The organism is Vibrio tapetis subsp. quintayensis (genome assembly GCF_030409945.1).
Classification (GTDB): Bacteria; Pseudomonadota; Gammaproteobacteria; order Enterobacterales; family Vibrionaceae; genus Vibrio; species Vibrio quintayensis.
On record NZ_JAUFQV010000035.1, the window covers coordinates 173015 to 288357 of the forward strand.

At 43.7% G+C, this 115343-nt stretch carries 107 protein-coding genes (2 of these 107 running past the window's edge); 76 read left to right on the plus strand and 31 right to left on the minus strand.

Annotation, left to right across the window (positions count from 1 at the left end):
- The 4 genes from QWZ04_RS18175 to QWZ04_RS18190 form a co-directional block, all read left to right on the plus strand.
- Positions 1-733: the 3' portion of a TRAP transporter substrate-binding protein gene (locus QWZ04_RS18175; protein ID WP_290329668.1), read on the plus strand. It extends 263 nt beyond the left edge of the window; only the last 733 of its 996 coding nucleotides appear in the window; its start codon lies off the left edge, out of view; the stop codon is at positions 731-733.
- 78 nt (positions 734-811) lie between these two features.
- Complete coding sequence (locus QWZ04_RS18180; protein WP_290329669.1) at positions 812-1483, plus strand: TRAP transporter small permease; 672 nt, start codon at positions 812-814, stop codon at positions 1481-1483.
- Between the two features lie 3 nt (positions 1484-1486).
- A complete protein-coding gene (locus QWZ04_RS18185; protein ID WP_290329670.1) occupies positions 1487-2848 on the plus strand; it encodes a TRAP transporter large permease in 1362 nt (453 codons plus the stop codon).
- A 270-nt stretch (positions 2849-3118) separates the two neighbouring features.
- Positions 3119-5074, plus strand: coding sequence for a DUF3857 domain-containing transglutaminase family protein (locus QWZ04_RS18190; protein WP_290329671.1), 1956 nt, complete (start codon positions 3119-3121; stop codon positions 5072-5074).
- A gap of 47 nt (positions 5075-5121) precedes the next feature.
- Here the strand turns inward: QWZ04_RS18190 and QWZ04_RS18195 are convergent, their stop codons facing one another.
- Entirely contained in the window at positions 5122-6456 is a 1335-nt protein-coding gene (locus QWZ04_RS18195; RefSeq protein WP_290329672.1) for a sigma-54-dependent transcriptional regulator, read from the minus strand.
- Between the two features lie 23 nt (positions 6457-6479).
- Positions 6480-8288, minus strand: a complete 1809-nt coding sequence (locus QWZ04_RS18200) for a sensor histidine kinase (protein ID WP_290329673.1) — start codon at positions 8286-8288, stop codon at positions 6480-6482.
- Positions 8289-8741: 453 nt separating this feature from the next.
- Between QWZ04_RS18200 and tig the strand changes: the two genes are divergently transcribed.
- The 7 genes from tig (at position 8742) to QWZ04_RS18235 (ending at position 17579) form a co-directional block, all read left to right on the plus strand.
- Complete coding sequence (gene tig / locus QWZ04_RS18205) at positions 8742-10043, plus strand: trigger factor (protein ID WP_290329674.1); 1302 nt, start codon at positions 8742-8744, stop codon at positions 10041-10043.
- A gap of 105 nt (positions 10044-10148) precedes the next feature.
- Positions 10149-10775, plus strand: coding sequence for an ATP-dependent Clp endopeptidase proteolytic subunit ClpP (gene clpP, locus QWZ04_RS18210; protein WP_102522553.1), 627 nt, complete (start codon positions 10149-10151; stop codon positions 10773-10775).
- 126 nt (positions 10776-10901) lie between these two features.
- Positions 10902-12182 carry an ATP-dependent protease ATP-binding subunit ClpX gene (gene clpX / locus QWZ04_RS18215; protein ID WP_290329675.1) on the plus strand — a complete coding sequence of 427 codons (1281 nt, stop codon included), beginning with the start codon at positions 10902-10904 and terminating at the stop codon, positions 12180-12182.
- A gap of 114 nt (positions 12183-12296) precedes the next feature.
- Positions 12297-14648: an endopeptidase La gene (lon, locus tag QWZ04_RS18220; RefSeq protein WP_290329676.1), complete on the plus strand. Its 2352-nt coding sequence runs from the start codon at positions 12297-12299 to the stop codon at positions 14646-14648.
- 195 nt (positions 14649-14843) lie between these two features.
- Positions 14844-15116 carry an HU family DNA-binding protein gene (locus QWZ04_RS18225; RefSeq protein ID WP_102522550.1) on the plus strand — a complete coding sequence of 91 codons (273 nt, stop codon included), beginning with the start codon at positions 14844-14846 and terminating at the stop codon, positions 15114-15116.
- 172 nt (positions 15117-15288) lie between these two features.
- Entirely contained in the window at positions 15289-17151 is a 1863-nt protein-coding gene (ppiD, locus tag QWZ04_RS18230) for a peptidylprolyl isomerase (protein ID WP_290329677.1), read from the plus strand.
- Positions 17152-17279: 128 nt separating this feature from the next.
- Positions 17280-17579: a ComEA family DNA-binding protein gene (locus QWZ04_RS18235; RefSeq protein ID WP_290329678.1), complete on the plus strand. Its 300-nt coding sequence runs from the start codon at positions 17280-17282 to the stop codon at positions 17577-17579.
- A 149-nt stretch (positions 17580-17728) separates the two neighbouring features.
- Here the strand turns inward: QWZ04_RS18235 and QWZ04_RS18240 are convergent, their stop codons facing one another.
- The gene (locus QWZ04_RS18240) at positions 17729-18019 is read right to left on the minus strand and encodes a hypothetical protein (RefSeq protein ID WP_290329679.1); all 291 of its coding nucleotides are present in this window, start codon (positions 18017-18019) and stop codon (positions 17729-17731) included.
- 94 nt (positions 18020-18113) lie between these two features.
- Positions 18114-18716, minus strand: coding sequence for a rhombosortase (rrtA, locus tag QWZ04_RS18245; protein WP_290329680.1), 603 nt, complete (start codon positions 18714-18716; stop codon positions 18114-18116).
- On the opposite strand from rrtA, the gene QWZ04_RS18250 reads away from it, so the two are divergent.
- Complete coding sequence (locus QWZ04_RS18250; RefSeq protein ID WP_290329681.1) at positions 18696-19331, plus strand: tRNA-uridine aminocarboxypropyltransferase; 636 nt, start codon at positions 18696-18698, stop codon at positions 19329-19331. The genes rrtA and QWZ04_RS18250 overlap by 21 nt on opposite strands.
- Before the next feature lie 36 nt (positions 19332-19367).
- Here the strand turns inward: QWZ04_RS18250 and QWZ04_RS18255 are convergent, their stop codons facing one another.
- Complete coding sequence (locus QWZ04_RS18255) at positions 19368-20156, minus strand: phytanoyl-CoA dioxygenase family protein (RefSeq protein ID WP_290329682.1); 789 nt, start codon at positions 20154-20156, stop codon at positions 19368-19370.
- Between the two features lie 201 nt (positions 20157-20357).
- Between QWZ04_RS18255 and QWZ04_RS18260 the strand changes: the two genes are divergently transcribed.
- Positions 20358-20603: a Rho-binding antiterminator gene (locus QWZ04_RS18260; RefSeq protein ID WP_290329683.1), complete on the plus strand. Its 246-nt coding sequence runs from the start codon at positions 20358-20360 to the stop codon at positions 20601-20603.
- Between the two features lie 62 nt (positions 20604-20665).
- On the opposite strand, the gene QWZ04_RS18265 is transcribed toward QWZ04_RS18260, so the two are convergent.
- On the minus strand, positions 20666-22000 hold the full coding sequence (locus QWZ04_RS18265) for an anti-phage deoxyguanosine triphosphatase (protein WP_290329684.1): 1335 nt from the start codon (positions 21998-22000) through the stop codon (positions 20666-20668).
- Between the two features lie 77 nt (positions 22001-22077).
- A complete protein-coding gene (gene yfbR, locus QWZ04_RS18270; protein ID WP_102522544.1) occupies positions 22078-22662 on the minus strand; it encodes a 5'-deoxynucleotidase in 585 nt (194 codons plus the stop codon).
- Positions 22663-22915: 253 nt separating this feature from the next.
- Between yfbR and QWZ04_RS18275 the strand changes: the two genes are divergently transcribed.
- Positions 22916-23416, plus strand: coding sequence for an RNA methyltransferase (locus tag QWZ04_RS18275; RefSeq protein WP_290329827.1), 501 nt, complete (start codon positions 22916-22918; stop codon positions 23414-23416).
- A gap of 41 nt (positions 23417-23457) precedes the next feature.
- Here QWZ04_RS18275 and QWZ04_RS18280 read toward each other — a convergent pair whose 3' ends face one another.
- Both QWZ04_RS18280 and QWZ04_RS18285 read right to left on the minus strand, forming a co-directional pair.
- Positions 23458-24090 carry a 3'-5' exonuclease gene (locus QWZ04_RS18280; RefSeq protein WP_290329685.1) on the minus strand — a complete coding sequence of 211 codons (633 nt, stop codon included), beginning with the start codon at positions 24088-24090 and terminating at the stop codon, positions 23458-23460.
- Positions 24091-24301: 211 nt separating this feature from the next.
- On the minus strand, positions 24302-25516 hold the full coding sequence (locus QWZ04_RS18285) for a pyridoxal phosphate-dependent aminotransferase (protein WP_290329686.1): 1215 nt from the start codon (positions 25514-25516) through the stop codon (positions 24302-24304).
- Positions 25517-25764: 248 nt separating this feature from the next.
- Between QWZ04_RS18285 and QWZ04_RS18290 the strand changes: the two genes are divergently transcribed.
- The 7 genes from QWZ04_RS18290 to QWZ04_RS18320 all read left to right on the plus strand — a co-directional run bounded on the left by QWZ04_RS18290 (position 25765) and on the right by QWZ04_RS18320 (position 33430).
- Entirely contained in the window at positions 25765-27072 is a 1308-nt protein-coding gene (locus tag QWZ04_RS18290) for an isochorismate synthase (protein WP_290329828.1), read from the plus strand.
- The gene (gene menD, locus QWZ04_RS18295; protein ID WP_290329687.1) at positions 27069-28892 is read left to right on the plus strand and encodes a 2-succinyl-5-enolpyruvyl-6-hydroxy-3-cyclohexene-1-carboxylic-acid synthase; all 1824 of its coding nucleotides are present in this window, start codon (positions 27069-27071) and stop codon (positions 28890-28892) included. Before QWZ04_RS18290 ends, menD begins: the two co-directional genes overlap by 4 nt.
- A gap of 12 nt (positions 28893-28904) precedes the next feature.
- Positions 28905-29687: a 2-succinyl-6-hydroxy-2,4-cyclohexadiene-1-carboxylate synthase gene (gene menH, locus QWZ04_RS18300; protein ID WP_435433629.1), complete on the plus strand. Its 783-nt coding sequence runs from the start codon at positions 28905-28907 to the stop codon at positions 29685-29687.
- Positions 29688-29714: 27 nt separating this feature from the next.
- On the plus strand, positions 29715-30581 hold the full coding sequence (menB, locus tag QWZ04_RS18305; protein ID WP_102522539.1) for a 1,4-dihydroxy-2-naphthoyl-CoA synthase: 867 nt from the start codon (positions 29715-29717) through the stop codon (positions 30579-30581).
- Positions 30582-30667: 86 nt separating this feature from the next.
- Positions 30668-31654: an o-succinylbenzoate synthase gene (gene menC / locus QWZ04_RS18310; RefSeq protein ID WP_290329689.1), complete on the plus strand. Its 987-nt coding sequence runs from the start codon at positions 30668-30670 to the stop codon at positions 31652-31654.
- A gap of 27 nt (positions 31655-31681) precedes the next feature.
- On the plus strand, positions 31682-33079 hold the full coding sequence (gene menE / locus QWZ04_RS18315; RefSeq protein WP_290329690.1) for an o-succinylbenzoate--CoA ligase: 1398 nt from the start codon (positions 31682-31684) through the stop codon (positions 33077-33079).
- Between the two features lie 171 nt (positions 33080-33250).
- Positions 33251-33430, plus strand: coding sequence for a hypothetical protein (locus QWZ04_RS18320; RefSeq protein ID WP_290329691.1), 180 nt, complete (start codon positions 33251-33253; stop codon positions 33428-33430).
- A 33-nt stretch (positions 33431-33463) separates the two neighbouring features.
- On the opposite strand, the gene QWZ04_RS18325 is transcribed toward QWZ04_RS18320, so the two are convergent.
- A complete protein-coding gene (locus QWZ04_RS18325; RefSeq protein ID WP_290329692.1) occupies positions 33464-34405 on the minus strand; it encodes a YeiH family protein in 942 nt (313 codons plus the stop codon).
- Between the two features lie 210 nt (positions 34406-34615).
- Between QWZ04_RS18325 and QWZ04_RS18330 the strand changes: the two genes are divergently transcribed.
- From QWZ04_RS18330 to QWZ04_RS18355, 6 genes are all read left to right on the plus strand, one after another.
- Complete coding sequence (locus QWZ04_RS18330; RefSeq protein ID WP_290329693.1) at positions 34616-34873, plus strand: histidine phosphatase family protein; 258 nt, start codon at positions 34616-34618, stop codon at positions 34871-34873.
- Entirely contained in the window at positions 34854-35177 is a 324-nt protein-coding gene (locus QWZ04_RS18335) for a hypothetical protein (protein ID WP_290329694.1), read from the plus strand. Before QWZ04_RS18330 ends, QWZ04_RS18335 begins: the two co-directional genes overlap by 20 nt.
- A gap of 64 nt (positions 35178-35241) precedes the next feature.
- Positions 35242-36009 (plus strand): GNAT family N-acetyltransferase, encoded by a 768-nt coding sequence (locus QWZ04_RS18340; protein WP_290329695.1) that lies wholly within the window; start codon positions 35242-35244, stop codon positions 36007-36009.
- A 193-nt stretch (positions 36010-36202) separates the two neighbouring features.
- A complete protein-coding gene (locus QWZ04_RS18345; RefSeq protein ID WP_290329696.1) occupies positions 36203-36688 on the plus strand; it encodes a GNAT family N-acetyltransferase in 486 nt (161 codons plus the stop codon).
- 279 nt (positions 36689-36967) lie between these two features.
- Positions 36968-37486 carry a P-loop NTPase family protein gene (locus tag QWZ04_RS18350; protein ID WP_290329697.1) on the plus strand — a complete coding sequence of 173 codons (519 nt, stop codon included), beginning with the start codon at positions 36968-36970 and terminating at the stop codon, positions 37484-37486.
- A 41-nt stretch (positions 37487-37527) separates the two neighbouring features.
- Positions 37528-38034 (plus strand): GNAT family N-acetyltransferase, encoded by a 507-nt coding sequence (locus QWZ04_RS18355; RefSeq protein ID WP_290329698.1) that lies wholly within the window; start codon positions 37528-37530, stop codon positions 38032-38034.
- 93 nt (positions 38035-38127) lie between these two features.
- Here QWZ04_RS18355 and QWZ04_RS18360 read toward each other — a convergent pair whose 3' ends face one another.
- Positions 38128-38286, minus strand: a complete 159-nt coding sequence (locus QWZ04_RS18360; protein WP_290329699.1) for a hypothetical protein — start codon at positions 38284-38286, stop codon at positions 38128-38130.
- Positions 38287-38518: 232 nt separating this feature from the next.
- On the opposite strand from QWZ04_RS18360, the gene QWZ04_RS18365 reads away from it, so the two are divergent.
- The 4 genes from QWZ04_RS18365 (at position 38519) to QWZ04_RS18380 (ending at position 42540) form a co-directional block, all read left to right on the plus strand.
- Entirely contained in the window at positions 38519-38860 is a 342-nt protein-coding gene (locus tag QWZ04_RS18365) for a zinc ribbon domain-containing protein YjdM (RefSeq protein WP_290329700.1), read from the plus strand.
- Between the two features lie 49 nt (positions 38861-38909).
- Positions 38910-39641 carry a glucose 1-dehydrogenase gene (locus QWZ04_RS18370; protein ID WP_290329829.1) on the plus strand — a complete coding sequence of 244 codons (732 nt, stop codon included), beginning with the start codon at positions 38910-38912 and terminating at the stop codon, positions 39639-39641.
- A gap of 292 nt (positions 39642-39933) precedes the next feature.
- A complete protein-coding gene (locus QWZ04_RS18375; protein ID WP_290329701.1) occupies positions 39934-41721 on the plus strand; it encodes an ABC-F family ATP-binding cassette domain-containing protein in 1788 nt (595 codons plus the stop codon).
- A gap of 120 nt (positions 41722-41841) precedes the next feature.
- Positions 41842-42540, plus strand: coding sequence for a class I SAM-dependent DNA methyltransferase (locus QWZ04_RS18380; RefSeq protein WP_290329702.1), 699 nt, complete (start codon positions 41842-41844; stop codon positions 42538-42540).
- Between the two features lie 100 nt (positions 42541-42640).
- On the opposite strand, the gene QWZ04_RS18385 is transcribed toward QWZ04_RS18380, so the two are convergent.
- Together QWZ04_RS18385 and QWZ04_RS18390 are read right to left on the minus strand one after the other, a co-directional pair.
- Positions 42641-44521, minus strand: a complete 1881-nt coding sequence (locus tag QWZ04_RS18385; RefSeq protein ID WP_290329703.1) for an MFS transporter — start codon at positions 44519-44521, stop codon at positions 42641-42643.
- 9 nt (positions 44522-44530) lie between these two features.
- Entirely contained in the window at positions 44531-45127 is a 597-nt protein-coding gene (locus QWZ04_RS18390; RefSeq protein ID WP_102521870.1) for a TetR/AcrR family transcriptional regulator, read from the minus strand.
- Positions 45128-45312: 185 nt separating this feature from the next.
- On the opposite strand from QWZ04_RS18390, the gene QWZ04_RS18395 reads away from it, so the two are divergent.
- The 7 genes from QWZ04_RS18395 (at position 45313) to QWZ04_RS18425 (ending at position 52519) form a co-directional block, all read left to right on the plus strand.
- A complete protein-coding gene (locus QWZ04_RS18395) occupies positions 45313-46188 on the plus strand; it encodes a Tim44 domain-containing protein (RefSeq protein WP_290329704.1) in 876 nt (291 codons plus the stop codon).
- Between the two features lie 336 nt (positions 46189-46524).
- Entirely contained in the window at positions 46525-46944 is a 420-nt protein-coding gene (gene rbsD, locus QWZ04_RS18400) for a D-ribose pyranase (protein WP_102521868.1), read from the plus strand.
- Positions 46945-46996: 52 nt separating this feature from the next.
- Positions 46997-48502, plus strand: coding sequence for a ribose ABC transporter ATP-binding protein RbsA (gene rbsA / locus QWZ04_RS18405; protein ID WP_290329705.1), 1506 nt, complete (start codon positions 46997-46999; stop codon positions 48500-48502).
- Complete coding sequence (gene rbsC / locus QWZ04_RS18410; protein WP_102521866.1) at positions 48499-49497, plus strand: ribose ABC transporter permease; 999 nt, start codon at positions 48499-48501, stop codon at positions 49495-49497. The genes rbsA and rbsC overlap by 4 nt, the downstream gene beginning before the upstream one ends.
- A gap of 83 nt (positions 49498-49580) precedes the next feature.
- A complete protein-coding gene (gene rbsB, locus QWZ04_RS18415) occupies positions 49581-50459 on the plus strand; it encodes a ribose ABC transporter substrate-binding protein RbsB (RefSeq protein WP_102521865.1) in 879 nt (292 codons plus the stop codon).
- A gap of 113 nt (positions 50460-50572) precedes the next feature.
- A complete protein-coding gene (rbsK, locus tag QWZ04_RS18420; RefSeq protein WP_290329706.1) occupies positions 50573-51493 on the plus strand; it encodes a ribokinase in 921 nt (306 codons plus the stop codon).
- 9 nt (positions 51494-51502) lie between these two features.
- Positions 51503-52519, plus strand: a complete 1017-nt coding sequence (locus tag QWZ04_RS18425) for a substrate-binding domain-containing protein (RefSeq protein WP_290329707.1) — start codon at positions 51503-51505, stop codon at positions 52517-52519.
- A gap of 79 nt (positions 52520-52598) precedes the next feature.
- Here the strand turns inward: QWZ04_RS18425 and pta are convergent, their stop codons facing one another.
- Positions 52599-54749, minus strand: coding sequence for a phosphate acetyltransferase (pta, locus tag QWZ04_RS18430; RefSeq protein WP_290329708.1), 2151 nt, complete (start codon positions 54747-54749; stop codon positions 52599-52601).
- A 106-nt stretch (positions 54750-54855) separates the two neighbouring features.
- Entirely contained in the window at positions 54856-56052 is a 1197-nt protein-coding gene (locus tag QWZ04_RS18435; RefSeq protein ID WP_290329709.1) for an acetate kinase, read from the minus strand.
- 341 nt (positions 56053-56393) lie between these two features.
- On the opposite strand from QWZ04_RS18435, the gene yfbV reads away from it, so the two are divergent.
- The 5 genes from yfbV (at position 56394) to malZ (ending at position 62124) form a co-directional block, all read left to right on the plus strand.
- Positions 56394-56846 (plus strand): terminus macrodomain insulation protein YfbV, encoded by a 453-nt coding sequence (gene yfbV / locus QWZ04_RS18440; protein ID WP_290329710.1) that lies wholly within the window; start codon positions 56394-56396, stop codon positions 56844-56846.
- A gap of 511 nt (positions 56847-57357) precedes the next feature.
- Complete coding sequence (locus QWZ04_RS18445) at positions 57358-58323, plus strand: ABC transporter substrate-binding protein (protein WP_290329711.1); 966 nt, start codon at positions 57358-57360, stop codon at positions 58321-58323.
- Positions 58324-58397: 74 nt separating this feature from the next.
- Entirely contained in the window at positions 58398-59345 is a 948-nt protein-coding gene (locus QWZ04_RS18450) for an ABC transporter permease (RefSeq protein ID WP_290329712.1), read from the plus strand.
- Complete coding sequence (locus QWZ04_RS18455; RefSeq protein WP_290329713.1) at positions 59342-60136, plus strand: ABC transporter ATP-binding protein; 795 nt, start codon at positions 59342-59344, stop codon at positions 60134-60136. The genes QWZ04_RS18450 and QWZ04_RS18455 overlap by 4 nt, the downstream gene beginning before the upstream one ends.
- 146 nt (positions 60137-60282) lie before the next feature.
- Positions 60283-62124 carry a maltodextrin glucosidase gene (gene malZ, locus QWZ04_RS18460; RefSeq protein WP_290329714.1) on the plus strand — a complete coding sequence of 614 codons (1842 nt, stop codon included), beginning with the start codon at positions 60283-60285 and terminating at the stop codon, positions 62122-62124.
- A gap of 124 nt (positions 62125-62248) precedes the next feature.
- Here the strand turns inward: malZ and dusC are convergent, their stop codons facing one another.
- Positions 62249-63238, minus strand: coding sequence for a tRNA dihydrouridine(16) synthase DusC (gene dusC, locus QWZ04_RS18465; protein WP_290329715.1), 990 nt, complete (start codon positions 63236-63238; stop codon positions 62249-62251).
- Between the two features lie 187 nt (positions 63239-63425).
- Between dusC and QWZ04_RS18470 the strand changes: the two genes are divergently transcribed.
- Positions 63426-64037, plus strand: a complete 612-nt coding sequence (locus QWZ04_RS18470; RefSeq protein ID WP_290329716.1) for an SEC-C metal-binding domain-containing protein — start codon at positions 63426-63428, stop codon at positions 64035-64037.
- Between the two features lie 83 nt (positions 64038-64120).
- Here the strand turns inward: QWZ04_RS18470 and dsbB are convergent, their stop codons facing one another.
- Both dsbB and nhaB read right to left on the minus strand, forming a co-directional pair.
- The gene (gene dsbB / locus QWZ04_RS18475; protein WP_290329717.1) at positions 64121-64651 is read right to left on the minus strand and encodes a disulfide bond formation protein DsbB; all 531 of its coding nucleotides are present in this window, start codon (positions 64649-64651) and stop codon (positions 64121-64123) included.
- Positions 64652-64731: 80 nt separating this feature from the next.
- The gene (gene nhaB / locus QWZ04_RS18480) at positions 64732-66321 is read right to left on the minus strand and encodes a Na(+)/H(+) antiporter NhaB (RefSeq protein WP_290329718.1); all 1590 of its coding nucleotides are present in this window, start codon (positions 66319-66321) and stop codon (positions 64732-64734) included.
- Positions 66322-66958: 637 nt separating this feature from the next.
- On the opposite strand from nhaB, the gene fadR reads away from it, so the two are divergent.
- Positions 66959-67798: a fatty acid metabolism transcriptional regulator FadR gene (gene fadR / locus QWZ04_RS18485; RefSeq protein WP_290329719.1), complete on the plus strand. Its 840-nt coding sequence runs from the start codon at positions 66959-66961 to the stop codon at positions 67796-67798.
- A 57-nt stretch (positions 67799-67855) separates the two neighbouring features.
- Here the strand turns inward: fadR and QWZ04_RS18490 are convergent, their stop codons facing one another.
- Positions 67856-68698, minus strand: a complete 843-nt coding sequence (locus QWZ04_RS18490; RefSeq protein ID WP_290329720.1) for a hypothetical protein — start codon at positions 68696-68698, stop codon at positions 67856-67858.
- Positions 68699-68924: 226 nt separating this feature from the next.
- Positions 68925-70985: a methionine--tRNA ligase gene (gene metG, locus QWZ04_RS18495; protein WP_290329721.1), complete on the minus strand. Its 2061-nt coding sequence runs from the start codon at positions 70983-70985 to the stop codon at positions 68925-68927.
- Between the two features lie 166 nt (positions 70986-71151).
- On the opposite strand from metG, the gene apbC reads away from it, so the two are divergent.
- The 3 genes from apbC (at position 71152) to QWZ04_RS18510 (ending at position 75318) form a co-directional block, all read left to right on the plus strand.
- Complete coding sequence (gene apbC, locus QWZ04_RS18500) at positions 71152-72228, plus strand: iron-sulfur cluster carrier protein ApbC (protein ID WP_290329830.1); 1077 nt, start codon at positions 71152-71154, stop codon at positions 72226-72228.
- A gap of 179 nt (positions 72229-72407) precedes the next feature.
- Positions 72408-73049 carry a uridine kinase gene (gene udk / locus QWZ04_RS18505; protein ID WP_290329722.1) on the plus strand — a complete coding sequence of 214 codons (642 nt, stop codon included), beginning with the start codon at positions 72408-72410 and terminating at the stop codon, positions 73047-73049.
- Positions 73050-73206: 157 nt separating this feature from the next.
- Entirely contained in the window at positions 73207-75318 is a 2112-nt protein-coding gene (locus tag QWZ04_RS18510) for an AsmA family protein (protein WP_290329723.1), read from the plus strand.
- A gap of 121 nt (positions 75319-75439) precedes the next feature.
- On the opposite strand, the gene QWZ04_RS18515 is transcribed toward QWZ04_RS18510, so the two are convergent.
- From QWZ04_RS18515 to QWZ04_RS18525, 3 genes are read right to left on the minus strand one after another with little or no spacing between them, the layout of a single operon-like run.
- Positions 75440-76231: a lysophospholipid acyltransferase family protein gene (locus QWZ04_RS18515; protein WP_290329724.1), complete on the minus strand. Its 792-nt coding sequence runs from the start codon at positions 76229-76231 to the stop codon at positions 75440-75442.
- Complete coding sequence (locus tag QWZ04_RS18520) at positions 76228-76452, minus strand: hypothetical protein (protein ID WP_290329725.1); 225 nt, start codon at positions 76450-76452, stop codon at positions 76228-76230. Before QWZ04_RS18520 ends, QWZ04_RS18515 begins: the two co-directional genes overlap by 4 nt.
- A complete protein-coding gene (locus tag QWZ04_RS18525) occupies positions 76430-77971 on the minus strand; it encodes an AMP-binding protein (RefSeq protein ID WP_290329726.1) in 1542 nt (513 codons plus the stop codon). The genes QWZ04_RS18520 and QWZ04_RS18525 overlap by 23 nt, the downstream gene beginning before the upstream one ends.
- A gap of 270 nt (positions 77972-78241) precedes the next feature.
- Here QWZ04_RS18525 and QWZ04_RS18530 point away from each other — a divergent pair, with 270 nt between their 5' ends.
- The 3 genes from QWZ04_RS18530 to QWZ04_RS18540 all read left to right on the plus strand — a co-directional run bounded on the left by QWZ04_RS18530 (position 78242) and on the right by QWZ04_RS18540 (position 80881).
- Positions 78242-79033, plus strand: a complete 792-nt coding sequence (locus QWZ04_RS18530) for a hypothetical protein (protein WP_290329727.1) — start codon at positions 78242-78244, stop codon at positions 79031-79033.
- A gap of 106 nt (positions 79034-79139) precedes the next feature.
- Positions 79140-79787 (plus strand): HAD family hydrolase, encoded by a 648-nt coding sequence (locus QWZ04_RS18535; RefSeq protein WP_290329728.1) that lies wholly within the window; start codon positions 79140-79142, stop codon positions 79785-79787.
- A 92-nt stretch (positions 79788-79879) separates the two neighbouring features.
- Positions 79880-80881, plus strand: coding sequence for an endonuclease/exonuclease/phosphatase family protein (locus QWZ04_RS18540; protein ID WP_290329729.1), 1002 nt, complete (start codon positions 79880-79882; stop codon positions 80879-80881).
- Here QWZ04_RS18540 and cobO read toward each other — a convergent pair.
- The 3 genes from cobO to rne form a co-directional block, all read right to left on the minus strand.
- Positions 80862-81467, minus strand: coding sequence for a cob(I)yrinic acid a,c-diamide adenosyltransferase (gene cobO, locus QWZ04_RS18545; protein WP_290329730.1), 606 nt, complete (start codon positions 81465-81467; stop codon positions 80862-80864). The genes QWZ04_RS18540 and cobO overlap by 20 nt on opposite strands.
- A gap of 137 nt (positions 81468-81604) precedes the next feature.
- On the minus strand, positions 81605-83161 hold the full coding sequence (locus QWZ04_RS18550; protein ID WP_290329731.1) for a SulP family inorganic anion transporter: 1557 nt from the start codon (positions 83159-83161) through the stop codon (positions 81605-81607).
- 303 nt (positions 83162-83464) lie between these two features.
- On the minus strand, positions 83465-86479 hold the full coding sequence (gene rne / locus QWZ04_RS18555) for a ribonuclease E (protein WP_290329732.1): 3015 nt from the start codon (positions 86477-86479) through the stop codon (positions 83465-83467).
- A gap of 634 nt (positions 86480-87113) precedes the next feature.
- Here rne and rluC point away from each other — a divergent pair.
- On the plus strand, positions 87114-88067 hold the full coding sequence (gene rluC / locus QWZ04_RS18560) for a 23S rRNA pseudouridine(955/2504/2580) synthase RluC (RefSeq protein ID WP_290329733.1): 954 nt from the start codon (positions 87114-87116) through the stop codon (positions 88065-88067).
- Positions 88068-88201: 134 nt separating this feature from the next.
- On the opposite strand, the gene QWZ04_RS18565 is transcribed toward rluC, so the two are convergent.
- Positions 88202-88783, minus strand: a complete 582-nt coding sequence (locus tag QWZ04_RS18565) for a Maf family protein (RefSeq protein ID WP_290329734.1) — start codon at positions 88781-88783, stop codon at positions 88202-88204.
- 137 nt (positions 88784-88920) lie between these two features.
- Between QWZ04_RS18565 and yceD the strand changes: the two genes are divergently transcribed.
- The 15 genes from yceD (at position 88921) to QWZ04_RS18640 (ending at position 102094) form a co-directional block, all read left to right on the plus strand.
- On the plus strand, positions 88921-89445 hold the full coding sequence (yceD, locus tag QWZ04_RS18570; RefSeq protein ID WP_102521833.1) for a 23S rRNA accumulation protein YceD: 525 nt from the start codon (positions 88921-88923) through the stop codon (positions 89443-89445).
- Between the two features lie 37 nt (positions 89446-89482).
- Positions 89483-89653 (plus strand): 50S ribosomal protein L32, encoded by a 171-nt coding sequence (gene rpmF, locus QWZ04_RS18575; RefSeq protein WP_102521832.1) that lies wholly within the window; start codon positions 89483-89485, stop codon positions 89651-89653.
- 10 nt (positions 89654-89663) lie between these two features.
- The gene (plsX, locus tag QWZ04_RS18580) at positions 89664-90689 is read left to right on the plus strand and encodes a phosphate acyltransferase PlsX (RefSeq protein WP_290329735.1); all 1026 of its coding nucleotides are present in this window, start codon (positions 89664-89666) and stop codon (positions 90687-90689) included.
- Positions 90690-90694: 5 nt separating this feature from the next.
- Positions 90695-91648, plus strand: a complete 954-nt coding sequence (locus tag QWZ04_RS18585) for a beta-ketoacyl-ACP synthase III (RefSeq protein WP_102521830.1) — start codon at positions 90695-90697, stop codon at positions 91646-91648.
- Positions 91649-91780: 132 nt separating this feature from the next.
- The gene (gene fabD / locus QWZ04_RS18590; RefSeq protein ID WP_290329736.1) at positions 91781-92704 is read left to right on the plus strand and encodes an ACP S-malonyltransferase; all 924 of its coding nucleotides are present in this window, start codon (positions 91781-91783) and stop codon (positions 92702-92704) included.
- Between the two features lie 30 nt (positions 92705-92734).
- Positions 92735-93469: a 3-oxoacyl-ACP reductase FabG gene (fabG, locus tag QWZ04_RS18595; protein ID WP_290329737.1), complete on the plus strand. Its 735-nt coding sequence runs from the start codon at positions 92735-92737 to the stop codon at positions 93467-93469.
- A 167-nt stretch (positions 93470-93636) separates the two neighbouring features.
- The gene (gene acpP / locus QWZ04_RS18600) at positions 93637-93870 is read left to right on the plus strand and encodes an acyl carrier protein (protein WP_004737381.1); all 234 of its coding nucleotides are present in this window, start codon (positions 93637-93639) and stop codon (positions 93868-93870) included.
- A gap of 96 nt (positions 93871-93966) precedes the next feature.
- Positions 93967-95214 (plus strand): beta-ketoacyl-ACP synthase II, encoded by a 1248-nt coding sequence (fabF, locus tag QWZ04_RS18605; protein ID WP_290329738.1) that lies wholly within the window; start codon positions 93967-93969, stop codon positions 95212-95214.
- 110 nt (positions 95215-95324) lie between these two features.
- Positions 95325-96140, plus strand: a complete 816-nt coding sequence (gene pabC, locus QWZ04_RS18610) for an aminodeoxychorismate lyase (RefSeq protein ID WP_290329739.1) — start codon at positions 95325-95327, stop codon at positions 96138-96140.
- Positions 96137-97153, plus strand: coding sequence for an endolytic transglycosylase MltG (gene mltG / locus QWZ04_RS18615; RefSeq protein WP_290329740.1), 1017 nt, complete (start codon positions 96137-96139; stop codon positions 97151-97153). Before pabC ends, mltG begins: the two co-directional genes overlap by 4 nt.
- Positions 97150-97785, plus strand: coding sequence for a dTMP kinase (gene tmk / locus QWZ04_RS18620; protein ID WP_290329741.1), 636 nt, complete (start codon positions 97150-97152; stop codon positions 97783-97785). The genes mltG and tmk overlap by 4 nt, the downstream gene beginning before the upstream one ends.
- 3 nt (positions 97786-97788) lie before the next feature.
- Positions 97789-98748, plus strand: a complete 960-nt coding sequence (holB, locus tag QWZ04_RS18625) for a DNA polymerase III subunit delta' (RefSeq protein ID WP_290329742.1) — start codon at positions 97789-97791, stop codon at positions 98746-98748.
- Positions 98738-99502 (plus strand): TatD family hydrolase, encoded by a 765-nt coding sequence (locus QWZ04_RS18630; RefSeq protein ID WP_290329743.1) that lies wholly within the window; start codon positions 98738-98740, stop codon positions 99500-99502. Before holB ends, QWZ04_RS18630 begins: the two co-directional genes overlap by 11 nt.
- Before the next feature lie 483 nt (positions 99503-99985).
- Positions 99986-101419 carry a PTS glucose transporter subunit IIBC gene (gene ptsG / locus QWZ04_RS18635; RefSeq protein WP_290329744.1) on the plus strand — a complete coding sequence of 478 codons (1434 nt, stop codon included), beginning with the start codon at positions 99986-99988 and terminating at the stop codon, positions 101417-101419.
- A gap of 255 nt (positions 101420-101674) precedes the next feature.
- Positions 101675-102094, plus strand: a complete 420-nt coding sequence (locus QWZ04_RS18640) for a hypothetical protein (protein ID WP_290329745.1) — start codon at positions 101675-101677, stop codon at positions 102092-102094.
- Positions 102095-102203: 109 nt separating this feature from the next.
- On the opposite strand, the gene QWZ04_RS18645 is transcribed toward QWZ04_RS18640, so the two are convergent.
- Both QWZ04_RS18645 and QWZ04_RS18650 read right to left on the minus strand, forming a co-directional pair.
- A complete protein-coding gene (locus QWZ04_RS18645) occupies positions 102204-102299 on the minus strand; it encodes a methionine/alanine import family NSS transporter small subunit (RefSeq protein WP_145958556.1) in 96 nt (31 codons plus the stop codon).
- Positions 102296-103765, minus strand: coding sequence for a sodium-dependent transporter (locus tag QWZ04_RS18650; protein ID WP_290329746.1), 1470 nt, complete (start codon positions 103763-103765; stop codon positions 102296-102298). Before QWZ04_RS18650 ends, QWZ04_RS18645 begins: the two co-directional genes overlap by 4 nt.
- A gap of 621 nt (positions 103766-104386) precedes the next feature.
- Between QWZ04_RS18650 and cydH the strand changes: the two genes are divergently transcribed.
- Positions 104387-104479: a cytochrome bd-I oxidase subunit CydH gene (gene cydH, locus QWZ04_RS18655; protein ID WP_290329747.1), complete on the plus strand. Its 93-nt coding sequence runs from the start codon at positions 104387-104389 to the stop codon at positions 104477-104479.
- Between the two features lie 17 nt (positions 104480-104496).
- Positions 104497-105660 (plus strand): patatin-like phospholipase family protein, encoded by a 1164-nt coding sequence (locus tag QWZ04_RS18660; protein WP_290329831.1) that lies wholly within the window; start codon positions 104497-104499, stop codon positions 105658-105660.
- A gap of 86 nt (positions 105661-105746) precedes the next feature.
- Here QWZ04_RS18660 and pyk read toward each other — a convergent pair whose 3' ends face one another.
- A complete protein-coding gene (pyk, locus tag QWZ04_RS18665; protein WP_290329748.1) occupies positions 105747-107192 on the minus strand; it encodes a pyruvate kinase in 1446 nt (481 codons plus the stop codon).
- Between the two features lie 298 nt (positions 107193-107490).
- Here pyk and mlc point away from each other — a divergent pair, with 298 nt between their 5' ends.
- Positions 107491-108705 (plus strand): sugar metabolism global transcriptional regulator Mlc, encoded by a 1215-nt coding sequence (mlc, locus tag QWZ04_RS18670; RefSeq protein ID WP_290329749.1) that lies wholly within the window; start codon positions 107491-107493, stop codon positions 108703-108705.
- A 102-nt stretch (positions 108706-108807) separates the two neighbouring features.
- Positions 108808-109746, plus strand: a complete 939-nt coding sequence (locus QWZ04_RS18675) for a chemotaxis protein CheV (RefSeq protein WP_290329750.1) — start codon at positions 108808-108810, stop codon at positions 109744-109746.
- Between the two features lie 264 nt (positions 109747-110010).
- On the opposite strand, the gene QWZ04_RS18680 is transcribed toward QWZ04_RS18675, so the two are convergent.
- On the minus strand, positions 110011-110751 hold the full coding sequence (locus QWZ04_RS18680) for a YciK family oxidoreductase (protein WP_290329751.1): 741 nt from the start codon (positions 110749-110751) through the stop codon (positions 110011-110013).
- A gap of 139 nt (positions 110752-110890) precedes the next feature.
- Here QWZ04_RS18680 and sohB point away from each other — a divergent pair, with 139 nt between their 5' ends.
- From sohB to QWZ04_RS18705, 5 genes are all read left to right on the plus strand, one after another.
- Positions 110891-111952, plus strand: a complete 1062-nt coding sequence (sohB, locus tag QWZ04_RS18685) for a protease SohB (RefSeq protein ID WP_290329752.1) — start codon at positions 110891-110893, stop codon at positions 111950-111952.
- A gap of 148 nt (positions 111953-112100) precedes the next feature.
- Positions 112101-112784, plus strand: coding sequence for a (d)CMP kinase (gene cmk, locus QWZ04_RS18690; protein WP_290329753.1), 684 nt, complete (start codon positions 112101-112103; stop codon positions 112782-112784).
- Between the two features lie 130 nt (positions 112785-112914).
- A complete protein-coding gene (gene rpsA, locus QWZ04_RS18695) occupies positions 112915-114585 on the plus strand; it encodes a 30S ribosomal protein S1 (protein ID WP_102521813.1) in 1671 nt (556 codons plus the stop codon).
- A gap of 67 nt (positions 114586-114652) precedes the next feature.
- On the plus strand, positions 114653-114949 hold the full coding sequence (gene ihfB, locus QWZ04_RS18700; RefSeq protein ID WP_172443077.1) for an integration host factor subunit beta: 297 nt from the start codon (positions 114653-114655) through the stop codon (positions 114947-114949).
- A 163-nt stretch (positions 114950-115112) separates the two neighbouring features.
- Positions 115113-115343 carry the 5' portion of a LapA family protein gene (locus tag QWZ04_RS18705; RefSeq protein WP_290329754.1) on the plus strand. The gene runs 45 nt beyond the window's last position, so the window shows 231 of its 276 coding nt (coding positions 1-231); it begins with the start codon at positions 115113-115115; the stop codon falls past the right edge of the window.

The following is a 115343-nucleotide window of genomic DNA, read 5'->3' on the forward strand; positions in this document are numbered from 1 at the left end:
ACAACTCGCTGCCCCTTCTTTATCAAAATTTGAGAAGTTCACTAAAAAGTACCGTATTTTCGACCTGCCATTCTTGTTTGAAGATGTCGACGCTGTTGACCGTTTCCAGAACTCAGAAGCAGGCGACAAGCTGAAAAATGCAATGAAGCGACGCGGTCTCAAAGGTTTGGCGTTTTGGCATAACGGTATGAAACAAATGTCGGCAAACAAGCCATTGTTACTGCCTTCGGATGCTGAAGGGCTTAAATTCCGTGTTCAAGCGTCTGATGTATTGGTTGCGCAGTTCGAGCAACTAAATGCTAACCCACAGAAAATGTCGTTTAAAGAAGTGTACGGTGGCCTACAAACTAAGGTTATCGATGGCCAGGAAAATACATGGTCAAACATTTACGGTAAGAAATTCTTCGAAGTACAAGACGGTGTTACGGAAACTAACCACGGAATCTTAGATTACCTAGTGGTTACGTCTAACGATTTCTGGAAAAACCTACCAGATGATATTCGTGATCAACTAGGAACCATTATTACTGAAGTTTCTGCTACACGAAATGCGGAATCTTCGAAAGTGAATATGGCGAATAAAAATAACATCATTGAAGCGGGTGGCGTCGTTCGTACGTTAACGCCAGATCAGCGTCAAGCTTGGGTCGCGGCACTTCAACCTGTATGGAAGAAGTTTGAAAAAGACATTGGTTCGGATCTTATCGAAGCGGCGTTGGCTTCAAATAAATAACCACCACTCCCTAAATAGGCGGGCTCGTCCCGCCTCTAATTATAATGATAAAAAGCAGTTTTGAGATCGGAGTATTCCATGGAACAGTCTCTTTTTTCTAAAGTCGGAAAAATTACCGATGCGATAGAAGAAACCCTTATCGCATTTTTTCTCGGGGCCATGACCCTATTAACTTTCGCTAACGTTGTGTCTCGTTATGTGTTTAACGACAACATTTTATGGGCGTTAGAACTGACCGTATTTATGTTCGCCTGGATGGTGCTTGTTGGCGCATCTTATGGTGTGAAAAAGCACTTTCACATTGGGGTTGATGTGATCATTAACCTAGCTTCAGAAAAATGGCGAAAAGTGTATGCCATGGTTGCTGTTTGTTCATGTTTGCTCTTTTCTATTTTGCTCTTGATCGGTTCATGGAACTACTGGTATCCGTTTGCCACTGAGCGAGCGTGGTACGAGACTGATGATATCCCGATGCCAGAGATTTTGCAGTTTATGTCAGACTGGTTAAACGAAGGTGAGCGTTACGAAAAAATGCCACGATTTATTCCTTACATGGCGCTGCCGATTGGTATGGCGATGCTGACTTTCCGTTTTTTACAGGTAGCAGTGCAAGTTTTCACTGGTAAGGCGGACCGTATGATTGCTGGGCATGAAGCGGAAGAGGGCTTAGAAGCTCTGAAAGCAGAAGTGACGCAGGGCAGCGACGAAGACGCAATGGCGCCACTGAATACAAAAGGTAAGGAGAAGTAAATCATGGCCATGTTATTTTTGTTTTTGATGGTGATTGCTTTCATGCTGATTGGCGTGCCAATTGCCATATCGCTGGGTTTGTCCAGCATGATATTCTTGTTAATGCACTCTGATGCTTCACTCGCATCAGTGGCACAAACTTTGTTCAATGCGTTTGCGGGGCACTATACCCTGTTAGCGATTCCATTCTTCATTTTGGCATCGAGCTTTATGTCTACTGGTGGCGTTGCTAAGCGTATCATTCGTTTTGCTATCGCCATGGTCGGTTGGTTCCGTGGCGGACTTGCGATGGCTTCTGTTGTTGCCTGTATGATGTTTGCTGCTCTGTCTGGGTCTTCTCCGGCAACGGTGGTTGCAATCGGTAGTATCGTCATTGCCGGTATGGTGAAAAATGGTTACTCAAAAGAGTTCGCGGCGGGTGTAATTTGTAATGCAGGTACGCTTGGTATCTTAATTCCGCCATCAATCGTGATGGTTGTTTACGCGGCGGCGACGGATGTCTCGGTAGGGCGCATGTTCTTAGGTGGCGTGATCCCGGGCCTATTGGCTGGTGTGATGCTGATGATCGCCATCTATATCGCGGCTCGCTGGAAAAACATTCCCGCTCAACCCTTTGTTGGTTGGGGCGAAATGTTTGCATCAGCAAAAGATGCGAGTTGGGGCTTGTTACTGATTGTTATCATTCTTGGTGGTATCTATGGCGGTATCTTTACTCCAACAGAAGCGGCGGCAGTTGCTGCGGTGTACGCGTTCTTCATTGCAAACTTCATCTATAAAGATATGGGGCCGTTTGCAGATAAAGAAAACACCAAACCGGCGATCGTAAAAGCGGTTCAAACATTTGTGCACAAAGACACTAAAGACACACTGTTTGAAGCGGGTAAACTGACGATCATGCTGCTGTTTATCATTGCGAATGCTCTGATTTTAAAGCACGTCCTTACAGAAGAACGTATTCCTCAGATGATCACTGAATCTATGTTGTCGGCAGGCCTTGGCCCTATCGCATTCTTGATTGTGGTGAATATTCTGTTACTGATTGGTGGCCAATTCATGGAGCCCTCGGGTCTTTTGATTATCGTTGCACCGCTGGTATTTCCAATCGCGATAGAGTTGGGTATTGATCCTATCCACTTGGGCATCATGATGGTAGTTAACATGGAAATAGGCATGATCACACCGCCGGTGGGGCTCAACCTCTTTGTTACGGCCGGGGTTGCGAAAATGTCGATGATGAACGTAGTGAAAGCCGCTTTACCATGGGTTGGCGTGATGTTCTTATTCCTAATCATCGTGACTTACGTACCTTGGGTGTCAACTTGGTTACCAACGCTGCTAATGGGGCCGGAAATCATCACTAAGTAAACGAAATAGAGAAACCAGAGAAGTAGAAAAATAAGAGCAGCGTTGGCCTAAGGTTGTTCTTATAAAATGTTCCCTGAAACAAAACTATAATAATGATGTTCCTAAACTCCGTATTGCCCTGCCTCCCCCGCAGGGCTTTTTTTGATCAATACTTTAGTTGAATTGACATGATGAAAGTCAATTTTACTTTTATTTTTAAAGGGTTAGTGAGTTTTATGTTTAGACGAGGTAATATTTAATTGTTGAATGCATTATAGGCGTTATATAGATATGAGATACATTGGGTTGTTTTGGTTAGCATTGGTCATGGCGTTTTCAGTCAGTGCTAACGACTTGATAAAAATTGAAGTGGAGCCTAACTGGGTTATTCCCCAAGAATATGACGGAAAAGGGGCAAGAAAAGACCGAGTTGATGGCAGTGCATATCTTTTGGTTGATAGACAAACCAACTTTTTATTGACGAAACCGGTAACGTACAGTCATTACATGACAAAGGCTGTGAATTCGAGAGGGGTCGAGGACAATTCGCAGATATCACTGACGTTTGCTCCGTCCTACGAAGAAGTCATATTGCATTCCTTGGCTATTTGGCGAGATGGTGTTCGGCTTAATCAACTCGACAAGATGGAAGTAAAACGCTTTAAGCAAGAGAAAGACCTTGAGCAACTGCTATATAACGGTGACGAAACTTACTACATCGTGCTGAAGAATGTTGAAGAAGGCGATGTCATCGATTATAGCTTTTCGATAAAAGGTACTAATCCTGTTTTCAACGGTAATGTTGATTCTTGGTTCAAAATTGGGTGGGAAGTACCTGTAGCGAGCTCTTTTATTCGAATACTGTATCCTAAAAATGAAGGGTACAACGTGCGTCGGTTAGGCGACAGCAAGCATGGACAGGTTGAAAGTTTTGAATCTGAACATGGCTTTGAATTTCGATATGTCGATACAAGACGTGAATACAAATATTACGAGAAAAATCAGCCAAATTGGTTTGACGAATATCCTTATATTCACGTAACAAACTATACGAACTGGAACGATGTTGTTGAGTGGTCGTTGCCTCTGTATCAATACGAAATCAATGGCCCACTGATACAAGAAAAGTTGGAGCTGTTAAAAAAGGTTGAAGATCCAGAAGAGAGAGTGGTAGCGGCAATAAAAATTGCCCAGCAGTCGATTCGATATCTTGGAATGTCGAATGGTATCGGTTCCCATGCTCCAAGATCGCCTGAAAATGTACTGGATCAAGGTTATGGTGACTGTAAAGACAAAGTGCTTTTATTGGTTGCTATGCTCGAGGGGATCGGTATCAAAGCGACGCCCGCGTTAGTTAATACGACATATAAGAAACAATTGGTAACGCAGCCTGCAGGTCATAGTGCATTTAATCATGTCATTGTCAGATTTTATTTCGAGGGACTTGAATATTGGATCGATCCGACCGCAACAGAGCAAGCGGATAAACTAGCAGCAATAAGCCAGTCCCAACTTGGGTATGCTCTTTTGATTGAGAAAGGTCAGAGATCATTGGTTCGAATGGATGCTCAGCGTGTTAACAGTATTTCTACCACCACAACGCTTAACGTTAAAGATGTTGGTGAGGGAGAAACCAGCATGACGGTCGAAACAGTCTATTATGGTGAACAAGCTGATAGAATGAGACGTTATTTTTCATCTGATTCGATGAGTCAAGTTATGGATAGCTATGAAGAATATTTCAATCGTTTTTATGAAGGGGTTTATGTTAGCGAAGATTTCGTTGTATATGATGATTTAGATAGCAACGTCTTTACTGTCGTAGAGCAGTACGCAATCGAGTCGTTTTGGTATTTAACGGACGAAGGTGAGCATAGATTTGATGTTGTTGCAGATGTTATCAATACGTACATCGTATACCCTGAAAGTAAGCGACGGAAAACGCCTTATTACCTAGGAAGACCAATAGATATCACTCAGAAGATAGTATTACAATTACCGGTAGGTTTTAGTATTTCAGACGATGATACCTTCATTAACAGTAAGATATTTGAGTTTGATATATCATTACAAGGTGTTGGTGGGGTGCTCGCGAAACTAACAGACAAGTACAAAAAGGTTGAGTTTCTATACAGCTACCGCAATAAACAAACATACGTTGACCCTAGCGAAATGAATGAGTATAAGAAAAATGCGGAATCTGCGTCTGATTCGCTATTCTATCAATTTACTCGACCGTCACTATAATTGAGTTCCATTTAAAGGCCCTACTCTGGTTAGGGCCTATCCGTGATTTATTTATACTCTTCTTTGCTAAGACCATACTTTTGCATCTTGTCGTATAGCGTTTTTCTTGCTAATTGAAGGTTATGCATGGTGTCTTTGATGCTACCGCCACAGTCTGCCAAACATTGCTCTAAAATGGTTTTTTCAAACTCAGCGACTTGCTCTGCAAGTCCTTGTTGCGGTTCGACAGTACTGGCATCGCCAAGTTGTATCAATTTACCAAGCAAGACGAAGCGCTCAGCTGCGTTTCTTAATTCCCTTACATTACCTGGCCAGTTATGAGCGAGTAGAATCTGTAGATCACTGGCGGGTAATGACGTTGCGGCTTTGCCATACCGAGCCGCGGCAACCAGCAGAAAGTGATGGAATAAACCAGGAATGTCTTCTTTGCGTGAGCGAAGAGGGGGGAGGTCTAACGTCACGACGTTCAATCGATAATAGAGATCTTGACGAAAAGTTCCTTCGCTAGCGGCTTGCTTTAAATCGATTTTAGTGGCGGCAATGACGCGAATATCTAGCTCAACAGCTTGATTTGAGCCAACACGCTCTAAGCTACGTTCTTGTAATACTCGTAACAGCCTGATTTGTGCTTGCATCGGCATTGACTCAATTTCATCGAGAAAAAGTGTGCCTCCTTGTGCGTGCTCAAACTTACCAACTCTGCGGCTTTCGGCTCCGGTAAATGCGCCTTTTTCGTGTCCGTATAGTTCACTTTCAATGAGGTTTTCTGGTACAGCACCACAATTTACCGCTACAAAATTTTGTTCTCTGCGGCTGCTTTGCTCATGTAGCGAACGAGCAACCAACTCTTTGCCTGTTCCTGTTTCGCCAAACAATAGGATGTCAGCGTTGGTGTCGGCCACATGGCTGATGGTGTCGCGAAGTGCTTGGATACTGGCGGTGTCCCCAATGATTCTAGGTCCAAGAGCTTGTTTTGCTTTTAATGCACGTTTTAGCTGCTGATTTTCAAGTGTCAGTTTACGACGCTCAATGCCACGTTTTACCGTATCAATCAGGCGATCGCTAGCAAAGGGTTTTTCTATAAAATCGTAAGCGCCATCATGCATGGCCTGTACAGCCATGGAAATATCACCGTGGCCTGTGATCAGCACTACCGGAATATCGGCATCTTTTCGTTTAATGGATCGCAGTAAGTCTTGGCCAGATAGGTTAGGTAAGCAAATATCGGTGACAACCACGTGGGGAGGGTTGTCGTGATCAAAGGCAATCAGTGCAGATTCGGCATCAGCAAAGCCTTTGGCTTCAATGTCGGCCAGTTCGAAACTTTGCTCCATTGCGATCCTAAGATCTTCTTCATCATCAATAAAAAACACATGACACATTTATGCTCTCTTCCTTGTAATTATTATGGCGTCTTATTGCTCCAAAGTAGCGGGTTGGAGTTGTTGGGCAAGGTAATTTGGAAGCACGCTCCTCCGATTGTGCTGTCACGGACCATTAGAGCACCATGCATGCCAGCAACGATCTGTTGAGATATTGATAGCCCTAGACCTAAACCGTTCTGTTTGGTGGTAAAGAATGGGTCAAATAGGCGATTAAGATGATCTTGCGCGATACCGGGTCCGTTGTCTTCTATGCGTATCACAATTTCATGGTCTGATTGAGACAGTGACACGATGATTTTCTTAGTAGGTTGTTGTTCTATGGCGTGTATCGCATTCGACAATAAATTCACTAAGACCTGCTCCAGTTGAATAGGGTTTATTTTGGTTTGTATTAGCTCGGTTTCAATTTCAAGTAGTAGCTCGACTCGTTGGTTTTTAAGTTGGGCTTTTAGCAGTTCTTTCGCGGCCACGATAAGTGGGAATATTTGCGCATCGACTAACTCGTTAGCATTGGACTTTTTAGCAAACGCCTTTAACTGCTTACTAATTTGAGCCATTCTGTCAGTCAGCGCTGAAATCCGAACCAAGTTTTCACTGGTTTTCTCTGGCTTACCTTTCTCCAGGAAGGCTTTACCGTTGTCGGCATAACTTCTGATGGCCGCAAGCGGGTTGTTCAATTCATGGCTGATACTGGCTGACATTTGTCCCAACACGGCGAGTTTGGCCGCTTGTATCAGCTCATCTTGCGTTTGACGTAATGTGTGTTCGGTTTCGGTTCTGACTTTTACTTCGTGGTGTAGCTCGGCAGTGCGCTCCATGACTTGAAATTCTAATTTGTGCTTAGCGTCTTGCTGAATGCGTTCGATGTGTTTTTGTTTGGTGCGATGCTGTATGTACACGACATAGCTGAGATACATGAGCACGAATATGAGAGTGTAGATTGACGTAATGGCGGCTACACTCCACATGAGCTGAATTTTAGGCGTTAAGACGCGTACTGTTAGATCAATGTTATCCATTGGTTGGTGGGCACTGAGGTATTGATTGTTCAGCGATGGATTAACTGTGTGTGTTATTTCACTTGTCGGGCTGCTTAGATCCCCAGCAAGCATGAGTGAGCCAATTTCCCTCTCTAAGTATCGTCTGCTTTCTGAGATGTTGACTTTCGTTTCGATGCTTAATGGGATGATACTTTGGTATAGCCAAGATTCTCGATTGGACATAAACACCACATTGTTTTCATCGGTGACTGCGAAATAACTCTCTTTGTTAGTCCAATTTTGCTCTATGTTAGACAGCTCTTTTTTCACAACGATCACGCCTAAGGTCTTAGCGGCAAACACGATAGGGTACGCGTAGTAGTATCCACGCCTGCCGGACGTGCTGCCAAGCGCGAAGTACTCGCCCTTTTGGCCGTTAATCGCTTTTTGAAAGTAAGGACGAAAAGCAAAGTTACGACCTATAAACGTGCGTTGGTTGTCCCAGTTACTGGCGGAAATCGTGGTGCCGTGGTTATCAATGAGATAGGTGTCCGAAGCGCCGATGATTTGGTTGACCTGTTCTAGATAACGATTGGTGATATCGAGTTGTGCGCTGTTGTTTGGTTTAAGCAATGCATCAATGAGTTCTCTGTCTTTAGACATCAATTGGGGGATGTAGGCGTATTTGTCTAGCTGGCTCGATAGATGGCTTTTCAGTTGTTCGGCTTGTTGTAACGCGTTTTTGCTAAGTTGCTGATTACCAGATTGCCAAACCCAACTGGTAACAATCAACGTACTAAAGAAGTAAATTACAAAAAAAAACATCGAAACACGCTTGCGTACAGCCATGACAACTTCCTTTTATCATTGAACCTCTAGATTAAATGCCGCACAAAAAGTTACCAATTAATCCTATTAAAACAAGACTGGGATCTCTTTTTCGTTTTTTTCTTAAAAAAAGGGATTATTTCCCTTGAAAAGCCATGTATCGTCCCCATTTCTCAGGAAACTAACGTCATTTTGTTGGGAATTTAGGACTTGGCTCGACAGTTGAAGTGCATATCGCTAGAATGTCGCGTCTATTTTTTCGTTCTGAGACTAATTGGAGATTGCTTTTTTTACCTGCTTCGGTAGGTAAATGGAAGAAATCGCTGAATAGTTCATTAGTCTTATTTGAGGCTGATGGTGCTCAATTTGTATGTATGTGCTCACTTGGGGTACATAAATGATGAAGCCGTGATCACTTGATGTGAGCGGCTCATACGCTCAGTTAATCTGAGCCAGTTTTGAGGTTTAAATATAATGCAAGCTACTGTTGAAACTCTAGAAGGCCTAGAGCGCCGTCTTACTATTACTGTTCCTGCTTCTAACATTGAAGATGCGGTAACGGCTGAACTACGTAACATCGCAAAAAACCGTCGTTTCGATGGTTTCCGTAAAGGCAAAGTGCCTATGAAAATGGTTGCGAAAATGTACGGCCAAGCAGTACGTCAAGACGTGATGGGCGAAGTAATGCAACGTCACTTCATCGAAGCGATCGTTAAAGAAAAAATTAACCCAGCGGGCGCACCTACTTTTACTCCAGTTGAAACTGAAGAAGGTAAAGACCTAGTATTCGCTGCTTCTTTTGAAGTATACCCAGAGCTAGAGCTTAAAGGCCTAGAAAACATCACAGTTGAAAAACCAGCTGTTGAAGTTAAAGAAGAAGACGTAAGCGAAATGATCGAAACGCTTCGCAAGCAACAAGCTACTTGGAAAGAAGTAGACACAGCTGCTGAAGAAGGTTCTCGTGCAACTATCGATTTCGTTGGTTCTATCGACGGTGAAGAGTTTGAAGGCGGCAAAGCTGAAAACTTCCCACTTGAAATGGGCCAAGGTCGTATGATCCCTGGTTTCGAAGACGGCATCACTGGTAAAACAGCGGGCATGGAATTTGAAATCGACGTTAACTTCCCAGAAGATTACCACGCTGAAAACCTAAAAGGTAAAGAAGCTAAGTTTTCTATTAAAGTAAACAAAGTTGAAGCGCGTGAGCTTCCTGAGCTAAACGAAGAATTCGTTGCTAAGTTCGGTGCGACAGATGGCCTAGAAGGTCTTAAAACTGAAGTACGTAAGAACATGGAACGTGAGCTTAAGCAAGCAGTTAAGAACCGCATTAAAGAGCAAGCTCTTGACGGCCTAGTAAACGAGAACGACATCGACGTTCCGACTGCTCTTATTGACCAAGAGATCGTTACTCTACGTCAACAAGCTGCACAACGTTTTGGCGGCAACCCAGAAGCTGCTGAGCAACTTCCACGTGAGCTTTTCGAAGAGCAAGCTAAACGTCGCGTAGTTGTTGGCCTACTATTAGGTGAAGTAATAAAGTCTGAAGAACTAAAAGCTGACGACGAGAAAGTAAAAGCAATCATCCAAGAGATGGCGACTGCTTACGAAGATCCATCAGAAGTTATTGCTTACTACGAGCAAAACGAGCAGATGATGAACAACATGCGTAACGTTGCGCTAGAAGAGCAAGCGATCGATGCAATCATCGCTAAAGCACAAGTTTCTGACAAAGAAGTAAGCTTCAACGAGCTTATGAATGCACAACAACCTGCATAATTCAGGTTTCTGTGTGTAGACAGTTGACTTTGTTTTAACTCTTCTGCTAACAATGGTCCGTGTGAGTAAATCATTCGGGCCATTTTATTTTAGGGATATAAGAATATGAGCTACCAAGAAAAAAATGCAATGTCACCAATTATTGATGCGCTAGTACCTATGGTAGTAGAGCAAACATCCCGTGGTGAGCGCTCTTACGATATCTTTTCTCGTCTGCTTAAGGAACGTATCATCTTCCTTACAGGTCAAGTTGAAGACAACATGGCAAACCTTGTTGTGGCGCAGCTTCTGTTTCTTGAGTCAGAAAATCCAGACAAAGACATCTTCCTTTACATCAACTCTCCTGGTGGCAGCGTAACAGCAGGTATGTCTATCTATGACACCATGCAGTACATCAAGCCAAACGTGAGCACAGTATGTATGGGACAAGCTTGTTCAATGGGTGCATTTTTGCTAGCTGGTGGTGCACCAGGTAAGCGTCATGTATTGCCTAACTCTCGCGTGATGATCCACCAACCATTAGGTGGTTTCCAAGGCCAAGCGTCTGACATTCAGATCCACGCGCAAGAGATCCTAACGATCAAGCAACGACTAAATAAATTACTTGCTGAACACACTGGCCAACCGCTAGAAGTGATTGAGCAAGACACAGACCGCGATAACTTCATGTCTGCGGATCAAGCTGTGGAATACGGTTTGGTGGATTCCATTTTGGAACGCAACGCTAAATAATATCTAGGGCATAATAAAGCCCGACCTATTATTGCAAAAGGTGCCTGTATTCAAAGATGCAGGCGCATTTTGAACAAAAGTGTTATACACTCAAACCAGAATAAAAAAGGCTAAAGAGGTTAGCGAATGACAGATAAAAGCAAAGAGAGCGGTAGTGGTAAACTGCTATATTGCTCTTTCTGCGGCAAAAGCCAGCACGAAGTTCGCAAGCTAATCGCAGGTCCATCCGTATATATTTGTGACGAATGTGTCGATCTATGTAACGACATTATTCGCGAAGAAATCAAAGATGTGTTGCCTAAAAAGGAATCTACAGCGTTACCAACGCCTCGTGAGATCCGTGCCCATCTAGATGATTACGTGATTGGCCAAGATTATGCTAAGAAAGTGCTCGCTGTTGCGGTTTATAATCACTATAAACGTCTGCGTAACGGTGACATCACCAGTGAAGGCGTTGAGCTAGGTAAAAGTAACATTTTGCTTATCGGTCCTACTGGTAGTGGTAAAACCCTACTTGCAGAAACGTTGGCAAGATTCCTAGACGTACCTTTCACAATGGCAGATGCAACCACACTAACTGAAGCTGGTTATGTGGGCGAAGATGTTGAAAACATCATCCAAAAGCTTCTGCAAAAATGTGATTACGACGTAGCGAAAGCAGAGCGCGGTATTGTTTACATCGATGAAATCGACAAGATTTCTCGTAAAGCAGAAAACCCATCAATTACGCGTGACGTATCTGGCGAAGGTGTGCAACAAGCATTGCTTAAGTTAGTTGAAGGTACTGTGGCGTCGGTTCCACCGCAAGGCGGACGTAAGCACCCACAACAAGAATTCCTTCAAGTTGATACATCTAAGATTCTATTTATCTGTGGCGGTGCATTTGCCGGCCTAGATAAAGTGATTGAGCAACGTGTAGCAACAGGTTCTGGCATTGGATTTGGCGCGGAAGTTCGCTCTAAAGATGAAACCAAAACTGTTGGTGAACTGTTCATGCAGGTTGAGCCAGAAGATCTCGTTAAATATGGATTGATTCCAGAGTTTATCGGTCGTCTTCCTGTCACAACGACGCTAACAGAGTTGGATGAAGAAGCACTTATCCAAATTCTTTGTGAGCCGAAAAATGCATTGACTAAGCAGTACGCAGCGCTGTTCGATATCGAAGACGTTGAACTTGAATTCCGTGAGGATGCACTGCGAGCGATTGCTAAGAAAGCAATGGATCGTAAAACTGGTGCTCGTGGTTTGCGCTCAATCTTAGAGGGTGTCCTTCTAGAGACTATGTATGAGCTTCCATCAAGCACTGATGTAAGCAAAGTAGTTATCGATGATTCCGTGATTAACGGTGAATCTGAACCGCTGCTTATCTACAACGGCACTGAAAATCAGGCCGCCGGCGCAGAGTAATTCACAATTATTAAACTAAGGAGGCTTTTGCCTCCTTTTTTTTTATTATCTCGTTGAATATACGCCAATTGCCCCCATATACTGCTCATAAGCAGAAACGGAAGAGAGAATAGTATGAACTTGGAACGTTCCGAGCGTATCGAGATTCCCGTATTACCTTTACGAGATGTTGTGGTCTACCCACATATGGTCATTCCACTGTTTGTTGGAAGAGAGAAATCAATCCGTTGCCTTGAATCTGCAATGGATACCAACAAGCAAGTATTGTTAGTTGCTCAAAAACAAGCAGACACCGATGAGCCATCAATTGATGACTTATTTGAAATTGGTACAGTTGCAACGATTTTACAGCTGCTTAAACTGCCAGACGGTACCGTAAAGGTACTGGTTGAGGGGCAACAGCGTGCTAAAATTCATAAATTTACTGAAGATGAATTTTTCGTCGCCGACGCAGAATATTTAGTAACGCCTGAGCTGGATGAGCGTGAACAAGAAGTGGTTGTTCGCAGCGCTATTAACCAATTCGAAGGCTTTATTAAGCTGAACAAAAAGATCCCACCTGAAGTACTGACTTCTCTGAATGGCATCGATGAAGCAGCGCGCCTAGCGGATACCATCGCCGCGCATATGCCGCTTAAGCTAGAAGAAAAGCAACAAGTTCTCGAAATCACTGAAGTCAATGAACGTCTAGAGTTCTTGATGGGTCAGATGGAATCAGAAATCGATCTGCTGCAAGTTGAAAAACGCATTCGTGGTCGCGTTAAAAAGCAGATGGAAAAATCTCAGCGTGAGTATTACCTGAACGAGCAGATGAAAGCCATCCAAAAAGAATTGGGTGAGATGGACGACGCTCCGGATGAGTTTGAAGCGCTAAAGATTAAGATTGAAGAATCTAAAATGCCAAAAGAAGCTCGTGAAAAAACCGAGCAAGAGTTACAGAAACTGAAGATGATGTCGCCTATGTCGGCAGAAGCAACAGTGGTGCGTAGCTACATCGATTGGATGATTGGCGTTCCTTGGACCAAACGTTCTAAGGTTAAAAAGAATTTAGCTAAAGCCGAAGAAGTACTTAACGAAGACCACTACGGTCTTGAGCGCGTTAAAGAACGCATTCTAGAGTACCTCGCCGTGCAAAACCGTATCAATAAGCTAAAGGGGCCAATCCTATGTCTTGTTGGGCCTCCTGGTGTAGGTAAAACCTCTCTAGGTCGTTCTATTGCATCGGCTACCGGTCGTAAATACGTTCGTATGGCACTGGGTGGCGTTCGTGATGAAGCTGAGATCCGTGGTCATCGTCGTACTTACATTGGCTCTATGCCAGGTAAGTTGATTCAGAAGATGTCAAAAGTTGAAGTGAAGAACCCACTGTTCTTACTCGATGAAATTGACAAAATGTCTTCGGATATGCGAGGCGATCCGGCTTCTGCATTGTTGGAAGTACTCGATCCTGAACAAAACAACTCGTTCAACGATCACTATTTAGAAGTAGATTACGATCTATCTGATGTGATGTTCGTTGCTACGTCGAACTCAATGAATATTCCAGGTCCGCTTCTTGATCGTATGGAAGTGATTCGTCTTTCTGGTTACACAGAAGATGAGAAGCTGAACATTGCCAAAAGCCATTTGTTGTCTAAGCAAATTCAACGCAATGGACTTAAAGATCACGAAATTACGATCGAAGATTCAGCGATTATTGGCATTATTCGCTACTACACGCGTGAAGCGGGTGTGCGTAGCTTAGAGCGTGAGATTTCAAAGATCTGCCGTAAAGCAGTGAAGAATATCTTGCTAGACTCTGCGCTTAAGAGCGTGACAGTTAATATCGATAACCTGAAAGACTACTTAGGTGTTCAGCGTTGCGACTTTGGTAAAGCTGACGACAGTAACCGTGTGGGCCAAGTAACAGGCTTAGCTTGGACTGAAGTGGGTGGCGATCTATTAACGATTGAAACCGAATCGATGCCAGGCAAAGGTAAGTTAACCCAAACAGGTTCTCTTGGTGATGTTATGCAAGAATCAATTCAAGCCGCAATGACCGTTGTACGTGCTCGCGCCGAAAAATTGGGTATTAATACCGATTTTTACGAAAAGCGTGATATCCACGTTCACGTACCTGAAGGTGCAACACCGAAAGATGGACCAAGTGCTGGTATCGCAATGTGTACTGCATTGGTATCAAGCTTAACGGGAAATCCGGTTCGTTCAGAAGTGGCCATGACGGGAGAAATAACCCTGCGTGGTGAGGTACTTCCGATTGGTGGCCTGAAAGAAAAATTGCTTGCTGCGCATCGCGGTGGCATTAAAACTGTCGTGATTCCAAAAGAAAACGAACGTGATCTAGAAGAGATTCCAGACAACGTTATTGCTGATCTTGTTGTGAAGCCAGTTCAATGGATTGATGAAGTATTAACCATTGCTTTGGCTAATGACCCGTCCGGTGTGGCTTTAGAGTCTGCAAAATAGTGACGTGTAGCAAAAATAAGTAAAAGAATCGCGCTGACAGGCCCTAAAAGGCTTGTCAGCGTTTTTTTAGGGCGCTAAGTTAATTCACCAAGGACGACGCCTTTGTTTATAAGGCGTGGTTTAAAAATAATTAGATTTTTATTAACGGAACGAATACTGCCAAATCATACAGGTAGTAGTAAAGGGGAACATCAAGTGAACAAAACACAACTAGTAGAAAAAATTGCAGAGAACGCAGACATCTCTAAAGCTTCAGCTGGTCGCGCTCTAGATGCTTTCATTGACTCAGTGAGCGACACTTTACAATCTGGTGATCAAGTGGCTTTAGTTGGCTTCGGTACTTTCAGTGTTCGTACTCGTGCAGCTCGCACAGGTCGTAACCCTAAGACTGGCGAAGAAATCCAAATCGCTGAAGCGCAAGTGCCTGCATTTAAAGCTGGTAAAGCACTTAAAGACGCTTGCAACTAAGCTGATTGTTTAAAACAACAGCAAACAGTTGTAAGTTGGCAGTTAAATCTGCCAAAAGTATCTGAATTATGCGCATCAAATTGGTGCGCATTTCTTTTTCTGATATCATCAATCGCATTCCGCTCATAAGAGCGACTCGCCGTTCGGCGTAATTTTAGAGAGTATTTAGATTATGATGGAGCGATTGCGCGAAGGCGTAAACAGCATCGCGGTAAAAATTATCCTAGGTTTGATCATTCTTTCTTTCGTATTTACGGGAGTGAGTGGTTATTTAGGTTCGAGCAATAATGCAGCGGCGAAAGTAGGTAATACAGAAATTAGTCGTGGTGAATTTGAGCAAGCATACCAAAACGAGCGCAATAGAATGCAAGCTCAACTTGGAGATTACTTCTCGACACTACTGGGTGATCCTCAGTACGTTCAGTCTTTCCGTAAATCTATCATTGACCGAATGATCAACGATATTTTATTGGAGCAACATGCTCAAGCACTGGGCTTACGAATCAGCGATGTTCAAATTCGCGCTATGATTCTAGAAATGCCACAGTTTCAAAGCGGTGGTGTATTCGACCAAGAAATTTACGCTTCTGCACTGCGCCGTGCCGGTTTTAGCCCTGAAAGCTTTGCCGAATACTTGCGTCGTGATGAAGTGCGCAATCAGTTAGTGTCTGCGTTGCAGGCTAGTGAGTTTAGCCTTCCTAACGAAGTTGCAGAACAAGGCAAGTTGATTGGCCAAACTCGTGACATTCGTTCTCTATCATTAAACTTGGCAGCATTCAGCGAAAAAGTAAGCCTGACTGACGAAGAAGTGAAAGCCTACTACGAACAAAATGCAGCTCAGTTCACAAGACCTGAACAGCTAAAAGTTGCGTACCTTGAATTGTCGGCGGAAGAGCTGAAATCACAAGTTAAAGTGACAGACGAGCAAGTACAAGCTCAATATCAAGCGCACATCGACCAGTACTCAACGAAAGAACAGCGCCAAGTAAGCCACATCTTGATCATCGGTGATGATGAAGCAAAAGCTCAGTCTGTACTTGATGAACTTAATGCGGGTGCAGATTTTGTTGAACTAGCGAAGACTCGTTCTGAAGATCCGGGTAGCTCTGAGCAAGGCGGTTCATTAGATTGGATTGAACGCGGCGTGATGGACCCAGCTTTTGAAGATGCAGCATTTGCTATCGAAAAAGCCGGCGACGTAACAGGCCTAGTAAAATCAGACTTCGGTTACCACATCATTAAACTTGATGACGTAAAAGAGCCTCAAGCTCAGCCATTTGAAGCCGTTGCAGCAGAGATCAAGCAAGAGCTGATTGATACTCAAGCGGTAGAGCGTTTTTACGAGCTACAAACGGAACTAGAGCGCGTAGCATTTGAATTCCCGGATTCTCTCGATGATGCAGCCGAAGCGATTGGTCACAAAGTCGCGCACACTGACTTTATCTCTGAAGTAGATGCACCTGAACTGTTACTAAACCCGGTAGTGATGCAAACTATCCTAGATTCTGAAGTAAAAGACACCGGTCTTAACTCAGAAGTGGTTGAAGTGGCACCTGAGCACGTTATCGTCGTTCGTGTTGACGATTACCGCGATGAGTCTGTACTTCCTTTAGAAGAAGTGAAAGCTCAGGCGACTGCTGCTCTGGCTTCACAGAAAGGCGAGCAACAGGCTATGGAATTAGCGTCAACGCTAGTTAGTGAGCTTAAAGCGGGCACACAAACAGCATTAGAAGCGAATGAGCTAAGTTTTGGTGATGTTGAAACCATTGACCGTGGTCATGAGTTTGCTAACACTGTTTTCGCAATGGCGAAGCCAGCTGCAGGTGACAAAGTCTACGGCCAAGCAAAAGACATGCAAGGCAACATTGTTGTTGTTGAGTTGTCTGGTGTCGCGTCTGAAATTGAACCAGCTTACACAGCACAAATTGGTGCTCAGCTAGTTCGTACTAATACTCAACAAGATCTTCAAGCAACGCTGAATGCCTTGCGTGCAGATGCTGACATTGAGTACTACGTATTGGATGCAGCGCAATAATTTTCTGAAATAGATATGTAACTTAAACAGGCCGCTTATGCGGCCTGTTTTGTTTTTAGAAAACTATATTTTTATCAGTGTTCTTTTGCTGAGAGTATGCAACTTTCAATACTCAAAAGGGAAAAAGAATGAGAATACTGATCGCAGTACTTATGGTGTGCTTCGCATTTACTGTGCCTAAGTTAGGCATAGCAGCTGAAACCACAACTCAGAGCAAGCATGCTGGCATCGAAATTACCGTTAACATTAATACTGCTGATGCTGAAGAGCTAGCCATTTTACTTAAAGGGGTTGGCGAGAAAAAAGCACAGCAAATCGTCGAATTTCGGGATGCACACGGCCAGTTTAAAACCGTTGAAGAATTGGCAAATGTAAAAGGAATTGGATTGGCTACTGTCGAGAAAAACCGATCCCGAATAAAGCTCTAGTAAGCTCACTGTATTTGAATGAGCTGTCAGTTTAGATAGGGCTACCTCGGTAGGCGCTGTGTTCGGCGGGTAGCGATGTTGACTCCAGCTCATTAACTTATTGGCTCATTTAGATAGCTCAAACGAATAACGAGCGTTTGCAGTATGTTCTAACCTCTACCATTGCTCTTTCTGCCACATGTCCAAAAGTGCATTAACGCGTAAATGCCGGCCAACAATATTCCCAAGAACAATAAGCTTGATACCAGCCTCATTGCAAAGAAATGATGAGCGTCAAACTTGGCATTATACGAATAGAAATTAAATGGGAACCCAATGACCGCATCACCGCCAATGTGTGCAGTGAATTGCAATGCAATCATTACAATCAAGGCGCAGAGTAACAGGGGCTTTTGCCAGGTTAGTTTTCTTTCTTGAGGTACTTTGTTGGCGTCAGTCATTGATTTTGAGTCAGTAAGAGGAAGTAACCAGACAGCAATCTAGCCTGATTGAACCACAGAGAGTCAGAATTAGGTTAACTTTGGTATTGAATGGTTATTTTGGATCGGTATTACTTCGTTTTATCATGAGCAGCACTCGTGTATGGCTCAGTAATCCTAATGCCAACCCAGATAGCATCCCGACTAAATGCGCTTCAGTTGCCACCCTGGCATTAATCATACTCGCAGTGCTTTCTGGAGCGCCTATGATACACTCGTATGCGACTTTTACTAAAACACCAACTACCAGAAGCCAACTAGAACGACGGCCGCTTAGAGACTCTTTGAGGGCGTAATAAGCGAATAATCCGTGTAAAGTGCCGGAAAGACCTAAGTAGACTTGGATATCACTACCCAGTAATGTTACTCCTACCAGCAGCGAGCTGATTAACAATACGGCTAACCACTCTTTAGGTTGTGTGATAGAGCGAAAGAAGAAAGCGATGACCCAAAGGCCGGCGGTATTCATACCGAGATGAATGTAGTTAGTGTGGGTAAAGTTTCCAGACAGTAACCGCCACCATTGACCGTCTGCAATAAGGCTTGCATCCCACGTGATGAAAGGTTGTAATGCGGGCCATTGGGCCAATGCCATTACTAAACTGGTCACTATTAACAAAGGGTACAAAGCCACTCCATGTATCGATATTGTCTTCAATGTGGTAAAGCCACAAAAATGTGTATCTGTAGTTTGATTACGTCAATCAAATCGAATGTTGAGCTTATCATTCTTCAGCATTCAAGCGAAGTACACCAACCCAAAGGTACAGCGCGTATCTTGAAGTTGTCGCTTGAAAATAGCCAAATATTGATTGGTGAGAACTTCAGTGAAGACAAAGTACTCAACGAGTTACTGGCCGAAGACAGGGTGATCACGGTAGTTCTGTATCCTGGAGAGTTCAGTACAGGGCTTGAAGAGTTAATCGCTAAGCAACAAGCATCGAAAAATCAAACTGAAAAGCCAGTAAAATGGCGCGTGATCTTATTGGATGGCACGTGGAAGAAAGCTTACAAAATGTGGCGGCTGTCTATCAATTTGCATTCATTACCTTGCATCGCATTGCCAGAAGATTTGTCTGGTAATTATCGGATGAGAAAAGCGCCATCAGCGAACAGCTTATCAACGGTTGAAGCAGGTTTTCATATTCTGACGATCCTAGACGCAAAAACAGATTACCAGCCTCTAATTGATGTGTTTGATCAAATGGTCGATAAGCAAATGGCTCACATTCCGCCAGAATTAAGAGCCAAGCATTTTTTTGGAAGAGAGTAGAAGCTGTAAGCGTTTGAATTATCTCCAACCAATTATTTAAACGCATACTTGCGACTTCAGCCGCAGCGTGTTTGTAAATAATCTTGGGTCTGCGATAGTATTGAGCATGGCCTGAGTAGGTAGGCAATCATCATCGACGTAGTCGACATAGTCTGAAGCCGAATCAAAGATCAATATATCTAACGCCAAACGGTCCAAGCCGTATAGACCTCGGTGAATCATATCTGCTGAAAATACCAATAAGTCTCCCGCCGCTAATGGAATTTTTTTCCCGCCGGGGATGCTGTCACTGCTTATCTTGCCATTTACTTCCTGGCGAACATTATATTCTTCGTCGTTGTCCCATCGTTTGTGCGTGCCGGGTATGATTTCCATACCAAGCTCATCAAACAAGGGAACTCGAAGATGCAACACTTGCGTATCCAAGATCACTTTCATCTGATCTTCGATGTCATAGTCGTATTGACAGTCCCGGTGCCAGAAGTCTTTTTGTTGAGGATTGACAGGGTTGAAGAACAGCTGTGTATTCATAAAAGCTGGTTTTTTTGGTATCACCGAATCAACGACTTCCATGACCTTTCTTGAGCTAATGAAATTAAAAAGCACCGATCTATCAACGCTGTTTAGATACTCGCTTCCAGTAATTAAAGACGAGTTAAACGCTTCTTCCTCATAGAACTCTAAGTTGTCTACTTTCCATAACTCATGAAATTTCAAAATCACGTTTCTAAGCGATGAAATTTGGGTTTCATCGAAATAATTTCTGATAATAAAGTAACCGTGTTCATTGTAACGGTTACTTAATTGTTGGCTGTTTTCTATCACTGGATACCTACATGCTCTTAGTGCAGTTCACTGACCACGGCGCTCGGGTGTGCATGATGCCAGACACGCGTCTTTCAACCAAGTAACTAATGAAAGGTAATCTAATCTAGGTATGTCTATATTGTTAGGATAGCGCTTGATGTTTACAGCGAGTAATGATTAGGGCTAATGTGGTTACCTGAAACTTAATCGGTGAACTCTATGATCAGTTGCGAAAAATACGATTATATTGAAATTGCATGTATGCATCGTTATCCAATAAAGTTGACGATGAAAGCGGGCAGCGTACTAGCGGGTATAGCACTTGATACTGTGCGAAATGAGTCTAGACAAGAATGCTTGGTGATCAGTGATGATGGAGGTGAAGTGTTAGTCGTTCTGGATGACATTGCCATGCTCGAAGTGGGCATAGATAACCCACATTTCGAAAGTGTCAGCTTTAGTTAAACTTCCCAAATGGGGTTGTCAGGTTATCCCTCCGAGATATCATGCCATCGATCAAGTCATGGCTAATAGGGAGAGTAAGCGGAAAATAGCTGCTGATGTAACCGCTGTGCGTAACCATCGGTCATAGCCGAGATGTAGTCACTGATCACTCGCATACCGCTTGCTTGGCTTTCTTGCTGCGCGCTCAACCATTTCTCTCTCGTGGTATCGGGTAAAAGCCTTGCGGGGTCTGCGCTTAAGGCTTCAAACAAATCCATTACGATCTGCTGGCCTTTGTATTCAACAATTTGAACCTGCGGTATCTGAATTACATACTGGCTTACAAATTGTTTGAAGATCTCCAGTGCTTGCGCCATTTCAGGATCTAAAAATGCGTTCCAATTGAGGAGTACTTCGTCAAACTGTGCGTTGGGTAGAGGCGCGACTTTTACACTGGTGAGTAAGGCATTCACTATGCTGCCTATGGCGTCTTTACGGTGATAGTGTTCATTCGAAAAGAGCTTTTCACTGATCTGTTGAATATTGCTTTCAAACCACGAGTCACCACACTCTGCAAGTTGACTTGCTGCGCTTTCTTGCCACTGGGTACGGGTAACCATACCTAATACGATGGCGTCTTCTAAATCGTGGATGCCGTAGGCAATATCGTCGGCCAGTTCCATGATCGAGCAATCGAGAGATTTAAAGCGTGTTTTCTTATGCTCTGAATCGGAATAATTGGATTCACGCATGGTAGAAAATAGGTCACGGTCGTGGTTACTAAGAGGATCTAAAACCCAATCGAGTAAATCGCTGTCGGCATCATACACTCCTTTTGCCGGTAACCAATCATGCGCCTTTAATTGACGTTGATGAGCAACGGGTTCTGGACGTAATAGCGATTTAGTTTGGCTGATAAACGCGGGATATTTAAGTAACCCTAGCACTGAGCGACGGGTAAGGTTCATACCATGCTCGGGTGTGTAGGGCTCTAAACGGGTGACAATACGAAAGGTTTGGGCATTTCCCTCAAAACCACCAAAATCACGCATCATGTAATTGAGTGCGACTTCACCACCATGACCATACGGCGGGTGACCAATATCATGCGCCAAACATAAGGCTTCCATCAAACTGGCTGATGGCAAGATTTCGGTAAATTCAGGTTGTTTGCGTTTGAGTTGGGCACGGATCCCCGAGCCTAATTGGGCGGCTTCTAGCGAGTGAGTTAGACGGGTTCTGTGGAAGTCGTTCGTGCCTGTTCCGTGAACTTGGGTTTTAGCTTGTAAGCGTCTAAAGGCTGCGGAGTGTAAAACACGTGCACGATCTCGTTGAAAAGGGTCTCGGTGATCATCCCGCCTCATGACATGCTCATTGTTATTTCGTGCTTGCCAAATTTTGTTGTTGGTCATATTCATCGGAACCCTTTGTCACGCGATTATTGTGTAAACCCATAATGAGATGTCTACCGCTATACTCTAGACTTTACAATTAGTTAACTGATTTCGTCTAGAGATAACTTAAAGCTTTCAGAGAATGTTTCTAGAAAGTAGCGCATTTCTGGTGTTTCTCTTTCTTTTAGCGTGGCTTCTAAGCGTTTTTTTGCCTTTTCGTATTCATGATTACCTGCTGAAAGCTCTTCTAAACATTTCAGATATGCGCACAGGCTATCGGCTTGCTTAACAATGCGTGCATCTTCTTCGTTCGCTTTTGAGGAGACTAAGAAAGGGGCAAAGTCTTCTTGGAACTCTTCTGGCAACATGGATAGCAGTTTTTGTTCAGCCGCTGCTTCGATGATTTTGTATTCTTTTGCGATGGCCGGGTTGTAATATTTGACCGGTGTGGGTAGATCGCCGGTGAGAACTTCACTGGTGTCGTGATACATGCCAAGAATGGCAATACGTTCTGGGTTGGCATTGCCGCCAAATTTCTTATTTTTGATGATGGCAAGCGCATGAGCAACAAAGGCCACTTGTAGGCTATGCTCGGAAATGTTTTCTTTGGAAATTGAACGCATCAATGGCCAGCGTTGGATGAGTTTCATGCGGGCGAGATGAGCGAAAAAATGACTGTGTGCCATACGACCTCCTTGTATAACTCGTAACCATAAGGTTAAGTGATTGTTTCATTGATAACAACTTATGCGCGGATTTATTGTAAAAGGATCGCGTGGTGATGGTGCTGTCTTTTTGTGTGGTGTTTGCTAAAATGCCGCGCTTAATTGTCGCCATGACTCAAAGAGAGTGTGGTTGTGCTCATTTAGTGGAAGATGAATCGTGAGTAGTGAAAATTCGCAACAGCTTGAACAGTCACCAACCCAGCAGACAGCAAAAGTGACGGTAGGGTTGAGTAACCCCAAAAGCCCAACCAACGTTGGCGCTGTAATGCGTGCCGCTGGTTGTTATCAGGTCGATCAAGTGCTGTATACCGGTGAGCGTTACGGCAAAGCCGCTAAATTTCAAACCGACACGAAAAACGTGGCGAATAAAATCCCATTGAAAAGCATGCCTTCTTTGTTAGATGACCTAGATCCAGAAACGAAAGTCGTGTGTGTTGAATTAGCGGAGGGCGCTATTTCACTTCCGGAATTTAAGCACCCAGAACAGGCTCTGTATGTCTTTGGCCCTGAAGATGGCACCATTACTCAGGATGTGGTGGATCGTGCCGACAGCGTGGTTTACGTGCCCACTGTTGGTTGTATGAATTTGGCGGCAACGGTCAATGTATTGCTGTACGACCGCCTTGCAAAATCAACTCAACGCACTCAAGGCGATGAATTGATCCGCAGTAGCCGAGATAATCGAAATAACTTGGTGGTGAAAGCGAGATACTAAAAGCGAGGTTTTAAAAGCTAAGTAGAGCGACTACTTTTAACTTAGCCTTTAGCACTTCGACGCAGCATTTGGGGGATCGCAGATTTACTGGTTTTAGTGATTTTTTTCACTAACTTGAAATCTGGCTGATTGACCTGGTGCTGCGTTTTTAGATCTTCCAGCATCTGCAACCATAGTTTGGCGGTCATCTCGGAATCAGCTAATGCTCGGTGAAATACGCCGTCGTGTTGGATATTTTTATATTCGACTAAGCCACCCAATTTATGGTTTGGTGCATTCTGATATAAACGCCTTGCCAGCAGCATTGAGCAAACAAATTCCCCTTGATACTCACACCCGATGGTCTCTAGTTCGGCATCCAAAAAACGTTGGTCGAAAGACGCATTATGTGCCACAAGATTATAGCCCTGAATAAACTCACTAAAATCAGCCATGACTTCTTCACAACTTGGTGCGCTACGCAGCATGTTGTTACTAATACCTGTGTAATTCTCTATAAAACCGCTTACTCGAAAGCCAGGGTTCATAAGCTGCTGGAATCTGCCTGTCACTTGACCGTTTTCAAGTTTTACAGCACCAATCTCTATGGCCCTGTCACCTTGAGTAGGAGAAAGACCAGTGGTTTCGAAATCGAGAACGATAAGAGTATCTGCAGGTTGTTGAGTTAAAAGCATGGCGTAGATCTGAATGACGAAAGTTGGTGGGATAGTAGCATTATTTGAAGTGCTAAGTACGAAAAGCTAAAAGCAAAGTGAGAGATAGAAAGTACGAAGCAATAAATACGAAGTGCTAAGTCTAGAGCTCTGAATTTTTTGCTCTTACTTCGCTTTTAGCACTTCGTTTTTAGCACTTCGCTTTTAGTACTTAGTACTTAGTACTTAGTTCTTATTGTCTATAAGTCGACAAGAATCGATCCAGTCGCCCAATCGCCGTTTCTAAATCTTCGATATGCGGTAATGTCACTATTCTAAAGTGATCCGGTTTTGGCCAGTTAAAGCCGCTGCCTTGTACTAATAGTACTTTTTCTTGAACCAAGAAATCTTGCACGAATTGTTGGTCATTGGTGATATTGAACTTCTTCACATCAAGCTTAGGGAATAGATACATGGCTCCCTTCGGTTTGACGCAAGTAACGCCTGGAATTTGAGTGATCAGTTCGTAGGCTTTATCTCGTTGCTCTAACAGACGGCCGCCAGGAAGAATGAGTTCATTGATACTTTGGTAGCCACCCAACGCAGTTTGGATAGCATGCTGCATTGGAACGTTAGCACACAGGCGCATCGAAGAAAGCATATCTAAGCCATCGATATAGCCTTTGGCAATGTGTTTAGGGCCAGTCAGGAACATCCAGCCGCCACGGAACCCACATACCCGATATGCTTTCGAGATGCCATTGAAGGTTACCATTAACACGTCATCAGCAAGTGTCGCAATGGATGTGTGGGTTGCGCCATCGTAAAGTACTTTGTCATAGATCTCGTCGGCAAAGATGATCAGGTTATGCTGGCGTGCAATCTCAACGACTTGAAGTAGGAAATCGCGACTATAAACGGCACCCGTAGGATTGTTGGGATTAATTAGAACAATACCGCGTGTTTTTGGTGTGATCTTGGCTTTAATGTCATCAAGGTCAGGATACCAATCCGACTCTTCATCACAAAGGTAGTGGACAGCTGTACCACCAGAAAGCGATACACCAGCGGTCCACAAAGGGTAGTCTGGCGCTGGTACTAACATTTCATCGCCATTATTTAGCAATGCTTGCATCGCCATTACGATAAGTTCAGAAACACCATTACCTATGTAGACATCTTCAACGTCTAAATTGAGTAGTCCTTTTCTTTGATAATGCTGAACAACGGCTTTACGAGCTGAATAAATGCCTTTCGAATCGCAGTAACCTTGTGATGTAGGTAGGTTTCTAATCACATCAACAAGTATTTCATCTGGGGCGTCAAAACCAAATGGGGCGGGGTTGCCAATATTTAACTTCAATATTTTATGCCCCTCTTCCTCCATGCGCTTAGCATGTTTGAGTACAGGACCCCTAATGTCGTAGCAGACATTGTCGAGTTTTGATGACATCCCGATATTTTTCATTACTTGCATCCCGATAATAATTATTTTACGTTACCAAATTACACTATTTTACATTTGTATAGAATAAATATCTGACAAATCTTGCTTCACTAGCTAAAGATAAACATCAGAATTGGTTGAGTTTTAACCATCAAGACAGTCAGTAACCCGCAAATTGCCTCTCTACTTCTTGATCTAAGAGGGTTCAACAAATAGAGTATCAACCGCACGTGTTATATTAATAAGAATCATAAGTGAGCGAGGTGACTTTGTCGCACTTTCAGCAGACAATTAATGCGCTAATTCAGCAAATAGAGCAGGCATCAAAAAACGATAGCAGAGTCAGTCACAGCATTGATTTGGGCTCAGGTTTTTCGTTTATTGACTGGCTAGACGCGCAACCTTTATTCCCCAAGTTTTATTGGCAGTCCCGTGACACTCGTGAAGAAGTGGTCGCGCTTGGTAAAGAACATATTTTTTCTGAACCCGCTCCAGCTTATGCTGTATTGAGCGAGGGCCAGAGAGTATGGGGGGGACGATCTTTTGATGGTGCTACTGAAAAAAATAGACGTTGTATGTCGTCATTTTTCTTTTTGCCTCAAATTGAATTAATTCGTTTTGACCAGCAATGGTCGTTGAACGTGAATTTGAATGGTGGGAAAGCCAAAGCAATTCAAGCGCTGAAACGTTTGTTTTGTGACGTGGTGACGCTACAAGATGCGCCCACTCATATCGAATCGATCCAACATACTCCAGAGTTTCCACATTGGTCTCAGCTTGTCGATAAAGCGCTTGAACATATTGAGCAAGGCCAATTTAAGAAAGTGGTTTTGGCGCGAAAAACCGAGCTAGCGCTACATCATTCGATTAACGCAGCTCAGTTTTTAAAAGCGAGTACCTTAACTAATCATCATAGTTTCCATTTTTTGTTTGCCTTGGATAAATCTCATGCATTTATAGGCTCAACGCCAGAGCGCCTTTATTGTCGCTATGGAACGGAACTATTCACGGAAGCCCTTGCGGGCACGATCGGACGTGGTTGCGATGCGCAAGAAGATCTAGCGTTAGCCAACTGGTTAAGTAATGACGCTAAGAATCTGCAAGAAAACCAGTATGTGGTGGATGATATTGTCGGTAGCCTTACCGAACACGCCCATCAGATTGATATACAAGATGAAACGCGGCTAATTCGCTTGCGTAAAGTACAACATCTTAAACGAGAGATTAGCGCTCAACTTAAAACCGGTGTTAATGGCGTTCAGCTATTGGCTGCGCTGCAACCGACAGCGGCAGTGGCGGGTTTACCGCGTGATGAAGCATTAAGCTTTATTGCAGAGCATGAGCCCTTTGCTCGCGGTTGGTACAGTGGTTCGGTAGGGTTCATAAGCCACGACCGAGCGGAATTTTGTGTAGCGATTCGCAGTGCTTTAGTGTTAGAAAAATGCGTTAAGTTATTTGCAGGCGCAGGGATTGTTCCGGGTTCAGACAGTGAATTTGAATGGCAGGAGTTAGATAGAAAAATGTCGACACTGCTGACTCTCATTACTGAACAGTCTCCACTAGGAGTGGCTTCGTGATAGGACAAGCTAGCTTAAACGGCACTTGGTCTAAGTTGATCTTTGAAGAGTTAGCTCGCCATGGCGTGAGTGACGTCTGCGTCGCTCCGGGTTCTCGTTCTACCCCTCTGATTTTACAAGCCGATGCACACCCAAGTTTAAAATTGCATCGCCATTTTGATGAACGTGGCCTTGGTTTTATGGCTCTTGGGCTTGCTAAGGCGAGCAAGAAACCCGTCGCGATTGTGGTAACTTCTGGAACGGCCGTCGCTAATTTATTGCCAGCGGTTGCTGAGGCGGGTTTAACGGGTGAGCAGCTTATATTACTTACCGCAGACCGGCCGCCTGAACTGGTGGGTTGCGGTGCAAATCAAGCCATTGTTCAAAGTGGAATATTTTCTTCTCATGTTTCTTGGTGCGTTGATTTACCGAGCCCGAGTGAGCGTATTTCACCCTCTTGGTTGTTAACGTCACTCGACCAAGGTCTTGAAGTACAAGCGCGTCTTGGTGGCCCCATTCATATCAACTGCGCCTACCCTGAACCATTATACGGTGAGGAGGCATTGCCATGGCAGCATGACTATTTATTGTCATTGTCGTCGTGGGTGCAAGATCAAGAAAGCCGATCTTATGTCCAAATCGATGCAGGGTGCGTGCAACCTCAACCACAAAGGTTTTTATTTACCTCAGCAATGGCCCAACGCCGCAAAGGTGTGGTGATTCTCGGCTCAATTTCATTAGAGCAAGCTCAGGCCGGGTTGAATCTCGCTAAAACGTTAGGCTGGCCGGTATTGTGTGACCCTCAATCTGGCGTTACCAGCGAATGGGCTCATTACGATTTGTGGTTGCAAAACGCAGAGGCCAATGACGCACTAAGACAGTGTGAAGTAGTCATTCAAATTGGAGCTCGTCTGGTTTCTAAACGTCTTAATCAGGTGCTTTCAACGCTGAGCCACGAATGTGAATATCAAGTGGTGCAAGACAAAGTGCAGCGATTAAACCCAAGCCATGTGCGCATGAAATCTGTGGTTTGTGACCCTATTAAGTGGGTTAATGCTCAATTGAGCGCACTTGATGATATTGCTACACCACCTAAAACCGATAGCGAAGTACAGCGATGGGCGAAGCAGTTTGTTACTTACAGTCAATCGGTTAAGCATGATATTAGCGACAAACAGGGGTTAGAGCCAGTCAGCGAAACGTCATTTGCCAAGCAGGTGCTCACTTGGTCTTTATCAAACAGCGATGTGTTTATTGGTAATAGCTTGATTGTTCGCTTGATTGATATGCTGGGAGACTGGGCGCCACGAGAAACGTATAGTAACCGAGGGGCTTCGGGGATCGACGGGTTAGTGGCAACTGCCGCTGGTGTGCAACGTGCCCGTCAACGTCCAATGCTGATGATGCTCGGTGATACCTCATTACTGCATGATTTAAATTCATTGGCGTTGCTGAGTTCATCTCAATCCAACGTTAATGATGACTCAAAAGGCCACTCGCCTGTGGTTCTGATCGTAACCAATAACGATGGTGGCGCTATTTTTGATTTATTACCCGTAGCGGATGATAAAAAAACAACGCTGTATCAAATGCCCCATGGCTATCAATTTGAATTTGCAGCTAAGCAATTTGGTTTGGCCTATCATGCGCCTCAAAGTCTTGTTGAGTGTCAAAAGACAGTGGAGCAACACTTTGCAATTGGTACCGGTGCGTTGGTGGTTGAAATCATTACGCCGCCGGGGCAAGCATCGAGCGAACTAAAACGAATTTCTGCGAGAGTGCAAACACAGCACCTCAACCAACAAGCAAACTTGATCTCTATGCGTAGTGCAAACCAGTAGATGTTAAGCCAAATGCTAACAACCCATTGGTTAACCGACGATGCGAACTCGAATAAACCCGTAATCATATTACTGCATGGATTGTTGGGGGATACCGATGATTGGTTTTCAATTGCGCCTTACCTACAAGACTATGCGTGCCTCGCCATTGACTTGCCATGCCATGGTCAATCAAAAGATATCCAATGTCTAGATTTTGACCATGTATGTGAGCTTGTTGTCAAAGCGATTCAAAACGTGATCTCACAAGATAGAAAAGTGAGCATTGTTGGCTACTCTTTAGGGGCTCGAATTGCCATGTATGGGTTAGCGTGTAAGCGCTTTACTCACTTGAATATTTCCAGCGTTGTGTTGGAAGGTGGCAATTTTGGATTGCGTGAGGCGGTTGAGAAGCAACAAAGATGGATAAACGACGAACAATGGGCCGTACGTTTTAGTACGGACCCGATAGAGCAAGTATTAGACGCTTGGTACCAGCAAGAGGTGTTTAGTTCACTAAATGATGAGCAAAGACAAACTTTGATTGGTAAGCGTAAGCATAATAATGGTCAAGCGATTGCTGGAATGCTGATGGCTACGTCATTGGCTAAGCAACCCTATTTATTGACGGCTTTACAAGGATTATCGTCACCAGTACTGCACTATATATGTGGCGAGCAAGACACAAAATTTACCAGCTTGGCACACTCGAGCGGATTGAGCTTTAGCCGAGTAGATCAAGCTGGACATAACGTACATCAAGAGCAACCTAATGCGTTTGCTCAAATCATTAGAAAAATCACAGCCAAGCGCTGATAGCACATCACAGGATGGGGAAAAGAAATGGCAAGAACAGTTGGCATTACGGAAGAAGAATTGTATGCACCAGTTGAATGGCTAGATTGCGGTGCTGATTACGAAGACATTTATTACCACAAATCAAACGATGGTATTGCAAAAATTACGATTGCTCGCCCACAAGTACGTAACGCATTTCGTCCTCAAACCGTAAATGAAATGATGAAGGCTCTGGCAGATGCCCGCTATGACAGCAAAGTCGGCGCTATTATTCTTACGGGTTTAGGCGAAGATGCTTTCTGTAGCGGTGGCGACCAGAAAATTCGCGGTGACTACGGCGGTTACCGTGATGAAGAGGGTACGCATCATTTGAACGTACTTGATTTCCAACGCCAGATCCGAACGTGTCCTAAACCAGTTATCGCAGCAGTAGCGGGCTACGCTGTGGGTGGTGGTCATGTACTTCACATGATGTGTGATCTAACCATCGCAGCAGAAAATGCTCAATTTGGCCAAACTGGCCCGAAAGTGGGTTCTTTTGACGGCGGATGGGGCGCGTCTTACATGGCTCGTATCGTAGGCCAAAAGAAAGCGCGTGAAATTTGGTTCCTTTGTCGTTTCTATGACGCACAAGAAGCGTTGGATATGGGCTTAGTAAATACAGTCGTACCTGTTAATGAACTAGAACGTGAAAGTGTGCGTTGGTGTCGTGAAGCATTGCAACACAGCCCAATGGCACTGCGTTGTTTGAAAGCGGCCTTAAACGCCGACTGTGACGGCCAAGCGGGTTTGCAAGAGCTAGCGGGTAACGCAACCATGATGTTCTACATGACGGAAGAAGGTCAAGAGGGTCGTAATGCGTTTAATGAAAAACGTCGCCCTGACTTCGACAAATACCCTCGTAACCCGTAACGCTAAGCTGGGTCTAATGGATTGTTTGGGCATCGTGTGTCCATCACCAATTAGGCCCTTTTGATTTTGCATTTAGGAACCTCCCTATGCGTCAAGTGAAGTTGTATCGATACAAATTGCCCATGGACAGTGGCGTTATCTTACGAGATCAACGTCTTTCTGAACGAGAAGGTTACATTGTTGAATTATGCCAAGATGGCAAAGTTGGTCGTGGTGAAATAGCGCCATTAGCAGGGTTCAGTGTTGAAACCCTAGCAGAAGCCGGGCAACAAGCTCAATCACAGTTAGAACTCTGGCAAGCTGGTCATGAATTTGATTATTCCGACTTACATCCATCGGTTGCTTTCGGTCTTTCTGCCGCGATCATGGAACTCAGTGATGGGCTCCCTATTGATGGTGCTTACCAAGTTGCCCCGTTGTGTGTCGGTGACCCTGATGAATTGATCCCGGTATTAAATGATATGCCCGGTGAGAAAGTAGCCAAAATTAAAGTGGGTTTGTACGAGCCTATTCGAGACGGAATGCTCGTCAATTTGTTTCTTGAATCTATCCCTGAACTTACGCTTCGTCTTGATGCGAACAGAGCGTGGACTCCGGAAAAAGCCCACAAATTTGCTCAGTATATTAACCCATCATACCGCCAGAGAATCGTATATTTGGAAGAACCATGTCAGCAGCCTGGTGACAGTTTTTCTTTGGCCATTGATACCGGTATTGCGATTGCTTGGGATGAAACGCTACAAGAAGCCGTTCGTCGCCCGGACTTTAAGCTAGCGGATTTGACGGGTGCCAAAACCATCGTGATAAAGCCAACCTTAATCGGTTCAATTGAACGCTGTGTTGATCTTGTTGCGCAGGCTAAAAAGTTGGGCATGAAAGCGGTGATCAGCTCTAGCATTGAATCTAGCCTTGGGCTTTGTCAGTTAGCGAGAATGGCAAAATGGCTCACTCCGGATCAATTACCAGGCTTGGATACGTTAAATATGTTCCAAGTGCAACTGGATGTGGCATGGCCTAAAAGCCAACTACCATTATTGACTTTAGATAGCCAAGAGCTTGTTTATTACGCGTAATTTTTACGTATGTGGTAGGTGTTAAAGATGACAGGTTATTTGCAGCATTGGTCTGTGTTCCAACCGAACAAGATTGCCGTTAAGACACAGAGCTCCAACTTAACATGGTCGGAGCTTAATATACGGGTGGGAAACATCGCTTCGCAACTTCAGACTGAAGGCGTGAATCATAACGATGTCGTTGCGGCAGTAGGAAAAAACTGCCCTGACTTGCTGTTGCTGTATTTGGCCTGTTTGGAGATAGGAGCAGTGATGTCTCCTATCTCACCAGCCCCGTGGGCCGAGCTGGAAGGTAAGTTTAAAACTCTGGCCCCTAAATATGTTTGGTGGCAGAAGCAAGCAGAACGAGCATGCAAGTTACCCAGATTCAGTTGGACAGAAAGTTCTTTAACTCGCTTATCTAAAGCTCCTTGCGAGTTACCTCAGCATTTATCTTCAAAACCTCAAGTTTCTAATCAGCTTGTTAGCCTTATCTTCACCTCGGGTTCTTCTGGAAAGCCAAAAGCTGTTGCGCATACAGCATCTCAACATATTGCTAGCGCAAAAGGGCTACTGAGCGAATTTCAATTTGAGCAAACAGATAGTTGGTTATTAAGCTTGCCGATGTACCACGTCTCAGGTTTGGCTATTGTTTGGCGTTGGTTAGTGGTCGGCGCGGGATTAGTAATACCGGGTGATAAAGGTTTATCCTACGATTTAACTCAGGTGACTCATGCTTCATTAGTTGCCGTTCAGCTTCAACGAGTGCTGGAAGATAACCATACGCTAATGCTCAAACGCGTATTACTCGGGGGCAGTCATATCCCTGAGTCTTTATGTCAATCGGCTCGAGAGCGAGGAGTGGATACTTGGTTAGGCTATGGTATGACTGAAGCCGCTTCAACGGTAACGGCAAAGCGCACCGATGAGCTTGCTAACGCAGGAAGCGTGCTACCTAACCGCCAGTTAAAGCTAGTCGGTGAGCGAATCTATATCGCCGGAGAGACGCTTGCTTCAGGTTATTATCAAAATGGTATCGTCACACCGTTAATTCGACATGATGGTTGGTTTGATACTAAGGACCTAGGGCAATGGCAGCCGAATGAGCAGTTAAAAATTATTGGTAGAGCCGACAATCAATTTGTTTCCGGTGGCGAGAATATTCATTGTGAAGAAATTGAAGCCGTATTGAATACTCACCCTCAAATCCAGCAAAGCTATATCGTGCCACTGGTGGATACTGAATTTGGTCACCGACCTGTCGCAGTACTGATCGCAAGCATATTGCTCGATAAAACCAACTACGATGCATTCCTCGCTCCTAAATTAACCAAATTTAAATGGCCTATTGGCTATCACTTAATGCCACCTGAATTGCTCGGAAATGGCATCAAAGTATCGAGGCAATCAATTAAACAGTGGTTGCTTGAAAAAACGGTTACTTAAGCAAATGGCAACTTGAGCAATAGATCTCCCGTGCTTTAATGTCCGCCTTCCGCCTTCCGCCTTCCGCCATTGCCCCATATTCCCTTTCAGACTTTAATAGAGCCAAACTGAATTTATGTTTCTCCCGTACTACTAGATAATCTCTTGCTAGTTGTAAGGGAGAGCTAATGTATGAAAGGGATAGGAATACTGCTAACAGTGGTCATGCTGGTGGTCGCATTAAACACGGATGGGCTATTACGCTCAATTGCAGAGCTAGCAGCGTTTGTTGCTTTGGCTCTTACCGCTTACCAAATAAAAAGTGCGCGTAGTCAAAGTCAACTTAAGCGCACTCAGTCTGTTAAATCTTAGAGTAACTAGATTGTATTGCTCGTACCCTACCTTCTAAGCAAGAGTTAACCAGGCTAATGATAAACTCGAAATAAGAACCCACAATGTCACTCCGAAAAACAAAGGTTTTGGCCCGGCAGAGCGAACCTTACTCACCGATATGTTGCAGCCAATCAAGAACAAACATAGCACTAATGCCTGCTTTGAAATTGAGAATATACCATCGTATAAATTGCCGAACTGTGGCAATGCATCACTGACTAAAATGGCAGCACAATAGAATAAAATGAAATATGGGATGGTGATTTTCTTGCTGCCTGAACTAAAGATAATCGAGCTAATAAATGCAACGGGTACAATCCACAAAGCGCGAGCTAATTTCAGCGTAGTGGCTGTTTTTAATGCTTCTTCGCCATAAGCAGAAGCAGCACCAACCACCGATGAGGTATCATGAATTGCAATCGCTGCCCATGTGCCAAAAGTATGTTGATCTAACTCTAAAGCAAATCCAATCACAGGGAATATAAACAAAGCAATCGAGTTCAATACAAATATAGTGGCAAGTGCTAGGCCCATTTGTTCGTCATTGGCTTTAATGGCAGGAGAAACAGCGGCAATGGCGCTACCCCCACAAATCGCGGTTCCTGCAGAAATCAAATATCCCGTCTTTTGCTCTATGCCCATTTTTTTGGTTAGAAACCAACCGAAGGTTAACGTACCAACGATTGTGGTTAATATAATGCCAATACCGTCACTCGTTACCGCAATAGCTTGATCTAGCTGGATCCCAAAACCAAGGCCAACAATGGAGTAGGCCAGTAATTTCTTGGTGATTTGACTTAAGGGGACGTTCGATGGAACAAAGCCTAAATTAGCTAACAAAAAGCCAAGAACTAGTGCGGTAGGGGAAGATGCCCATGGAGTAAAACAAAATGCAGCAGCGATAAAAAAAGGTATGTTTTTGAACGTTAAATAGTCGGTATCAAATATGTGCATGTAATGTACAGTAGAATTTTTATAAGAAACTTATGATACCTCTAAATAGGTGTTTAGTAAGTCATGAAATAATGAAACCATTGTTCAGATAAACTAAACGTAAGTAAGGGCGGGTTTTAACTATTGGCGGTGTTATTGATTGTAAGCAGCTTGTATTGTTATAGTTGCATATCTAACTAAGAGCATACCTGCATTATTAGGGAGATTTGTTTGAACATTGTATTAGTACGACATGGTTTACCTGAAGCCGCTTCTAATTCAAAAGTGAATGCGACGGGTTTTGCTAAGTGGGTCAGAGCCTATAATCATTCGAATATTCATTTGAATAGCCAGCCTCCCGAAAAACTAACAAAAGTGCTCGATGCAAGTTATGTATTTTCTAGCAACTTAAATCGCGCAGTCCATTCTGCAACAATCTGTACCGGAAGAAAACCGGATAGGGTTTTAAGTGAATTTTGGGGAGCTTGATATTCCTCGTTTTAAACTACCTTTATCCATGTCGATTAATTCGTGGGTCTTTGTCTCTAGAGTTGCATGGTTTATGGGGTTATCAGGAAAAAGCGAGTCGATGTCTATGGGAAAAATCCGTGTGGCGATTGCCGCTGACCGATTAGTCGAGCAGTCATGTCTAAATCAAGATATTGCGGTGTTTGGTCATGGTTTGTTCAATCGATATCTTGCTAAAGAGCTTGAACGACGAGGTTGGATAATCAAGTCAAGTAACCGAGGTTATTGGGGGGAAATTGAGCTGGTCAATTCGACAGAAAGTTAATGGTCATAGCTAATTAAGTATTATCAAGTGTTGTGTCATGATTTTTCATCGAAAGGGGATTTAAGTGGAATATTTATCAATATCGAATTCGAACATTGCATCAGAACACATTTGCTGCGCATTCTCTGATAAGAAGTGTAAAGAGAGCTATCAAGCAAAAAAGGACTGGCTAGCAAGTCAGTTTGAACATGGATATGTGTTTAAACGCTTGGATGAGCGAGCAAAAGTATTTATTGAATACGTTCCCGCGGAGAAGGCGTGGTTACCGATAACAGCCCCAAACTATCTCGCATTAGGTTGTTTTTGGGTTTCTGGAAAACATAAAGGCAATGGTCATGGTAAAGCGCTGCTCGCCGATGCGCTAAGCTGTGCTAAACAACTGGGGAGTCACGGGTTAGTTACCGTTGTTGGAAAAAAGAGGAATCATTTCATGAGTGATACTAAATGGTTAATTAAACAAGGCTTCGAGATTTGTGACCATGCACCTAATGGATTTGTTTTACTCTATCTTCCTATCTGTAATGAAGCAAAATTGCCGAAATTCTTGCCACACGTCCACAGCGCAAAAGTCAGCGTAGAAGGTTGTGTGGTCTATTATTCAAATCGTTGTCCATTTTCCGAATTTCATGTCAGTCAATCCCTTGTTGAAACGTGCAAAGCGCGCAATATCCCCTTAACCGTTAATAAATTAGAAACACAGGAACAAGCGCAATCTTGCCCGTCGCCCGCAACAATTTTCAGCCTGTATTACAATGGCGAGTTTGTCACGACAGACATCAGTGTCTGTATGGATTCTAGATTTGATAAGATTATCGGGAAGCTTGGGAATTAGTTTATCCCTGCCCAGGACAAAATGGCCACTAATCGACTAAAATGCTTAATCCCCCCATACTTGCTAACTTGCAGCCTTCGATATTATCTTTTGTTAACGTTGTGAGTGTCCATTATCGATAATCTAAGTAAATATCGCGCTTTTACAAAAATGATGACCGGATACCTTTGATGGGTTAATGCAGGAGAGCTTCATGTTTAGGGAAATCACAAAAACAGATTTTGAATCATTTTGGGCTACATTTTCTGCGGTTATTCAGGCACAAGAAACTTATGCATTCGATCCTGATATGACGCAAGAGCAGGCTTACGCACTTTGGTGCGAATCACCGTTAAAAGCTTATGTGTTTGTAGAAAAAGAGGTGGTTTTGGGCTCGTATTATATTAGGCCAAATGCGATGGGGCCAAGCCGTCATATTTGCAACTGCGGTTACATGGTTTCTGATAAGGCGAGAGGTAACGGTATTGCGCGTCATATGTGCGAGCATTCTCAGAAGGTGGCATTAGAGCTTGGATTCGACGCAATGCAGTTCAATAGCGTAGTGTCGACTAACGAAGTGGCCGTTAAGCTTTGGCAAAAAATGGGTTATACGATTATCGGCACCATCCCCAAGGCATATAATCACGCGCAATTAGGGCTCGTAGATAGTTACATTATGTATAAGTGGTTACGGGCTTAATGATTTATCAGTGAGGCTGCCGTTTTATGAGACTGTCAGATAATAAGATTGAGTGAGCATATTTGATGGTCGTTATTTATACAATTTTTAGGTTGACACAAAATAGCCGTTATATAAATATGCTTGTATGAAAACAAATTTCGCACATCAAGCATCACGAATTATCATCATTCCTTAGGAATGGTGGAGATTTGATGTGCTCAATATTTATCAAACCCACCCTATCGGTGGGTTTTGTGTTTCTACTGCTTAGGGTGAGGTTAGCTCCAAGGAGGTTACATGAAAAAAATCGCGATATTTGGAAAACCTGGCAGCGGTAAGTCAATGCTAAGTAAAGCGTTAGCCAAGGAAACGGGAATCGAGTTATACCCGCTAGATTCCTTCGTTTACCAAGCCAATGGTGCCCTAGTGGATAGAAATGAGTTTGAAGCTGCGCACAACAAAATCCTTGGGACTGATCGCTGGATCATGGATGGCTTTGGGCCTTTAGGCGCATTTAATAAACGGCTTGAATTGGCCGATACCTTGATTTATATCGATCTGCCATACTTTACAAGTTATTGGTTTGTCACCAAACGGCTATTAAAAGGGCTGTTTGTGAAGCCGGAAGGTTGGCCTGATGGCAGTTCCGTTATTAAAGGCAGCTTGCAAAGCTATAAAGTGTTAAGGCTTTGCCCTAGATTCTGGAATGATGAATTCATGAAAGGCCTAGAAGAAGTCGCGGGTGATAAGTCGTTATTTGTTATTCGTTCACTGTCGGATTTGAATCTATTCATTGAGAACAACGTAAAAAACTGAATTCTTATGACTGATATTGTGTGAAAGGAAAAGACATTAAGATGAGAATCGAAACAACTCGTTTGAAAATGGCGCCGATTCAACAGCAAGATTGGGAACTGTTTGAGGCGCTTCACAGTGACCCAGCGGTTATTGCTTTGTGTTTTGATCAACCTGAGGTCAAAGAGCTTGAACAGAAGTTTTGTGCGCGCCTGACCCCTTGGACGCGGAATCTTGATTCTTGGCTTTGTTTGGTGATGACGGATAAATCGACAGGTACGGCAATAGGTATTACGGGATTCATTGTACGTGAGAATGTTGCTGAAGTTGGGTACCTTTTGCTACCGGAGTTTCATGGTAATCAATATGGTACAGAGTCACTTCGGGCGTTGTTAGACTGGGCAGATATCAATCATGAGTTCGCTGGATACAAAGCGGTCGTAACGGAAGGAAATGTCGGATCACAGCGTGTATTACTTAAGTGTGGATTTATATTGGAGAACATCGTTGATGAAGCGTATGAGATTGGAGGGCGACTGTATGCGGACCATATCTATCGACGTTGCTAGCTGGGAATAGTTAATATGTGTTGGACGTATTCGGCGACGCTCACATAGAATAACCTAATGAGCATCGCTTATTTCGAATCCATGAAAGGCGCGTTATGCAACCCAAGTAAGGGCGAGCAGAATAATAACGGCTGAAGTCGCCAGGAACATAGTTGCGATTGTTGCGACTTCGACTAAAGTAGAAGGTTTCGTCGCCGTTACTGCTTCAGTTGTTTTTTCAGTGTCTAATACTGATAGTAGAGCTGAGTTCATTTTATCCACCTTATGTAATAATTTTTCAAATTTCGTGCGAATTTTACTCGATTTGTGACAAAGGTCAAATATATTTGGTAATTAAATTACGCATATTTTCTATTGTTATGGATTAATAAATCTAATGCATAAGGCTGCGTTAGTATTAGTTCATAGTCACAAAATCTACTCGCATTGGGCGCTGCTAGCCATTACCATATGCATCTAATTAAAATCAGTAAGTGGTTCATCTATGTCTTTTCCTTCTTGCCCAAATTGCCAATCTGACTATGTCTATCAAGATCAAAGTAATTTACTTTGCCCTGAATGCGCTTATGAATGGAACCCTGCAGAAGAGCTTGAAAATGCGGAAGCAGCAGCAATTAAAGATGTTAACGGTGTGAAATTAGAACAAGGTGATAAAGTTGTTTTTATTAAAGACCTAAAGATTAAGGGCAGCTCTAAAGTGCTTAAAATCGGTGCTAAAGGGATCATTCGACGTATTGTAGAGGGTAAAGATCACCAGCTTGATTGCAAAATTGATGGCATTGGTGAAATGATGGTTACCGCTAAATACGTAAAAAAAGCCCAATAACACGTTATTACAGCGCTTATCAAGGATGAACATGCAAGCACAAAATACAATCGAAAAAGTAGCAATCGTCACTGGAGGTAGTAGAGGAATTGGGGCTGCAACGTCACAGTTGCTGGCTTCGAAAGGCTACTCGGTTTGCATTAATTATCGCAGTAATTCTGAGCAAGCTAAGCGAGTGGTTGAACAAATTCGAAAAACCGGTGGGGAAGCTTTTTGTTTTCAAGCGGATGTATCCGTTGAATCTGATGTTCACGCTTTGTTTGATGCTGTCAATAGACGCTACGGTGTGGTCACTCATCTGGTGAACAATGCCGGTATTCTTTTTACTCAGTCGACTCTAGCTGACATCGACCTAGAACGTTTTAACAAAGTGATGATGACCAATGTCGGTAGCTGTTTTTTATGTTCCAAAGCGTTCATTAAGCAGGCAGATGATTATGGATCCATTGTAAACGTTTCTTCCGCTGCTTCCCGAACTGGTGCCCCTTTTGAGTATGTTGATTATGCTGCATCAAAAGGCGCTATGGACTCGTTAACAAAAGGCCTATCATTAGAGTTGGCGGGCCAAGGTATACGTGTGAATGGTGTTAGGCCTGGTTGTATTCATACTGAAATGCACGCAGATGGTGGTGAACCTAACCGAGTAGATCGCCTCGCGAGTCAGTTACCATTGCAAAGAGGCGGAACACCAGAAGAAGTGGCGGAAGCAATTGCTTGGCTTTTATCTGATGAAGCGTCCTATGTTACAGGGAGTTTTATCGATATTGCGGGTGGCAGGTAAGGGGCACTTTTTGACCTGTTAGGTTTGATCACGCTGTTAAAAGCAACTAACATGGTTTCTATAAATGCAGCGTAAACAAAAAGGAGGAATATTCATGGATGTGTGCAAGTTAAACTTTGCGCCAATTTTTTGGTACGGCAAAGACTCAAGTTTTCAACTTATCGTGTTGCGATAACCTAAGCTTGAGCGAAGTTTTAATTCAATTCTAGAGACCCTTCACTCTAGCTTACTAGGTTGTTGTCAGCAGCTATGACGACCGCGCTTTGACGCGCATAAAACTTGAGTAAGCACAATGAGCACATTACTAACAGCACAAAACCTTTCCTATGACGTTACTTCAGGCCCGTTATTTGAAGCGATTTCGTTTACCTTAAATAAAGGTGATAAAATCGGACTGATAGGCACCAATGGTTGTGGAAAAAGTACCCTTTTAAAATTACTAAACAACGAATTATCCAACTTTGGCGGTGATGTTTCGTTGTCTCACCAATGTAAAATGGCAAGAGTCGAGCAACAACTACCTAGCCACCTACACAATAAAACCATGCTTGATGCTGTGGTTGAGAATCTCCCCGAAGATCTTCGTCTGTCTGATGAATGGCGCGGTCAGGTATTGTTAGCAAGCATGGATTTTGATGAATTGTATTGGCAAAAACCAATCAGTACATTAAGCGGCGGTCAACATGCAAGACTGCTGATTGCTCGAGCGTTAATGTTGGAGCCGGATTTACTGCTATTAGATGAACCAAGTAACCACTTAGATCTTCCTACGCTATTATGGCTAGAGGGCTTTTTACTTAAATGGAAAGGTACCTTTGTGGTGGTTTCTCACGATCGTCGGTTATTGGACAAAGTAACCAACAGCACGTGGGTCATGAGAGATAAAACACTGCATCACTTTGCTCTCAATTGTACCCAGGCGAGGCAAGCATTAGCAGAACGTGATCAAACCGATGCCATTCGTAGAGAGTCAGAACAAAAAGAAATAGACAGAATTGAAAAAAGTGCCAGCCGGTTAGCCATCTGGGGGCGCGACTTCGATAATGAAAGCTTTGCAAAAAAAGCAAAGAGCATGGAAAAGCGGGTACAGAGCTTAAAATCTTGCCAGACACAACTCGGCGAAGTAGAACCCTGGCGGCTTCGTTTAATTGGCGAATCGATGCCCGCAAATCGGATTCTCGAATTAGCTGAGTACTCGGTTGTACCGGCTGAAGGCGCAGAAACCCTGTTTCAGGTATTGTTCCAACAGATAAAAAGTGGCGACCATGTTGCTATCATGGGTAAAAATGGATGCGGTAAATCATCGTTATTACGTATGTTGTGGCAAAATTATCAGCAAGCCAACCACTCGAGCGAAAAACATAGCCAACGTCAAAGGTTGGGGGTATTCCACCCACAGGTAAGGCTAGGGTACTACGATCAGGGGTTGAATCAACTTCATGACCACGATTGCCTGCTTGATGCGCTATATTCGTTCTACCCAGACTCTCAAGAGCGACGAAAAATGGCTTTGATCAGTGCGGGGTTCGCCTATGAACGCCATGCGCAAAAAGTGTCGGAACTCAGTGGTGGGGAACGATCTCGATTGTTATTTGTAGGGCTGACTTTAGCGAACTACCACTTTTTGATGTTAGATGAGCCAACCAATCACTTGGATATTGACGGCAAAGAAGAATTGGCGGAAACGATCAAGACATTTGCTGGAGGACTTATTCTAGTGAGCCATGATCGCGAGTTGATTGAAAAATCATGCAATCGATTTTGGTACATCGAAGGTAGTAAGCTACAAGAAATGGATGGAGCAGAGCAAATTCATCGAGCTATGACCGACCACTATTGTCCTGATGCGCAGGCGTCAGTGCAAACTTCGGTAGAGTCTTCTGAACCATCAATGTTATGTGGAGAGATCTCGGTGAGTCTTGTTGATCATCATGACGACGCATTGTTGGAAAGACTTTTCGTTCTTGAGGCTCTGCTTGAAGATGACTTAGGGCGCAAGTTAAAACGGCAGAAACCTTTAATGCAATCTCAATGGAAACAGGAAATTGAATACATAAACGGGTTGTTGGACTTAACCTAGTAAACCGAACATATTAGGAAGGATATTGGGCGAGAGATACGTCCAATACTCATTGTTAACTTTGTCGAACCAACTTACCTAGTCTAATCAACTTATCTAACGAACAGTGCGAGAAAACCCATGTCAGAACTCTATACTAGCTTCGCAAAACAATACGATCACGCTGTGCAAGACAATATTTACAACGCGCACTTGGAAAGACCCTCGCTGCAAGCCATGCTTGGTGGAGTTAAAGGAAAGGAAGTGCTGGATTTGGGCTGTGGCAGCGGAGTTTATGCGCAGTACTTGCTGGAAAACGGAGCCGCAAAGGTTACCTGCATCGATTATTCCCAAGATATCGTGGATATTGTTAAAAGCCAGTTTGGGTCTCAAGTACATGCGTATGTAGAAGATCTTTCTCAAGGCGTTACCGCGGAATTAAGTGAGAGTGCTGATCTCGTCATTTGCCCTTTAGTTGTCCACTATTTCGAAGATCTTCAGCCATGTTTTGATGATATTGCTCGTGTTCTTAAACCTGGCGGAATTTTTTGTTTTTCTACTCATCACCCATTTGCCGATTTTGAATGTTCAGTGTCGGGAAATTATTTTGAGCGTGAATTGGTAGAAGAGACTTGGGATACGGTAGGCGAGCCTGTTGAAGTTCGCTTTTATCGTCGTTCACTTACTGAAATCATGCAAGCGATCACTCGCGCTGGTCTTGTTGTGACTCAATTGTCTGAGGGGCAAGTGTCAGAAAAAGTAAAAGTTATATCGTTAGAGAAATATGAGTATTTGTCGAAAAACCCGAATTTTATCTTCATAAAATGCGAGAAAATATAGTGATCAGCTGATCGATTTTAAAAGCTTATTTATAAAAAAGCTCATCATGATGGTACTCATGACGAGCTTCTTTTAATCAATCACTAGAGCTATGGCTAAGCTATAGCCAATCTCCTCGTAATTGCGCGACTTTCTCAAACATCACGTCACTGGTTGCCTCTTTTGATGGGACGGGTTGACCCGCTTCAACTTCCAGCTTGGTCCAGAATCGAGTAGGTCGGTGGCTGCACGCACGGCCTCGTTCATTAGCTCGGCTAAAGAAACTGCCCCAGAGGCCTTTCAATGCCATTGGAACGACAGGTACTGGTGAGCGACGCAATATCAGATCTATGCCGCGCATAAATGGCCTCATGCTGCCATCAGAGGTTAAACGTCCTTCAGGGAAAATACAGACCACTTCACCACGGTTTAGCGCTTTTTCTATTTGAACAAACGCACTGCGGATTGAGCGAGCGTTAGTGCCATCAATCGGAATCACGCCACCATTTTTGAGTAAACGCTTAAGTGGTCGTAGATGAGCGTATTCTTCTTCCATCACAAAAGTCAGGTGACGCTTATTCGCGCTGATCATGACCAAAGCGTCCATATAGCTAACGTGGTTACACACGATAAGTGCACCGCCATCTTTAGGTATAAAATCTAAATTTTTATGCGTCACACGGTACATGGTGTGAGTAAATAACTTGATGGCTAACCTAGATACATACATAGGTGATTCCATGAAAACATGGTAAGCCACAAACAGGTTGAGCGCAGATAGAATTAAGAATAGCTGCAGAATAGACAATTCAATGACGGATAAACAAACAATGCCGAGAATAGCACTGCCGACCATGAAAATGGCGTTATAGATGTTATTGGCCGCAATCACTTGAGCCCGTTCTGTCTCTTTTGCTTTGGTCTGCATTACGGTGTACAACGGCACGATAAATATACCACCGGATACGCCGATCATTAACAAGCTTCCAAATACCGGCCACAGTTCAGGGTAACTAATAAAGTCAATAAACCCGTTAAGCTGCGGAATGGTGCTAGGGACAGTGACGGCTAACAGCATTCCAAAGACACTGATTCCGAAACTGCCAATAGGGACAATACCCAGTTGCACTTTATTTTTAGAGAGTTTGTCACAGACGAAAGATCCAATAGCGATGCCAATTGAAAACAGAGCGAGTAAGAAAGAAACCGCGCTTTCGCTGCCGTTAAGGTGCAATTTGGCGAAGTTAGGGAATTGAGTTAAATAGCTGGCACCAAGAAACCAGAACCAACTAATGGATAAAATGGCCTGGTGGATTACTTTATCTTGTTTGGCTATGGCGATAGTGTGCTTGGTTTGAGAAACCGGACGCCATTCAAATTTCGTATCTGGTGCGGTGGCATCGGCTTTCGGAATAAAGCGACAGGCAATGTAACCACATACCGCAAACAAGATGACACAAGCGGCTGCTACATAAGTTGCGTTGTCTGATGAAGCGATGATTCCAGCGCCCAGAGTTCCAAGCAAAATAGCTAAAAATGTGCCGGTTTCAACCAACGCATTACCTGATACTAATTCTTCTTTTTTCAAATGTTGCGGTAGCAATGCGTATTTTACGGGGCCAAAGAAGGCGGACTGAGTGCCCATTAAGAACAGTAATAGCAGTAAAATAAGATAGCTTTGAGTAATAAAGCCGATCGCACCTAAAAGCATGATGCCAATTTCAGCCAGCTTTACTTTACGGATGAACCAAGACTTTTCATATTTGTCTGCCAACACACCCGCCGTTGCTGAAAATAAGAAAAAGGGCAGGATAAATAGACCAGCAGCAAGATTGATGAATAAATTACTAGAAACCGGTAGTGCTTGCGCACTAGCAAAGGCAACAAACAACAGTAAAACGTTCTTAAAAATATTATCGTTGAAGGCGCCAAAAAACTGGGTAATAAAGTAAGGTAAAAAACGCCTTTTCTTCAGTAACGAAGAAGAACTCTGGTTAGACATGGTAATCCTTTACGCTTGCCAAGAAGAGAGATAGTTAGAAAGTAGGCTATCAATGAGCAGTCGTCCGTCCATCGGTGTTGAAGAGAAAAATTTATCGTCAACGCTGAGTAACGTAATGCCATGTACACCGGCCCATAATACACGACTGGCTTCTAATACTTGCTCGTGGGAGTGGCTGTTAGTGTGCATAGCGACCAAACCCTCTAGCATGCCCGTCATTTTATCAATACGCGTTGATTGCCATTCAGGAAGTTCTTCGCCATTCATCGTGTGCTGGAAAATAAGCTGCCAGCGATGCGGATGTTCTACAGCAAAGTCGTGGTAGCAATAAGCTAACTTATGCAATGCGTCTGTAGCGCCTTGAGAATCGGATACCGCGAGTTCGGCAAGCTCTGCAAGTTCATCTAAGGTTTGTGCTACCGCTTGAAGTAACAGCAGATTATAGCTACCAAACACATTAACCAGAGTGCTCGGCACATACCCAATTTTAGTGGCGATTTTTCGTAGGCTAAGCTCGTGATGAGGGTGCTCGTTTAAAAACAGCTTTACTTGATTGAGTGTAATTGCAACCAACTCTTCTCTTGTGTGATCGTTACGTCTAGCCATGGGTCGTTTAATAAAATGAACAATGTTCATTATTTTATGTATCGCTACGAGAACGGTCAAGGGAAGTTGGGGCTTAAATGGCAATATTCTGAAACATAGTTTTTTTCATCTGTATTCCTTTGTTGACGGTGACAGGCTATGATGAAGTTGTCTTATTAATAAAATATCTCTTAATGAGGGGAAGAATGAAACGTCTCTTTACGATTGTTGCCCTACTGATGATATCAGTGACGGCAGCACCAATAGCAGAAGCCAAAAAATTTGGTGGTGGTAAGTCTTTTGGCAAAAGCTTTAAAACAGCGCCTGCGCCGAAGCAAAATGCGACCAACACGAGCAGCATTAACCAGAACAAAGCAACCAACAGCAAAAAAGGCTTGATGGGTGGTTTGATGGGCGGACTCCTAGCTGGTGGCTTACTTGCTGCTTTCTTCGGTGGTGCGTTTGAAGGCATCCAGTTCATGGATATCTTGATCATGGGCTTAATTGCATTTGTTGCGTTTAAGTTCCTAAAAGGAATGCTTGGCGCTAAACAAGGCACGATGCGACAAGGCCAGCAGCCTGCGTATTCTGGTGGCTCACAAGATATGTTCAAGTCAAAGTCTGAACCACAGTCAAATGTGCACAACTTTGAGCAATCTCAGCCAGCTTCAGGTGGTTTTGGTTCAACGGCTGGCAGCGATGTTCCGCATAACTTCCCACCAGGGTTCGATCAAGCAGCATTCATTAATGGTTCTCGTGAGCACTACCGCACAATTCAAGGTGCGTGGAATCATAATCAACTAGAAACCATTGAAGAATACGTTTCACCAAGCTTGTTCGCAGACCTAAAATTAGAACGCGAGAAACTGGATGGCGATCAGCATACTAACGTAATGTACGTTGATGCAGAAATTGTACGTGCGGAATACGACGCCTCAATGGCTCAACTAAGCCTTCAGTTTAGCGGCCGCTACCGTGATGATGTTGAAAGTGTCGAAGAAGACATTACCGACGTATGGCATTTGGAACGCGACCTAACAGCACCTAATGCACCATGGTTGATTGTTGGTATTCAGGCTTAATCCATAGCTAAACCATATTATCTAAGCGGCAATACATGAAAATGTATTGCCGTTTTTTTTTAAGTTTTTTGCGTCGTTTTTCATTCTTCATTGTTTCTTTTCGTCCATCCGAATTACGTCAGTTTTCCGTTTATTTGAAATGGAATTGATATTTCTATCAGTGATATCTCTCACTTTTTGTTTCCTTTCCTGTTTCTAGATCTTGACCGTGATCACAGCCTTAATTATTGCTCCGTGCATTTTTTTATAGCGGCGTTAGGATTCATCGAAACGTTTCGATGAGTGTTTTCTCTCAATATAAAACTCGATTAACATGGCCAAGAAACAGGTAAGACAATGAAAAAAAGTACCCTAATAAATGCCGATTTGACCTATTTAGCTGCCACGCTAGGCCATACTGACGAGATCACTATTTGTGACGCAGGCTTGCCTATTCCAGACCAAGTGAAACGTATCGACTTGGCTCTGACTGAAGGCGTGCCTAGATTTATTGATACAGTGAAAGTGATGTTGAGTGAACTTCAAATTGAAGGTGTCATCATCGCTGAAGAGTTTGCCACCGTTAGCCCCGAGCACCACCGCGAATTAGTCGAAGAATTGAAGTTAGAAGAACAGCGTTGTGGTAAATCCATCGCAATCAATTACGTTTCTCATGATGTGTTTAAAACGCAGACGGCCAACAGCCGAGCGATTGTCAGAACCGGTGAGTTTACACCATACGCAAATGTGATTTTTCAAGCGGGTGTGGTGTTTTAGCCCAGTAAACATCAGGCAAACAACCACAAGATTTAATCAATAAGGACTCAACATGACTCAAGCCATTTTAGAACTGAATGAGATTGAAAAAGCGTTTCCCGGTGTGAAGGCGCTGGATAAAGCGAGCCTTAACGTTTACTCAGGTCGAGTGATGGCTTTGATGGGTGAGAATGGTGCGGGTAAATCTACTTTGATGAAAGTGCTGACTGGTATTTACAGTAAAGACGCTGGTTCAATTACGTACCAAGGTTCGCCGTGCTCCTTTCAAGGGCCAAGAGATTCGCAGCATGCTGGTATTAGCATCATTCACCAAGAGCTGAACTTAATCCCTGAATTAACTATCGCAGAGAACATTTTTTTGGGTAGAGAGATGACAGGTGCAATGGGGCGCATTCTTTGGAGTGATATGTACCAAGCGGCTGACAAATTGCTGGCTCGATTAAATGTGAAACATAGTTCGAAAACTCTGCTCGGGGAGTTAAGTCTTGGCGAGCAGCAGATGGTTGAAATAGCCAAAGCGCTGTCGTTTGAATCCAAAGTCATCATTATGGATGAGCCAACCGATGCGTTAACGGACACCGAAACCGAGTCACTGTTTGACGTGATTAACGAATTGAGAGAGCAAGGCTGTGGCGTTGTGTATATTTCTCATCGTTTAAAAGAAATATTTGAAATTTGTGATGATATTACCGTATTGCGTGATGGGCGTTTTATTGGTGAATGTGCGGTAGTCGACACCGATGAAGACACATTGATAGAAATGATGGTAGGCCGAAAGCTAGATGAACAGTATCCACGTGTCGACGCCGAGCACGGTACAACCTGCTTAGAAGTTCGAAATCTGACAGGGTCGGGCGTTGAAAATGTGAACTTTAAGTTAGATCACGGAGAGATACTCGGTGTGTCTGGGTTAATGGGGGCAGGCCGAACAGAACTAATGAAAGTGATTTATGGCGCACTGAGTCGTGAATCAGGTGAAGTGATTTTACAAGGACAAAGTATTGATCCTCGCTCTCCACAAGAAGGGTTGGCCAGTGGCATTGCGTATATTTCAGAAGACCGAAAGGGCGACGGCTTGGTATTGGGGTTGTCAGTCAAAGAAAATATGTCTTTGTGTGCATTAGATCAGTTAACTCACCGAGGACGAATTCAACACGCTGCAGAAGTCATGGCAGTGGAAGATTTCATAACACTTTTCAATATTAAAACGCCGAGTCGTGATCAGATCATTGGTAATTTATCTGGAGGTAATCAACAGAAAGTCGCGATTGCTAAAGGACTCATGACTCGCCCCAAATTATTGATATTGGATGAGCCGACTCGTGGCGTTGATGTCGGAGCGAAGAAAGAAATCTATCAATTGATTAATAAATTCAAAGCAGAAGGAATGAGCATCATTCTTGTTTCTTCTGAAATGCCTGAAGTTCTGGGCATGAGCGACCGCATTATCGTGATGCACGAAGGTCACATCAGTGGCGAGTTCGACGCGCAAGATGCAAACCAAGAAAAACTAATGGCGTGTGCCGTGGGCAAAACGTTGAATGAGGAAGCAGCATGAGTACTAACACCACGAGTAACCAAACCATGAAGAGTCAAACCGAACCAAAGAAAAAGTCTCTAATTAGTAAAGAGTGGCTGATCGAGCAAAAGTCATTGATAGCGTTAATATTTTTGATTGTTGTCGTGTCATTTTTGAACCCTAACTTTTTTACCGTCGACAACATACTTAATATTCTACGCCAGACCTCAGTTAACGCGATCATCGCCGTCGGCATGACCTTAGTTATTTTAACTGCGGGCATTGATTTGAGTGTTGGTTCGGTACTGGCACTTTGCGGAGCATTCGCGGCGAGCTTAATTGCCATGGAAGTTCCGGTGTTAATTGCTGTGCCTACGGCGTTACTTGCTGGTGCTGCCTTAGGGGCGATCAGCGGGATAATCATCGCAAAAGGTAAGGTACAAGCGTTTATCGCTACTTTGGTCACCATGACGTTATTGCGCGGTGTCACTATGGTTTACACCGAAGGTCGTCCAATATCGACCGGTTTTACCGATACCGGTGATGCATTTGCGTGGTTTGGTACAGGTTATGCGCTAGGAATTCCGGTACCGGTATGGCTAATGGTTATTGTGTTTGCTTCGGTTTGGTACCTGTTAAACCATACTCGCTTTGGCCGTTACATCTACGCACTCGGTGGTAATGAATCAGCAACTCGCTTATCTGGAATCAACGTAGACCGTGTGAAGATCGGTGTATACGCGATATGTGGTCTACTTGCGGCACTTGCCGGTCTCATCGTCACTTCTCGACTTTCTTCTGCTCAACCAACGGCTGGTATGGGCTATGAACTCGATGCCATTGCTGCCGTGGTACTAGGTGGTACAAGCCTAGCGGGTGGACGTGGGCGAATTATGGGAACTTTGATTGGAGCACTGATCATTGGCTTCCTGAATAACGCATTGAATTTACTTGATGTTTCCTCGTACTACCAGATGATTGCGAAAGCAGTGGTTATCTTGCTGGCAGTGCTTATTGATAATAAAAATAAATAGATAAATAAACCATAACCTCCAATAACGTGAAATAGACGAGCCTTACATGCAGTTTGGCTCCAATAATACAAAGGATGATAACAATGAAAAAGATAGCAACCCTAATCTCTGCAGCAGTACTTTCTGCCTCTGTATCTGTGTCTGCACAAGCGCAAGATACGATTGCAATTGTACTGTCTACACTCAATAACCCATTTTTCGTTACCATGAAAGATGGTGCGGAAGCGAAAGCTGAAGAGCTTGGGTACAAATTGATAGTGTTGGATTCGCAAAACGATCCAAGCAAAGAGCTATCAAATATTGAAGATCTGACGGTTCGAGGCGTTAAAGCAATTTTGATCAACCCAACGGACTCTGATGCGGTTTCTAACGCGATTCGTATGGCAAACCGAGCTAAGGTGCCAGTACTTACTTTAGATCGCGGTGCTAGCCGAGGTGACGTTGTGAGCCACATTGCTTCTGATAATGTAATCGGTGGTGAAATGGCGGGTCACTTTATTGCAGAAACCGTAGCAGACAACGCGAAAGTGATTCAACTAGAAGGTATTGCCGGGACTTCAGCTGCACGTGAGCGTGGTGAAGGTTTCATGAACGCTGTAAAAGCAAGCAAATTGGAACTAGTAGCAAGCCAACCCGCTGATTTTGACCGTACTAAGGGTCTAAACGTGATGGAAAACTTACTGGCTGCTAACCCTGATGTACAAGCTGTTTTTGCACAAAATGATGAAATGGCACTGGGCGCATTACGTGCAGTTCAAGCATCAGGTAAAGACATTAAAATCATTGGTTTTGACGGTACTGAAGATGGGATTGCTGCTGTAAATAGAGGTAAGCTTGCTGCAACAGTAGCACAACAACCAGATATGATCGGTGCGCTAGGTGTTGCTACGGCAGACAAAGTTCTTAAAGGTGACAAAGTGGATGCATACATCCCGGTAGCCCTGAAGATTATTACTAAGTAATCACAAGCATAGTCATGGGGAGGGCGGTGCTCTCCTCATCTTTTCTCAATAAAGAGTAAATAGGTTTGTGTGTTCAAACCTATGTATTTTTCGATGTAATCAAGGATATTAATATGAATAAGTTGGTGGTTTTAGGCAGCGTAAATGCTGACCACGTTCTTCAGGTGCCTTCTTTTCCTCGCCCAGGGGAAACGCTTCATGGCCGCAACTATCAAGTTATTCCCGGAGGAAAAGGTGCTAATCAAGCGGTGGCGGCTGCTAGATTAAATGCCGATGTTGGTTTTATTGCCTGTGTAGGTGACGATGCGTTTGGCATTAATATCCGCGAAAGTTTCCGTGCCGATGGGATCAATACCCAAGGAGTCAAGCTACAGCCAAACTGCCCAACGGGCATCGCGATGATTCAAGTTTCTGATAGTGGTGAAAATAGCATCTGTATCTCGGCCGAAGCGAACGATCGTTTAACCGCGCAATCATTAGAGCCGCATCTAGACCAAATACGTGAAGCTCAGTATCTTTTGATGCAACTAGAAACGCCGATTGATGGTATTGAACAAGCGGCTAAAGTAGCAAAAGAGAGCCGCACAACGGTTATTCTGAACCCAGCGCCTGCTCGCCCGCTTTCTGATGAATTGCTTAACCGAGTTGATGTGATTACCCCCAATGAAACAGAAGCTGAAGTGCTGACAGGCATTACAGTGACGGATGATATTTCAGCCCAAGAGGCGGCAAATGCTTTGCACCTCAAAGGGATTGAAATTGTCATGATAACGCTCGGCTCAAAGGGTGTGTGGTTAAGTCAAAACGGCCGAGGTGAGTCAATTCAAGGCTTTAAAGTGGATGTTACCGATACCACTGCCGCAGGGGACACATTTAACGGCGCACTTGTTACTGGCTTATTAGAAGATATGCCTTTAGAATCAGCCATTAAATTTGCTCATGCAGCCGCAGCAATTTCTGTGACTCGTTATGGCGCTCAAACCTCTATTCCAAAACGACAAGAGGTTGAAGGCTTTTTAGTTGACCATCATTAAGGAATACACATGGCTACGATGAAAGATATTGCAAGACTTGCAGGTGTTTCAACTTCTACCGTTAGCCATGTGATCAACAAATCTCGTTATGTCAGTGAAGAGATTTCAGAACGCGTTAATAATGCAGCGAAAGAGCTAAACTACGCGCCATCAGCCCTCGCTCGTAGCTTAAAGCTCAACAGAACCAATACCATTGGTATGCTAGTGACAACATCAACGAATCCCTTTTTTGGTGAAGTGGTCAAAGGCGTGGAACGACGCTGCTACCAGCAAAACTACAACCTGATTCTCTGTAATACTGAAGGCGATAATGAACGCATGAAAGCGTCAATAGACACGCTGTTACAGAAGCGAGTTGATGGCTTAATTTTGATGTGCTCAACGTTAGAAGGGGAGCGAATTGACGTCTTCGATCGATACGCTGATCTACCTGTAGTTGTTATGGATTGGGGCCCGATCCACTTTGCGAGTGACAAAATTCAAGACAACTCTTTGTTGGGAGGATACCTTGCAGCGAAGCACTTAATTGAAGCTGGCCACACTAAAATTGGTTGCATTACAGGGCCATTAAATCGCCATCAAGCACTTATGCGCTATGAAGGTTACAAACGCGCGATGAATGAAAATAAGCTAGAGATTAACGCAGACTGGATTTTGGAAGCTGACTTTGAATGCGAAGGAGGATACCAAGCATTCAAAACCTTACTTACATTGCGCAACAGTAATAAAGAATTACCAACCGCACTCTTTGTCTCTAATGACATGATGGCCATGGGGGCGATCAATGCGGCTGTTGAGAGCGGTGTGAGTATTCCAGATGATATATCGCTAATTGGTTACGATGATATTCACATCGCTAAATTTATGACGCCGTCACTGACGACCATTCACCAGCCTAAATATCGACTTGGGCGAGCGGCGGTAGACACGTTACTAAATAAGCTAGAAAAGAAAACTGATCAACCACAAGTGGTTCAATTAGAACCTACCTTAGTTGAACGAAGCAGTGTGAAGCAGGTGGTCTAACACTTTTAGGATGTGTTTAGCTATTAAAAAAGCCCGCTAATTAATAATTAGCGGGCTTTTTGTCTAGTAAGCTGCGGAATTAAGCGTTTGCTTCACTCGCTTGCTCAGCTTGGATCGCAGTCAGTGCAACTGTGTAAACGATGTCGTCTACTAGTGCGCCACGAGACAAGTCATTAACAGGTTTGCGCATGCCTTGCAGCATTGGACCGATTGAAACTAGGTCAGCTGAACGCTGTACTGCTTTGTATGTTGTGTTACCCGTGTTTAGGTCTGGGAATACAAATACGGTTGCTTTACCAGCTACTGGAGAATTAGGCGCTTTAGAAGCGGCTACGTTTTCCATGATTGCTGCATCGTACTGAAGAGGACCATCAATGATCAAGTCAGGACGTTTAGCTTGAGCTAGCTTAGTTGCTTCACGTACTTTATCAACGTCTGCACCCTTACCAGATTCACCAGTAGAGTAAGAAATCATTGCAACACGAGGGTCGATGCCAAATGCCGCTGCAGAATCTGCAGACTGGATAGCGATTTCAGCAAGTTGCTCTGCGTTTGGATCTGGGTTGATCGCACAGTCACCGTAAACCAACACTTGGTCAGGTAGAAGCATAAAGAATACAGAAGATACGATAGAAGCATCTGGTGCAGTCTTGATGATTTGGAACGGAGGAACGATGGTGTTCGCCGTTGTGTGGACAGCACCAGAAACCAGACCGTCAACTTCGTTATTCTCAAGCATCATTGTGCCTAGGAATACAGAATCTTGCAGTTTCTCGCGAGCCACAACTTCCGTCATGCCTTTCGCGCCACGAAGCTCAACCAAACGAGCAACGTAGTTTTCACGTACTGCTTCAGAGTCGATGATTTCAACGCCAGCGCCTAGCTCAACACCTTGCTGAGTTGCCACGCGACGGATTTCTTCAGGGTTACCTAGAAGAACACACGTTGCGATGCCGCGCTCAGCACAGATAGCAGCTGCTTTAACTGTACGTGGCTCATCACCTTCAGGAAGAACGATGCGCTTGCCAGCTTTACGAGCAAACTCAGTTAGCTGGTAACGGAATGCAGGTGGGCTTAGACGACGGATACCTTGAGTACCTTCGCTTAGAGAGTCGATCCATGGGCCGTCGATGTGGCTTGCAACGTGATCATTGATGAACTCGATGCGCTCTTTATCGTCAGCAGGCACTTCTAGGCTGAAGCTTTGCAGGTTCAATGACGTCTGCCAAGTGTTACCTTGAGCTTTGAAGATCGGCAAACCAGTTTCAAATGCTGGCTTACATAGGTCGCTGATTTGCTCAGGAATGTCGTAACCGCCTGTTAGTAAAATAGCACCGATTTCAACGCCGTTTTTAGCTGCAAGAGCGGCTGCAACGATTACGTCTGGGCGGTCAGCTGAAGTTACTAGCAGTGAACCTGGCTTAAAGTGCTCAATCATGTGAGGAAGAGAACGTGCACAGAACGTGATGCTCTTAATACGACGTGACTCAATGTCACCTTCGTTGATGATTTCTGCATTTAGGTGTTTTGCCATGTCGCATGCACGAGTGGCGATTAGGTCGATGCTCCATGGCACGCAACCTAGTACACGAACTGGAGAAGTGTTGAAGATTTCCATCACTTTCATTTCGTTTTGTTTCGCGCTGTCTGCATCATCAAAGATTTCAGATAGATCTGGACGAGTACGGCCAGCTTCATCAACAGGAGCATTTAGCTTGTTGATGATAACGCCTGAAATGCTTTTGTTTTTAGTGCCGCCGAAATTTGAACATGCAATTTCGATACGCTCTTTAAGTTGCGCTGGGTTATCAGTGCCAGGCGTTGCAACAAAAACGATTTCTGCGCCAAGTGTTTTAGCAATTTCTGCGTTCACTTGGTTTGCGAACGGGTGCTTACGAGTAGGGACTAAACCTTCGATCAGTGTTACATCAGTATCATTGACCTGGTTATAACGCTCAACCACTGTTTCTAATAGCACGTCCATTTTTTCGCTACCAATCAGCGTTTCTGCTTCTGGCATTGGAATTGACGTAGCAATCTTCATATCGCTGTTCGCACTAACGATCGTTGAAGTTAGATCTGGAATATCACCACCGCTGCGAGGTTGAGCGATAGGTTTGAAGAAAGAAACTTGAACGCCTTTGCGTTCCATAGAGCGAAGAACACCCATGCTAACACTAGTAAGACCAACACCAGCGCTAGTAGGGATAAGCATAATCGTACGGGACATGTGAGGAGTACCTATGACTATCTAAAAGAAACTCAACTTATTATTATGGAGTAAATTGAGCAGCTGATAAAAAACTGGCTAACCTAAGTTAGCCAGTTATTTTAAATTAAAGACCTGCTAGCTCTGCAGTGTCTTCAGCGATAACTAGCTCTTCGTTAGTAGAGATAACCATTGCTGGGATGCGGCTGTTAGCCGTAGTGATTGTGCCTTCGCCGCCGAAACGTGCTTTAAGGTTTGCTTCGCTGTCAACTTCGATGCCGAAGATGCCAAGACGGTTAAGAACCATCTCACGGATAGGACCAGAGTTCTCGCCGATACCGCCAGTGAATACGATAGCGTCTAGACGACCTTCAAGAGTTGCAGTGTAACCAGCAACGTACTTAGCAAGACGGTGACAGAACACGTCCATTGCACGTGTTGCTTCTTCTTTCTCGCCGTAGTTGTCTTCAACGAAACGACAATCAGAAGTCACTTCAGTTAGACCTTGTAGGCCAGACTCTTTAGTTAGCATGTTGTTGATTTTCTCAACAGAGTAACCAAGGTTGTCGTGCATGTGGAAAATGATAGCAGGATCGATATCACCACAACGCGTACCCATTACTAGACCTTCAAGAGGAGTAAGACCCATAGAAGTGTCTACAGATTTACCGTTCTTGATAGCACATACAGATGCGCCGTTACCTAGGTGACAGTTGATGATGTTTACTTCTTCAACTGGCTTGTCTAGTAGCGTTGCACACTCACGAGTGATGAACAGGTGAGAAGTACCGTGCATGCCGTAGCGACGGATACCGTGCTCTTTGTAAAGGTTGTACGGAAGCGCGTATAGGTAAGACTCTTCAGGCATTGTTTGGTGGAAAGCAGTATCGAACACAGCAACGTTTTTAAGTGCTGGGAATGCAGCTTGTGCTGCTTTGATACCAATGATGTGTGCAGGGTTGTGAAGAGGCGCAAGTGTTGCACAGTCTTCGATACCTTTAAGAACTTCATCAGTAATAAGTGCAGATTTAGTGAACTGCTCGCCGCCGTGTACAACACGGTGACCGATTGCTGCTAGGTTTTCAGCTAGTTCAGGCTTAGACGCGATGATAGTTTCTACCATAAACGCTAATGCTTCTTCGTGTGCAGCACCGTTACCTAGTTGAGCTTCGTGTTTACCATCAAGTTTCCACTTGATACGTGCTTCAGGAAGGTGTAGACATTCTGCAAGACCTGTTAGGTGCTCGTCGCCAGATACTGCGTCGACAACCGCAAACTTAAGAGAAGAACTACCGCAGTTTAAAACTAAAACTAGCTTAGACATGTGTATGATTACCTGTTATTTCGTCTGAAAAATTCAGTTAGGGTGAAAATCAGTAACAAGAATATAAGGTATTTATAAAACCTACATTATTCTTGCTCAAAAAACTTGAATTTCCGTATAAAAAGACACATCGATGATTTAATGACGTGCTTGCAATCCTAGCAAACAGTTCTCTTAGAGTTGCCTAAATTGTAAATAACAGCAACAATGAGATTGAGGGTTAGCTAAGGATAGCGATAATGTCTCAATATAACAAAAAAATTTGAATGCATTTTAACTAGAATCAATTTTTTTGCAGCTTTTTTTTAATGGTTGTAGATTTATTTTAGTGAGAGGTCGATATGAGTGAGAAAATAGGATTGTTCCATAGCTTAAAAGATGGCCAAAAATACATGGATATCTGGCCGGTGCGTAAAGAGTTGACACCTCTGTTTCCGGAGCAGCGTATTATTAAGGCAACGCGCTTTGGCGTCAAAGTCATGCCAGCGGTTGCTGCTATTAGTGTATTAATGCAAATGGTATTTCAAAACTCACAAGCCATGCCGCAAGCTATCGTTATGGCATTGTTCGCTATCAGCCTTCCGTTACAAGGGATGTGGTGGTTAGGCAATCGTTCTAACACTCAACTCCCTCCTGCGTTAGCCGGTTGGTATCGTGAAATTCACGGCAAAATTATTGAGGCAGGCGGTGCGCTGGAGCCGATTAAATCGAAACCTCGCTACAAAGAACTGGCCACTACGCTCAATCGTGCATTTCGCCAACTTGATAAGAGTGCACTGGAACGCTGGTTTTGAGGGAAGTGCTCAAAAGTGAAGTGCTAAAAGCTAAGTACTAAAAGCTAAGTACTGAGTGCCAAAAGCCAAACGCGATTACAGCGACGGGTTTGCTTTGAGAATACAGAAACAGCCAAAGCAAAAGTGATTTTGCTTTGGTTGTTTGTTTTTGGGTACTTTTCTTTGTAGCCTAGCAATCGGGCCTCATCCTAATGGTGTTCTTGTCAATCCCTTCTTAAAAATTACCAATTCTGAATTTGGTTAATATTCACACAGAAGATGCTGGCCGACGTTTGTCCTATCGTACGGTAAATCGGCTGGTTTTGTGTGCTATCTATCACTTATCCCGGGTTTTGTTATTTTCGTGTTAATCGTCGCTTCCATTTTGCTCTATTTACTGGTAAAAAAGTGTACAAGTGCGTAAATAAAAGCGTACAAGTCAAAATGCAATATTTTGCATCCGCTCGGAAATGCCCCATATTTCACTGGTTGCAAACACACATCAATTACTTTGCCGAATCAAGGAGTCAAGATGAAAGCAAGTCGTATTATAGTTGCAGCATTTCTAGCAGGTGCTGCGCTTATGTCTTCAACAGGTGTTATCGCGAAAACCGCTACCGTTGCAGTTTCACAAATTGTTGAGCACCCAGCGTTGGATGCTACTCGCCAAGGTTTACTCGATGGATTGAAAGCCAAGGGTTATGAAGAAGGTAAAAACTTAGAATTTGATTACAAAACCGCACAAGGTAACCCGGCGATCGCAGTACAGATTGCACGTCAATTTATCGGTGAAGAACCAGACGTTTTAGTGGGAATTGCAACACCAACAGCGCAAGCATTGGTTTCTGCTACTCGAAATATCCCAATCGTATTTACCGCCGTGACAGACCCGGTTGGTGCAAAGCTGGTTAAAACTCTTGAGAAACCAGGAAAAAACGTAACAGGCCTTTCAGATCTTTCTCCGGTTGATCAACACGTCGCGCTTATCAAAGAATTGATGCCAACAGTGAAAACAATTGGTGTTGTTTATAACCCAGGTGAAGCTAACGCAGTTTCTATTATGGAACTACTAAAAGAAAGCACGGCTAAACACGGTTTGACGTTAGTTGAAGCGACAGCATTGAAAAGTGCTGACGTACAATCGGCGACTCAAGCTATTTCTGCTAAATCTGATGTGCTTTATGCGCTGATCGATAATACAGTAGCCAGCGCAATTGAAGGTATGATCGTTGCGGCTAACCAAGCTAAAACACCTGTATTCGGTGCGGCAACCTCTTATGTTGAGCGTGGAGCAGTAGCAAGCTTAGGTTTTGATTACTACCAAATCGGCGTGCAGACTGCCGATTACGTTGCTGCGATCCTTGAAGGTGCTAACCCTGGCGATTTAGACGTGAAAGTGGCACAAGGTTCTGACTTAGTGCTTAACAAAACAGCGGCAGACAAGCTTGGTTTTGTTATTCCGAAATCAGTTCTAGATCGTGCGACGACTGTTAAATAGAAGCAGCTAGTCACAGGATATTTCGCTCGGCCAACAAATGACCGAGCGAATAATTTAAGCAGAAAGGAGTAGTTATGTCTGCTTTTGCATTTTTTGGGGCTCTGGAGATAGGGCTCATCTATGGGTTAGTTGCACTTGGCGTGTACCTAACTTTTCGTGTTTTAGACTTCCCCGATCTTAGTGTTGATGGCAGCTTTCCAATGGGGGCTGCTGTAGCGGCAACCGCGATCGTTGCTGGTATTAACCCGTGGATCGCCACAGGTCTTGCTATTTTGGCGGGGGCTGCCACAGGTTGGGTTACGGCTTTTTTAACCGTACGCTGTGGCATCCTGCATTTACTTGCCTCTATTCTGACCATGATCGCGGCGTTTTCTATCAATATTCGCATCATGGGCCGACCAAATATGGCTCTCATCGGTGAAGACACCATATTGACGCCATTTGAAGCACTTGGCGATTCCATGTACGTAAGGCCAATTGTGGTGGCGGTTTTGGTGTTGTTGTCAGCTATTTTTATTGTTCGGTTGCTTAATAGTGACTTTGGCTTAGGGCTACGAGCGACAGGCGTGAATGCAAGAATGGTTGCAGCTCAAGGTGCAAGTACTGGTTTTTACACTTATTTTTGTTTGGCTATTTCGAATGGGTTTGTTGGCTTTGCTGGTGCCTTGTTTGCACAGACTAACAGTTTTGCGGATGTAACCTCTGGTGTGGGTACTATCGTTGTCGGCTTAGCCGCGGTTATTTTGGGGCAAACCTTAATTCCGGGTAAGCGCATTTGGGTTGCGGTTGTTGCCGTTATTGTGGGTTCTGTATTGTACCGACTGGCTGTGGCGTTTGCGTTAAGTTCAGGTATGTTCGGCTTACAAGCGTCAGATCTTAACTTGGTGACGGCAGTGCTTGTCGCATTGGCCTTAGTTGCTCCTAAGCTGAAAAAAAGTATGAATGCTAAAAAGAAAGCTAAAGCAGCTCAAGCTAAAAAGGCGAACGCAAAAAAAACGTTAGCTAAGAAGGAGGTAGCATGATTTTTTTAGAAGATATTGACGTTACCTTTAACGCAGGAACGATATTAGAGAACAAAGCACTTCGGGGTGTTGATCTTGTCGTTCCTGAGCACCAGTTCCTCACTGTTATCGGGTCAAATGGTGCGGGGAAATCAACACTACTTGGCGCCGTGACTGGTGAAACCCCTATGGCGGGTGGCCGAGTTGTCATTGGTGATACTGACATGACAAGCTGGTCTGTGGACAGGCGAGCTGCACAATGTGCGCGTGTGTTTCAAGATCCATTGGCGGGTACATGTGGCGATTTAACCATCGAAGAAAATATGGCACTGGCTTACATGAGAGGGAAGTCTCGTGGTTGGAGCATGTCACTGAGTAGTAAGCGTCGAGCTTTGTTTAAGGAGCGTATTAGCATCCTAGGGCTGGGTTTAGAAGACAGGCTAGGTGACAGCATCGGGTTACTTTCTGGTGGTCAGAGACAGGCTGTGAGTTTGGTGATGGCGACGCTGTCGGACAGTAAATTATTACTGCTTGATGAGCATACTGCAGCGCTTGATCCTCGTATGGCTGCTTTCATCATTGATTTAACAAAGACCGTTGTGAAAGAGTTTAATTTAACCGTCATGATGGTTACCCACTCAATGAAAGATGCGCTGGCTTGCGGGGATAGAACGGTAATGCTCCATCAAGGTAAAATCGTTCTAGATGTCGCGGGGAATGAACGCTCGACAATGCAAGTGCCCGATCTCCTTGAGATGTTTTCTAAAGTTCGTGGTGAAGAACTAGCGGACGACAGTTTATTGCTGAACTAGGTAAAATCGAGTCAATGTTCAGTACTTGAACTACGCCCCAAGCCTCCACCTTAATAAAATCCTCCTTTGCCATAAAAGGGGGATTTTTTGTGCCATTAATTTTCTTACACTGAAGCTTAATATCAAGAATAATGTGAGAAACACATATGACACGACCTTTCCTACATCACTCTCAAACTGCAGATGGTATGCAGTTTGATGGTAAATCTCTTAGCGTGACACTAAAAACTGAACGCGTGAAATTCGACAAAATTTATCTTCGACATGAACCGGACAACGAAGAAGAATTGGTTGAAATGTCCCGAATAGATCAAGACGGCGCGTTGGCCTATTGGCGTGTAGATTTCCCCGTTAATCCAGACAAAGCAATGACTCACTATGTGTTTAAGGTAATCATTGCCGGACAGCAGTTTTGGTTAGACGATCGTGGTGTTCACAAACGCATGCCGGGCAGAGAATATCACTACAAATTCAATTCTGCTCACCGGCCACCTAGTTGGGTTTGTGAGCAAGTTTTCTATCAAATTTTTCCAGAACGTTTTTGTAATGGAAAGCCCGAAATAAGCGTCAGAACTGACGAGTATAAAGTAAAAAACAACACTAAAGGCGTCGTGGCAAGAAAGTGGGCTGAGCCGATTAATGTTGACGCTGGAACGGGTGGCAGTGAGTTCTATGGTGGAGATCTATACGGAGTTCGCAGTAAGTTAGATTATCTGCAAGATCTCGGGATTACGACCCTGTATCTTAATCCCATTTTCGAGTCCAAGAGTAATCATAAGTACGATACGACCGATTATATGAATGTTGACCCTCACTTTGGCACCAATGAGATGTTTGCCGAGTTGACGGAAGATATTCATCAAAGAGGGATGAAAGTGGTACTGGATGCCGTGTTTAATCATACATCTTCAGAGCATCCTTGGTTTGATATTAACGGTGTCACGGGTTACGGAGCGTATCAAAATCAAACTTCTCCTTATCGAGATTACTACTTCTTTGATGGTGCCTCATCGAATTATTCAGCATGGAAAGGCGTACAAAACTTACCTGTACTTAACTTTAACAACGAGAAAGTACGCGATTATATTTATCAGAGTGACAACGCGGTTATAAGGCACTGGTTAAGAGCACCGTACAACGTCGACGGGTGGCGGTTTGATGTGATTCATATGCTTGGTGAGGGCGAGGGAGCGCAAAATAACGCGCATTATGTGCAGAGATTCAGACAAGCTGCAAAAGAGGAAAGTACAGATACTTACGTTCTGGGTGAACACTTTTTTGAAGCGAGTCAATGGTTGCAAGGGAATCAAGAAGATGGTGCTATGAACTATTATGGATTTGCGCATCCCGTCCGTGCTTTATTGGCAAAGCAGGACATCGCATTCGATCCGATCGACATTGACGTACATGAGTTTGTTACCTGGTTGATTGAGGCTAAAGCGAAAATTCCGTTTGCGAACCAACTTTCGCAACTCAACCAGCTTGATAGCCATGACACAGCCCGATTTTTAACCCTAGTGAATTCCGATGAGAGTAAAATGAAAATAGCGGCGACACTGCTATTTACTTATCTAGGTACGCCATGTCTGTATTATGGTACGGAAGTGGGAATGGAAGGCAGCCATGATCCAGACAACCGACGCCCTTTCCCGTGGGAGCGAATAGAAGATCAAAAGTCGCCTTGGTTTGATTACTTTAAAAAGCTCATAGCGATAAGGAATGCACGGCCATCGTTACAAAAAGGTTCAATTCAAACGCTGTATTGTTCGGCTAGTGCTTGGGTTTATGCCCGTCAGTTAGGCGATGAGATAACGCTTTGCGCCGTTAACTTTGAAGATACAAAGCAGGCGGTGTCGCTGCCACTTTGGCAACTAGGATTAGAACAAGGAAAAGCCGTCAGCCTAACGGATGAGGATTGTTTGGCGTATTCCAATGGCGTTATTGATTTGGAAATCGAAGGAAACAAAGCAAGTTTGTTTGGCCTTTAGGCTGTGTGAGCATCAAAAAACACCCCGTTAGCTTTCACGTAGATTAGTTTTCTACGCGAAAGCTAATCTACGTGAAAGATAACGGGGGTAGGTGCTACTCGCTAACAAAGGGCATTGTCGTTAATTAGCGGCTGAGGATATTAAGCGCTGCTGACGGATTGCGTGCGTGCTCTAGCGTTAATCGGTAACGCTCAATATGTTCGATGATCGGTGCGGCTTTGTTAAAGGTCCGAATTTCTCTAAAAAGATCGGCAGCTTGTGGGTATTGCTGGCGCAAATACGAAAACCACTGTTTTACTCTGTTCGGGTAATAAAGGCCTTTATCGCCTTTCATTTCGTACTGAGAATACTGCAATAACAAATCAACCACTTCGTGCCATGGCATCGGCTGATGGTTGTGCTTGACCATGTTGCCTAAATTTGGAACGTTGAATGCACCACGGCAGACCATCAGAGAGTCAACCCCGGTCGTTTGTATGCAATTTTGGCCGTCTTGGTAATTCCAAATCTCGCCGTTAGCAATGAGTGGTAGCGACGTTTTTTTGCGGATTTCGTCGATGTAGTGCCATTTGATCTCGCTGGCCTTGTAGCCACCACTTTTTGTTCTGGCGTGTACAGTTAGTTCATTGGCGCCAGCTTGTTCGATGGCATCAACAATATCAAAGCAATCTTCTGGATTCTCCCAGCCCAAACGAATCTTGGCGGTTACCGCGATGCTTGGATCAACCGCTTCACGGCAAGCCTTGACGACTTGGTAAATGAGCTCTGGTTGCTTTAATAATGCCGCGCCGCCGTTACTCTTGTTGACCATTTTTGCAGGGCAACCAAAGTTAATATCGATTCCCCTAGCACCCAGATTAGCCGCTCTTACAGCGTTTTCAGCCATCCAATTTGGATCTTGCCCAAGTAATTGGATGTGGATGGGCACACCCGACTTGGTCTGTGAACCTTGTTCTAATTCAGGGCACAGGCGATGGAATACGTGGTCTGGAAGGAGTTGGTCGACGATACGAACAAATTCAGTCACGCACAGATCATAGTCGTTGATCTCGGTAAGGATCTCTCGCATCAGGTGATCTAGCACACCTTCCATTGGACCTAATATTACTCGCATACCACTTCGCCTTAAAAATATGAGGCGCGATTGTAGTTTTTTAGACGTTTAAAGTCACGATATAAGCGGGGTAAATTGGATTGTATCAACAAGAGCGACAGTAAACATCGGTAATATTTATCTGCCCATTGAGGTTATCTTGATATACTGCTGACAGTTTACGATCTAATGAAAAGTAAGTGAGTATATGTATCAAATAGTTAACTTGCCCGAGAACTGGCAAGGGGAAAGTGCTGTATTTTTTGAAGGCGCCATTTTCGCGTCAAATCTAGCCACTAAGCCACTTCAACCAGAAGTCTGGCTGAACGACATTGCGGGCGATGATGCTACGGCCATTAATTCGATTGTAGTAGGCCAAATTAATCAACAGTACAACCTTCTTAAGAGAAGTGAATACTCACCTTTAACGGTGCTTGCTGAGACGGAGCTAGAATCTAACTTAGCCCAATTTGCTCAGGGTTTTATGGCTGTTTGGCCTGTTATCGAAGTGCAATGGCAAGAAGCTGCAATGGGAGACGGCAGTTTACGTATGCTACAAGCATTGCTGACGACCATGATGCTTGCTATCGACGAGACACAAACTCGCGAGCAGATGGAGCAAGCTGGTATCGTTCCTGCGCCGCGGTTATCTGATTTTGTTGAACAGTTAGACGTGATGGTGATGGAAGTGGCACTTGCGGCCGATGAAGCCATGGTAGGTGGCAAATCTCAACGTGTGAATCCGTTTAAAGACATCGGACGTAATGATTCATGCCCTTGTGATAGTGGCAAAAAATACAAACAGTGTTGCGGAAAGTAGCTCTGACTTTTTGAATTTCTAGCAATTAAAAAACAGCTCCCAATTGGGAGCTGTTTTTGTTTAAGCAGACTAAAAAGCTTTGATTAACGAAATTGAGATTTCGGTTTAGAGAACTGAGCGATGATGACAACCGCTAACGCGACCAAAATACCCGAAAATATAATCACTAACCATTGAGGCATCGAAAGGCCAAGGAATTGCCAAACCACTTTGCTGCAATCACCATAGGCGTTGAAAATATTCGGGAACCATTTATGAAGTGGCGCCCAATCAGGGAAGCTGACGAAAATGTCGCAAGTGGCAAATGGAGAGGGGTTAAATTGGTAATCAACGTGCTGCATCGACAGTTCAAGGCCTTTGTAACCACTTACGCCCCAAGCCGCAAAGCCCAACCAGCGAATAACGACATTCTTAGGGTTAAGAAGACCGATTATGGCGGCTCCACTCACTCCAAACATGGCAACGCGTTCATAAATACACATGACGCAAGGGGCTAACATCATGACATGCTGAAAGTACAACGCGCTCAACTCGAATGCCAAAATACTCAACAATAGAAGTAGCCACGAAAGTCGAGACTCAGAAAACTGTTTAATAGGGTATAGGAAGCTCAAAGTGTTTCATCCTCAATAAAAAAAGCTCTGATTACTCAGAGCTTTTTAACGTGAATTAGTTCGCTATTCAATAATTATTTTTAGTGAGCTAACGATACGGCAGCACCAACGGCTTTTTGCGAATGATGGATTATCCAACCCATGTCGTAAAACCATGCCGTCATTGGTTCGAGCAAGAACGCGATACCAAATAGACCGACGAGTGCCAAAACGATGGTATAAGGCAATGCCATGATGACCATACGTCCGTAAGAGAGACGAATTAATGGCGCCAGTGCAGATGTTAGCAAGAACAAGAAAGCAGCTTGACCGTTCGGTGTAGCAACTGACGGTAGGTTAGTACCTGTGTTGATAGCAACTGCCAATAAGTCAAACTGGTCACGAGTAATGACGCCTTCAATCAATGCAGTTTTAACTTCATTGATATAAACTGTACCGACGAACACGTTGTCGGAGACCATTGAAAGCACGCCATTGGCAATGTAGAACATGACCATTTGTTGGCCACCTTCAAGGCTCAATACTGCATCAATCACTGGCTTAAATAGGTGTTGATCGATAATTACAGCAACAATAGAGAAGAACACGGCCAATAAAGCAGTAAATGGCAGTGCTTCTTCAAATGCTTTGCCTAACGAGTGCTCCTCGATTACACCGGTAAATGCCGTTGCAAGAATGATCACTGATAAACCGATAAGGCCTACTGCAGCTAGGTGAAGCGCCAAGCCGACGATGAGCCATACTGCGATGATACCTTGAACCCAAAGGCGTGCGACATCCTGATTAGTACGGCGCTTACGCTCTTCAATATCGTTGTCTTCTAAAATCTTGCGAACGCTATCAGGCAGTTCTGCTCCGTAACCACAAATTTTAAATTTCTCTACGAGCATGCTTGTTGCTAGACCACAGAATAGTACTGGCAATGTGACGGGAAGCATTCTCATTATGAATTCGCCAAACAACCAACCTGCTTGATCGGCAATGATCAAGTTTTGTGGCTCACCCACCATAGTCATTACGCCACCAAGTGCCGTACCAACACCCGCATGCATAAGCAGAGAGCGTAAGAAAGCACGGTAATCTTCTAGATCGTCGCGTGAGACTTCACAAAGACCATCATCGGTTGTGTGGTCGTGAGCGGCGTTGTTCCCTTTACCGGAAGCCACTTTGTGGTAAATCGCGTAGAACCCAACCGCAACACTAATAACAACGGCAATAACCGTTAATGCATCTAGGAAAGCGGATAGAAACGCAGCGGCAAAACAAAATGCGACCGAGAGCAAAGCTTTTGAGCGAATACCGAGCAGTATCTTAGTGAAGATAAACAGCAAGAGTTGCTTCATGAAATAGATGCCAGCGACCATGAAGATCAGTAACAACAGTACTTCAATGTTTGCAACGAGCTCATGCTTGACTTGCTCTGCGCTTGTCATCCCGATGGCGACGGCTTCAATGGCGAGTAAGCCACCAGGTTGAAGTGGGTAACACTTCAGCGCCATCGCAAGCGTAAAAATGAATTCAATCACTAATAGCCAACCCGCAACAAACGGATCAACGAAGAAAAAAACAATAGGGTTTATGATCAAGAACGAAATAATGGCAAGTTTGTACCAATCTGGGGCTTTGCCAAGAAAATTCTTAATAAATGCGTTTCCGAGTGACATCGGCATGATAAGGCTCTTTTATTGTAAAATTCACACTAAGAGTGTGTCTGTATCCCTGAACTAAGGAAATGGGATTTCCTCAGAAAATTCATCTGTCCAAAAGGAACAAAGTTTGGCGGTAAATCGAGATAGATGCGCGCCTAGCTATGTCATTCCGTGAATAAGACAAACACTCCATATTTTCGACCGAAACTCTACTCTTACCTATTTTTTAGTCAATAGAAAAATGTTATTGAAATTAAAAAGTGAGATATTTGAATTTAGCGTCAGCATTATACTGAACAAGGATAACATGAAATGAAATATATCCTTACAATTTTGATGTGCAAGTGCTCACTTAGGTCAACATGATACAAATCAGTATTTTATGAATCTCTAGCTATTTCATTATCGGTAAGGCCATGATGCTAAATGTTATTAATTGAAATAATATGTTTCTGTGAAAATCGTTGCCCTTATGTTGCAGATGATAAAAAATGCGACTTAATTCACGTTATTACGGTTAACGCTTCGAAGTCATCAAATTTAACATTTTGCGACGCTCTGCATAGAGACGTTAACAGAGACTAATTTTCGCGATCTATAAAAGTAGTGGTATGATGAGTCCAATTTTCGTATTGAGTCCCACCGGATAGTTGATTTCATGGTTATTAAGGCAAAAAGCCCAGCAGGTTTCGCTGAAAAGTACATTATCGAGAGCATTTGGAAAGGACGTTTTCCTCCAGGCTCAATATTGCCCGCTGAACGTGAGCTGTCTGAGTTAATTGGTGTCACTAGAACGACGTTACGTGAAGTTCTACAACGTTTGGCTCGTGATGGATGGTTGACCATTCAGCACGGTAAGCCGACAAAGGTAAATCAGTTTATGGAAACATCCAGTTTACATATTCTTGATACACTAATGACGCTGGATGCTGATAACGCGACCAGTATTGTTGAAGACCTTCTGGCAGCAAGAACAAGTATCAGTCCAATTTTCATGCGCTATGCTTTCAAAGGAAGTAAAGAGGCGTCGCTGGTTACGATTACGAGTGTGATTGAATCTTGTGAGAATATGCTGAACTCTCCAAGTTGGGATGAGTTTTACGAGGCTTCTCCTTATAAAGACAAGCTGAAGCTGAGCATTAAAGACGACAATGAAAAAGATGAGCAAAAACGCCAAGGTATTTTGGTAGCACGCACGTTTAATTTTTATGATTATATGTTGTTCCAGCGCTTAGCGTTCCATTCTGGTAACCAAATCTACGGTTTGATTTTCAACGGCATTAAGAAGCTATATGATCGTGTTGGTAGCTTCTATTTCTCGAACCCTGAAGCTCGTGCTCTTGCGTTAGATTTCTATAAGCAGCTGCATGAAGTGTGCGAGCAAGAAAACCGAGAAGCTCTGCCTATATTGATTCGTCATTACGGCATTGAGAGTGGAAAAATCTGGAATGAAATGAAGAATAATCTTCCTCACGATTTTACAGAAGACGACGGCTAACTTCGTCGACTGGATATTCAATTAACCCGCTAACGCAAATTAGCGGGTTTTTTTTAGTTATTTTTCAGAGCTCATGACAGGATTACTATTGAGGCGTACCTCGTTTAATGGTTGGTAGAACGATTCGCACAGTACATTTAGCACCGTGTCGTAACTTGCGAATAATTCCTCGGAGATGTCACTGGTCAGTTGGTACCGATCTGATATGTCGGCAATATTCGCATCATGTTCAATAAGTTGATCGAGTCGAGTGTAGATACTAAGACGTGCTGGGGTCGACAAGGGTTGATTGTTGGACATAGATAGTTGCTTGATTCGCCTAGATATCAAGTGTGCGTTTCTCAGCACCTTATGTTGAGACACTCCGTCTTCAATCATAGCAATTCTCAGTTGTGTCAGTGAGTCCATACCATCTAGGATTTGATGCCAAGTATTTAGATACCGTTGTTCAAGTTCTACATTACTATTTTTGAGAAGCCAATCGATCATCAGTTCATCAACTAGGTAAATACAATGGCGTATCGCTTTACCGTGTTCTAACTGATTTCGAGCCATAGAGTTTTGTTTCCACCCAGTGGTAAGAGCGATCAGGTTGGTGGATAAAATTCGATACGTGCTCTTCTCTCCGGGTGATGCAATCGCGGTGATATGTTGTGTTGTGGATGTGATTAGGTTTTGTATTCTACGAATTTGGCGCAGATCCGAACGCCGATTTGTGCCGTTTGTGTTGGCAAGCACGTGATGTGTATATCGTCTATGTTCTCTACATAATTGGATCAGCTCCCGCAAAATGGAAAGTTGCTGGTATCGCTGGTGGTTTTTCTCTTTGTTTAAATGAGAGAGTTGGACAATAGACCAATAACCTAAAAAAAGTGTCAGTATGCAGATGATTATAAACATGGGCATTTCCTCTATCTCAAGACCTAATGTTGATCTAGCATGAAAGGTGCCACAATTATTATTACTTAAATATCAGCTAGATAGATGTAATTTGCGTGGATTGGATGCTCTAAAAGAGGGCGATCGCACCAAACTAAAACAAAAAAACCACTTACTGTGCAGTAAGTGGTTTTTACTATTATTAGCCTTTAGCCTTTAGCCTTTAGCCTTTAGCCTTTAGCCTTTATTACATCACACGCATACCCGGTTGGGCGCCTTCGTGAGGTTCTAAAATCCATAGGTCGCTGCCGCCAGGGCCCGCCGCAAGGATCATGCCTTCAGACATGCCGAACTTCATCTTACGTGGTTTAAGGTTTGCAACCATCACAGTTAGCTTACCTTCAAGCTCTTCTGGTTTGTACGCAGACTTAATACCAGAGAATACTTGGCGAGTTTCACCACCGATATCGAGTTGGAATTTAAGTAGCTTGTTCGCTTTTGGCACTTCTTCACAAGAAATGATACGAGCAATGCGCATATCCACTTTCGCAAAGTCATCGAATTCGATTTCTTCAGCAACGGGCTCTTTTTCTAGCTCAGTTTGGCTTGCTTTGTTCTTAGCTGCTTCAGCTTGCTCTTTAGCTGCCATTTCAATGGCTGCATCTTCTTTAGATGCTTCAATCATCGCTTCGACTTTTTTAGGGTCAATACGATTAAATAGCGCTTTGAACTTAGTGATCTCGTGGTCAGTTAGCGGTGTTGCAATGCCTTCCCACGTTAATGTTTCGTTTAAGAACGCTTCAGTACGAGCAGTCAATTCAGGCATAACTGGCTTCAAGTAAGTCATTAGTACGCGGAATAGGTTGATACCCACTGAACAGATGTTTTGTAGCTCTTGATCTTTGCCTTCTTCTTTCGCCACTACCCACGGTGCTTTTTCGTCAACGTATTGGTTTGCTTTATCGGCGAGAGCAGTGATCTCACGAATTGCACGGCTAAATTCACGGGCTTCATAACATTCGGCAATGCGATCTGCTGCGGCTGCAAACTCGCTATAAAGCTCAGGCTCTGCAAAATTAGCAGACAATTTGCCTTCAAAACGTTTGGTGATGAAGCCAGCATTGCGCGACGCTAGATTAACTATCTTGTTTACAACATCAGCGTTAACACGTTGAGTGAAGTCTTCAAGGTTAAGATCAAGGTCGTCAATACGACTGTTGAGTTTAGCTGCGTAGTAGTAGCGTAAACATTCAGGGTCTAGGTGGTTTAGGTAAGTGCTTGCTTTTACAAACGTACCTTTAGACTTAGACATCTTCGCGCCATTTACCGTTACATAACCGTGTACAAACACATTGTTAGGCTTACGGAAACCACTGCCTTCTAGCATTGCAGGCCAAAATAGGCTGTGGAAATAAACAATGTCTTTGCCGATGAAATGGTAAAGCTCAGTGCTGCTGTCTTTTTTCCAGTACTCGTTGAAATCGAGGTCGTCACGCTTGTCACAAAGGTTTTTAAATGAACCCATGTAGCCGATTGGTGCGTCTAGCCAAACGTAGAAGAATTTGTTCGTTTCGCCTGGGATCTCAAAACCAAAGTAAGGCGCATCGCGAGATATGTCCCATTGCTGCAAACCAGATTCAAACCATTCTTGCATCTTGTTAGCAGTTTCGTTTTGCAGAGAGCCAGAACGAGTCCACTCTTTAAGCATGCTTTCAAACTGAGGCAAATCAAAGAAGAAGTGCTCAGAATCTTTCATTACTGGTGTTGCTCCAGAAACGGCAGATTTAGGGTCGATAAGATCTGTTGGGCTGTATGTCTCGCCACAATTGTCACAGTTATCGCCGTATTGCTCTTCTGACTTACATTTAGGGCAAGTGCCTTTAACGAAACGATCGGGAAGGAACATTTCTTTTTCAGGATCAAATAGCTGAGAAATGGTGCGGCTAGAAATAAAGCCGTTTTTCTTAAGCTCTAGATAAATATGAGACGCCAGCTCGCGGTTTTCTTCACTGTGGGTGCTGTGATAGTTATCAAAGCTGATATCAAAACCGGCGAAGTCTTTTTGATGTTCTTCGCTTACTGCGGCGATCATCTCTTCTGGTGTAATACCCATCTGTTGTGCTTTAAGCATAATTGGCGTGCCGTGAGCATCGTCAGCACAGATGAAATTAACAGTGTTGCCGCGTAGGCGCTGGTAACGAACCCAAATATCCGCTTGAATATGCTCGAGCATATGGCCAAGGTGGATAGAACCGTTTGCATACGGAAGGGCACAAGTTACCAACATTTTTCTTGGATCAGTCGCCATACTTATAATTCGCTTTACTAGAGAGGTATTAAAAACTTAGCGGTCAATATTACCTCATGCAGGCTCTGACTCCAAGGGACTCGGGCTTGGTTCGCCTTATATTTTTTGGGGTTTGGCAAAACGAAGCGCAGTGTTAGCATAAACACATAATCTTTGGAGGTTTATGATGGAACAATTTAAATCAAAACTCGAGCTATGCGAATGGTTGGAACAATATCAACACCCTTTACTGACCGAAGACTGGAGCCATGCGCCAGGTTGGGTTGTGATACTTGCTTCAGGCAAAGTGAAAATCACTCTGCCCTTTCCTAATAATGAGTTAGTTCAAAGCCTCGAAAGTTGGATTGGAAAACAGATTCAAACGGCACAAGTGCCAACCTTTGAATTTCAAATAGTGACCGATGTTGCCTCCTTAGAAACAACGGTTAAGAGCTCGGTGACGGGCGTGAAGAATATTATTGCGGTTAGTTCAGCAAAAGGTGGCGTGGGTAAATCGACGACGGCGGTAAACCTAGCCCTCGCGTTAGTTGCGAATGGCGGTAAAGTCGGAATTCTCGATGCGGATATTTATGGCCCATCAGTTCCGATGATGCTAGGAACCACGCAAGAAAAGCCAGACGTTCACGATAATAAATGGATGCAGCCGATTCAAGCTCATGGTTTATACAGTAACTCCATCGGATATTTAGTGGATAAACAAGAAGCGGCAATTTGGCGTGGCCCTATGGCGTCTAAAGCGCTTGCCCAACTGCTTAATGAAACCCAATGGCCCGATTTAGACTATCTTATTATTGATATGCCACCAGGAACCGGAGACATTCAACTGACGCTAGCGCAGCAAATACCGGTGACAGCGGCAGTCATCGTCACGACACCTCAAGATTTGGCATTAGCGGATGCGCGTAAGGGCGTTGCGATGCTTGATAAAGTAGAGGTACCGGTTGCCGGAGTTGTCGAGAATATGAGCTATCACATTTGTAGCCAATGCGGCCACCATGAGGCGATCTTTGGTGAGGGTGGTGCGCAAAAAATGGCTCAAGAATATGGCTTATCTCTACTTGGGCAAATTCCTTTGCATCTATCGCTGAGGGAAGACATAGACAGCGGTAAACCGACCGTTGCCGCAAGACCAGACAGTGAGCACAGTGCTCAATACCGTCAGCTTGCAGGCCGAGTTGCGGCTCAAGTTTATTGGCATGGTAAAGCAAAACCTCAAGCAATTAACATTATGGCGATAGATTAACGTCAAATTTGCGTCTAGGCTCAATAGGCATGCAAACGATTACGTTAATATTGTGCGTTCAACAAACAAACGCTCGGCTAAAAACAGGAGATTCATTGCTGGAATAAACTGTTTTAAGCCCTTATAATCAGGCGGTTTATCTTTGTCTTGACACCATACTCGCATCAGGTGCACTTAACATGTCTAATAATAATCAATGCGTCATCGTAGGAATTGCTGGCGCTTCTGCTTCTGGAAAGAGCTTAATCGCAAGCACCATTTATAATGAGCTTCGTGCCAAAGTAGGGGACGATCACATTGGTGTGATCACGGAAGATTGTTACTACAACGATCAAAGCCACTTAAGCATGGAAGAGCGTGTTAAAACTAACTACGATCATCCAAACGCACTCGATCACAATTTATTGTGTGAGCATCTAGAAGCTTTAATGAAAGGGGAGGCGGTAGAAGTTCCAGAATACAGCTACTCTGAACATACTCGCACTGACGTATCAACTACATTAACTCCGAAAAAAGTGATCATCTTAGAAGGTATCTTACTTCTTACTGATCCTCGTCTTCGCGATCTGATGCACGCGACCATTTTTATGGACACTCCTTTAGATATTTGTTTGTTGCGTCGTGTTAAACGTGATGTAGAAGAGCGTGGTCGTACAATGGAGTCTGTGCTGAAACAGTATCAAGAAACCGTTCGTCCGATGTTCATGCAATTTATCGAACCGTCGAAGCAATACGCGGATATTATCGTCCCTCGTGGTGGTAAAAACCGTATCGCGATTGATGTATTAAAAGCGCATATTGCGAAATTGCTAAAAGCGTAGATACATTAGCAATGCTTCAGTTTTCGTCTTATTTCTAGAAAACTGACGTAAATACAATGATTTTAAGTGGCGCATTATGCGCCACTTTTGTATTGTAAACCTAGGTAAACAAAATCTAGCAACTGGCGTTGTTCTTCTTAATGGAAAGGAAGAAAAAATGAAAAAACTGTTCTTATTTATCTCTATCCCTATTGCCGTTATCGTTTTAGCGGTACTTGCCTTAGTCCTGTTTATTAACCCTAATCAATTTAAACCTCTCATTGTTGATCAAGCGAAGCAACAAACGGGTTTAGAGCTTGTGATTGATGGCGATATTAGTTGGCAATTCTTCCCTTCTCTTGGTTTTGGTTTAGGAAAAACCGAACTCAAAAATCCAGCGGGATTTAGCGCGGCTAATATGCTGAGCATTGAAAAGGTCGGCTTAGCAATCGAAGTGATGCCGCTGTTAGACAAACAGTTAGTGATTGGAAACGTCGACTTAGACGGTGCACACTTTGCTATTGAAACGTTGAAAAGTGGCGCAAGTAACCTTGATGTACTGTCTCAATCAAGCACGGCTAAAGCTGAACAAACGACCGAGCCAACTGTGACTAACGAAACATCGTCGTCGACGTCCAATTCAGCAGTAGACGAGTGGCAAATTAAGTTAGCTGGGATTTCAGTGACTAACGCACAACTTCAAATGCAGAACCAACAAACAGCCAGTAATCTTGAACTGTTTGATTTGAATTTTACTTTGACTGAATTTGTACTCGATAAATGGACACATGCAGCATTTGACGGAAAAGGTCGAAACGGCGAACAGTCATTTTCGGCTACCGGGAAAGTGGATTTAAAATTAGGTCAAGGCTTTGCCAGCTACGAGATTAAAAATTTAGAATTTGACGGTCAATTTAGAGACCCAGCCACTAATATTGAGCAAGCAAAAGTGGTTCTTGCTAGCTTAAACTTCGATTCGCCGAATACGTTAGAATTTACCGTAAAGGGCCGCGCTGCTGACTTAGACATCGATGCAAAAGCCAGTACGCAATTGACTATTGATAGTGAATTTAGCCAAATTATACTTGATAAACTGGTGCTGGATTCAAGCCTTGAAGGTAAAGCTTTGCCTCAGTCTCCTATGAAAGTGACGATGGATTCAGGGTTAACGTTTGATGTGGCTAAAGGGCATTTGGCCTTTGCATTAAACAAGCTCACCGCGAACAAACTTCAATTTGATGGTAAAGCGGATGTGACGTTGGCAGATATTCCAAAGGTTCGCTTTAACTTACACAGCCCAAACATTGATTTGGATGAATTCCTTGGTTTAACTTCTTCACCTGCAACAGCAAGTACTGGTGGTGAAACTGCGTCCTCAGATAAAACAGCAAGCAAGGCTGCAGTTGAAGTTGAACCTGATCTATCAGCATTGAAAGGCCTGGATGTAAAAGGCTCGATTGTGATTGATAAGTTTAAGGCCGCAAACGCGAAGCTAGCAAAAGTGACCACCAAATTTAGTGTTAACCGTGGTGTTGCTAAGCTGACAACATTTAGTGCGAATTTATACCAAGGCAGCATTAAGGCTACGGGACAACTAGACGCGCGTAAATCGCCAGCAAGCTATGTGGTTAGTAAGCAGATTAAAGGCGTAAAAGTGCATCCATTGCTGGTGGATGTCGCTCAGTTTGACTTAGTTGAAGGGACTGGCAACATCAACGTTGATGTGAAAGGCAAAAGCTTAAAGCCTTCTGAGTTGAAGAAAAATCTTGCCGGAGTGGTTAAAATTAACTTCGAAGATGGTTCTGTTTATGGAGTGAACCTGCCTCATATGATCCGCAGTAACTACGCCAAGTTCAAAGGACAAAAGGTTGAAGGTGGCGATCAAGAGAAGAAAACAGACTTTAGTGCGCTAACGGCAACCCTTAATCTAAATAAAGGGGTCATGAAAACGACCAATATGCACATGGAGTCCCCATTGCTGCGAGTGACCGGCAATGGCCAAGCTGATTATGTCAATGAAACAGTCGACATGTTGATCAGAGCGTCTATTGTTGGGTCATTAGAAGGCCAAGGTGGCAAAGACATAGAAGAGCTACGTGACTTAACCATCCCTGTTAACGTTTCAGGTTCTTGGACACAGCCTCAATACAAACTTGTATTTGATGATGTGCTAAAAGAGAAAGCCAAGAAAGAAGCGGAACGCGGTTTGAAAAAACTGTTGAAAGACAAAGTGGGTGAAGACGACACTAAGAAACTGGCAGACCAGTTATTAAAAGGTCTATTTAACTAACGTAATTCACTTCAATAAATAAAATAAAAACGCGCAGATAATGATATCTGCGCGTTTATTTTTCTACTTCTACTTCTACTTCTACTTCTACTTCTACTTAGCAGCAACGCATCAATTTGTGTTACTTCCAGCGGTTGTAATGCCAAATCCAATGTTCTGGGTGAGAACGTATTGTTGTTTCCATTTGTTCTACAAGGTGAGAAACAGATTGTTCGAGACTTTCTTTTATTTCAAATTTTGTAAATTTAGTATGGTAAATATCACCGTCTTGCCAGCCATAACTAAAATAAATAGGTGCATTGCTTAGCATTGCTAATTGAATGCCGATGGCCGGGATTTGAGTTGGGTGTTTAAAAAAAGTGTGTCTCTCTCCCGGCGCATTCATGTCGCAATGAAACATGAGCCAATTACCATGATTTATATTTTGAATTGCTTGAATGATAAAATTATCTGATCTTGCAATATAAGGGCAATCACGGTGATCCAACATTGCTGCAACCCATTGGCTTTCCTTATTATTTCCGTCTGAACCAGCACCGACGATGGTTTTTGTAGCGATACCATTTTGGTTAAGTACCCAAGTAGGTGCATCTGCAATACCTAGATGCAAAGACAGGACGATCCCGCCTTGCCGCTCCCTGGCTGCGTGTTTTATTTCATTGACTCCTTCAGCTTGTATGTTTTGTTTATCAATATGTAACCACCGAAATAGTGACATTAATTGGTTGTATGCAGAAGCACGAGATAAGCGTTGCTTATCCGTATTGCTCATGGTGGGGAACGCCTTGTCGAGTCCTTTATAAGCAACATCTGACCTGGTTTTATGGATTAAACTGGCAGCAAGTTTGGCGATAAACCCATGAAGGTATGTCGGTATCTTTGCCACGAGTGCAACGCCACGCTCTGGAGTCATGATTTTTCCTTTGAAAAGGGTTCTAGCCACAGGATAAAGTCACGCAAGCTGGCAGACATAGGTAGGTGAAACTGACCCAAGTCTGCATTGATACCATGTTGAGTTAGATGGGAAAGTAAGCCAATGAATTGCATCGAGTCGATTTCGGTGAAAATGGCGCTATCATCTGATAATTCGTGGCCAAAATTGGCCAAGTATTCATTGATATGTGCTTGTATCATGGGTTTGTCCTGCTAGTTTATTTAGTTGTGTTTGAAGGGCCTTAATATCAACTTTGCCGTTAATGTTAATCGGTAAATTCTGGCAAAAATGAATGCTGCTCGGAACCATATAAGGGGGCAGTTTCATGCTAAGGTGTTTCTCTATAGCTGTTCGCTTAGTGTTTGATGTTTCGACAACGTATAAAACCAAACCCATGGCGCCATCGCATGCGTTTGTTGGCCAAGGTACCGCCGCGCTTTCTATACCTAATTGCCTAACGGTACTTTCTATTTCACCTAATTCAACGCGATGACCTTGAACTTTAACTTGGTGGTCTTCACGTCCTTTGTAGTTCAACCCGTTTCCGTCTACCGTCACAATGTCACCGGTGTCGTACCAAGTTTTACCCGACGAATCTTGTTTAAAGGCTTGGTTATCAGCGATGGCGTTGTGCCAGTATTGATTGATGACTTGTTCACCTTGAATGTATAAACGAGCACAATCAGAATGTTTCATCGAGACTAATTTGGATTTCTGGCCATTGAACATACTGCCTATAGGGACGTATGCAGTCTGGTAGTCTTGTTGGGGATTGAACTCGTGGGCGCTGATTGCAATGGTTGCTTCTGTTGGCCCGTAAAGGTTGACCAACTTTTGGTTAGTCGCTAAAGCCCATAGGGATGCGTGATCGACACTGAGTGCTTGCCCGCAGAAAAAACTGAACCTCAAAGATGGAATGCTATTTTCCTCAAGTTTGTTCAATTGTGCCGACAATGGAATGATATTGGGAACGGCGAGCATACAGGTAATATGGTGAAACCGGATAAAATCTACCGGGCAACTTTTTAGTAGCTCTGGCAAAACGTACAAAGCAGCCCCGTGACTCCAGGACAATGCCCAGTCGTGCACTGAAAGATCGAAAGTGAGATCTGAGTGTTGCGAAAATCGATCAGTAGAACTGAATTCGAAACATGAATCCATATGATTAATATAGTGATCTAAATTCTGATGCGTAATACCAATGCCTTTAGGTTTTCCCGTTGTTCCTGAGGTAAACATCAGGTAAGCGTAACCTCCTGTCCTGACGTCTACTATTTCATCGTTATTACTCAGCGCCATCGATGGAACAATTTCTTGGTCGTTTGGGGTTTCTGCTTGCCAAATTACTTGGAGCTGAGGCAAATCTTGCAATAATCTATCGACTAAAGGGCTGTCACATGGTGAAGCAATAATGAATTCACATCGCGCTGCTTGTAAAATATCCACAAGACGCTGAGTTGGCTGTCTGATGCTTAATGGTAGAAAAATATTACCACTAAATAGAATCCCCAAAAGCGCGCTATAGCTGTCTACAGTGCGTGTCGCTAACACGGCGATGGTTTGCTGATGAGCATGACATGCTTTCAGGTACAAACTGATCTTATGCGACCGATTGGCTAAATCTTGATAGGAATAACTTTTGTTGTTTACCCACAAAGCTTGGTGATTTTCACCTAAGCGATTGAAGTTATGCCAAATTTTTTTAATAGTGGAAGACACCGTGTTTTCTCATGTTTTTACTTATATGAACACTGTACAAAATGAGGCGACATGAAAGTATCAGAGTTTTGTATGGATATGTATGGTTTGTCATGGTACCTGTACAATCTGGTTGGCGGTGCACTCGAATATAAATAGATAGAGTGCGTATGGGCTTAAGCCAGTACGCCGTAGGTTATTGTGTCCGGCGGGCGTGACAATTCGTGACAGAAGAGCATCTCAAATCGTATTAGGATGTGTATAACTATTTGTTAAAAGAGAACCTCAGCGATGAAAATGAATACCATATGCAGTCTTGTTTTTTTGGCTTTGCCATTGAGTTCTTTAGCTAGCGATGAGTTCGACGCTCAAACGAACGCAATAAAGGGTTGTCCCGGCGACTTTTTTATTCAAAAAGCCGTCGTTTTTGATTCGGTTACGATTTGTGCGACTAACAAAGTTGATGATGAGAAACTGGCACATGCCGCAAGCGTCACGGCACAGTGGCTGGATAACAATCAAGACGGAGACGTCGACGAACCAAAACTGCTCCCGTTACTCAAACAAAACAGTGCGACGCTGCTAATGAGCGGTGAAGGCTTTAACGACCGTGCATTTGATGCGATGTCTGATGAGCTTGACGGCTTAGTGGGCCAAGATTTAGCCGCCAATGAAACGAACCCTCGTTCACGTCGAGATGCCTCTCAAGAAGAAATCCATCACCTAATCGTTAACGCAGGCTGGCAGAATCTGTATCCAACCGTTTTCAGCGATCAAAAAGAACAAGCAAGTTCGCTATACAAACAATGGCAAAAGGCTGAGCAACAAGGGAGTTATTCTTATGACGATCCGACCTGTGATGACAGCTGCAAAACCGTAGAGTTTTTCTATCTTGCTACTGCTGCCTACCTTGGTTCATCAGCGGATCTCGAATCTGATGAGATGATGATTAAGAACAAAGAGTCGTTGAAGAAGAAACTACCGGGAGTGGTGAATATTATGGAAGCGACGAAATATCAGTATCCGGTCTACTTATGGCCAGATGGGCATTATAGCCATCAAAACCGCATAAAATTTAACTAAGCTAAGCCTAAACGATTTTGGTTACATTATTTGCAACGGATTGACTGTGCTGTCTTGTTAGCTCGTGTAGAATACGGGCTTCGATTTATTTTCTCTGATGATAATTATGACGTTTCAAGCCGCAATTTTTGATATGGATGGGCTCTTACTCGATACTGAACGGGTGTGCATGAAAATATTCAAGCAAGCCTGTGAAGTGCGCAACGTGCCATTTTTGCAAGATGTATACCTCACTATTATAGGGCGCAATGCTGCTGGTATTGAGCAAGCGATTTGTAACGGATATGGCCCAGACCTCGACTATCCAAGCCTTAATGCTGAGTGGCGAAAGCGCTATGATGCGGTTGTGATGAATCAAGCTATTCCTATTAAAGATGGGGTGGTTGAGCTGTTAGAGTGGTTGAAAGGAAACAATGTACCTATTGCCGTTGCGACATCGACACGAAAAGAAGTCGCTGAAACTAAGTTACGCTTAGCAGGGCTGAGCCAGTATTTTGATGTTCTGGCCACTGGATGCGAAGTAAAGCAGGGTAAACCTGACCCTGAAATATTTTTGCTCGCGGCAAGCCGATTAGGGGTTGATGCCCAGTATTGTCTTGCCTTTGAAGACTCAAATAATGGCGTTCGCTCTGCGGTAGCAGCCAATATGACGACGTATCAAATTCCCGATCTTGTTGAACCCTGCGATGAGGTTTTGGCCTTAGATCATAAGGTTCGTTCGTCACTAGAGTTGGTATTGGCCGAACTTAAATAGAAGCGTTTCATTGAGTTCTTGTGGGGTAGGGAATCACCTGCCCTTAAAATTGTCCGGTTTGTCTGCTAAATTATTAGATAACCAAGGGCTGGATGGTAAGTGAATCGGTGATAGAAAAGCGCTATTTGTACATTGGCTTAATACTATTTCCGTCATTCGTGTTTTTGTGGGCCGGGCAATTTCGTTCAATCTGGTGGCTCGAAAATCTCACAGGCATACCTTTGATACTCATTGGCTATTATGCGTTTTTGAGTGTGATTTTTTTGTTTTCTGCTCCGTATCGGTTTACAGCTTGCACTATTGGGTTGGCTTTCATCTGGTTTTTTTCCATCCCAGCGGCTACCTACGAGCGTGGCGAGTCATGCATAAAGCCTGTTTCAATTGTTCAGTATAATCTTCGCTATGAAAACCCCGACCTGTCCGCTTTTATTGAGTACATTCGTACCCAACCTATCGATCTCGTTGTTTTACAGGAAGTGTCTCCCGGCCATGGTGAACAGTTTAGAGTGTTGGATAATGTCTATCCATTTCAATATGGTGGGCAAGGCAAAATAGGCTATCCAAGTGGCCAGATGGTACTAAGCAAAAATCGACTGTATGGGATGAGTGTGTTCAGATCCGCTTATGGGCATAAACTCATTCGAGGTATTTGGCAGCCGAACGCTGAGCTTGATATTGCGCTCTACGTGGGTCACCCCCCTTCTCCAAGAACAGAGTCCTTATGGCTGGCTCGTAATGCCACAATGGATGCGCTGGAGGATCTTGTCTCCTTATCTCCACTTGATACAACACTGGTCGTGGGGGATTTTAACTTATCGTCAGAAAGTCATCGGTTTAAAAGGATGTTGGTTGAGTTTGAACGACAGCCCGTGAGGAGTTGGCCTGTTGAATTGGCTGGGGTTCAATTTCCAAAAGCCTCTATGATCGGAATCGATCATCTGTGGCTGAAGAGTGATTCAAAAGCAAAGTACGGGATTTGCCATCGCCGCGCTTTGCTAGAATTTGAAGGGTCGGATCACAGCCCAATATTAACGGTGATTGGCAAGGCCACAACCGATATCTATAGTGATGCGATTACCAGTCCACGCCTTTAAGTGCTTTTACGCCATTTTCGAACGCGTGCTTAACATTACGAACTTCAGATACTGTGTCTGCCAGTTCTGTGAGTTCGCGATGAGCGCCTCGGCCAGTAATAATAACAGATTGCATCGGAGGGCGGTTTTTCAATGCTTCTGTCAACTCTTCTAAGTCGATGTAACCGTAGTTGACCATGTAGGTCAGTTCATCAAACAGCAGTACATCAATGGATTCATCAGTCAGCATACGTTTGCATTCTTGCCAAACCTGTTGCGCGGCTTCGGTATCTTTCTGTTTATTCTGAGTTTCCCAAGTGAATCCTGTACCCATTACATGAAATTCGACACCCAGCTTTTCGAGTAGATTTTTTTCGCCGTTGTCCCATGTTCCTTTGATGAATTGAGTGACACCACACTTCAAGCCATGGCCAATCGCACGGCATATGGTGCCGAAACCAGAAGTAGATTTGCCCTTGCCATTACCGGTAATAACGAGCAATAACCCTTTTACTTCTTGAGCTGCTGCGATTTTCTCGTCGATTTTGTCTTTTACTTTTTTTTGGCGCGCTTGATAGCGTTCATCTTTGCTTTGTTGAGAAGACATGTTGCCCCTTTAATTCTTCTTTGGCTTTACAATATAGTAACTTATCCTGCGTTCGGTAAAAACCTTAGGAAAATTAAGTGCAAAAAAAACCAACGCAAATGCGCTGGTTTTTAGGTTTTCGTAGCTAGTGCTAGTGATTAAGCAAGAATATCAGTCGCAACTTTATAGCTTGGATCTTCTTTTACGTTGATCTCAACTAGGCTACCTGCTTTGTGCAGTAGTGCGCGGCAGTCTTGGCTTAGATGACGAAGATGAAGCGTTTTACCAAGAGCACTGTAACGCTCTGCTATGGTTTCAATGGCTTCGATAGCTGAGTGATCTGTAACACGTGAGTTAGCGAAGTCGACAATAACGTCTTTAGGGTCATTCTGAGCGTCAAACAGTTCTAAGAAGTTAGCGGCAGAGCCAAAGAATACAGGACCATTGATATGGTACTCTTTCGACCCTTCTGCATTTAAATGGCTTGAAGCGTAAATGTGCTTCGCGTGTTGCCATGCAAACATAAGTGCAGATGCAATCACACCAACGAGAACGGCCACAGCCAAGTCTGTCAGTACGGTAACAACTGTTACTAATACGATAACAAAGAAATCTTGTTTTGGTACGCGACGCGCCAATTTGAATGTTGCCCACTCAAATGTGCCAATCACAACCATGAACATAACACCGACCAATGCCGCAAGTGGGATCATTTCGATCAGAGCAGAGCCGAATAGAATGAAGAACAATAAGCTTAGAGCCGCAACAATACCAGAAAGACGGCCACGACCACCGGAGTTAACGTTGATCATCGATTGACCAATCATCGCACAGCCGCCCATCGCACCAAATACCGAACAGGTCACGTTAGCCACACCCTGACCAACACATTCACGGTTACTTTGACCGCGAGTGTTTGTCATCTCATCAATAACCGTCAGAGTTAGCAGTGACTCAATCAACCCAATGGCTGCTAGGATGATTGCGTATGGCAAGATGATTTGCAGCGTTTCAATAGAAACAGGAACATTTGGAATCGAGAATGTTGGTAATGAGCCAGCTAGCGTAGCGGCACTGTCACCTGACATGCTACGTAAGAAATCAACGACAGTGCGAGTATCAAGATCTAAGCCTTGAACTAATGCCGTCACGGTAAAGATAGCAACCAAAGACGAAGGTACTGCGGTCGTGATTTTTGGTAAGAAATGAATGATCGCCATGGTTAAAAGAACCAAGCCCATCATTAACATCATTTGACCTTGTGGTAGCCAAGTGAGTGCACCGGTTAAATCGGGCGCTTTAAACTGACCTAACTGAGCCAAGAAAATTACAATAGCCAGACCATTAACAAAGCCAATCATCACTGGGTGCGGAACCATTCGGATAAATTTACCGAGTTTGAAAATACCCGCAGTAATTTGCAAAATGCCCGCTAGTAAAACGGCGGCGAATAGGTACTGAACACCATGTGTGAGTACTAAGCTTGTCATTACAACCGCCATCGCACCAGTAGCACCAGAGATCATGCCTGGGCGACCACCGAAGATAGATGTGATCAAGCCAACAATGAATGCAGCGTACAAGCCGACCATTGGGTCTACACCTGCTACAAAAGCAAAAGCAACGGCTTCTGGAACAAGGGCAAGTGCTACGGTTAAACCAGAAAGCACATCGTTTTTAACAGAGTGTTTAGAAAACTGTGGAAATTCGAACATTTTTGCTCAGTCAATTAGCTAGAGGTGAATGTTATCGAAGATAGGCTGGGTCAAATAATGTCAATGTAAAAGAGCAGCGTTATGTTTCGATGTGTAAGTGCGCGCATCCTACCGAAAAGCGTGACGAAGTTCAATATTGATAGAGTGATTGTTCTATGAACAATTGATTTATATTGATGATTAAGTTGTTTCTGGTAGGAATAGAGTGGTTTGTTTCAAGAGCTCAAATTGAAAAGTCTAGATACAAAAAGACCGCACTGAATAGTGCGGTCTTTTTTTATAGAGCTTACCGTTTAATCACACTTAAAGTGTTTTAGACATTGCGGCAGAAGCTTGGCTTGACGCCGCTTGACTGCCCGCGCCTTTCGGCTGGAAAGTCTCTGTGCGGAATGGAGCAGCAATCACTTCAATTTCTTTCAGCTCTTGATTACCCGGTGCACTTGCCATTGGAGCAGAAACTTGCGACTTCAACTTATGTGGAGTTCGCACTTCTTTAGCTTCAACAGCCTTGCTTTCAACAGCTTTAGCTTCAACAGTTTTCGTTTCAACAACAGGTGCAGCTTCAACTATCGGAGCTTCAACTACTGGAGCCTCAACTACTGGAGCCTCAACTACTGGAGCCTCAACTACTGGAGCCTCAACGACAACGGCTTGTTCTTCAACTTTTGCTTCAACAATTGGTGCTTGTGTTTCAATAGTGACTTCTGTCACAGGAGAAATAGGCGCTTCAATTGTTTCAACTTTCGTTTCAACTGGAGCGACTTCAGCTACCACAGGGCGCATGATGATGACTTTACCCATAGACATTTCAGGGCAAGCAAAACCGCCTGCTGGAAGAGATAGCGGAAGTACTGTATCTACTTGTTTCTGTTCAGCGTTGTTACGCTTCTTAGGCTTGTAGAGATCGTACTTAGGCATCACTTTACCCATTGCCATTTCAGGAGAGGCAACACCACCCTTACGTAGGCGGAATGGGTTAGGGCGACGGTCACGACCACGGCGACGGCGCTGACCGCTTGCTCGTAGATGACGAGGTGAACGGCGATTACGACGTTGCTTGCCCTCTTCACTCTCAGCTTTTGCCTGTGGTTCTTGCTTCGCTTCGTTTTGGTTAGCCGCAGCAAGTGCTTCTGTTGCTTTCGCTTCTTCAGCTGCTTGTTCTTGCTGAGCTTTCACTCGAACTTGCTTGTTCATCTTGCGACGTTGGCGGCGTTCTTTAACTTGTTCCGCTTTCTTCTCTTTTTGAACAACAGGTGCTTCGGCTTGAGCTTCAGCGGCAAGTTGCTTACCTTGCTCTGCAAGTTCGTTAGTTTTTGCTTCATCCCTAGGCTTGCGTTCCTGTCTAGGCTTACGCTCTTGTCTAGGTTTACGGTTATCAGCTTTAGGCTTGTTTTCGTTGTTACGATCTTGCGTAGATTCTTCGTCACGACGCTTGTTATTACGTTGCGGGCGATTGCCATCGCGTGAGTTACGGCGGCGGTTGTCACGCTGATCTTTACGGCCACGACGTTGTTGATTGCCGCGACGGTTGTCGTCTGTCTTCTCTTCTTTCTTTTCTTCGGGTTTTGTTTCTTCAGAAGAACCAAATAAGAAACTACCTAGTGCTTTAAACATACGGCTTAACAAGCCAGGTTCAGCATCTACTTCAGCAGCTTTTGGCGCTGATGTAGCAGCTTTAGGCATTGGAGCCGGAGTTGGAGCAGACTGAGCAGGAGCGGCAAAACCTTTAAGTGCAGGTTCTTCAAGTTTCTTAGGCTTGATTTCTGCCTCTGAAGGTTCTTTGCTTTCAGCTTCTTTTAAAGCTTCAAGCTTTTTAGGAACTAAGTAAGAAAGCAGGTCTTGCTCTTCACCATCACGGAGACGAATAACTTCGAAGTGAGGGGTTTCCATATCAGAGTTAGGCACAATTGTGATTTTCACATTTTGTGATTTTTCAATATGGTTTACAGAGCGACGTTTTTCGTTCAATAAGTACGAAGCGATAGCAACAGGTACAACGGCAAGCACTTGGATGCTGTTGTCTTTAAGTGCTTCTTCTTCAATCAAACGAAGAACAGAAAGTGCCAATGATTCATTGTCACGAACCACACCAGTACCGGTACAACGAGGGCAAATGTGGTGACTTGCTTCAGCCAATGACGGGCTTAAACGTTGACGTGACATTTCCAACAGACCGAAGCGTGAAATACGGCCGATTTGAACGCGAGCACGGTCCATACGAACAGCTTCACGTAAACGACTTTCTACTTCACGTTGGTGACGAACAGGCGTCATATCAATGAAGTCGATAACAACTAAACCACCAAGGTCACGAAGACGTAATTGACGAGCAATTTCATCTGCGGCTTCTAAGTTTGTGTTCAGTGCTGTTTCTTCGATATCTCCGCCTTTCGTTGCACGAGAGGAGTTAATATCGATAGAGGTTAGCGCTTCAGTTGGGTCGATAACAATAGAGCCACCAGAAGGCAAACGAACTTCGCGTTGGAACGCAGATTCAATTTGGCTTTCGATTTGGTAGTGGCTAAATAGTGGTACTTCACCATCGTACTTCTTCACACGATTTAGGAAATCTGGGCGAATAAGTTGAATGTGCTGTTTCGCACGTTCGTAGATGGTGTTGCTATCAATCAAAATTTCACCGATATCGCGACGCAAGTAGTCACGGATAGCGCGAACAATTACGTTACTTTCTTGGTGAATTAGGAATGGAGCTGCGTTGTCATTAGACGCATCTTTAATCGCGTTCCAATGGTTAAGTAGAACGTTAAGATCCCACTCTAGCTCTTCCGCGCTTTTACCAACACCAGCCGTACGTACGATAAGACCCATACCTTGAGGTAGCTCTAATGTGCTTAGTGCTGCCTTAAGTTGAGTACGCTCGTCACCTTCGATGCGGCGAGAAATACCACCGGCACGAGGGTTGTTTGGCATAAGTACAAGATAGCTACCGGCAAGAGAGATAAAAGTAGTCAGCGCAGCACCTTTGCTACCACGTTCTTCTTTTTCAACTTGAACGATAACTTCTTGGCCTTCTTTAAGCACTTCTTTAATGCTTGGACGGCCTTGATATGTGTAACCCGCAGGGAAGTAATCTTTAGCGATTTCTTTAAGGGGTAGGAAACCGTGTCTCTCAGCGCCGTAATCTACAAATGCAGCTTCTAGGCTTGGTTCGATTCGAGTGATACGTCCTTTGTATATGTTCGCTTTTTTTGATTCGTGGCCAGGGCTTTCGATGTCTAGATCGAATAAGCGCTGTCCGTCGACTAAAGCGACACGCAACTCTTCTTTTTGAGTTGCGTTGATAAGCATTCTTTTCATTATTTAAAAATCTCGTTATATTTTTCGTTGTTTTCTTAGATTCAGCTTGTCGCCTAGCGTCTTTACCTATGGTGTCTGACCCCGTGGATATTCATTGCAACCTCTCGGCTGGAAGGGATGCTCGCGGACACTCAGTTGCCACATCGATTCATAAAAATAGATGTAGCCCGCGTACTTAGGCGGTAAAACTCATCATTGGTAAGGTGAGTAGAGCGACAATTGATACTTCTAGATTTTATGTCTGACGCCCATTGCTGCATAAGGACTAAGAAGTTTTCTACTCTCATTGCTAGTACATTGCGATGAGACTGGTTTAAATAGTGTGAAATATAACCAATCGCATCATTGCAGCTGAGAACTATAGCAGTGCAATGAAAACACGGCAATCCGCTTTATCATTTTGTGCGCAAAAAAAGAGAGGTGAGTGCTGTTATGTTGGCTTGAAGCTAAGAATTTACGGGGCTTATAGCGATTCGGGCGATGATCGGTTGAAAAGTAACCCACTACTTATACACAGCTTATCTAAACCTCCATTTTTGTAGGTTTTTATCTTGAATGTATTTTGATATTTCATTCTGGGTTATCACTATTATTCCAATTGGTAGTCTTTCCTTTCAGTGTTAGAATGCGCCGCATGAATGAGATTAAAACTAGTGTCAGATTCGTCGACATTGACGATGACATGGCTGGGCAGAGAATTGATAACTTTTTGCGTAATCAGCTTAAAAATATCCCTAAAAGCATGGTTTACCGCATTTTGCGTAAAGGCGAAGTCCGTGTAAACAAGAAACGTATTAAAGCAGAGTATAAGTTACAGGCTGGTGATATTGTACGTATTCCACCGGTTAAAACGACGGAAGAGGCGGAAGCATCAGCAGCTCCAGTGAGTACAAAGCTAAATAAAGTTGCGGAATTAGAACAACATATTATTCATGAAGATGATCATATGTTGATTTTGAATAAACCGTCTGGCATCGCAGTACATGGTGGTAGTGGTTTAAAATTTGGTGCGATCGAAGCCTTACGTGCTTTGCGTCCAGATGCGCGTTTTTTAGAGTTGGTGCACCGAATCGATAGAGATACGTCAGGTATCTTACTGGTCGCGAAGAAACGTTCAGCATTGCGCCACCTGCAAGCTCAATTTCGTGAAAAGACAGTACAGAAGTATTACTTTGCTCTGGTGATGGGCGCTTGGAAATCAAGTTGTAAAGTGGTGAATGCCCCTTTGCTTAAAAACGAAGTGAACAGCATCGTTCGTGTTAACCCTAACGGAAAAGCATCAGAAACACGTTTCAAAGTGCTTGAAAATTTCAAGGATGCAACGTTAATTCAGGCGAGCCCGATAACAGGGCGCACCCATCAAATTCGTGTGCATGCTCAATATACCGGCCACCCAATCGCATGGGATGACCGATACGGAGACCGCCGCTTTGATGCCTATACCGGAAATGTTGGGCTAGACCGTTTGTTCCTGCATGCTGCGAACATTAAGTTTGAACACCCAGGCAGCGGAGAAAAGATGGATATCTCTGCACCGATGGAAAATAGGCTTGAAAAAGCGTTGGCTGGATTAAGGGCTAAAAGCTAAGTTCTAAAAGCTAAGTTCTAAAAGCTAAGTAAAAGAGCGGATACAGAAAGAGCAAATGAATCGAGGACGGTTCTTTTGCTCTTGTCGTTTTATCTTCTAGGTTTTGCCTATTGCCTATTGCCTATTGCCTGATTCTAAATCACGTCAACACCTTGCTTCTCAAGCATCTTAATTAAGGTGATAAGCGGTAATCCAACCAATGCGTTAGGATCTTTGCCTTCCAGTCTATCAAACAGCGCAATACCCAAACCTTCACTTTTAAAGCTACCTGCACAGAAGTAGGGTTGTTCCTTATCGACATAATTTTCAATCATGGAGTGGCTGAGTGAACGAAAGTGCACAATGAAGGTATCAAGTTCTACATCACATTGCTTGGTTGTAGTGTTATATAAAGCGACACCAGTGTAGAAAGTGATGCTCTTACCACTTTGGGCGGTTAACTGTTTGATGGCATTTACACGATTGTGAGGTTTGCCCACTATCAGCCCGTCGATGACACAGACTTGATCAGAACCGATGACCAAGGAGTGCTCATGAGTCTGGCATCCTTGAGCTTTTCCTTGAGCCAAGCGTTTTACCAGTTCTATCGGCGTTTCTCCCTTGAGTGGAGTTTCATCGCAGTCTGGTGAAGCAACGCTAAACGGGATATTTAACTTAGCTAATAACTGTTGTCGAAATGGTGATGTTGAGGCTAAAATAAGGGCTTGTTTGGTCATGAGTAAGGCTGCAGTTTGGTTCGTTTTAGTTACTTTAAAGTAAGTTTATCTTGTTTGACGTTAGTAATTGAAAAAAACTTAACTTTTTCGCCTTTTTCTTTGACTCTAAGTGATTAGAAAGATAATATTCGCGCCCTATGCAAAAGGTAAAAATTCCACGCACGGTAGATCCGGCGAAAACAGCTCAAAAACGATTAGATTTTGATGGCAGCATCCAAATCAGTCTTCTTAAGCGTTTAGCAGAGACAACCGTTGGCGTAAAACGCGACGCAGAAGTGTTATTGTCATTTGGGCTCGATGAGCAGCGACTTGTAGTTATCTCTGGTAAAGCTAACACGCAAGTCGACTTAGAATGTCAACGTTGTAATGAAGTTTTCACACATGAGTGTGAAGTCAACTTTACTTGTACTCCTTATTTTAATGAGAAAAGTGAAGAAGATGCACCCGAAGAGTACGATTTGGTAGATCTGAACGAGTACGGTGAAGTCGACTTAATTAAACTAGTTGAAGATGAGTTCATTTTGAATTTGCCTCAAATAGCAATGCACGATGATGCGGATTGTAGCGTTAAATCAGACAATTTGGTGTTCGGTGAGATTCCAGCAGATATTGTGGATGAAAAACCTAACCCATTTGATGTTTTAAAAAACTTAAAACGTTAACTTTTAACGGTTAAGTAATAACATAGGAGTAGGGTCAATGGCCGTACAAAAGAGCAAGAAATCACGTTCAATGCGTGGCATGCGTCGTTCACACGATGCGCTAACTACAGCAGCACTTTCTGTAGACGCAACTTCAGGTGAAACTCACCTACGTCACAACGTGACAGCTGACGGTTTCTACCGTGGCAAAAAGGTTGTTAACAAGTAAGGTTGACCCTTTGCAAAATATTACCGTTGCACTTGATGCAATGGGCGGGGACTTCGGTCCTCGCGTAACAGTGCCTGCCGCCGTGCAGGCATTGTCGCATTTCCCAGAGCTCAAAGTGATCATTATTGGTGATCGCGATACGATCACATCTCAACTTTCTCGAATTGGGTACATACCGAATTCACGACTCACTATTAAGCACAGTGATCGCACTATCTCTAATTCTGAAAAACCATCCAAAGCACTGCGTAATAGTAGTGGCAGCTCAATGCGCCTAGCTATCGATTCAGTGGCTGAAGGAGTGGCAGATGCTTGCGTAAGCGGCGGCAATACCGGTGCGTTAATGGCGCTTTCGCGCTTTCGCTTAAAATTACTGCCAGGAATAGAAAGACCAGCATTAGTGTCGGCTTTACCTACGGTCAGTGGTAACAAAACTTGGATGCTTGATCTTGGCGCGAACGTATCATGCGATGCAGACACATTATTCCAATTTGCCGTGATGGGCAGTGCGTTAGCACAAGAACACCTTGGCAGAGTGCCACGTGTGAGCGTCCTCAATATTGGCGAAGAAGACATTAAAGGCAACGACCTTGTCAAACGATGTGCTGAGTTGCTTAGCGCTTCGGACGAAGTGAATTATGTTGGTTACGTTGAAGGCGATCAGTTATTGCATGACGCTGCCGATGTAGTGGTTTGTGATGGTTTCGTTGGCAATGTATGCTTAAAAACAACAGAAGGCGTGGCCAACCTGTTTTTAAATCGACTTAAAAGTCATTTGGCGGCATCAGGATTGAAAGCTTGGATTGCAAAAAAATTGTTTTCTGGCTTATTAAATGAACTGAAATCATTGAACCCCGACCAGTATAACGGAGCAAGTTTGCTAGGATTACGCGGCATTGTCATAAAAAGTCATGGAAGTGCTGATGTACCTGCTCTTGTTAACGCAATTGGTGAGGCAGTACACGAGATCAAACGACAAGTTCCAACCCGGATCAGCGATCGTTTGGAAGCGGTTTTACTCGAGAGGCATTATTAGTCTTCATGTATAGCAAAATATTAGGAACAGGCAGCTACCTGCCAACACAGGTGCGTTCGAACGCAGACCTTGAAAAAATGGTAGAGACCACTGATGAGTGGATCGTCACTCGTACTGGCATTAAAGAGCGTCGCATAGCGGCAGAAGACGAAACTGTTGCCGATATGGCATACCATGCGTCGGTTAATGCGATTGAAATGGCCGGTATCGATAAACACGACATAGACCTTATCATCGTTGCAACAACCAGTAGCAGCCATACATTCCCATCAGCAGCTTGCCAAGTGCAAGGCATGCTTGAAATTAAAGGCTGTCCTGCTTTTGATATTGCGGCTGCATGTTCTGGTTTCGTTTATGCACTGTCTGTTGCGGATCAACATATTAAATCAGGTATGTGTAAAAACGTACTGGTAGTGGGTGCTGATGCGCTTTCTAAAGCATGTGACCCAACGGATCGTTCTACCATCATCTTATTTGGTGATGGTGCAGGCGCGGTTGTTGTGAGTCAAAGTGAAGAGCCTGGCATCATATCTACTCATCTTCATGCTGACGGCCAATTTGGAGATTTGCTCAGTCTGCCTGCTGCAAGCCGAACAAATCCTGAAATGGATAAGTGGTTACACATGGCTGGCAACGAAGTATTCAAAGTTGCAGTGACTCAGCTTGCGCGTTTGGTTAAAGATACATTAGCTGCAAACGACATGGACAAGTCAGAATTAGACTGGCTTGTGCCCCATCAAGCGAATATGCGTATTATCAGCGCGACAGCTAAAAAGTTGTCAATGTCGCTTGATCAAGTGGTGATCACCCTCGATCGTCATGGAAATACCTCGGCAGCTACCGTTCCAACAGCACTAGATGAAGCCGTACGTGATGGCAGAATTCAACGTGGACATACCTGCTTGTTAGAAGCATTTGGTGGTGGTTTTACGTGGGGTTCGGCACTCGTTCGATTCTAAGTTATCGGCCAAATAGCGAAACTTTCTTATCGATAAGATGTCGATATAAAAGATATTTATTCTAACCATGAAAAATGGTCATGCTTTGGCTATTTGGTATTGTTTTTATTGCATTGCTTTAAGGAAAAAACGATGAGCAAATTTGCGATTGTATTCCCGGGTCAAGGCTCTCAAGCTCTTGGCATGTTAGCTGAGCTAGGCGAGCAGCATGATGTTGTTAAGTCTACTTTTTCAGAAGCATCTGAAGTGCTTGGTTATGACTTATGGGCTCTTATTCAAGATGGCCCTGCCGAAAAACTGAATGAAACATCCCGTACACAACCTGCACTCTTGGCAGCGTCTGTCGCACTGTGGCGCGTATGGCAAGAACAAGGGTTAGCGCAGCCTGAACTACTCGCTGGCCACAGCCTTGGTGAGTATTCAGCGCTTGTATGTGCTGGCGTGATTGATTTTAAAGAAGCCATCAAGCTAGTGGAGCTTCGTGGTCAACTGATGCAAGAAGCCGTTCCTGCGGGTATTGGTGCTATGTACGCAATCATCGGTTTGGCTGATGATGCGATTGCAAAAGCTTGTGAAGAAGCAGCGCAAGGTGAAGTTGTCTCTCCTGTTAACTTCAACTCTCCTGGTCAGGTTGTTATTGCTGGTAACAAAGCTGCCGTTGAACGTGCAGGTGTATTGTGTAAAGAAGCAGGTGCTAAACGCGCGCTACCATTACCAGTATCTGTTCCCTCTCATTGTGCGTTAATGAAACCAGCAGCCGACAAATTGGCCGTTGCATTTGAGGCGATTACCTTTACTGCACCAAGCTTGCCTGTGATCAACAATGCGGATGTCGCAACTGAAATAGATCCAGCGAAAATTAAAGATGCGCTTGTTCGTCAACTATACAGCCCAGTTCGCTGGACTGAAGGCGTTGAGAAAATGAGCGAGCAAGGCATTGAAAAACTATTTGAACTTGGCCCTGGCAAAGTTCTAACGGGTTTGACAAAACGAATTGTAAAAACACTTACCGCAGCGCCTGTTAATGACGCAACGAGTTTAGAAGCGGCTAAGTAAGCTATTTCCATTTAATTTGCGAGAAAGAATATGAATCTTGAAGGTAAAATCGCCTTAGTGACAGGCGCAAGCCGTGGTATTGGCCGCGCTATCGCAGAAACGCTAGTAGAGCGTGGCGCATTCGTTATCGGTACTGCGACAAGCGAGAATGGCGCAGCGGCTATCAGTGAGTACTTAGGCGATAAAGGTAAAGGCTTGGCACTAAATGTGACCGATCCTGCATCAATCGAGACGGTATTGAAGGCAATTAACGAAGAATTTGGCGCATTGGATATTTTGATTAACAATGCAGGCATTACTCGTGATAATCTACTGATGCGTATGAAAGACGATGAGTGGTCGGATATCATGGATACTAACCTGACATCAATCTTCCGTTTATCTAAAGCTGTCCTACGCGGTATGATGAAAAAACGTTGTGGTCGTATCATCAACGTTGGTTCTGTAGTGGGTACTATGGGTAATGCAGGTCAAGCTAACTATGCAGCCGCAAAAGCAGGCGTAATTGGCTTTACTAAGTCGATGGCTCGTGAAGTTGCTTCTCGTGGTGTGACGGTGAACACAGTTGCGCCAGGTTTTATTGAAACTGATATGACAAAAGCACTGAATGATGACCAACGTACTGCTACACTATCGCAAGTGCCTGCTGGTCGTCTTGGTGATCCGCGCGAAATTGCTGCTGCTGTAGCGTTTCTTGCGTCTCCAGAAGCGGCTTACATTACGGGTGAAACCCTGCATGTAAACGGCGGCATGTACATGGTTTAAGTTGTGCACTAGTAAAATATGCATGATTTAGGTCAAAAACGTGCCGATTTTCGGTAAAAATCGCACAATTTGTGGTTTGACCAGCAAGGACACCCTTGCAACTTTTAAAAGTTTGAATAAACTACGGAAAACATCGCATATAGCGAACTCTGTAAAGGAAAAGAAAAATGAGCAACCTCGAAGAACGCGTAAAGAAAATCATTGTTGAACAGCTAGGTGTAGATGAAGCAGAAGTTAAAAACGAAGCTTCTTTCGTAGATGACCTAGGTGCTGATTCTCTAGATACTGTTGAACTAGTAATGGCTTTGGAAGAAGAATTCGATACTGAGATTCCTGACGAAGAAGCTGAAAAAATCACTACTGTTCAAGCTGCAATTGACTACGTGACCAGCGCTCAGTAATTTGCACTTCCAGGCGGTCTTCTTGACCGCCTGAGTTTTAATGTCTACCCTCAAACCTTTCACTTTAATAATCATTCAATTCCGGAGAACTAGATCATGTCCAAGCGTCGTGTAGTTGTCACTGGCATGGGTATGTTGTCACCGGTAGGTAACAACGTAGAATCATCTTGGAAAGCCCTGCTAGCTGGTCAAAGTGGCATCGTGAATATCGATCATTTTGACACCACAGAATTTACTACTCGTTTTGCAGGTCTTGTAAAAGATTTCAACTGCGAAGAGTACATGTCCAAAAAAGATGGCCGTAAAATGGATCTATTCATCCAATACGGTGTCGCCGCAGGCATTCAAGCACTTGATGATTCAGGCTTAACGGTTACAACCGAAAATGGCCCACGCATTGGTGTTGCTGTTGGTTCTGGTATTGGTGGTATTGGCCTTATCGAAAGTGGCCATACTGCGTTAACCAACAAAGGCCCACGCAAAATCAGCCCGTTTTTCGTACCATCAACCATCGTTAATATGATTGCTGGCCATCTTTCGATAATGAAAGGTCTACGCGGCCCTAATATCGCTATTTCTACTGCATGTACGACAGGCCTACATAATATTGGCCACGCGGCACGTATGATTGCCTACGGCGATGCAGACGCAATGGTGGCTGGTGGTGCTGAAAAAGCATCAACACCTCTCGGCATGGGCGGCTTTGCAGCTGCTAAAGCGTTATCTACTCGAAATGACGACCCTCAAGCGGCGTCACGCCCTTGGGATAAAGATCGTGATGGTTTCGTATTAGGCGATGGTGCTGGCGTTATGGTACTGGAAGAGTACGAGCATGCTAAAGCTCGTGGCGCTAAAATTTACTGTGAGTTAGTCGGTTTTGGTATGAGCGGTGACGCTTACCACATGACCTCGCCAAGTGAAGATGGCTCAGGTGGTGCGCTTGCGATGGAAGCGGCAATGCGTGATGCTGGCGTAACGGGTGAACAAATCGGTTATGTGAATGCACATGGTACGTCGACTCCGGCTGGTGATATCGCTGAGCTAAAAGGCATTAAGCGAGCGTTAGGTGAAGCGGGAAGCAAGCAAGTATTGGTGTCTTCTACTAAATCTATGACAGGTCACTTACTTGGTGCAGCGGGTTCTGCTGAAGCAATCATTACGGCAATGAGTTTAGTTGATCAAATGGTTCCACCAACGATTAACCTAGACAACCCAGATGAAGGTACTGAAGGGATTGACCTGGTACCTAATACCGCACGTAAAGTTGAGAACATGGAATACGCATTGTGTAATTCATTCGGCTTTGGCGGCACTAATGGTTCACTGATCTTCAAGAAGATCTAATCGAATTAAAAAGATTCGTTTTATTCAGTGACTAAAGCTTGTTTTAGAGCGGCTCAATGCTTAGCATTGAGCCGCTTTTTTTATTTTTTGAAAGCAAAAAGGAGATCGCTATGTTTTTGGTCAATGGAATACCGACCCATTCAGTAGCATTAACAGATCGAAGCTTTCAATACGGTGACGGTTGCTTTACTACGATGTTAGTCAAAGATGGTTTCCCCGAATATTGGCAAAGCCACTGCGATCGAATGGATGCTTGTTTGGATGTTCTTCAAATTTCGAAGCCTAACTGGGTGCAAGTTTTGACTTGGGTTCAACAGGCGATTCACGGCTTTGAATATCACCAAAAATGTGGAGTTAAGCTCCACGTCAGCCGGGGGTCTGGTGGACGTGGTTATGGTATTGATGGTGCGAAAGAAGCTCGTATTACGGTAAGTGCATTTGGTTACCCAGAGCACTACGCGCGTTGGCAACGAGATGGAATTGATCTTGGTATTAGCTCGATGGCATTAGGGCATACACCTATGCTAGCAGGGCATAAACATAATAACCGTTTAGAGCAAGTGTTAGTCAAAGCTGAAATAGAGCAGCGAGAGTGGCAAGATGCTTTGGTGCTAGATATTGCAAACAATGTTATCGAAACGAGCATGGCAAACATATTCTGGAACAATGCAAAGGGAGAATGGTTCACCCCTTTATTGGATAAGTCTGGTGTTGCTGGAGTAATGAGACGCCATGTTTTGAAGCAACTAGAGGCATTGAGCCTAGATTGTAACTTAGAGCCGGCATCCTTGAGTGTGCTTGAAACCGCGCAGGAAGTCTTTATTACCAATTCACTATTACAAATAGTGCCAGTGACATCAATTGGCATGCAAAAATTCAAAATTGGTCAAATGACACGAACGATTCAGGAGAAAATGATTTCGTGATTAAGAAAATTCTATTACTTGCCTTGATACTTACCGTTATGGCGTTAGGTGGTGCTTTTTATGTACACCAGCAAGTAGAACAATACGTCAATCAGCCTGTCAATATAGAAGAGCCAACGCTCATTACCGTTAAGCCAGGTACCAGCTTTGGTGGTTTGTTAAGTCAATTAGAAAATTCAGGCTGGGTGAAAGCGAGCAGCTATTCTCGCCTAGTGCCTAAATTGTACCCTGAGCTTGTAAAAGTTAAGGCGGGTACTTTTGAATTGCCCGAAAACCTAAATCTATCACAAGCACTTCAAGCGTTGGCTGACGGCAAAGAATATCAATTTACCATTACTTTTATCGAGGGAAGTCGATTTTCTGAATGGTTAGAGCAGCTCAGCGAAGCCGATTATTTGGAACAAACTCTAAGTACTATGACTGAAGCAGAAATTGCTCAATCACTAGGAATCGAGACCGCCAAGCTTGAAGGACAGTTTCTGGCAGAAACGTATCATTACCCCGCAGGTACGAGCGATCTCGACGTACTCAAGTGGGCGAATAAGAGTTTAACCCAAGTGTTGAATAAAGCGTGGGAGCAACGCAAGCAGCCACTGCCCTTAAAAACGCCTTACGAGGCCCTTATTTTGGCGTCGATCATCGAAAAAGAGACGGCCATTGATGAAGAGCGCGAGCGAGTATCATCCGTTTTTATCAATCGCCTCAATCGTCCTATGCGTTTACAAACGGATCCAACGGTTATTTATGGGATGGGAGATAAATACAAAGGGAATATTCGTAAGAAAGATCTGAGAACCCCAACGCCATACAATACTTATACGATTAATGGTTTACCGCCGACACCGATTGCAATGGCAGGTAAGGCCTCTATTGACGCGGCGTTAAATCCAGAGAAAAGTAATTACCTATATTTTGTAGCAAGTGGTCATGGTGGGCATGTGTTCTCCAAATCACTTACCGAACATAACCGCGCAGTGCGTGCCTATTTAAAAGTATTAAGAAGTAAAAAATGAATCAAGCCAAATTTATCGTCATCGAAGGTCTTGAAGGCGCAGGTAAAAGCTCTGCGATAGCGGCCGTATTAGAAACATTAAAGCAGTCCGGTGTTCAAGATGTTATCAATACCCGTGAGCCTGGCGGAACCGTGTTGGCAGAAAAAATGCGCGCATTGGTGAAAGAAGAGCACGATGGGGAAGAACTTCAAGATATTTCAGAATTAATGTTGTTGTATGCAGCACGAGTACAATTAGTTGAAACAGTGATAAAGCCTGCATTAGCTAAAGACACTTGGGTTGTAGGAGATCGTCATGACTTCTCTTCTCAGGCATATCAGGGTGGTGGCCGTCAAATAGCTCGAAATATCATGGATACCCTAAAGGAACTGGCTTTGGCTGGATTCTCTCCAGATTTAGTTCTTTATTTGGACCTAGATCCTCGAATTGGTTTAGAGCGTGCTCGTGGCCGTGGCGAGCTCGATCGAATAGAAAAAATGGATATCAGTTTCTTTGAACGTACTCGTGAACGTTATTTAGAGCTTGCGTCAGAGAACAGTAATACCGTGGTCATCAATGCTGAGCAAAACATCGAGCAAGTGACTAAAGACATTGTCTCGGCTCTCCAACATTGGTTGGCTCAACAAGGTTAAGTTATGACACTTAATTATCCGTGGTTATTATCTTTGTGGCAAAGCTGGCAAGATCTGCTTATTAACGATCGGCTCACTGGAGCTTTGTTATTGAATGCGCCGCAAGGATTAGGAGCAAGTGAAGTTGTTACGGCATTTTCACGCGCCGTGGTGTGCTCAAATTCGCAGGATGAAGCCTGTGGTTTTTGTCACAGCTGTGATTTGTCTGCGTCTGGTAACCATCCTGATATTCATTGGATTAAGCCCGAAAAAGTAGGTAAGACAATTACCGTCGATCAAATCAGGCAATGTAATCTGTGGGCGCAAGAATCATCGCAACTCGGTGGCAAGCGCTTGATGATTATTGAGCCAGCCGAAGCCATGAATGAATCAGCGTCAAATGCGTTACTGAAAACTCTTGAATCGCCGAGCGAGAGCTGCGTGTTTTTACTCGTGACGTCTAACAAGCATCAGTTACTGCCAACTATTACCAGTCGTTGCCAGCTTTGGCGTGTAGAGCAGCCATCAGAGTTAGATGCGTTAGCTTGGCTATCAAAGCAAAGTGATGTCAGTGTTAGTGAGGATATTTTGCGTTTGTGTCATGGTGCACCATTAACGACCTTGGCGTTTTATCAAGATAAACAGGATAAAGCGTATCAGTCTTTAAAGGCAAGTTTGATTGGAGAACTCAAAAAGCCGGCGATGTCACTTTCGGTAATTTGGCCACTGGTAAAAGAAGGCCACCTAGTCAGGCTAGGCTGGATTAGTTATTTGTTGGTTGAAGTACAGAAACATCACTATGGCTTGACTACGAGTAGCCCTGTAGAAGAATTGGCACAGTTCATTAGCTACGATTTAGCCTATAAGAAAGCGGGTGAGCTAAATAAGCTCATTGAACAACTGACCCAGTTTACAGGGCTGAATACAGAGCTGTTGTTTGCAGACTGGGTATTAGATCTACATGGGAAAAGAAATGTTTGTTGATTCACATTGCCACCTAGATAAATTAAATTACGAAGAACTTCATCATGGCGTAGACGACGTTATTGCCAAAGCACGAGCGGCAAATGTAAAACAATTATTGACCGTCGGTGTAACCTTAGATAGCTTTCCAAACATGATTGAGATGATATCTAACTACGATGAAGTCTATGCGTCTTGCGGGGTGCATCCGTTGGACGTAGAAAGCCCATTTGAACTCGATAAACTCAATGAATATGCGACTCATTCTAAAGTGGTTGCGATTGGCGAGACGGGGCTTGACTATCATTATCAGCCAGAGACTGCAGAATTACAGCGCACTCGGTTTAAACAGCATGTGTCTTTAGCTGTGGAGCTTAACAAGCCGTTAATTATTCATACTAGAAATGCAAGGCAAGATACTCTTGATATCTTAAAGCAAGGTGGGGCAGAAAAGTGTGGCGGGGTTATTCATTGTTTTACGGAAGATCTCGCGTTTGCTAAAGCCGCAATGGATTTAGGCTTCTATATTTCTATTTCAGGCATCGTGACGTTTAAAGCGGCGGTAGAACTAAAAGAAGTGGTTAAAGCACTTCCGCTAGAACGCTTGCTTATTGAAACGGATTCACCTTACTTGGCTCCGGTACCCCATCGAGGAAAAGAGAACCAACCAGCCTATGTGGTTGAAGTTGCGCAATACATTGCACAGCTAAAAGGTGAATCTTTAGGTCGAGTTGCCGAACAGACGACGAAAAACTTCCAAAATCTTTTTTTGTAGTAAAAAGTGACGAATATCTAAAAAGGGGGCAATTGCTCCCTTTTTTATTCATTAATCGAATTAAATACAATGTTAACCAAATATGTTGACCAAAACATAGCCAAATACCTCAAATGTAATTTTGTTACTAAAAATAACAAGCGCCTTAATTTAGATCACAATTTATTTATTGGTTGAAACTCGATTAAATTGTTTATTTACAGTCACTTGCGACACTGTAAACCATTTCATCCCATTTTTACGACTGTGATCTACATTTTATTTTGAAACTAAATTTCATGGCGCTATAGGAATGGTGAGTTGAATCACGATATATTTTGAGGCGGAAAATATAATCTTCTTAGGATTTGAATCCGTCGAAATTTGGCACGTTTACTATTCTATTCAATTGTATGTATATATTTTGTTTAGAACGGATAAACAAGGCTGCGGGGGTGTGCCGCTAAATTTCGAAAAAACTTATAATCATTCAGGAGCATGAATATGTTTAAGAACCTTTTTGCTAGCCTACAAAAAGTAGGTAAGGCGCTGATGCTGCCAGTATCAGTTTTACCTGTAGCAGGTATTTTACTTGGTGTTGGTGCAGCTAACTTTAGTTGGTTGCCGGAAATTGTTTCAAACCTAATGGCGCAAGCCGGCGGTTCTGTATTTGGCCAGATGCCTTTACTGTTCGCAGTAGGTGTTGCACTTGGTTTTACAAACAACGATGGCGTAGCGGGTCTAGCTGCAATCGTTGGTTACGGTATTATGGCTGCAACACTGGGTGTTATGGCTGGCGTACTAGGTGTTGATAAACTCGATACTGGTGTTCTAGGCGGTATCCTAGCTGGTGGTGTTGCTGCTTGGGCGTTTAACCGCTTCTTCAGAATTCAACTTCCAGAGTACCTTGGCTTCTTCGCTGGTAAGCGTGCTGTGCCAATCATCACAGGTTTCGTTACTATTGGCCTTGGTGTTGTTCTTGCCTTCGTATGGCAACCAATCGGTGGTGGCATTGCGTCATTCTCTGACTGGGCTGCACATCAGAACCCACAGGTTGCATTTGGTATCTACGGTATCGTTGAGCGTTCTCTTATCCCATTTGGTCTTCATCACGTATGGAACGTACCTTTCTTCTTCGAAGCGGGTAACTGTGTAAATGCTGCAGGCGAAGCGCGTACTGGTATCCTAACTTGTTACCTTGAGGCAGATGCTGCTTCTCGTGCTGCTGGTAATGGCTTCGGTCAGCTTGCTGGTGCATACATGTTTAAGATGTTCGGTCTTCCAGCTGCTGCAATTGCCATTGCTCACTCTGCTAAACCAGAGAACCGTGCAAAAGTAATGGGCATCATGGTGTCTGCTGCATTGACTTCATTCCTAACAGGTATTACTGAACCAATCGAGTTCTCATTCCTATTCGTTGCTCCAGTTCTTTACGCAATCCACGCTGTATTAGCGGGTTCTGCTTTCGTACTGACTAACACTCTAGGTATGGTTCACGGTACTTCGTTCTCTCACGGTTTGATTGACTTCGTTGTATTGTCTGGTAACTCTCAGAAATTGTTCCTATTCATTGCATTCGGTCTAGCTTACGCTGCAATCTACTACATTGTATTCCGCACTGTTATCCGTGTTATGGACCTGAAAACTCCTGGCCGTGAAGATGAAACAGAAGATGCAGGACCAGTTGCTACTGGCACTGAGCTTGCTGGTGAGCTTGTAGCAGCATTTGGCGGTAAAGCTAACATAACAGGCCTAGACGCTTGTATCACACGTCTACGTGTTGCTGTGGCTGACACAGAGGCTGTTGACCAAGATAAACTTAAGCAATTAGGTGCGGCAGGTGTTGTTGTTGTAGCTGGTGGTGTTCAAGCTATCTTTGGTACTAAGTCTGATAACCTTAAAACAGACATGGATGAGTGGATTCGCAACAACGCGTAATCTAAATCATCTTTAGAAAAGGAGGCCATTGGCCTCCTTTTTTTGATCTATAGATCCGCATGAGACACTAAAGAAAGAAGTTCAGCACCGGAAGTTATCAAGTTATCAAGTTATCAGGATACTAACAAAACTCTGACAGCCCGAATCTTTACTCTTGGCTCGTTATCTGCGAAAAAGCACCCATAAATATTTGCGTTGAAGTAATCCATGAACATGTCATTGATGCTTCGCCAGATACAAATTAAAGGATGTTTTATGATATCTCGAATCTCATTAGGTTTGATTGCAGTAAGTTTAACGATGCTAAGCGTAGGTGCTTACGCAAATGAGAAGAATAATGGCGACTTAAAAATAGGCCTAGGACTTGATCAAGGACTCAGTATTGTTGGTCAGTACCAAGATACCTATAATTTTGCTATCGGTAACGATGGCGTTGCCGCGGACTATATTTTCAATAAGGGTTCTTTTGATAGTGACGTACCATTTACATGGTATGCAGGAGCAGGCGCTTGGATTGGCTGGAAAGACAACGGCGGCTTGCGTGTACCGTTAGGGTTAGACTGGAATTTTACGACCAACTGGGACGCTTATGCGCAAGTTATTCCGGGCTTAAACTTACGTGGTGGAGCTAAACTTGATGTTGATGCTGCATTAGGCATCAGATATTCATTCTAGATCGGCAGAACCGCTTAAGGCCCTCAATTTTGAACAAAAAAATGCCAGCAATAATGAAGTTGCTGGCATTTCTATATCTAAGGGTTTCTAATCACTTCGCTTTTAGCCCTTACTGCTTATCCATGGCGCGTTTAATACAAATTGCTGCTCCGCCCCAAGTAATACCAAGACCTAAAACCATCATGATGATTGCACTTGTAGTCATAATTTAGCTTCCTTTTTGCTTGATGCGTTAACGATAAGACCCAAAACAAAAACACCAGCAATGACTGCCCATCCTAATGTTAAGTCGTATCCACCGTAACCATCAGTAAATAATGCGTATAGTTTAGTTGCTAGAATCACAGCAAGCATGACTGGAGTGATAAAGCGAATACAGATATCGAACCATTGACCGATAGAGAAATCTGACGAGCTGTTTACGTATTCACGAACGTCTGCGACTTTGTTGAGTAGCCACGCCATTAATAGGATTTCTATTAGGGCACCAACCATGATACCAACGTTATTGGCGAAGTGGTCAACAAGGTCAAGTAGCAATAAACCACCATTGGTAGCAAACGCCATAGAAACAACAACACCCGTACCGATCACGATGTTAGCAGCCTTCTTGCGACTCCAGTTCATTTTATCGATGATCGCGGAAGTAACGGCTTCCATGATTGAAATGTGAGAACTTAATCCAGCAACAACAAGTGCGAAGAAGAACAGTGGGCCCAAAATATACGGTGCAGGTAACAAATTGATCGCGGCTGGTAATGTAACAAATGCCAAACCTACGCCAGCAGAGACAACATCAGTCAGTTCTTTTCCTTGTTCTTGAGCCATATAACCCAATACAGAGAAAATCATGATACCGGCTAAGATAGAGAAGCCACAGTTAATCAAAACAGTCATAAACGCATTGTTCGTAATGTCTGATTTTTCTGGTAGGTAACTTGAGTATGCAAGCATGATGGCAAAGCCAATACTTAAGGTAAAGAAGATCTGACCATAAGCGGCAGCCCATACTTTCACATCCCAAATTCGGCTGAAATCAGGTTCAAACATGTAGTTGATACCGTTAAGTGCTCCCGGTAAGAAAACCATGCGAGCAATCAGCAAAATTACCATTATAAATAAAACTGGCATCATTACTTTCGATGCACGCTCGATCCCGGCTTTTACACCACTCACGATCGCGGCGTAGGTAATACCCCAAGCCAAAAGCATTGCGAGTGCGATTTTCCATTGGATGCTGCCTAAGCTAGTTGGTGAATTGTCACCGCCTAACGCTAGATACTCACTAAAGAAGAATGCATTGGTATCCGTTCCCCAACTTTGGGTAAACGACATACCAAAGTAAGAGATTGCCCATCCGATAACGGCAACATAATAAACGGCGATAACCGCAGCGATACCCACTTGGAACCAACCAAGCCATTCAAATTTAGGGTGGATCTTAGAAAGAGTTTTCGGTGCTGAGCCACGGTATTTCTGACCCATACTGAATTCCAAAATCATGAATGGAATACCAGCGGTTAACATGGCGAAAAGGTAAGGAATAAAAAATGCGCCACCTCCATTCTCGTATGCCATGTAAGGGAAACGCCAAATGTTTCCTAAACCAATCGCTGATCCAACAGCAGCCAGTATAAATCCAGCTCTGGATCCCCATTGTTCGCGCTTCATATGTAACTCCTTTACGACTTAATTCCTGATGTATGAAGCTTACCTGTCTTCTGTGAAATACCATAAGTTGTATAAGTTCAAATCTGTAGAGGCTCTAAGATAAATAGATACAATTGTTGGTTTTTTATTCTGATTAAGCAGGTAAATATCAGTGTATAATTCTGTTTTAAATGATGTGTGTTTGCATAAATTGGAATGTTCAACTATGCATGCTGTGAGACTACCTATAAATTTGGCTTATATCAATAGATAGTAAACGTAACTTGGTTGAATGGTAAAAGATAATGAGTTGTTAAATGTCGTTTGTATGGTTGTTTATTCGGAAATGGTGGGCTCATAATGAAATTAATTGTTGGTATTGTGGTTTAATGCAAATTTTTTGATTGTTGTTACGGTTTGGGTTGGATGACTGAAAACTATCCATTACACACGATAAATCCCCCGATGATTGCAATGTTGTAGAAGATTGCACGATTCTGAGAGCTAACCTTGATCTTTGAACATTAGATTTTGCAGTTTATGCAACTGTGATTTCGGCGTCATTTTGGTCACTCGACTTTCCTATCTCCTTGAAGTATTTGTAACTAACTGTTATTTATTTGTTAACTCTGGAGGTGCGATATGGATAATGACCTAAGATTTGCTTTGGTGATTGTAGTGGGTGCTTTGAGCATCATTACTGCTTTTAGTGTCATCGCTGTAACAATGATGTAGACATCCCTTTGTCTATTATTCTCAATTCTGGGGGCGTATCAGAACATTCGAGTTTGCTTGACGACACTCAGCTACTAAATTACATAAACGGAAAGATAGCTTTAGTAGCACAAGGAGGCGGACAACGGAGTATCTTTACGGCTGGCGTGATTGATTCGTTTCTTTACGCCAACTTCGACCCTTTTCATTCTTTTTATGGCACCTCAGCAGGTGCCATGAACCTATGTGCTTTTCTCAGCCGGCAAGCTGGACTTGGGCGTTCCTTCCTACTCGACTTAACAAGCCAGCCCGAGTTTTTCAGTTTATTTGGTTATATTCGGCATAAGCAGCCTCTTGGCCTCAATTGGGCATTAAACAAAATTCGCCAATATCCTTATCGGCTTGATATCGATATGGCTCAAAGTGTCTTGAACGGGCGTGAAGCGTTCGCGTCTGTTACCGATACCAAACATCTTAAAGATCATTACTTACCATTTTTAAGTGAACAATGGTTTGAAATACTCACGGCTACGTGTGCGATCCCTCGTCTATACGATGGGGAAGTTTCGATTAATGGAGTAGGTTATGTTGACGGTGGTATCTCTGCTGCGATTCCTATCCAAGAGGCATGGCGTAATGATGCGCGACTTATCGTGACCATAAGAACGGAAAGCATTGATGAAGCATTGAGAGCTACCGACACGATACCTCACCCGACTGTCGAATCGCAAAATAGCTCGATGCCAATATGGTTGAAAGATTCGGTCGAAGTGATACAGCACCAATGGGACTCAAGAGTTCAAGATTGGAAAAATGATTGGGATGGTTTCTTAAGAGCTCAATTCGATAAATCGTCGTTGAAACAAGATAAAGCGAATCGGCTAAAGCTACTTAACGGAGGCCGTTGGCTATTTGGAGCAGGGGATGTTTACCGATTAAGTCATATTTTAGGGGAACAGTTTGACGCTGGATTGGCCGATTTGCTCATGGTTCACTTCCAAACTTATGCGCTAACACAGGACTTTTTAAAACACCCGCCGGAAGATTGCTTTATTGTTCAAATCGCACCGGACCAGCCGTTGAAATCTGCAGCACTGATGAGTACACAAGATGACATGATGGCAGACTATCACATTGGGTTGCGAGCGGGGCAAAAATTCATAGAGACTTACACTAAAGCTAAAAGAGCAAGTGAGCGCTAGGCTCTACCACAGAAAAATATGGGACATCAAAAGACAGCCATTTGCGGCTGTCTTATCATCTTTGCAAAAACTATCGGTTAATTAATTTATTGCACCTTACTGATCCGCAGCGTATTGGTAGAACCGACCACATCCATGATGTCGCCTTGAGTGATGATGACAAGGTCACCCTTATCTAACAGTCCGCTGTCTTTTAATGTAGTTAGTGCTTCTTGTGCAGTCGGCAAACCTAAGTCTGCTTGGCAATCAAAATACACGGGAGTGACACCTCGATATAAGGCACTTCGATTCAAGGTCGCTTCATTACGTGAAAGGGCAAAAATGGGCAGGCCGGAACTCAAGCGTGACATCATTAACGCAGTACGCCCTGACTCCGTTAAGGACACCATGGCTTTAACGCCCTCTAAATGGTTTGCCGAATACATCGTAGCCATAGAAATCGCTTCTTCCGGTGTTTGGAACTTGCTGTCCATGCGATAGTTAGACACGTTCAAACTCGGCATTTTTTCGGCGCCAACGCAGACTTCTGCCATGGAGCGTACTGTCTCAACAGGAAAGTTACCAACAGCGGTTTCCCCAGACAACATAACAGCATCAGTACCATCTAAGACGGCATTAGCCACGTCCATAACTTCTGCCCGAGTTGGGAGAGGGTTAATGATCATGGATTCCATCATTTGAGTGGCCGTGATTACGGTGCGATTAAGGGCTCTCGCTCGTCGAATCAGTTGTTTTTGCACACCAACTAATTCGGGGTCGCCAATTTCGACCCCAAGATCGCCACGAGCAACCATTACTGCGTCGGACGCTGAGATAATATCGTCCATGCTTTCTTCATCAACAACAGATTCAGCTCGCTCAACTTTTGCAACTAGGTGAGCGCTCAACCCAGCATCTGTTGCCAGTCGACGGGCGTACTTCATATCTTCGCCGTTGCGAGGAAATGAAATCGCTAAGTAATCAACTTTGATTTTTGCTGCGGTTTGAATGTCTTCGATGTCTTTTTCGGTAAGCGCTGCAGCAGATAAGCCCCCTCCTTTTTTGTTGATCCCTTTGTTATTAGACAATGCGCCACCAACGGTCACCGTTGTATGCACTTTAAGCCCATCAACGCGTTCGATAAGCAGTTGAATGCGGCCATCATCGAGTAACAAAGTATCACCGGAAGAGACATCTTTGTGTAAGTCAGGGTAATCGAGTCCGACAGCATGTTCATCGCCGACGCCTTTCGGTAATCCAGCATCTAACGTGAATTTGTCGCCAACAATGAGCATGACCTTATCGTTTTTAAACGTTGACACTCGAATTTTCGGGCCTTGTAAATCCCCTAGAATGGCGACATGGATGCCATGCTTAGCGGCAATCGAGCGAACGCTGTTTGCGCGGTCTATGTGATCTTGAGCTTCGCCATGAGAAAAATTAAGACGAACGACATTCGCGCCAGCAAGAATGATTTTTTCCAAATTACTGTCTTTGTCAGTTGCGGGGCCAAGAGTGGCGACTATCTTTGTTCTTCTGAGCTGTTTCGACATCTGAATCTCCATAAATTGGATTTAAAGTGTTATTTTGAATGCTTAGCTGTCTTAAGTGTTGCTTATGAAAATAGAAAAAAGACTCACTACTTCTTCAGTGTAGTTATTTGAAGATTTTTTTGTTCGCAAAAAAACGTCAGATTGATCACCTTTCGAGAGATGTAATTTTATGAAATAAATAAACCAATTAAAAATTATGGGAATAAGCGTGACACTTGTCACGAGGTTTACCTAAGGGACTTCACAATTACTTCGCAAAGTAAAAAAATTAACAGGTATCTCATCTTTGGAGTTTCCTATGTACATGGCTCAACCAGGCCATATCGATCATATCAAGCAGGTAAATGCTGGTCGCGTATACAAATTAATTGACTTAAAGGGGCCCATATCGCGTATTGAATTATCAAAACAAAGCGAATTGGCACCAGCCAGCATTACTAAAATCACCCGCGAGTTAATCGATGCTCACCTGATCCACGAAACAACGGTGCAAGAAGCTACCAGTCGAGGCCGCCCAGCAGTTGGGTTGCAAACGAATAACGAAGGTTGGCAATTTTTATCCATGCGTCTTGGCCGTGGGTATTTAATGATTGCCCTTCACGAACATGGTGGTTCAGTTTTATTTGAAACCATGATCGAAATCGAAGAAATTGAGCAAGCTGATGTACTCAATCGACTGTTGCACGAAATTGAAGAGTTTTTTCAAACCTATTCAAACAAACTTGATCGTGTCACGAGTATTGCCATGACCCTACCTGGTTTGGTGGATTCCAATCGTGGTGTGGTGTTGCAAATGCCTCACTTCAACGTTAAGAACCTGGAATTGGGACCTGAAATCCATAAAGCGACGGGCTTACCTGTTTTTATCGCCAATGACACACGAGCTTGGGCATTAGCCGAAAACCTATTTGGAAACTCACAGGGTGTTGATAACTCACTGCTTGTTTCTATCCATCACGGATTAGGCGCCGGTGTGATTTTGGATGGCCGAGTGCTAGAAGGTCGACACGGTAACATTGGTGAGCTAGGGCATATTCAAATTGATCCTAATGGTAAACAATGCCATTGCGGAAATAAGGGCTGCCTTGAAACGGTAGCAAGCTCTAAGGCATTACGTGATGTTGTTAAGCAACGGATAGATAACGGCGATGCGACTTGCTTACAGGCCGATAACATTACGATTGAATCGATCAGTGATGCGGCTTTAGAAGGCGACGCTATGGCCATCGAAGAAATTGAAAGGCTTGGCGAATACTTAGGTACCGCAGTTGCGATTGTTATTAACCTCTTTAATCCAGAGAAAGTACTGATCGGAGGGGTCATCAACCATGCAAAATCGGTGTTGTATCCGGTCATTCAGGCAAATATTGAGTCGCAAACATTGCCTCTTTACCATCAAGACCTACAGTTAGATGAGAGTCGCTTTTACCGTGAAGCGACAATGCCGGGTGCAGCGTTGATTAAACAAGCGATGTATGACGGCCAGCTCTTGATGAAAGTTGTCGAGGGTTAATGCGAAATAGGGTGCACCATCACCCTATTAATTACAGACAATATGGCGAATAGTTGTCATATGCTGTACGCTGTTATTAAAGAAAAAATATGAGTAGCCTTTATGTCTGGAGTATTAAGCAGCGTTGACCAGCGAACTAACTTAGTAGGTGAAAACCGACTGGAGTTATTATTATTTCAACTAAATAGTCCGCAGATCTTTGCCGTCAACGTTTTTAAGGTAAGAGAAGTACTTAAAGTGCCGCCTGTTACGAAATTGCCTGGCTCTCATCATCATATTATTGGTGTCGCTTCGCTAAGAGGTGAATCTGTGCCGGTAATCGATCTTCGTGCTGCTATTGGCTTTAGACCTGGCCAGGAAGCAGAAGAACAGAACTTAATCATTACTGAATATAACCGCACCATTCAGGGGTTTCTGGTGGGGCAGGTTAGAAATATCGTTAACACCGCCTGGACTGAAATACAACCGCCACCTAAAACGGCAGGTCGTGCAAACTATTTAACGGCCATTACTCAGATCACTGAAAACGAACTCACCAGAATCGTAGAAATTATTGATGTCGAAAAAGTGTTGGCAGAGATTGTCGATTACGACACGTCAATCAGTGAGGGTGTATTGGATGAGCAATTAGCCGGAGAAATGGTTGGTCGAAAAATTTTAGTCGTAGATGACTCAGCAACGGCTCGAAATCAAATCATAGGGACGCTATCTCAGCTCGGCATTGAGTTTATTGAATGTAACGATGGCCTCGAAGCACTTAACTTACTTAAGTCTTGGTGTGATGAAGGTAAAGACGTGACGCGTGAACTCCTGATGATGATTACCGATGCTGAAATGCCAGAGATGGACGGCTACAAATTAACTCAGGAAGTGAGGAGTGACTCACGCATGAGCAATTTGTATGTCACATTAAATACCTCATTGAGTGGAAGCTTTAATGATGCCATGGTAGAAAAAGTGGGCTGTAATAAGTTCATATCTAAATTTCAACCCGATTTGTTAGTTTCTGTTACCCAAGAAAGGCTTCGTGAAATACTTTAGGCTTGAGTATTCACCATGCTAATGATAGATTCCGCACCCAGTTGTTGTCCTGACTGGGTGTTTTGCTATCTAGAGCAATTTTTTATCAGGAGTCGCTTTTTTATCAGGAGAAGTAATGACTTGGGTTATAAGTAAATGGTTGTTTACTTTAGCCGTGATAGCGTATAGGAAGTACTGGAAATCAGAGCACAAGGTAGAAGCTCATAATCACGCCGATAATGAATAATGAGAGCGGTTCTGCTCTCATCCATTTTTTAATTTCTCTTATTTTGGTTGCGCATCGATGCATTGACCGTGCACCGATATTCCCTCAGGAGACATAAGATAAACGTACAGTGGCATGATATCTTGCGCTGTCTTTAAGTTGTTTGTGTCCTCCGCCGGAAATGCCTTAGCGCGCATGGTTGTGCGAGTGCCGCCGGGGTTAATTGCATTGACGCGTACCGGAGTATTCTCGAGCTCATCGGCTAATACCTGCATCATGCCTTCTGTGGCAAATTTAGACATTGCGTATACCCCCCAGAATGCACGGCCTTGATGACCGACAGTGGAAGAAGTGAAGATAATTCGAGCATCTTCAGATTGTTTCAATATTGGTAGTAAGGCTTTGGTTATTAAGAATTGGGCTTTTACGTTTACTTGCATTACGTCATCGTAAGAATCTTCGCCTATTTGTTCAAAAGGGCTAATAATACCCAAGATACCCGCATTGTTTAGCAACCCATCCAAACGACCAAATTGCCCTTCGATTGTTTCCGCCATATCAAGATAATGCTTCTCCGTTGCCCCTTTCATATCAAGTGGAATGATGGCTGGTTGGGGGTAACCTAGTGCTTCAATTTCGTCGTAGGTCTGTTCCAGCTTTTTTACCGTTCTGCCCAGTAGAATTACGGTAGCGCCCTTACTTGCGTAACTGATGGCCGCTTGCTTACCGATGCCATCTCCAGCACCTGTCACTAGAATAACTTTATTTTTTAAACTATCTGTCGAGACCGAATAATCCACAGCACTCATCCCTTTGTTTGTTCGGCAATTTCGCCTTCCGGCCTGTCGGCGGATATTTCTGGCAGAAATTAGCATTATTAGTTGGTAATTGTGATAAGACAGTTACAATACACGAATTCGTTTCATAGGGGATATGACATTGGAATTTTTATTAGATTACGGGTTGTTTTTAGCTAAGATCGTCACACTACTTGCCGCGGTTGCTGCTTTATTAATCATCGTAAAGTTAGTGGGCAGTAAGCATGGGTCTTCAAAAGGGGAGTTGGAAATCACCAACTTGACCGACAAGCATCAAGATAATCTCGAGTATTTGGAAGATCATATTCATGATGATGCTTATTTAAAGGCGCGCCATAAGGCAGAAAAGAAACAAGAAAAAGAAGAGAATAAAAAGCGCGAAAAAGAAGTGAAGCAGTCTGCAAAAGAAGGCAAGCTTGAATCTAGCCGTAAACCTCATCTGTTCGTATTGGATTTTAATGGCAGTATTGATGCAAAAGAAGTGACCTCATTAAGAGAGGAAATATCAGCGTTGATATCCGTTGCTCAAGACGGCGATGAAGTCTTAGTTCGATTGGAGTCTGGTGGTGGTATGGTACACGGTTATGGGTTGGCTGCGTCTCAACTTGATCGCATTAAAGCAGCTAATATTCCGTTGACTGTCTCTGTAGATAAAGTCGCTGCGAGCGGCGGTTATATGATGGCATGTGTCGCTGACAAAATTGTATCGGCTCCTTTTGCTATTGTCGGCTCTATTGGTGTTATCGCGCAGTTACCTAACTTTAGTAAGTTACTTAAAAAACATGATATTGAATACGAGCAATTAACAGCTGGTGAATACAAGCGCACACTGACTATGTTTGGTGAAAATACGGATAAAGCGCGTGATAAATTCAAAGAAGAACTTGAAGAGACTCACGGGTTGTTCAAGGATTTCATTCATGCACGCCGTCCAGCGTTAAATCTAGATAAAGTCGCAACTGGCGAGCACTGGTTTGGTACGCAAGCTCAAGAACTCGGTTTAGTTGATGAAATTTCAACATCAGATGATTTGGTTATGCAGGCATGTAAAGATAAAACCGTGTTGGCTATCTCTTATGTACAGAAGAAAAAGCTAGCAGACAAACTGGCAGGTGTTGCAGGCGAAGCCGCCGATCACGTGTTAATGAAGTGGATCAACCGAGGCCAGCGACCTATCCTATAGGGGCTGAGTTTCTCTTCATAAAGTCTGCCTCAATGGCAGGCTTTATTATTTTTCCTTATGGAACTGCGTGAGTTTCTGTATAATACACCGCCGATAAAAGCTGGCAGCTAAGTGCTGCGTATGGCTACTAACTAAAATGGAGAATCAGATGTCCACTCAACCACCAGTAATTACTGTTGATGGCCCAAGCGGTGCAGGCAAAGGAACGTTGTGCATGCTGTTGGCAGAAAAACTGGGTTTTCATTTGCTAGATTCTGGTGCGATATACCGAGTGTTGGCACTGGCTGCAATTCATCACGGCTTAGATACTGAATCAGAAGATGTTCTGGTTCCGCTTGCCATGCACCTAGATGTGCAATTTATCGCCGAAGGTGATTTGGTTAAAGTGATTTTAGAAGGTGAAGACGTTTCTAAAGAACTGCGTAAGGAAACAACCGGTGAAGCCGCGTCAAAGATCGCTGCATTGCCTCGAGTGCGCGAAGCTTTATTAAGACGTCAGCGCTCATTCGCTTCTGCTCCGGGCCTCGTTGGTGATGGCCGAGATCTTGGTACGGTTGTATTTACGAATGCAGTTGCTAAAATATTTCTAGACGCAAGTGCTGAAGAACGTGCTAATCGCCGTTATAAGCAGTTGCAAGATAAAGGCCATAGTGTTAAATTTGATGACCTTTTGTGCGAGATACAGGACAGAGACTTCCGCGATAGAAATCGAGCGGTTGCCCCTTTGCGTCCTGCTGATGACGCACTAGTGCTTGACTCAACATCGCTTTCTATTGAAGAAGTGGTGGAGCAGGCGCTCGTATTTATAGAATCTAAATTGTCTGAGGTTTAGTTATTAGCGTAATAGCTATTAAGTGAAACTTAGGCAATAGGAATGTCGGTTGCAAGGATGATGACTGGCAATTTTATCAACCCCACGCGGTAGGATGCCCGTGGACGTTTAATTATTGAAGATCAAATTAATGACTGAATCTTTTGCTCAACTCTTTGAAGAGTTTCTATCTGAAACTGAATTCCAACAAGGTACTATTGTTAAAGGTACTGTAGTAGCTATCGAGAACGGTTTCGTTCTTGTAGATGCTGGCCTTAAGTCTGAATCTGCTATCCCTGCTGAACAATTCAAGAACGCTGCTGGCGAACTTGAAGTTGAAGTTGGTTCTGAAGTAGACGTAGCGCTTGACGCTGTTGAAGATGGTTTCGGTGAGACTCAACTTTCTCGTGAGAAAGCGAAGCGTCATGAAGCTTGGATCGTACTTGAGAAAGCTTACGAAGAAGCTGAAACTGTTGTTGGTATCATCAACGGTAAAGTTAAAGGCGGTTTCACTGTTGAATTAAACGGTATCCGTGCTTTCCTTCCTGGTTCTCTAGTAGACGTACGTCCAATCCGTGACACTGCTCACTTAGAAAACAAAGAGCTAGAGTTCAAAGTAATCAAGCTAGACCAGAAGCGTAACAACGTTGTTGTTTCTCGTCGTGCTGTTATCGAATCTGAAAACAGCGTTGAGCGTGACGAACTTCTTGAAACTCTTCAAGAAGGCACTGAAGTTAAAGGTATCGTTAAGAACCTTACTGACTACGGCGCATTCGTTGACCTTGGCGGTGTAGATGGCCTTCTTCACATCACAGATATGGCTTGGAAGCGTGTTAAGCACCCATCTGAGATCGTAAATGTTGGTGACGAAATCCTAGTTAAAGTTCTTAAGTTTGACCGTGAGCGCACTCGTGTTTCTCTAGGTCTTAAGCAACTTGGCGAAGATCCATGGGTAGCAATTGCTAAGCGTTACCCAGAAGGTCACAAACTTTCTGGCCGTGTTACTAACCTAACTGACTACGGTTGCTTCGTTGAAATCGAAGAAGGCGTTGAAGGTCTAGTACACGTTTCTGAAATGGATTGGACTAACAAGAACATCCACCCTTCTAAAGTTGTTAATGTTGGCGACGAAGTTGAGGTTATGGTTCTTGAGATCGACGAAGAACGTCGTCGTATCTCTCTAGGTCTTAAGCAATGTAAAGCTAACCCATGGCAGTCATTCGCTGAAGCGCAAGCTAAAGGCGATCAAGTTACTGGTAAGATCAAGTCTATCACTGACTTTGGTATCTTCATCGGTCTTGACGGTGGCATCGACGGTCTTGTTCACCTATCTGACATTTCTTGGAATGTTGCTGGTGAAGACGCAGTTCGTGACTACAAGAAAGGCGATGAAATCTCTGCAGTTGTTCTAGCAGTAGACGCTGAGCGTGAGCGTATTTCTCTTGGCGTTAAGCAAATGGAAAACGACCCGTTCAATGCATACGTAGCTGACAACAAAAAAGGTACGCTAGTTAACGGTACTGTTACTGCAGTTGATGCAAAAGGTGCTACAATTGAACTAGTAGACGGCGTTGAAGGTTACATCCGTGCTTCTGAAGTATCACGTGACCGTATCGAAGATGCGTCTCTAATCCTAAGCGTTGGTGACAGCGTTGAAGCGAAATTTACTGGTGTAGACCGTAAAAACCGCGTAATCAACCTATCTATCAAAGCTAAAGATGAAGCTGAAGAGCAAGAAGCAATGGCTACACTGAACAAACCTGAAGAAGGTGGTTTCGGTAACGCTATGGCTGACGCATTCAAGGCTGCTAAAGGCGAATAATTAATCGCTAAGAGGGAGCCGTAAGGCTCCCTTTTTTTCGATATGTGCCTTACTGATTTCAACAGTAATGAGGGAAACTATGACTAAGTCTGAATTAATTGAAAGACTCTGCGCGCAACAAACACACCTTTCTGCAAAAGAAGTGGAAGACGCTGTTAAGGATATCCTTGAACATATGGCATCTACCCTAGAAAACGGTGATCGTATTGAAATCCGTGGTTTCGGTAGTTTCTCACTGCACTATCGAGATCCTAGAATGGGCCGTAACCCTAAAACTGGTGACAAGGTTGAATTGGAAGGTAAATACGTTCCTCATTTCAAACCTGGCAAAGAATTACGTGAACGTGTAAACATTCATAGTTAATCATCATGTATTGGTGTTATACAAAAGCGGCATGCTGATAGTATGCCGCTTTTTTATAACCTTAAAATAGTTAATTAGCTGTTTATTGGTTATCAGCATGGCTTGAAAGCACAATTTACTGCATAATCAAGGGCTGTGAATCCAATATCAGGAGTGCTGAGTTATGAAAATTATAAAAATAATTGTGGTTATCGCCCTTGTCCTAGTTGCACTGGCATTAGGAGCTCAAAATCAAGAAGTAGTGACCTTTAACTATCTTTTGGCAAAAGGTGATTTCCACTTATCCATATTACTCGGCATTGTATTTGCCACTGGAGTTGCATTGTCTGCGCTGGCTTTTGGCAGCATTCAGTTAAAGTACAAGTTAACGATTCGCCGCTTAAACAAACAGTTA

Excerpts from the sequence above, each read along its gene's own strand:
- QWZ04_RS18180 (WP_290329669.1), top strand. The coding sequence starts at position 812 with ATGGAACAGTCTCTTTTTTCTAAAGTCGGAAAAATTACCGATGCGATA.
- QWZ04_RS18185 (WP_290329670.1), top strand. The coding sequence starts at position 1,487 with ATGGCCATGTTATTTTTGTTTTTGATGGTGATTGCTTTCATGCTGATT.
- QWZ04_RS18190 (WP_290329671.1), top strand. The coding sequence starts at position 3,119 with ATGAGATACATTGGGTTGTTTTGGTTAGCATTGGTCATGGCGTTTTCA.
- QWZ04_RS18195 (WP_290329672.1), bottom strand. The coding sequence starts at position 6,456 with ATGTGTCATGTGTTTTTTATTGATGATGAAGAAGATCTTAGGATCGCA.
- QWZ04_RS18200 (WP_290329673.1), bottom strand. The coding sequence starts at position 8,288 with ATGGCTGTACGCAAGCGTGTTTCGATGTTTTTTTTTGTAATTTACTTC.
- tig (WP_290329674.1), top strand. The coding sequence starts at position 8,742 with ATGCAAGCTACTGTTGAAACTCTAGAAGGCCTAGAGCGCCGTCTTACT.
- clpP (WP_102522553.1), top strand. The coding sequence starts at position 10,149 with ATGAGCTACCAAGAAAAAAATGCAATGTCACCAATTATTGATGCGCTA.
- clpX (WP_290329675.1), top strand. The coding sequence starts at position 10,902 with ATGACAGATAAAAGCAAAGAGAGCGGTAGTGGTAAACTGCTATATTGC.
- lon (WP_290329676.1), top strand. The coding sequence starts at position 12,297 with ATGAACTTGGAACGTTCCGAGCGTATCGAGATTCCCGTATTACCTTTA.
- ppiD (WP_290329677.1), top strand. The coding sequence starts at position 15,289 with ATGATGGAGCGATTGCGCGAAGGCGTAAACAGCATCGCGGTAAAAATT.
- QWZ04_RS18235 (WP_290329678.1), top strand. The coding sequence starts at position 17,280 with ATGAGAATACTGATCGCAGTACTTATGGTGTGCTTCGCATTTACTGTG.
- QWZ04_RS18240 (WP_290329679.1), bottom strand. The coding sequence starts at position 18,019 with ATGACTGACGCCAACAAAGTACCTCAAGAAAGAAAACTAACCTGGCAA.
- QWZ04_RS18250 (WP_290329681.1), top strand. The coding sequence starts at position 18,696 with ATGTATCGATATTGTCTTCAATGTGGTAAAGCCACAAAAATGTGTATC.
- QWZ04_RS18260 (WP_290329683.1), top strand. The coding sequence starts at position 20,358 with ATGATCAGTTGCGAAAAATACGATTATATTGAAATTGCATGTATGCAT.
- QWZ04_RS18265 (WP_290329684.1), bottom strand. The coding sequence starts at position 22,000 with ATGAATATGACCAACAACAAAATTTGGCAAGCACGAAATAACAATGAG.
- yfbR (WP_102522544.1), bottom strand. The coding sequence starts at position 22,662 with ATGGCACACAGTCATTTTTTCGCTCATCTCGCCCGCATGAAACTCATC.
- QWZ04_RS18280 (WP_290329685.1), bottom strand. The coding sequence starts at position 24,090 with ATGCTTTTAACTCAACAACCTGCAGATACTCTTATCGTTCTCGATTTC.
- QWZ04_RS18285 (WP_290329686.1), bottom strand. The coding sequence starts at position 25,516 with ATGAAAAATATCGGGATGTCATCAAAACTCGACAATGTCTGCTACGAC.
- menH (WP_435433629.1), top strand. The coding sequence starts at position 28,905 with ATGCTAACAACCCATTGGTTAACCGACGATGCGAACTCGAATAAACCC.
- menB (WP_102522539.1), top strand. The coding sequence starts at position 29,715 with ATGGCAAGAACAGTTGGCATTACGGAAGAAGAATTGTATGCACCAGTT.
- menC (WP_290329689.1), top strand. The coding sequence starts at position 30,668 with ATGCGTCAAGTGAAGTTGTATCGATACAAATTGCCCATGGACAGTGGC.
- menE (WP_290329690.1), top strand. The coding sequence starts at position 31,682 with ATGACAGGTTATTTGCAGCATTGGTCTGTGTTCCAACCGAACAAGATT.
- QWZ04_RS18320 (WP_290329691.1), top strand. The coding sequence starts at position 33,251 with ATGAAAGGGATAGGAATACTGCTAACAGTGGTCATGCTGGTGGTCGCA.
- QWZ04_RS18325 (WP_290329692.1), bottom strand. The coding sequence starts at position 34,405 with ATGCACATATTTGATACCGACTATTTAACGTTCAAAAACATACCTTTT.
- QWZ04_RS18345 (WP_290329696.1), top strand. The coding sequence starts at position 36,203 with ATGTTTAGGGAAATCACAAAAACAGATTTTGAATCATTTTGGGCTACA.
- QWZ04_RS18350 (WP_290329697.1), top strand. The coding sequence starts at position 36,968 with ATGAAAAAAATCGCGATATTTGGAAAACCTGGCAGCGGTAAGTCAATG.
- QWZ04_RS18355 (WP_290329698.1), top strand. The coding sequence starts at position 37,528 with ATGAGAATCGAAACAACTCGTTTGAAAATGGCGCCGATTCAACAGCAA.
- QWZ04_RS18360 (WP_290329699.1), bottom strand. The coding sequence starts at position 38,286 with ATGAACTCAGCTCTACTATCAGTATTAGACACTGAAAAAACAACTGAA.
- QWZ04_RS18365 (WP_290329700.1), top strand. The coding sequence starts at position 38,519 with ATGTCTTTTCCTTCTTGCCCAAATTGCCAATCTGACTATGTCTATCAA.
- QWZ04_RS18375 (WP_290329701.1), top strand. The coding sequence starts at position 39,934 with ATGAGCACATTACTAACAGCACAAAACCTTTCCTATGACGTTACTTCA.
- QWZ04_RS18380 (WP_290329702.1), top strand. The coding sequence starts at position 41,842 with ATGTCAGAACTCTATACTAGCTTCGCAAAACAATACGATCACGCTGTG.
- QWZ04_RS18385 (WP_290329703.1), bottom strand. The coding sequence starts at position 44,521 with ATGTCTAACCAGAGTTCTTCTTCGTTACTGAAGAAAAGGCGTTTTTTA.
- QWZ04_RS18390 (WP_102521870.1), bottom strand. The coding sequence starts at position 45,127 with ATGGCTAGACGTAACGATCACACAAGAGAAGAGTTGGTTGCAATTACA.
- QWZ04_RS18395 (WP_290329704.1), top strand. The coding sequence starts at position 45,313 with ATGAAACGTCTCTTTACGATTGTTGCCCTACTGATGATATCAGTGACG.
- rbsD (WP_102521868.1), top strand. The coding sequence starts at position 46,525 with ATGAAAAAAAGTACCCTAATAAATGCCGATTTGACCTATTTAGCTGCC.
- rbsA (WP_290329705.1), top strand. The coding sequence starts at position 46,997 with ATGACTCAAGCCATTTTAGAACTGAATGAGATTGAAAAAGCGTTTCCC.
- rbsC (WP_102521866.1), top strand. The coding sequence starts at position 48,499 with ATGAGTACTAACACCACGAGTAACCAAACCATGAAGAGTCAAACCGAA.
- rbsB (WP_102521865.1), top strand. The coding sequence starts at position 49,581 with ATGAAAAAGATAGCAACCCTAATCTCTGCAGCAGTACTTTCTGCCTCT.
- rbsK (WP_290329706.1), top strand. The coding sequence starts at position 50,573 with ATGAATAAGTTGGTGGTTTTAGGCAGCGTAAATGCTGACCACGTTCTT.
- QWZ04_RS18425 (WP_290329707.1), top strand. The coding sequence starts at position 51,503 with ATGGCTACGATGAAAGATATTGCAAGACTTGCAGGTGTTTCAACTTCT.
- pta (WP_290329708.1), bottom strand. The coding sequence starts at position 54,749 with ATGTCCCGTACGATTATGCTTATCCCTACTAGCGCTGGTGTTGGTCTT.
- QWZ04_RS18435 (WP_290329709.1), bottom strand. The coding sequence starts at position 56,052 with ATGTCTAAGCTAGTTTTAGTTTTAAACTGCGGTAGTTCTTCTCTTAAG.
- yfbV (WP_290329710.1), top strand. The coding sequence starts at position 56,394 with ATGAGTGAGAAAATAGGATTGTTCCATAGCTTAAAAGATGGCCAAAAA.
- QWZ04_RS18445 (WP_290329711.1), top strand. The coding sequence starts at position 57,358 with ATGAAAGCAAGTCGTATTATAGTTGCAGCATTTCTAGCAGGTGCTGCG.
- QWZ04_RS18450 (WP_290329712.1), top strand. The coding sequence starts at position 58,398 with ATGTCTGCTTTTGCATTTTTTGGGGCTCTGGAGATAGGGCTCATCTAT.
- QWZ04_RS18455 (WP_290329713.1), top strand. The coding sequence starts at position 59,342 with ATGATTTTTTTAGAAGATATTGACGTTACCTTTAACGCAGGAACGATA.
- malZ (WP_290329714.1), top strand. The coding sequence starts at position 60,283 with ATGACACGACCTTTCCTACATCACTCTCAAACTGCAGATGGTATGCAG.
- dusC (WP_290329715.1), bottom strand. The coding sequence starts at position 63,238 with ATGCGAGTAATATTAGGTCCAATGGAAGGTGTGCTAGATCACCTGATG.
- QWZ04_RS18470 (WP_290329716.1), top strand. The coding sequence starts at position 63,426 with ATGTATCAAATAGTTAACTTGCCCGAGAACTGGCAAGGGGAAAGTGCT.
- nhaB (WP_290329718.1), bottom strand. The coding sequence starts at position 66,321 with ATGCCGATGTCACTCGGAAACGCATTTATTAAGAATTTTCTTGGCAAA.
- fadR (WP_290329719.1), top strand. The coding sequence starts at position 66,959 with ATGGTTATTAAGGCAAAAAGCCCAGCAGGTTTCGCTGAAAAGTACATT.
- QWZ04_RS18490 (WP_290329720.1), bottom strand. The coding sequence starts at position 68,698 with ATGTTTATAATCATCTGCATACTGACACTTTTTTTAGGTTATTGGTCT.
- metG (WP_290329721.1), bottom strand. The coding sequence starts at position 70,985 with ATGGCGACTGATCCAAGAAAAATGTTGGTAACTTGTGCCCTTCCGTAT.
- apbC (WP_290329830.1), top strand. The coding sequence starts at position 71,152 with ATGGAACAATTTAAATCAAAACTCGAGCTATGCGAATGGTTGGAACAA.
- udk (WP_290329722.1), top strand. The coding sequence starts at position 72,408 with ATGTCTAATAATAATCAATGCGTCATCGTAGGAATTGCTGGCGCTTCT.
- QWZ04_RS18510 (WP_290329723.1), top strand. The coding sequence starts at position 73,207 with ATGAAAAAACTGTTCTTATTTATCTCTATCCCTATTGCCGTTATCGTT.
- QWZ04_RS18515 (WP_290329724.1), bottom strand. The coding sequence starts at position 76,231 with ATGACTCCAGAGCGTGGCGTTGCACTCGTGGCAAAGATACCGACATAC.
- QWZ04_RS18520 (WP_290329725.1), bottom strand. The coding sequence starts at position 76,452 with ATGATACAAGCACATATCAATGAATACTTGGCCAATTTTGGCCACGAA.
- QWZ04_RS18530 (WP_290329727.1), top strand. The coding sequence starts at position 78,242 with ATGAAAATGAATACCATATGCAGTCTTGTTTTTTTGGCTTTGCCATTG.
- QWZ04_RS18535 (WP_290329728.1), top strand. The coding sequence starts at position 79,140 with ATGACGTTTCAAGCCGCAATTTTTGATATGGATGGGCTCTTACTCGAT.
- QWZ04_RS18540 (WP_290329729.1), top strand. The coding sequence starts at position 79,880 with ATGGTAAGTGAATCGGTGATAGAAAAGCGCTATTTGTACATTGGCTTA.
- cobO (WP_290329730.1), bottom strand. The coding sequence starts at position 81,467 with ATGTCTTCTCAACAAAGCAAAGATGAACGCTATCAAGCGCGCCAAAAA.
- QWZ04_RS18550 (WP_290329731.1), bottom strand. The coding sequence starts at position 83,161 with ATGTTCGAATTTCCACAGTTTTCTAAACACTCTGTTAAAAACGATGTG.
- rne (WP_290329732.1), bottom strand. The coding sequence starts at position 86,479 with ATGAAAAGAATGCTTATCAACGCAACTCAAAAAGAAGAGTTGCGTGTC.
- rluC (WP_290329733.1), top strand. The coding sequence starts at position 87,114 with ATGAATGAGATTAAAACTAGTGTCAGATTCGTCGACATTGACGATGAC.
- QWZ04_RS18565 (WP_290329734.1), bottom strand. The coding sequence starts at position 88,783 with ATGACCAAACAAGCCCTTATTTTAGCCTCAACATCACCATTTCGACAA.
- yceD (WP_102521833.1), top strand. The coding sequence starts at position 88,921 with ATGCAAAAGGTAAAAATTCCACGCACGGTAGATCCGGCGAAAACAGCT.
- rpmF (WP_102521832.1), top strand. The coding sequence starts at position 89,483 with ATGGCCGTACAAAAGAGCAAGAAATCACGTTCAATGCGTGGCATGCGT.
- QWZ04_RS18585 (WP_102521830.1), top strand. The coding sequence starts at position 90,695 with ATGTATAGCAAAATATTAGGAACAGGCAGCTACCTGCCAACACAGGTG.
- fabD (WP_290329736.1), top strand. The coding sequence starts at position 91,781 with ATGAGCAAATTTGCGATTGTATTCCCGGGTCAAGGCTCTCAAGCTCTT.
- fabG (WP_290329737.1), top strand. The coding sequence starts at position 92,735 with ATGAATCTTGAAGGTAAAATCGCCTTAGTGACAGGCGCAAGCCGTGGT.
- acpP (WP_004737381.1), top strand. The coding sequence starts at position 93,637 with ATGAGCAACCTCGAAGAACGCGTAAAGAAAATCATTGTTGAACAGCTA.
- fabF (WP_290329738.1), top strand. The coding sequence starts at position 93,967 with ATGTCCAAGCGTCGTGTAGTTGTCACTGGCATGGGTATGTTGTCACCG.
- pabC (WP_290329739.1), top strand. The coding sequence starts at position 95,325 with ATGTTTTTGGTCAATGGAATACCGACCCATTCAGTAGCATTAACAGAT.
- tmk (WP_290329741.1), top strand. The coding sequence starts at position 97,150 with ATGAATCAAGCCAAATTTATCGTCATCGAAGGTCTTGAAGGCGCAGGT.
- holB (WP_290329742.1), top strand. The coding sequence starts at position 97,789 with ATGACACTTAATTATCCGTGGTTATTATCTTTGTGGCAAAGCTGGCAA.
- QWZ04_RS18630 (WP_290329743.1), top strand. The coding sequence starts at position 98,738 with ATGTTTGTTGATTCACATTGCCACCTAGATAAATTAAATTACGAAGAA.
- ptsG (WP_290329744.1), top strand. The coding sequence starts at position 99,986 with ATGTTTAAGAACCTTTTTGCTAGCCTACAAAAAGTAGGTAAGGCGCTG.
- QWZ04_RS18640 (WP_290329745.1), top strand. The coding sequence starts at position 101,675 with ATGATATCTCGAATCTCATTAGGTTTGATTGCAGTAAGTTTAACGATG.
- QWZ04_RS18645 (WP_145958556.1), bottom strand. The coding sequence starts at position 102,299 with ATGACTACAAGTGCAATCATCATGATGGTTTTAGGTCTTGGTATTACT.
- QWZ04_RS18650 (WP_290329746.1), bottom strand. The coding sequence starts at position 103,765 with ATGAAGCGCGAACAATGGGGATCCAGAGCTGGATTTATACTGGCTGCT.
- cydH (WP_290329747.1), top strand. The coding sequence starts at position 104,387 with ATGGATAATGACCTAAGATTTGCTTTGGTGATTGTAGTGGGTGCTTTG.
- pyk (WP_290329748.1), bottom strand. The coding sequence starts at position 107,192 with ATGTCGAAACAGCTCAGAAGAACAAAGATAGTCGCCACTCTTGGCCCC.
- mlc (WP_290329749.1), top strand. The coding sequence starts at position 107,491 with ATGTACATGGCTCAACCAGGCCATATCGATCATATCAAGCAGGTAAAT.
- QWZ04_RS18675 (WP_290329750.1), top strand. The coding sequence starts at position 108,808 with ATGTCTGGAGTATTAAGCAGCGTTGACCAGCGAACTAACTTAGTAGGT.
- cmk (WP_290329753.1), top strand. The coding sequence starts at position 112,101 with ATGTCCACTCAACCACCAGTAATTACTGTTGATGGCCCAAGCGGTGCA.
- rpsA (WP_102521813.1), top strand. The coding sequence starts at position 112,915 with ATGACTGAATCTTTTGCTCAACTCTTTGAAGAGTTTCTATCTGAAACT.
- ihfB (WP_172443077.1), top strand. The coding sequence starts at position 114,653 with ATGAGGGAAACTATGACTAAGTCTGAATTAATTGAAAGACTCTGCGCG.